The organism is Streptomyces sp. NPDC017529 (assembly GCF_044329785.1).
In the GTDB taxonomy this organism is placed as follows: Bacteria; Actinomycetota; Actinomycetes; order Streptomycetales; family Streptomycetaceae; genus Streptomyces.
Window position 1 is genome coordinate 162748 of the sequence record NZ_JBIRJY010000008.1, and the last position, 113044, is coordinate 275791.

A 113044-nucleotide genomic window follows, 5' to 3' on the forward strand; every position below is an offset into this window, starting at 1 on the left:
GTACGCCAAGCCGGCGCCCGAGGCGTTCTTGGCGGCCTGTGACGCGCTGGGGCTGGCGCCCGGCCGAGTCGTGTACGTGGGCGACAATCCGGCCGTCGACGCGATCGGCGCGCGGGATGCCGGGCTGGGCGCGGTCTGGGTGGACCGGGCCGGTACGGAGGGGGAGGTGCCGGACGGGGTGCGGCGGATCCGGAGCCTCGCCGAGCTGCCCGGGCTGGTGCGCGGCCTTATCGGTTTTGGAGCGTCGTCCACCTTCGGGTAATGTTCTTTCTGCGCCGCCCGGGAGGGCCGAGAGGCCGGGCCGGGAAGCGCAAGCCGAACAAAACCCCTACCGGGGGTTGCGTTTTGGTGGGCTATGGTGTAATTGGCAGCACGACTGATTCTGGTTCAGTTAGTCTAGGTTCGAGTCCTGGTAGCCCAGCAAGAGATCTTCTGAAGGTTTCTTGATCACGCAGTACCAGGCCCCCGTTGTGTAGCGGCCTAGCACGCCGCCCTCTCAAGGCGGTAGCGCCGGTTCGAATCCGGTCGGGGGTACAGATCCTTTCTCTCCGTCATCTTCGGGTCGCTCCCGGATGTGACGACGCAAGGATCGCTAGGGCCCCCGTTGTGTAGCGGCCTAGCACGCCGCCCTCTCAAGGCGGTAGCGCCGGTTCGAATCCGGTCGGGGGTACTGGTCTATACCACCATGGGCTATGGTGTAATTGGCAGCACGAGTGATTCTGGTTCATTTAGTCTAGGTTCGAGTCCTGGTAGCCCAGCGCGAAACCGCAGGTCGACTGCGGTTCTGCAGAGCAAGCCCCCGTTGTGTAGCGGCCTAGCACGCCGCCCTCTCAAGGCGGTAGCGCCGGTTCGAATCCGGTCGGGGGTACGCGACGAAGAGGCCCTTCCCGGTTGGGGAGGGCCTCTTCGCATGACAGGCCCCAGGGGCGGGGCCCCTTGTCATGAGGCGCCGCCGCGGTACCGGCGGTGCGACTCCTCCGCCTCCGCGATCCGCCGCAGGCTCAGCAGTACCGGTTCGAGCAGTACGGTCAGCGCCACCGCGGCCTCCACCTGCTCGGTGGGCGTCTCGAACTGCTCCACCAAATCCAGGTCGGCGACGGCCAGTTCGCCCGCGATCCGGGCGTACGGCAGCACGTTCGCGACGGCGTGCGGATAGCCGAGCCGGGCGAGCGCGGCCAGGGCGTTCACCAGCATTTCGTACGCGGGGGAGGCCGCCCCCGTCTCCAGTCCGTACCGCCAGCCCAGGCGGTGCAGCAGCTCGTCCGCCGTCCGGCGTGCCGCCGCGGTCTCCGGGGTCTCCTCCGCGGGGCCGGGGGCGTGCGGCAGGGCCCATACGGCAGCGCCGAGGCGCATGTGGTGGTCCAGCGTCTCGTCCTCGACCGCGGCCAGCACCTCGCGGGCGGTGGCCACCGGCATCTTGCCGACCTGGACCAGCGCCCTCACCAGGCGTAGCCGGCGCAGGTGGGCGTCGCCGTACTCGGCGGTGGTGGCGGTGACCCGCTCGCCCGGCGGGAGCAGCCGCTCCCGCAGGTAGTACTTGATCGTGGCGGTGGGCACCCCGCTGCGTTCGCTCAGTTCCGCCAGTCGCATCCTCTTGCGCCCTTCTTTGGAGAGTGCCACTATCCAAGCATGGATAGCATCGCTATCCAAAGTCCGGAGAGGCAGGGGGACAATCGTGAGCGACAAGGTCGTGCCGGGGCGCATGGTGGTGGACACCGACGAGGAGGTGGTCGTCTTCCTGATCGGGATGCGCGTCAACAAGTTCCGGGACGTGCGCAGTTGGATGCCCGTGTGGCTCGGTATGCCACGGATGCTCAAGGAGCTGTCGCGCGAGCGGGATGCGGGCTTGCTCGGCTTCCGGGTGCTGAACGGCGGGCCGCGCTCCTTCACCATCGTCCAGTACTGGGAGTCGCGCGAGAAGCTGTACGCGTACGCCTCGGAGCAGAACATGGAGCACCGCCCCGCGTGGGCGGCGTTCAACCGCCGCGCGCGGAGCGGCAAGGGGGGAGTCGGTATCTGGCACGAGACGTACGTCGTGCCGGCGGGGGCGTACAGCACGATCTACAACACGGTGCCGCCGACCGGGCTCGGGGCCGCGTACGGCCTCGCCCCGGCCGGCCGGGGCGCTCACGGGGCGTCCGCACCCGTGAGCGCGCCGCAGTACGGCTGACGCTCACGGGAGGGCGCGCCGCGCCGCTCCGGCCGGTGTTCTCGCTGGTCAGCCGGTGCGGCGCAGCGCCTCGCTGAGCCGGGCCGCCGCGTCGATGACCGCCTGGGCGTGCATCCGGCCCGGGTGGCGGGTCAGCCGCTCGATCGGTCCGGAGACCGAGACGGCGGCGACCACGCGGTTCGAGGGGCCGCGCACGGGCGCCGAGACCGAGGCCACGCCCGGCTCCCGCTCGCCGATCGACTGGGCCCAGCCGCGGCGCCGTACGCCGGACAGGGCGGTGGCCGTGAAGCGCGCGCCCTGGAGGCCGCGGTGCAGGCGCTCCGGCTCCTCCCAGGCCATCAGGATCTGGGCCGCCGAGCCGGCCTTCATGGGGAGCGTGGAGCCGACCGGGACGGTGTCCCGCAGTCCGGACAGCCGTTCCGCCGCCGCCACGCAGATGCGCATGTCGCCCTGGCGCCGGTAGAGCTGGGCGCTCTCGCCCGTCACGTCGCGCAGGTGGGTGAGCACCGGCCCGGCCGTGGCCAGCAGGCGGTCCTCGCCGGCCGCCGCGGCCAGTTCCGACAGCCGCGGGCCGAGGATGAACCGGCCCTGCATGTCCCTCGCCACCATCCGGTGGTGTTCCAGTGCCACGGCCAGCCGGTGGGCCGTGGGTCGTGCGAGCCCGGTCGCCGCGACCAGCCCGGCGAGGGTGGCCGGACCGGACTCCAGAGCGCTCAGTACGAGAGCTGCCTTGTCGAGAACGCCGACGCCGCTAGAGTTGTCCATGCAACGATACTCACGTCTCACAGTGTGAAACGCAAGTTCAATTTTCCCGGGAAGCCGCCAATCTTTAGTCACGGCCCCGACCAGGGCCCGGCACGACGTCCGGTTTCGGGGGCGGACGCTGCGCACACAGTCGAGTTGGGCCGGCAATGCGGCCGGCCGGAGGGAAAGCGATGGGACGGACACTCGCGGAGAAGGTCTGGGACGACCACGTCGTCCGGCGCGCGGAAGGCGAGCCCGACCTCCTCTTCATCGATCTGCACCTGCTGCACGAGGTGACCAGCCCGCAGGCGTTCGACGGCCTCCGCAAGGCCGGCCGCCGGGTGCGGCGCACCGACCTGACCATCGCCACCGAGGACCACAACACCCCGACCCTCGACATCGACAAGCCCATCGCCGACCCCGTCTCCCGCACCCAGCTGGAGACGCTGCGCAAGAACTGCGCGGAGTTCGGCGTACGGCTGCACCCGCTGGGCGACGTCGAGCAGGGGGTCGTCCACGTGGTGGGACCGCAGTTGGGGCTGACCCAGCCCGGCACCACCGTGGTCTGCGGCGACAGCCACACCTCCACCCACGGCGCGTTCGGCGCGCTGGCCTTCGGCATCGGCACCAGTCAGGTCGAGCACGTGCTGGCCACCCAGACGCTGCCGATGGCGCCCTTCAAGACCATGGCAGTCACCGTCGAGGGCGAACTGCCCGACGGCGTCACCGCCAAGGACCTGATCCTCGCGATCATCGCCAGGATCGGCACCGGCGGCGGGCAGGGCTACGTCATCGAGTACCGCGGCCCGGCCGTCGAGAAGCTCTCGATGGAGGCCCGGATGACCATCTGCAACATGTCCATCGAGGCGGGTGCGCGGGCCGGCATGATCGCCCCCGACGAGACCACCTTCGCCTACCTCAAGGGCCGCGACCACGCGCCCGAGGGCGCCGACTGGGACGCCGCGGTGGAGTACTGGAAGACGCTGCGCACCGACGAGGGCGCGGCCTTCGACCACGAGGTCGTCGTCGACGCCTCCGAGCTGGCCCCGTTCGTCACCTGGGGCACCAACCCGGGCCAGGGCGCGCCGCTTTCCGCGGCCGTCCCCGACCCCGCTTCGTACGAAGACGCTTCGGAGCGCTACGCCGCCGAAAGGGCCCTGGAATACATGGGGTTGACGGCGGGTCAGCCGCTGCGTGAGATCGGCGTCGACACCGTCTTCGTAGGTTCGTGCACCAACGGACGCATCGAGGATCTGCGCGCGGCGGCCGAGGTCGTCCGGGGCCGCCGGGTCGCCGACGGTGTACGGATGCTCGTCGTCCCCGGCTCGGTCCGGGTCGCCCTCCAGGCGGTCGAGGAGGGGCTCGACAAGGTCTTCACCCAGGCCGGTGCCGAGTGGCGGCACGCCGGCTGCTCGATGTGCCTGGGCATGAACCCCGACCAGCTGGCACCCGGCGAGCGCTCCGCCTCCACCTCCAACCGCAACTTCGAGGGCCGGCAGGGCAAGGGCGGCCGCACCCACCTGGTCTCGCCTCAGGTCGCCGCCGCAACGGCGGTTCTCGGCCATCTGGCATCGCCGGCCGACCTGGCCGGCGCCGACGCCGACGTACGCACGCCCGCGGGAGTCTGAGAACGATGGAAGCATTCACCACGCACACCGGCCGGGCCGTGCCGCTGCGCCGCAGCAACGTCGACACCGACCAGATCATCCCGGCCCACTGGCTCAAGAAGGTCACCCGGGACGGCTTCGAGGACGGGCTCTTCGAGGCCTGGCGCAAGGATCCGCGGTTCGTGCTGAACCAGGAGGCGTACCGGGGGGCGACCGTTCTGGTGGCCGGGCCCGACTTCGGCACCGGCTCCTCGCGCGAGCACGCGGTGTGGGCCCTGCAGAACTACGGCTTCAAGGCCGTCGTCTCCTCGCGTTTCGCGGACATCTTCCGGGGCAACTCGCTGAAGAACGGACTGCTGACCGTCGTGCTCCCGCAGGAGACCGTCGAGGCGCTACAGGAGCTCGCCGAGACGGACCCCGCCGCGGAGGTCACCGTCGACCTCGTCGGCCGGCAGGTCCGGGCGCCGGGCATCACCGCTGGGTTCGAGCTGGACGAGAACGCGCGTTGGAGGCTGCTGGAGGGCCTGGACGACATCAGCCTCACCCTTCGGGAGGAGGAGGCCATCGCCGCGTACGAGGCGAACAGGCCGTCGTTCAAGCCGCAAACGGTAGTAGTCTGACCTCGGGTTTTTTGGCTCAAAGCCTTATTGCGTACGATGCGCCCCTTGCTAGTTGGCAGGGGGCGCATCGGCGTGTGAAGGCTGCTGTTGAGGCCCCGTGAAGCGACAACTCGCCGCAGATGGCACAATTAGCGCATGGAACGCGACGACCAACTCAAGCTCTACGGTCTCGTCGCCGACCGACTCAAGGACGCACACACACGAGTGCGGACACTGCAAGTCCCGGAGGGCGTACGCATGGCGCTGACCCGGAAGCTGCTCGTCATCACGGCGGCGGCGAAACACGATCTGGCGGACGCGGCAAGGCGTCTGGAGTGGTTCATGAACGACCTCGACGAGGGTCGCTTTCCCGAAGACGTGCACGCCGACGGAACTCCGTGAAGGTCGAGTTCGTTGCGGCACAAGGGTGATTAGCCCGTTTCGTGTTTGATTTGCGGTATATATCTGCCTAACGTGCGAAAAGGCTTGAACACTTTCGTTCCAGCAATGTCTCCGAAGGGGAAGACGTGAACAAGGCGCAGCTCGTAGAAGCCATTGCCGACAAGCTCGGCGGCCGTCAGAACGCCGCGGACGCGGTGGACGCGGTACTGGACGCAATCGTCCGTGCAGTTGTCTCCGGCGACCGCGTATCGGTCACCGGATTCGGCTCGTTCGAGAAGGTGGACCGTCCGGCCCGCTACGCCCGCAACCCGCAGACGGGTGAGCGGGTACGGGTCAAGAAGACCTCGGTGCCCCGTTTCCGCGCGGGCCAGGGCTTCAAGGACCTGGTCAGCGGCTCGAAGAAGCTCCCGAAGAACGACGTGGCCGTGAAGAAGGCCCCCAAGGGCAGCCTCTCGGGCGGTTCTTCCACCCGTACGACGGCCAAGGCCGCCGCCAAGAAGGCCACCGCCAAGAAGTCGGCCGCGAAGAAGACCACGGCCACCGCCAAGAAGGCCACGCCGGCGAAGAAGACCACCGCCACGGCGAAGAAGACGACGGCGACGCCGGCGAAGAAGACCACCGCCACGGCGAAGAAGTCGGCGGCCAAGAAGACCACGGCCGCCGCCAAGAAGGCCACCCCGGCCAAGAAGGCCACCGCCACCACCGCCAAGAAGGCGACGGCCAAGAAGACCGCGCCCGCGAAGAAGGCGACGGCGAAGAAGGCCCCGGCCAAGAAGACCACGGCCCGCAAGACCACCGCCAAGAAGACCACCGCCCGCAAGCGGTAATTCAGCAGCGGCGACGCCACGCGTCGGGCCGGACTCCCCCCGGGGAGCCCGGCCCGCGGTGCGTGGCGATCCTACGGCCTCGGCGTACGGCAGCGGCGTATCCACGCCGTCTAGGCTGTCCGCATGCAGGCCACCGCGTACACCTACGACGACCAGACCCGTTCCGGCAGCGTGCTGCTCGACGACGGGACGCCGCTGCCCTTCGACGCGGCGGCGTTCGACGCGGGCGGCCTGCGGCTGCTGCGGCCCGGCCAGCGGGTACGCATCGACGTCGAGGGCGAGGCGGGCGGCGGGGACAAGGACGGGCGCCGGATCGTGCTCGTCACGCTCCAGACGTTCTGACGCCCTCCGCACGCTCCGCGAAAGCCGGTGTCCGCGGCAGGCAGCGGGCCGTGTGCGGCCCCACGCCCAGCGCCAGCGCGGCCCGCAGATCCTCGCCGGTGTCCACGTCCCGGCGTACGGAACCGGCGCCCGCCGGCGCGATCTCGCGGGCCCCCGAATCCAGGTGACGCGCCCGGGACGGCCCCCCGAAAGCGGGCGCCAATTCCACCCCGGAAGCCGCGGTCAGCAGCGTCGTACCGATTTCCGCCGCATCCGCGAGAAATGCCCGGGGAAATGCGGCGGCGGCCGACAGTACCCGGCGCAGTTCCGCCGGGCGCAACGCCGGGAGATCGGCGTTGAGTGCCGCCACGGGGGCCGCGGCGCGCCGGGCGCGTACCGCGTCGGCGCCGTGAGCCAGCGCCGCGTTCAAGCCCCGGGCCGGAATGTCGGCCACGATGCGCGCCCCGAGGGCCGCCAGGCGTTCCCCGGCCAGCGGATCGTCCGTGACAACCGCCACATCCGCGACGTCTTCGCAGGCCAGCGCGGCGGCCACGGTATCCAGCGCGAACGCCAGTGCCAACCGGGGCCGCAGCTCCTCGCCCACCGCAGGGGACAGCCTGCTCTTCGCCCGTACCAGGGGTTTCAGGGGTACGACCAGGCTCCAGCCCGCGTCCCCTCCGTCACTTCGCATCGCCCTCATTCTCACCCGCCGTCACCGCCATCCGGCAGCGGCGGGGTTACGGTGTTCTCGACATAGCGGGTACCTGGGGCGACACTTGTGCGGCTGCCGGGTCGCAGCAGCTCAGCAGATCCCACAAGGAGGGTGTCCCAGTGTCCCGCCGCAGAATCGGCTTCTGGTACCGCTTGGCCGCGGTCATCTGCAAACCGCCGCTCCTGGTTCTGTTCAAGCGGGACTGGCAGGGAATGGAGCACATTCCCGCCGACGGCGGATTTATCACCGTGGTCAACCACAACTCGTATCTGGATCCGCTCTCGTATGCGCACTACCAGTACAACACCGGCCGGGTCCCGCGATTCCTCGCCAAGTCGGGCCTCTTCAAGGGCGGCTTTGTCGGCCTGATGATGCGCGGCACCGGCCAGATCCCCGTCTACCGGGAATCCACCGACGCCGCCGTGGCCTTCCGCGCCGCGGTGGCCGCCATCGACAAGGGCGAATGTGTCGCCTTCTACCCCGAGGGCACCCTCACCAGGGACCCCGACATGTGGCCCATGCAGGGCAAGACCGGGGCCGCCCGGGTGGCGTTGCTCACCAAGGCGCCGGTGGTCCCGGTGGCACAGTGGGGCGCCAACGAGGTGATGCCGCCCTACGCCAAGGAGAAGAAGCTGCGCCTCTTCCCGCGCAAGACGCTGCGGGTCAAGGCGGGGCCGCCGGTCGACCTGAGCGAGTTCTACGGCAAGGAGCCGACCGCCGAGGTGCTGCGCGCGGTGACCGACAAGGTCATGGCCGCCGTCACCGAGATCCTCTCCGAGGTGCGCGGCGAGCCGGTGCCCGCCGAGCCGTACGACCACAAGAAGGCCGTCGCCGCCCGGCGCGACCGCAGCCGCCGCGACCGGGCAGCGGCCGAACGGGCGTGGGAACTGGACGAGCAGGGCGTGAAACTGGACGACCAGGCACCGAAGACACAGGAGGATGAAGGCAAGTGACGCGCTGCGCCGTCTACGGCACGGGGTCCTGGGGTACCGCATTCGCGATGGTGCTCGGTGACGCGGGCTGCGAGGTGACGATGTGGGGCCGCAGAGCGGGCCTGGTCGACGCCATCAACACCGGCCGCACCAACCCCGACTACCTGCCGGACGCGGAACTGCCCGCCTCCGTACGGGCCACCACGGACCCCGCGGAGGCCGCGCACGGCGCAGATTTCACCGTCCTGGCCATCCCCTCGCAGACGCTGCGCGAGAACCTCGCCGCCTGGGCGCCCCTGCTGCCCGCCGACACCGTCCTGGTCTCCCTGATGAAGGGCGTCGAACTGGGCACCGCCAAGCGGATGAGCGAGGTCGTCGAGGAGGTCGCCAAGGCCCCGGCCGAGCGCGTCGCGGTGCTGACCGGGCCCAACCTGGCCAAGGAGATCGCCGCCCGGCAGCCCGCCGCCGCGGTCGTGGCCTGCGCCGACGAGGCGGTGGCCCGGCGCCTCCAGGCCGCCTGCCACACCCCGTACTTCCGCCCCTACACCAACACCGACGTGGTCGGCGCCGAGCTGGGCGGCGCGGTCAAGAACGTCATCGCGCTGGCGGTCGGCATGGCCGGCGGCATGGGACTGGGCGACAACGCCAAGGCCTCCCTGATCACCCGCGGCCTCGCCGAAACCACCCGCCTGGGCCTGGCGATGGGCGCCGACGCGCACACCTTCGCCGGGCTCGCCGGAATGGGTGACCTGGTCGCCACCTGCTCCTCGCCGCTCTCGCGCAACAACACCTTCGGCGCCAACCTCGGCCGCGGCATGACGCTGGAGGAGACCATCGCGGTCACCAAGCAGACCGCGGAGGGCGTCAAGTCCTGCGAGTCGGTACTGGATCTCGCCCGCCGGCACGGCGTCGACATGCCGATCACCGAGACGGTCGTGGACATCGTCCACGAGGGCAAGCCGCCGCTGGTGGCCCTGAAGGAACTGATGTCACGCAGCGCCAAGCCGGAGCGGCACTGACTCCGCCTGGGGCAGCAGGTACGCTCAACGCGATATGAGCAGCGAGACCACCTCCCACAAGCCCCGCGTCGCCGTCGTGTTCGGCGGACGCAGCTCCGAGCACGCCGTCTCCGTGGTCACCGCGGGCGCCGTGCTGGCCGCCATCGACCGCGAGAAGTACGAAGTGCTGCCCATCGGCGTCACCCCGGAAGGCCGTTGGGTCCTGAGTGCCGACGATCCCGAGCGGATGGTCTTCTCCGACCGGCGGCTGCCGAGCGTGGCGGACCTGGCCGAGTCCGCAGAGGGCGCCGTCCAGCTCCCCACGGACCCGACCAGCCGCGAGGTCGTCTACGGCGAGCCCGGCTCGGTGCCCAAGGCGCTGGGCGAGGTCGACGTCGTCTTCCCCGTCCTGCACGGCCCGTACGGCGAGGACGGCACGATCCAGGGCCTCCTGGAGCTCTCCGGCGTCCCCTACGTCGGTTCGGGCGTGCTCGCCTCGGCCGTCGGCATGGACAAGGAGTACATGAAGCGGGTGTTCGTCTCCTACGGGCTGCCGGTCGGCCCGTACGAGGTCGTCCGCCCGCACGAGTGGGAGCAGGGCCCCGAGGGGCAGAAGGGCGCCGCGGCCCGCAAGAAGATCGTGGACTTCGCCGGGGAACACGGCTGGCCGCTCTTCGTCAAGCCCGCCCGCGCCGGGTCCTCCATGGGCATCACCAAGGTCGACGACCTCTCCGGCCTGGACGCGGCCATCGAGGAAGCGCGCCGCCACGACCCGAAGATCCTGGTGGAGTCGCTGCTGACCGGCCGCGAGATCGAGTGCGGCGTGCTGGAGTTCCCCGACGGGCCGCGCGGCAGCCTGCCGGCCGAGATCCCGCCCGTCTCCGACCACGCCTTCTACGACTTCGAGGCCAAGTACATCGACTCGGCCAGCGGCATCGTGCCCGCCCCGCTGACCGCGGAGCAGACCGCCGGGGTCCGGGAGCTGGCCGTACGCGCCTTCGAGGCGCTGTCCTGCGAGGGCCTGGCGCGCGTCGACTTCTTCCTCCAGGACGACGGCGAGTTCGTGATCAACGAGATCAACACGATGCCCGGCTTCACGCCCATCTCGATGTACCCGCGGATGTGGCAGGAGACCGGCGTGAGCTACCCGGAGCTGATCGACCTGCTGGTCCAGGCGGCGCTGCGGCGCTCCACGGGCCTGCGCTGACGCGGCCGGCCGGACGTCTCAGACCCCGGCCGGCACCGTCTTCTTGACGGCGCCCGCGAGGTCGGTGAGCACATCGACCTCGGGGGCGTACTTCTTCGGCACGCTCACCTCGACGTACGTCTTGCGCAGTACGGTCGTGAAGCGGTATCCGTCGTCCTGCTGCTCGAAGAGCCACTCGACGCCGTTGACTTCCGCCGCGTCCGCACCGGGGTTGTAATGTTCACTTCCAGGCGTCAGCACGGCGGGCTTCGGTACCCCGCAGCGCAGCCGGACGGCCGGATCGCCCCAGACGGCGGTGAAGTCCGACACCGGATCGGCGGTACCCCGCTCCAGCCCGTCCACGGTCCGCGGCAACTCCTTCCGGAGTGCCCGGCACTGCCGTGCGGCCTCGCCCTGTGGCGCGGGGGCCGCGGTGGGGACCGAGGACGAGCAGCTCACCGCGGCGAACGCCACGGTGAGCAGGGCCGGTGCCAGCAGCCGGCGCGACGAGGAGATCACCCGGCCGAGCATACGGGGAGCTAGAGATGGACCACCGGGCAGGTCAGGGTGCGGGTGATGCCGTCCACTTGCTGGACCTTGGCGACCACCATGCGGCCGAGCCCGTCGACCGTGTCGGCCTGGGCCCGCACGATCACGTCGTACGGGCCTGTGACGTCCTCGGCCTGGATCACGCCGGGAATCTTGGCGATCACTTCCGCTACGGCCGATGCCTTTCCCACCTCGGTCTGGATCAGGATGTACGCCTGTACCACGGGACCTCCAGGGCGGGTTCGAGGATCATGTGGGAAGAAGGGACGCCACGGTACCGCGTCGGTGCGCGCGCCGGGGAGACCCGCGCGGGGTACGCGGCGCGCGGCGCAACCGGCGGCGGAACGGGGACCGTCGACACAGGGGGAGCGGGGGCCGTCCCCGCGGCAGTGGAGTACGGATCGGCAGCGCAGTACGGATCGTCCGTACGCATCGGAAGGGCAGCAGCATGAAGGGCACCGTGGGCGAGCTGGGAGAGTTCGGCCTGATCAGGGAGCTCACCTCCCGGCTCACCGCCACGCCGGCCGTACGGATCGGCCCCGGCGACGACGCCGCGGTGGTCACCGCGCCGGACCGCAGGGTCGTGGCCAGCACCGACGTACTTCTCGAAGGGCGGCACTTCCGCCGCGACTGGTCCACCGCCTACGACGTGGGCCGCAAGGCCGCCGCGCAGAACCTGGCCGACATCGCCGCCATGGGCGCGGTGCCCACCGCCATCCTGCTCGGCCTGGTGGTGCCCGCCGAACTACCCGCGACCTGGGCGACCGAGCTGATGGACGGGCTGCGCGACGAGTGCCAGGTGGCGGGGGCCGCCGTGGTGGGCGGCGACGTCGTACGCGGCGACACCATCACCGTCGCGATCACCGCCTTGGGGGACCTGCGCAACCAGGAGCCCGTCACCCGATCCGGTGCCCAGCCGGGCGACGTGGTCGCCGTCACGGGCTGGCTCGGCTGGTCGGCGGCCGGGCACGCGGTCCTCTCCCGCGGCTTCCGCTCCCCGCGCGCCTTCGTGGAGGCACACCGCCGCCCCGAACCGCCGTACCACGCGGGCCCGGCGGCGGCCGGCCTCGGCGCCACCGCCATGACCGACGTCAGCGACGGCCTGGTCGCCGACCTCGGCCACATCGCCGACGCCAGCAAGGTCCGCATCGACCTGCGCTCCGGCCAGATCGACATCCCCACGCAGATGTCCGACATCGGCACCGCGGTCGGCGTGGACCCGATGCAGTGGGTGCTCAACGGGGGCGAGGACCACGCGATCGTGGCGACCTTCCCGCCGGACGTGAAGCTGCCCGCCCGCTGGAAGGTGATCGGCGAGGTGCTGAACCCGTCGGCGCTGCCGCAGGTCACGGTGGACGGCGCGCCGTGGGCCAAGGCGGGGTGGGACCACTTCGGCGACAACGAGGACGCCGAGTAGGCCGGGAACCCGTGCCCGGACCCCGCCGGCCGGCCCGCGCTCCGGCCGCACGCGGGCCGCTTCGCGGGGCCCGGGTAGATTCGCGGGCATGCGCATACCTCCACGCGTCCTGACCGTCGCCGGATCCGACTCCGGCGGCGGCGCGGGCATCCAGGCCGACCTGAAGACGATGCTGGCGCTCGGCACGCACGGCATGAGCGTGCTGACCGCCGTCACCGCGCAGAACTCGCTGGGCGTCCAGGGCGCGTGGGAGCTGCCCGCCGAGGCCGTACGGGCCCAGTTCCGCAGCGTCGTGGACGACATCGGCGTGCAGGCCGTGAAGACCGGCATGCTCTCCTCGCCGGAACTGGTCGAGACCGTCGCCGGCCTGCTCGCCGGGGTGCGGGCGCCGGTCGTCGTCGACCCGGTCGGCGTCTCGAAGCACGGCGACGCGCTGCTGGCGGCCTCCGCCCTGGACGCGGTCCGTACGAAGCTGCTGCCCACGGCCACCCTCGCCACCCCCAACCTCGACGAGGTCGCCCAGCTCACCGGCGTACGGGTCCGGGAGGAGGCCGACATGCCGCGGGCCGCCGCCGCGATCCTCGGGTTCGGGCCGCGGTGGGCGCTGATCAAGGGCGGCCACCTGGCGGGCGACGCCGCCGACCTGCTCACGGACGGCACCGAGGAGCACTGGCTGCGCGCCCCCCGGCACGACAACCGGCACACCCACGGCACCGGCTGCACCCTGGCCAGCGCGGTCGCCGCGCAGCTCGCGAAGGGGGACACCGTCCCGGAGGCCGTCGCGGCGGCCAAGGAGTACGTCACCGGCGCCATCGCGGCCGGCTTCCGCCTGGGCGCGGGGATCGGGCCGGTCGATCACGGGTGGCGGACGCGGGGCTAGGCCGGCGCGGGCGCCCTCCCCGAAGGCGGGCGCCCGGAGACGGCAAAAAGCCGGCCCACCGAGGTGGACCGGCTTTAAGGCAACCGGCTGGGCTGCGCTACGACTATGACGTCAGCGCGAGACCTTGCCGGCCTTGATGCACGAGGTGCAGACGTTGAGCCGCTTCGGCGTGCGCCCGATGACCGCGCGCACCGTCTGGATGTTGGGGTTCCAACGACGGTTGGTACGGCGGTGCGAGTGGGAAACGCTCTTGCCGAAGCCCGGCCCCTTGCCGCAGACGTCGCAGTTGGCAGCCACGGGTCACTCCAAAGACTTCAGATGCACTTACGGTGAATCCCGACGAGCGGAGTGCATTGAACCGACCCGATTCGCCAGGAGAGGAATGGCCCGATTCGCATCGGGCAACCGGAGCAGCATACAACGACCGCTCCCGTAGAACGAAACTACCATGACCGCTCCGGCCCCCGCCCCGGCCGCCGGGCCCGCACGCGGCTACTGTGCGGTGGATCGCATGACCGAGCCGAGCCCGCGACGGGCCACTGGCCGAGGAGGACGACGGTGCCGCACCCGCTCGACGCCGCTGCGGTACGCACCTGGTGCGGCCTGGCGCTGCAGGCCCTGGGGCGCGAGCGCGAGCGGATCGACGCGATCAACGTCTACCCGGTGGCCGACGGGGACACCGGCACCAACCTGTACCTGACCGTGGAGTCCGCGGCCCGCGCGGTCGAGGCCGCCTTCGACGGGCACGGCGCCTCCGGAACCGCGCCGGACCTGTCCGACGCCGTCGGCGCCATGGCACACGGAGCCCTGATCGGCGCGCGCGGCAACTCCGGGACGATCCTCGCGCAGCTGCTGCGCGGCATGGCCGAGGTCCTCGGGGACGGCGCGGCGGGCCGGGCGGACGGCGGCGATGGCGCCGCGGCGGCGCTGAAGCGGGCGCTGCGGCGGGCGGCCGAGTCGACGTACGAAGCGGTGGCACACCCCGTGGAGGGCACGGTGCTCACGGTCGCCACGGTGGCCGCGCAGGCCGCGGAGCGGGCCGACGGGAGCCCGGCGGCGGTGGCGCGGGCCGCGTACGAAGGGGCGCGCACCGCCCTGGAGGCGACGCCGGGGCAGCTGGCGGTGCTGGGCCGGGCGGGCGTCGTGGACGCGGGAGGCTGCGGCCTGGTCGCGCTGCTGGGCGCGCTGGCCGGGGCGCTGTCGGGGCAGAACCCGACGGCGGCGATCGCGGTACGGCCCGGCGCCCCCGTCCCGGCGGCCGAAGGCTGCCCGGCGGCGGACGGGGACGGGCACGACCCCGAGGAGCGGCACGGGAACGACGCGGCCCCGGACGGGCCGGCCTTCGAAGTGATCTACCTCCTGGAGGCCGACGACGCCGCCGTGGCCCGGCTGCGCGCCCGGCTGGACGGGCTCGGCGACTCCCTCGTGGTGGTCGGCGGGGACGGGCTGTGGAACGTGCACGTCCACGTGGACGACGCGGGCGCCGCCGTCGAGGCGGGCATCGAGGCGGGCCGCCCGTACCGCATCCGCATCACCCACTTCGGGGCGTCCGGAGGAGCCGGGTCCCCCCGCCGCCGCGAGCCGGAGCCCGTGGCGCGTGCGGTGGTGACCGTGGTGCCGGGGGACGGGCTCGCCGGGCTGTGTGCCGAGGCCGGCGCGACCACGGTGACCGTGCGCCCCGGGGAGCCGCCCGCCAGCGGCGAGCTGGTCCAGGCGATCCGGCAGGCGCACGCGCGCGAGGTCGTGCTGCTGCCCAACGACCCCGAACTGCGGCACACCGCGGCAGCGGCGGCCGAACAGGCCCGTACCGAGGGCGTACGGGTCGCCCTGATCCCGACCCGCTCCGCCGTCCAGGGCATCGCCGCCCTCGCCGTGCACGAGCCGGCCCGCAGCTTCGACGAGGACGTCGTGGCGATGACCTCGGCCGCCGGTGCCACCCGCTACGCGGAGCTGGCCGTCGCCGAACGGCAGTCCTGGACGATGGCCGGCGTCTGCCAGGCGGGGGACGTCCTCGGGCTGATCGACGGGGACGTGGTGGTGATCGGCACCGACCTGGCCGTGACCGCGACGGCCGTCTTGGACCGGATGCTCTCCGCGGGCGGGGAAATGGTCACGTTCGTCCTGGGCGCGGACCTCCCCGATTCCCTCGCGGCCCGCCTGGAAAGGCACGTACGGGAACGCCACCTGGCCGTGGACACCGTCGTCTACGAGGGCGGGCAGCGCGGCGCCCCCCTCATCATCGGCGTCGAATAGCGCCCGGAAAGGCCGTACGGAAAGCCGTGCAGGACCCGGCGGAATCCCGGCGGAATCCCGGGGCCTGCCGCCGGTTGTCAGTGGCGTGGTGTGCAATGGTCTGCGTGTCCGCGCTCGACGAACCCCTGAAGAAGATTCTCGGTGGCACCACCGCGAAGGTGATGGCCGAGCATCTCGGTCTGCACACGGTCGGCGACCTGCTGCACCACTATCCCCGCAAATACGCGGAGCGTGGCGAGCTGACCCGGCTTTCCGACCTGCCGCTGGACGAACACGTCACCGTCGTCGCGCGGGTCGCGGACGCCCGGGTGCTGAAATTCAACAACGGCCGCGGGCAGCGCCTGGAGGTGACCCTCACCGACGGCAGCGGCCGGCTCCAGCTCGTCTTCTTCGGCAAGGGCATCCACAAACCGCACAAGGACCTGCTGCCCGGCCGCCGCGCGATGTTCGCGGGCAAGGTCTCGGTCTTCAACCGCAAGCTGCAACTGGCCCACCCCGAGTACGCCCTGCTGGACGGCGAGGGCGGGGAGGGCGGCGAGGAGGCCGTGGACGCCTTCGCCGGCCGCCTCATGCCGATCTACCCGGCCTGCCAGCAGATGGCCTCCTGGAAGATCGGCAAGGCCGTCGACGCGGTGCTGCCCAGCGCGGGGGAGGCGCTGGACCCGCTGCCGGCGGCGCTGCGCGAGGGACGGGCGCTGCTGCCGCTCCCGGAGGCGCTGGAGAAGATCCACCGGCCGCGCACGAAGGCCGACATCGAGGACGCGCGCTCCCGGCTGAAGTGGGACGAGGCGTTCGTCCTCCAGGTGGCACTGGCCAGACGTCGCCTGGCGGAGACCCAACTCCCCGCCACCCCGCGCCCGTTGACCCCCGGCGGCCTGCTCGACGCCTTCGACGCGAAGCTCCCCTTCACCCTCACCGACGGCCAGCAGAAGGTCAGCCGCGAGATCTTCGACGACCTGGCGACCGACCACCCGATGCACCGGCTCTTGCAGGGGGAAGTGGGTTCCGGGAAAACCATGGTCGCCCTGCGCGCCATGCTCGCCGTCGTGGACACCGGCGGGCAGGCGGCCATGCTCGCGCCCACCGAGGTGCTGGCCCAGCAGCACCACCGTTCCATCACGGAAATGATGGGGGAGTTGGCCGAGGGAGGAATGCTCGGCGGTGCCGAGCACGGCACGAAGGTGGTGCTGCTGACGGGGTCGATGGGCGCCGCGGCCCGCCGCCAGGCCCTGCTGGACCTCGTCACGGGCGAGGCCGGCATCGTGATCGGCACCCATGCGCTGATCGAGGACAAGGTGCAGTTCCACGACCTGGGCCTGGTCGTGGTCGACGAGCAGCACCGCTTCGGCGTGGAGCAGCGCGACGCGCTGCGCGGCAAGGGCAAGCAGCCGCCGCACCTGCTCGTCATGACCGCGACCCCCATTCCCCGTACGGTCGCGATGACCGTCTTCGGCGACCTGGAGACCTCCGTACTGGACCAACTCCCCGCCGGGCGCTCCCCGATCACCAGCCATGTCGTGCCCGCCAAGGAGAAGCCGCACTTCCTCGCGCGGGCCTGGGAGCGGGTGCGCGAGGAGGTCGAGTCCGGCCACCAGGCGTACGTGGTCTGCCCCCGCATCGGCGACGAGGAGGACGCGCCGAAGGCCAAGGGCGCCAAGAAGAAGGACGCCGAGGAGGCCGCGGCGGGCGAGGACAAGCGGCCGCCGCTGGCCGTCCTGGACGTCGCGGGTCAGCTCGTGAAGGGCCCGCTCGCCGGGCTGCGCGTCGAGGCGCTGCACGGCCGGATGCACCCGGACGACAAGGACGCGGTGATGCGCCGGTTCGCGGCCGGCGAGGTGGACGCGCTGGTGGCGACCACCGTCATCGAGGTCGGCGTGAACGTGCCCAACGCCACCGCCATGGTGATCATGGACGCGGACCGCTTCGGCGTCTCGCAGCTGCACCAGCTGCGCGGCCGGGTGGGCCGCGGCTCGGCGCCCGGCCTGTGCCTGCTGGTCAGCGAGATGCCGGAGGCGAGCCCCGCGCGCGCCCGGCTCGCCGCGGTCGCCGGCACCCTGGACGGCTTCGAGCTGTCCCGCATCGACCTGGAGCAGCGCCGCGAGGGCGACGTCCTCGGCCAGGCCCAGTCCGGCGCCCGTACGTCCCTGCGGATGCTCGCCGTCATCGAGGACGAACAGGTCATCGAGGCCGCCCGCGAGGAGGCCACCGCGGTGGTCGCGGCCGACCCCGAGCTGGCCGGCCACCCGGAGCTGCGCATCGCCCTCCAGGCGCTGCTGGACGCCGAGCGCGAGCAGTACCTCGACAAGGGCTGAGCTGCGCCCCGGCCCGGGTGCCACGGCTCCGCGCCACCCGACGCCATAGGGTGGGGGACGGCCCGCGCAGGCGGGCCGCTCCCCTCCGCAGCGTGAAGGACCGAGGACCCATGACCCGCGTGATCGCCGGCGCGGCCGGCGGCCGGCGCCTGGCCGTGCCCCCCGGCAACGGCACCCGCCCGACCTCCGACCGGGCGCGCGAGGGCCTGTTCTCCACCTGGGAGTCGCTGGACGGCCCGCTGTCCGGCGCCCGGGTGCTGGACCTGTACGGCGGCTCCGGCGCCGTGGGCCTGGAGGCGCTGTCGCGCGGCGCCGCGCACGTCCTGCTGGTCGAGGCCGACGCCCGCGCCGTGCGCACCATCCGTGACAACGTCCGCGCCGTCGGCCTGCCGGGCGCCGAGGTGCGCGTCGGCAAGGCCGAGCAGGTGGTCGCGGGGCCGGCCCCGGACGAGCCGTACGACGTGCTCTTCCTCGACCCCCCGTACGCCGTCACCGACGGCGATCTTGGGGAGATCCTGCTCACACTCCGCCGACGGGGCTGGTGCGCCGAGGAGGCACTCGTCACCGTGGAGCGGAGCACCAGAGGCGGTCCGTTCCCCTGGCCGGACGGGTTCGAGCCCATCCGGTCCCGGCGCTACGGCGAGGGGACGCTTTGGTACGGTCGCGCCGCTTCGACGTGCGAAAACGCGTCATGACCGGACCGGAGAGCGAGGAATCTCAGTTGCGCCGCGCAGTCTGTCCGGGGTCGTTCGACCCCATCACCAACGGGCATCTGGACATCATTGCCCGTGCCTCCAGGCTCTACGACGTCGTGCACGTCACCGTGATGATCAACCAGGCCAAGAAGGGCCTGTTCTCGGTCGACGAGCGGATCGAGCTGATCCGCCAGGCCACCGCCGAGTACGGCAACGTCGAGGTCGAGTCCTTCCACGGCCTGCTCGTCGACTTCTGCAAGCAGCGCGACATCCCCGCCATCGTCAAGGGGCTGCGGGCGGTCAGCGACTTCGACTACGAGCTGCAGATGGCGCAGATGAACAACGGGCTCTCCGGCGTCGAGACCCTCTTCATCCCCACCAGCCCCACCTACAGCTTCCTCTCCTCCAGCCTGGTCAAGGAGGTGGCGGCCTGGGGCGGCGACGTGTCCCACCTCGTGCCGCCCTTCGTCCTGGAAGAGCTGACCAAACGGCTCGGCGCCAAGTGACCCGCTGACCGCCCGTCAGCAGGTGTCGGTACGCGGGGCTGTGGACGTACAGTCGTCCTCGTTCCGTCGTACCGACCCCAGAGAGTGGCGAGTCCAAGGTGGACGTGCAGAAGAAGCTCGACGAGATCGTCCAGACCGTCGGCAGCGCCCGGTCCATGCCCATGTCGGCCTCGTGCGTGATCAACCGCGCCGAGCTGCTCGCCATGCTGGAGGAGGTGCGCGCCGCGCTGCCCGGGTCGCTCGCGCAGGCGCAGGAGCTGCTCGGCGGCCGGGAGCAGCTGGTCGAGGAGGCCCGCGCCGAGGCGGAGCGGATCATCGAGTCCGCCAACGCCCACCGCGGCTCGCTGATCTCCGACACCGAGGTCGCCCGGCAGTCCCAGGCCGAGGCCGACCGGATCCTGGCCGAGGCCCGCAGGGAGGCCGAGGAGATCCGTGCCGAGGCCGACGACTACGTCGACAGCAAGCTGGCCAACTTCGAGGTCGTCCTCACCAAGACCATCGGCTCGGTCGACCGCGGCCGCGAGAAGCTGCTCGGCCGGGCGCCGGGCGAGGAGGGCTACGCGGACGAGGACGGCGTCCAGGCCCCCGAGCGCAGCGCCGACCCGCAGACGCTCAAGGAACGCGCCGACCGCTACGTGGACGCCAAGTTCGGCGCCTTCGAGGCGGTGCTGAGCAAGACCCTGGAAGCGGTCGGCCGCGGCCGGCAGAAGCTCCAGGGCGCCCGGCCGGCGGACGAGCTGGGCGGCCTCGCCGCGCAGCCCGACGGCCGTCACCCGGGCCACACCGGCGACGCCGAGTACCTCGCCGGCCTCGCCGAGCTGGCCGACCCCGTGCCGCCGCAGCCGCAGATCCCGCCGCAGCCCTCCGTACCGCCCCAGGCGCAGCCCGAGCTCCAGCAGGGCTACTACACCGACCCGGGCTACCAGCAGCAGGACGTCTACGGCTACCAGCAGGCCTCGTACGCGCAGCAGGACCCGTACGGCTACGGCTGGCAGGACCCGCAGGCGCAGCAGCTCCAGCCCCAGGCCCAGCAGCAGCCCTACGATCCGGACGCGGCCTACCACCAGCACCACGGGCAGGCCCCGGCGGGCCGGGCGGCGCAGCCCGCCGCGCTCGACGAGACCAGCCTCTTCGACACGAGCATGATCGACTTGGACCGGCTGCGGCAGTACGAGGAGGGGCGCCAGTAGCGGATTGGGCCTATCGGGACCGTTCCAGTATCCTGGCTCTTCGGTCGCGTGTACGTCCGCGATCTGCGCTGCCCGGTTGCCCATTCGGCGACGGGGCGGCTCGTACGTCAGCGTAGAAAGCAGGAAGCCATCAACGCCCGCCTCGACCACCGTTCCCCGCTCGTGTTCGACACGCGCGATCTGGGACGTCGTCCCGGCGCGCTGCAGCGGCTCTCCCGTACCGTCGAGGCCCCCCGGGACCTCGGCAACGAGGTCATCGGAGTGCCCGAGGGCGCGCCGGTGGAACTCGACTTCCGCCTGGAGTCCGTCATGGACGGGGTGCTTGTCACAGGTACCGGCCGTGCATCGGTCCAGGGGGAGTGCGTAAGGTGTCTGGAGCCGCTGGAGCGTGAGCTCACGGCGGACTTCCAGGAGATGTTCTCCTACCCCGACGCCGACGCCAGGACCCGCACAGCGGAGCCCGGCGACGACGCCGAGGAAGAGGAGGACACTCTCTTCCTCGAGGACGACCTGTTCGACCTCGAACCTGTGCTGCGTGATGCGGTGGTGCTCGCACTGCCGATGCAGCCGGTGTGCCAGGACGACTGCCCGGGCCTGTGCTCCCAGTGCGGAGAGCGGCTCGCGGACGACCCGGACCACCACCACGACGCCGTCGACATCCGTTGGGCGGCACTGCAGGGACTCGCCACCGACCAGGACGGCGAGAAGGACAACATGGGCGGCGCCGAAGCGGGCGTCGACGAGAAGCAGGAGAAGTAGCCGTGGCTGTTCCGAAGCGGAAGATGTCGCGCAGCAACACGCGCCACCGCCGGTCGCAGTGGAAGGCTGCGGTCCCCACCCTGGTGGCGTGCGAGCGCTGCCACGAGCCGAAGCAGCAGCACATCGCGTGCCCGAGCTGCGGCACCTACAACAAGCGACAGGTCCTCGAGGTCTGATCGGCTGGTGACAGGCTCTATGTCAGACGCCCCTACGTCTCCCCGCAAGCGCGCGGCTGAAACGGCACCGGCGGACACGGCCTCGTCCCACACGCTTCTGGAAGGGCGGCTCGGGTATCACCTTGAGTCCGCCCTTCTGGTGCGTGCGCTGACGCACCGCTCGTACGCGTACGAGAACGGCGGCCTGCCCACCAACGAGCGGCTGGAGTTCCTCGGGGACTCGGTGCTCGGCCTGGTGGTCACGGACACGCTGTACCGCACCCACCCCGACCTGCCCGAAGGCCAGCTGGCCAAGCTGCGGGCCGCGGTGGTCAACTCGCGTGCGCTCGCCGAGGTGGGCCGCGGCCTCGACCTCGGCGCCTTCATCCGCCTCGGCAGGGGCGAAGAGGGCACCGGCGGCCGGAACAAGGCATCCATCCTCGCCGACACCCTCGAAGCGGTGATCGGCGCGGTCTACCTCGACCAGGGCCTCGAAGCGGCCGGCGAGCTGGTACACCGGCTCTTCGACCCGCTCATCGAGAAGTCCGCCGGTCTCGGCGCCGGCCTGGACTGGAAGACCAGCCTCCAGGAACTGACCGCGACCGAAGGTCTCGGCGTCCCGGAGTACCTGGTCAGCGAGACCGGCCCGGACCACGAGAAGACCTTCACTGCTGCTGCCCGCGTCGGTGGTGTCTCGTACGGCACCGGCACCGGCCGCAGCAAGAAGGAAGCCGAACAGCAGGCGGCGGAGTCCGCCTGGCGGGCGATCCGCGCGGCGGCGGACGAGGCGGCGAAGCAGGCCGCGGCGGCGCCGCCCGTGGTACCCGAGGCCGCTCCGGCGGCCGAGGAGCCGCCGGCGCCCGCCGCCGGCTGAGCGGCCGCAGCACACCGGCGTTCCCGGCCGTCCGCCCCCGCACGGGGGCGGGGCGGCCGGGAACTGCTGTAAGGGGCCGCGCCGCCGGTCCGCACATCCGTACACGCGCATCGAGACCGCCGCCTGACCGCGGCGGCCCGTTCCGAGGACGAGGAGAGCCGTGCCCGAGCTGCCCGAGGTCGAGGTCGTACGCCGCGGACTGGAGCGCTGGGTACGCGGCCGGACCGTCGACGCCGTCGAGGTCCTGCACCCGCGGGCCGTCCGCCGGCACACCGCGGGCGCCGTCGACTTCGCCACGCGCCTGAAGGGGCAGCGGATCGGCGAGGCCCGGCGCCGCGGCAAGTACCTGTGGCTGCCGGTCACCGACGGCCTCTCCGTCCTCGCCCACCTCGGCATGAGCGGGCAGCTCCTGGTCCAGCCGCAGGACGCTCCCGACGAGAAGCACCTGCGCGTCCGCTTCACCTTCGACGACGACGCCGGCACCGAACTGCGCTTCGTCGACCAGCGCACCTTCGGCGGCCTGTCGCTGCACGACGCCGTGCCGGGCGACCCCGACGGGCTCCCCGACGTCATCGCGCACATCGCCCGCGACCCGCTCGACCCGGCCTTCGACGACGCCGCCTTCCACGAGGCGCTGCGCCGCCGCCGGACCACCGTCAAGCGCGCGCTGCTGGACCAGTCGCTGATCAGCGGGGTCGGCAACATCTACGCCGACGAGGCGCTGTGGCGCTCCCGGCTGCACTACGAGCGCCCCACCGCGACCTTCACCCGCCCCCGTACCGCCGAGCTTCTCGGCCACATCCGGGACGTGATGACCGCGGCCCTCGCCGTCGGCGGCACCAGCTTCGACAGCCTCTACGTCAACGTCAACGGCGAGTCGGGTTACTTCGAACGGTCGCTGGACGCGTACGGGCGCGAGGACGAGCCGTGCCGCCGCTGCGGTACGGCCGTGCGCCGCCGTCCCTGGATGAACCGTTCCAGCTACTTCTGCCCGCGCTGCCAGCGCCCGCCGCGCCCGTAGGCGGAAAGCTGTACACGCCGACCCACCCGCATACGCGTGCTTTCGTACGGATGGAGATGCGACCCTGTAGCCAGGGGGCCATACCTTCGGAGGTTGGGATCCGATGGCGACGAGCATGCATCTGGTCTGGAGCTCGGCGGCGCCCGGCAGCGTCGTGTACGAGACACACGCGATCGAGGTGGTCGAAGAGGGCGGCGTACACGGAGAGGTCGTCAGCGAACGGCACGAGGTGACGGTGCGCAGCCGTGCCCACGCCGAGGAGATCGCCGCCGAGCACGACTACGAGCTCTATCGCGACAGCGCGGAGTGGGAGAGCCTGCCCGAGGAGGGCTGAACCCGCCCGTCCGGTTCAGAAGCCGAAGTCCTGCGTCCACCACGGGCCGCCCGCGCCGAGGTGGGCGCCGACTCCCAAGGTCTTGTACTCGCAGTTGAGGATGTTGGCACGGTGGCCGGGGCTGTGCATCCACGTGTCCATCACGGCGCGGGCGTCGGCCTGGCCGCGGGCTATGTTCTCGCCGCCCAGGCCCTCTATGCCCGCCGTCTTGGCGCGGTCCCAGGGGCTGCGGCCGTCCGGGTCGGTGTGGTCGAAGAAGCCGCGGCGGGCCATGTCGTCGCTGAAGTCCCTGGCCAGCCGGCCCAGTTGGCGGTCGGCGGCCACCGGCGCACAGCCGGCCTTCGCGCGTTCGGCGTTGACCAGGTCCAGCACCTGCGACTCGGCGGCCGAGGGCGAGGTGACCGGCGCGGCGGAGGCGGTCGGCGTGCTGCTCTTCGAGGGCGTGGGGGAGGGGGCCCGGTCCGTGTCCGTACGTCCCGGGCGGTCCGGCCGGCCGCCGCCGGAGCCGGTGTCCGCGGGAGTGGTCGGCTGCCGGGGAGACGGGGTGGCCGAGGGGGTGACGGCCGGCGTGGCACGTTCCGCCCGGTCCGGAATACCGGGGCGCGGCTCGCCGCGGCTGGCCTGGCCGGTGCCGCGGTCCGCCGGTGTCACGGGCGCCGCGGGGCGTGCTGCCGTGCCCGGCAGGGCGTCGGCGCGCGCTCGCGCCCCCGTACCGCCGCCACCGTCCCAGTCGTACTGGCTGCCGCCGGGCAGCAGCCCCGAGGCGACCGCCACGGCGCCCATCGCCACGGCGGCCGAGGCGCCGAGCAGCCCGGTGCGCACCGGAGCGGTCCGGCGGTCGCGCGCGGGGCGGCGGCCACGGTGGCGGCCGCCGTGCGCGGCGGTCCCGGCGGCCGGCTCGCCGGCCGGGCCGGTGGCACCGGCGGCGTCGGACGAGGCGGGAACGGAGCGTCGATGGCGGCCCATCCACGGCCCCCCTTCTGTCACACGAGCGTCAACTTGCCTCACTCGTAAGGGTGAGTCTCGTTGCCGGGCGACTGTACGCCATGACGTATGGGGCCGAAGTGCTCGCCGAGCAATTGGCCGGTTAACGTGCAGACATGAACGAAGATGTCCGTCTGACCGCCTGGGTGCGCGGCCGGGTCCAGGGTGTCGGCTTCCGGTGGTTCACCCGGGCCAACGCCCTGCGCATCGGCGGCCTCGCCGGTTTCGCCCTCAATCTCGGCGACGGCCGGGTCCAGGTCGTCGCCGAAGGCACCCGTGACCGCTGCGAGGAACTCCTGGAATGGCTGCGCACCGGCGACACGCCCGGGCGCGTCGAAGGGGTGACTGAGATCTGGGACACTCCGCGCGGCGGTTACGACGGATTCGCCATCCGCTGACCCCGTGCGGCGCGCCGGACACGGGCGCCGACCCGCGGGCCGGTTTCCCGTGTCCCCGTCACATGCACAGTGCAGTCATGACCTGGTGGTTGCCAACCGGGCCGACCCGTGGAAGGCTGCCGCTGTAAGGATGATCTCCACGCCCCCGGGGCGCTTTTCTGGGGAGCCGGTGCGGCGTTGCCGCGACCGTTCGCTTCCGGGCGCCCAAGGATACGGGGCGTGATCGTGTTGACCCTCAAACCTTTTGGTGAGACTCTGGAAGCCCCGCGCACCTTAGCTGTTTGGCATTGAGCTCGCAGCGAAATGACAAGCACCGCGGGTGCGAATCCCTCACGACCCACACCGCTTCGGTCGGTCACTCAGTGTGGAGGACCATCCATCATGGCAAAGGCGCTTCTCGGTTACGTCGGCGGCTCCGACCCCCGAGTCCTCTCCGAGATGCGACGGCTTCAGCAGCGCGTCCAGGACCTGGAATCCGAACTCATCCGGATGCAGGCCGAAAACGACATGCTGTCCGCTGCCGCACGTCACGACGACTCGATGCTCGACGGCATCGACGTACCCCAGGCGGAGCCCGCGCTCACCTGACCTCATCCCCCGAGGACAGCGGGCGCTCCGCCAGCTGCTTGAGGCACCGCTAGCAAGATCTCAAGGGACGCTTCGGCGTCCCTTCGTCGTTTCCCGTAGTTTCCGCTTCTGTCCCCCGGACCTCTCAACGTCTGATGTGCCCTGCGCCTACAGCGGTGAAACCGAAATCGAATAGGTGTGAGGCGAGCGGGTGTCCCGGGCGCCGCCCGGACGGGACCGTTACCGCCCCGGTCACGGGAAGAGGCGCGCGGCCCCGCCGGGGCGGCCGCCGGTGGCGGCCGGGCGGTAGAGTCCAACGGCGTGCATCTCAAGAGCCTGACACTGCGGGGATTCAAATCCTTCGCCTCCGCCACGACACTGCGTTTCGAACCCGGCATCACCTGTGTCGTGGGCCCCAACGGCTCGGGCAAGTCCAACGTCGTCGACGCCCTCTCCTGGGTCATGGGCGAGCAGGGCGCCAAATCGCTGCGCGGCGGCAAGATGGAAGACGTCATCTTCGCCGGCACCACGGGACGGCCGCCGCTGGGCCGCGCCGAGGTCTCGCTGACCATCGACAACTCCGACGGCGCGCTGCCCATCGACTACGCCGAGGTCACCATCACGCGGACGATGTTCCGCAACGGCGGCAGCGAGTACCAGCTCAACGGCGACACCTGCCGCCTCCTGGACATCCAGGAACTGCTCTCGGACTCCGGCATCGGCCGGGAGATGCACGTCATCGTCGGGCAGGGACAGCTCGACTCCGTCCTGCACGCCGACCCGATGGGGCGCCGCGCCTTCATCGAGGAGGCGGCCGGCGTCCTCAAGCACCGCAAGCGCAAGGAGAAGGCGCTGCGCAAGCTGGAGGCGATGAAGGCGAACCTCGCGCGGGTGCAGGACCTCGCCGACGAGCTGCGGCGCCAGCTCAAGCCGCTGGGCCGGCAGGCCGCCGTGGCCCGCCGCGCCGCCGTCATCCAGGCCGACCTGCGCGACGCCCGGCTGCGGCTGCTCGCCGACGACCTCGTGGCGCTGCGCGAGGCGCTACGCGCGGAGATCGCCGACGAGGCGGCGCTCAAACAGCGCAGGGAGGCCGCGGAGGAGCGGCTCAAGGAGGCGACGCGCCGCGAGGCCGCCCTGGAGGAAGAGGTGCGGACACTGACGCCGCGGCTCCAGCGGGCCCAGCAGACGTACTACGAGCTGTCGCAACTCGCCGAGCGGGTCCGCGGCACGGTCTCGCTGGCGGACGCGCGGGTCAAGAGCGCGACGGCCGCCCCGCCCGAGGAGCGGCGCGGCCGGGACCCGGAGGACCTGGAACGGGAGGCGGCCCGGGTCCGCGAGCAGGAAGCCGAGCTGGAAGCCGCGCTGGAGGCGGCGAGCCGGGCGCTGGAGGACACCGCCGAACACCGCGCCGGGCTGGAGCGGCAGCTCCAGGACGAGGAGCGGCGGCTGCGGGACGCGGCGCGCGCACTGGCGGACCGGCGGGAGGGGCTGGCGCGGCTGCACGGCCAGGTCACCGCCGCGCACGGCCGGGCGGCGTCGGCACGGGCCGAGATCGGGCGGCTGGCCGCGGCCAGGGACGAGGCGCGGCAGCGCGCGGCCGACGCCCAGGAGCAGTACGAGACCCTCAAGGCCGAGGTGGACGGGCTGGACGCGGACGACGCCGGCCTGGCACGGCAGCACGAGGACGCGAAGCAGGACCTGGCCGAAGCGGAGGCCGCGCTGAGTGCCGCGCGCGACGCGCTGACGGCCGCCGAGCGGCAGCGCGCGGCGGTCTCCGCCCGGCACGAGGCGCTCGCCCTCGGCCTGCGCCGCAAGGACGGTACGGGTGCGCTGCTCGGCGCGGCCGACCGCCTGTCCGGCCTCCTCGGACCGGCCGCCGAGCTGCTGACCGTCTCTTCCGGCTACGAGGTCGCGGTGGCGGCGGCCCTCGGAGCGGCGGCGGACGCCGTGGCGGTGACCGGTACCGCCACGGCTGCCGAAGCGATTCGCCTCCTGCGCAAGGAGGACGCGGGGCGGGCCGCGATGGTGCTGGGAGCGGGGCCGGCCGCCGAGCCGGCCGGGGTGGACTCCGGCGGCTTGCCACTCGCGGCCGAACTCGTCGGCGGCCCCGAAGAGTTGCTGCGCTCCGTACGGTGGCTGCTGCGCGGCGTCGTGGTCGCCGGGTCGCTGGAGGACGCCGAGGAACTGGTGGCGGCGCGGCCGGAACTGACGGCGGTGACGGCCGAAGGCGACGTCCTCGGGGCGCACTTCGCGCAGGGCGGGTCGGCCGGGGCGCCGAGCCTTCTGGAGGTGCAGGCGTCCGTCGACGAGGCGGCGGCCGAGGCCGCGGAACTGGGCGCCCGGTGCGCGGAGTTGACCGCGGCTCAGGAGGCCGCGCGGCAGCGGCGGGACGCGTGCGCCGCGCTGGCGGAGGAACTGGGGCGGCGGCGGCAGGCCGCCGACCGGGAGAAGTCCCGGGTCGCGGGAGACCTGGGCCGTCTCGGCGGCCGGGCACGCGGCGCCGCCGACGAGGCCGAGCGCTCGGCCGCCGCCGCCGCGAAGGCCGAGGAAGCACTCGAACGGGCGACCGAGGAGGCCGAGGAACTGGCCGAGCGGCTGGCGGTCGCCGAGGAGGAGCCGGGCGACGAGGAGCCGGACACCTCCGTACGGGACCGGCTGGCCGCGGACGGTGCCAACGCGCGGCAGACCGAGATGGAGGCCCGCCTCCAGGTCCGTACGCACGAGGAGCGCGTGAAGGCCCTGGCCGGCCGGGCCGACGGGCTGGACCGCGCGGCGCGGGCGGAGCGCGAGGCGCGGGCGCGGGCCGAACAGCGCCGCGCGCGGGCCCGCCACGAGGCCGCCGTGGCGTCCGCGGTCGCCTCCGGGGCGCGGCAGTTGCTGGCGCACATCGAGGTTTCGGTCGTACGGGCCGAGCAGGAGCGGCTCGCCGCCGAGCTGGCCAAGCAGGAGCGGGAGCAGGCGCTGGTGGCCGAGCGCAACCAGGGCCGGGAGCTGAAGTCCGAGCTGGACAAGCTGACGGACTCGGTGCACCGCGGCGAGGTGCTGGGCGCGGAGAAGCGCCTGCGCATCGAGCAGCTGGAGGCCAAGGCGCTGGAAGAGCTGGGCGTCGAGCCCGCGGCGCTGGTGGCCGAGTACGGCCCCGGCCAGCCCGTACCGCCGTCCCCCGCCGCGCAGGGCGAGGAACTGCCGGAGGACCCGGAGCACCCGCGCAACAGCCCCGCGCCTTACGTACGGGCCGAGCAGGAGAAGCGGCTCAAGGCCGCCGAGCGGGCGTATCAGCAGCTCGGGAAGGTGAACCCGCTGGCGCTCGAAGAGTTCGCGGCCCTGGAGGAGCGGCACAAGTTCCTCAGCGAACAGCTTGAAGACTTGAAGAAGACCCGCTCCGACCTGCTCCAGGTGGTCAAGGAGGTCGACGAGCGGGTGGAGCAGGTCTTCACGGAGGCGTTCCGGGACACCGCGCGGGAGTTCGAGGGCGTCTTCGCGCGGCTCTTCCCCGGCGGCGAGGGGCGGCTCGTGCTGACCGACCCGGACAACATGCTCACCACCGGACTGGACGTGGAAGCCCGCCCGCCGGGCAAGAAGGTCAAGCGGCTGTCGCTGCTGTCGGGCGGCGAGCGGTCGCTGACCGCGGTGGCGCTGCTGGTCTCGATCTTCAAGGCGCGCCCCAGCCCGTTCTACGTGATGGACGAGGTCGAGGCGGCGCTCGACGACACCAACCTGCAGCGGCTGATCGGGATCATGGAGGAGCTCCAGGAGAGCTCCCAGCTCATCGTGATCACGCACCAGAAGCGGACGATGGAGGTCGCCGACGCGCTGTACGGGGTGTCGATGCAGGGCGACGGGGTCTCGAAGGTCATCAGCCAGCGGTTGCGCTGAACGCGGGCGGGTACCGGTGCGGTGTTCACGGTTCGCACCCACCCGAGCACAGTTCATAACTTGAACGCATTGTTCCTGACGTCCGCCCGAAACAAATTCATCACGACCTATTGACTTCGAAACTTGAAGGCATAGGGTCTGCAACGTTGCTTTTACCTTCAAGTGGTGGGTACCCCGAACCTATGCGCCACTGGAAGGGCCAGCCCCCTACGCCCGGCAGCGCAGCCGGGCACTGGAGTACACGTTGACCAGCACCGCGCAGCCGACGACTTCGGAAGGCCGCAAGGCCCAGCCGGATCACCTCGGCCACGTCATCTTCATCACCGCGGCTGCCGCGATGGGCGGCTTCCTCTTCGGTTACGACAGTTCCGTGATCAACGGCGCCGTCGAGGCCATCCGCGGCCGCTACGAGGTGGGCTCGGCGGGCCTCGCCCAGGTGATCGCCATCGCGCTGATCGGCTGCGCCATCGGAGCCGCCACGGCCGGCCGGATCGCCGACCGCATCGGCCGCATCCGCGTCATGCAGATCGCCGCGGCCCTCTTCACGGTCAGCGCGGTCGGCTCGGCGCTGCCGTTCGCCCTGTGGGACCTGGCCATGTGGCGGGTCCTGGGCGGCATCGCGATCGGTATGGCCTCGGTCATCGGCCCGGCCTACATCGCCGAGGTCGCGCCGCCCGCGTACCGAGGGCGCCTGGGCTCCTTCCAGCAGGCCGCCATCGTCATCGGCATCGCGATCTCGCAGCTGGTGAACTGGGGCATCCTCAACCTCGCCGGCGGCGACCAGCGCGGCAAGCTGGCGGGCCTGGAGGCCTGGCAGTGGATGCTCGGCGTGATGGTCGTACCGGCCGTGCTCTACGGCCTGCTCTCCTTCGCGATCCCCGAGTCGCCCCGCTTCCTGATCTCCGTCGGCAAGACGGAGAAGGCCAAGGAGGTGCTGGCCGAGGTCGAGGGCCGGGGCGTCGACCTGGACACGCGCGTCTCGGAGATCAAGGAGGCGATGCGCCGGGAGCACAAGTCCAGCTTCAAGGACCTGCTGGGCGGCAGGTTCGGCTTCCTGCCGATCGTGTGGGTCGGCATCGGCCTGTCGGTCTTCCAGCAGCTCGTCGGCATCAACGTGGCGTTCTACTACTCCTCGACGCTGTGGCAGTCCGTCGGCATCAACCCGAGCAGCTCGTTCTTCTACAGCTTCACCACGTCGATCATCAACATCATCGGCACCGTGATCGCGATGGTCTTCGTGGACCGGATCGGTCGCCGGCCGCTGGCGCTGATCGGCTCCGCCGGTATGGCCGTCGCCCTCGCGCTGGAGGCCTGGGCCTTCGCCTCGAAGACCGCGGACGGCACGCTGCCGACCGCCCAGGGCACGGTCGCCCTGGTCGCCGCCCACGCCTTCGTGCTCTTCTTCGCCCTGTCCTGGGGCGTCGTGGTCTGGGTCTTCCTCGGCGAGATGTTCCCGAACAAGATCCGTGCCGCCGCGCTCGGTGTCGCGGCCTGTGCGCAGTGGGTCGCCAACTGGGCCATCACTGCCAGCTTCCCGAGCCTTTCGGACTGGAACCTTTCCGGTACGTACGTGATCTACATGATCTTCGCCCTGCTCTCGATCCCCTTCGTGCTGAAATTCGTGAAGGAGACCAAGGGCAAGGCGTTGGAGGAGATGGGCTAACAACCCCCCGCCAGCCCTTCTCCTCAGTTGTGGGCAGCTGCCCCGGTCCGCGAGACGGACCGGGGCAGCTCCTTTTCGCTCGGGCGATTTCAGGGAGTGCGTTCTTTTTTCCGCGAATGGTTTTTCGTTGAAGTAGCGATGGAGGTGCGCCTCACCCGTTCTTGAGCCGCGGAACGACCCGCTCGGCGAACAGGTGTACGGAACGCCAGCCTTCGTCCACCGGCATACCGCCGCACAGCGGATGCAGGATCAGCGATCCCGAAGGTCCCGCCTCCTCGCCGAGCCGGACGCACTCCTCGGGCGTCACGATCCGGTAGATCCCCTCGCGGCGCAGCGCCTGCACGTCCTCGGCGGCCGACCCCACGGCCGACCGGGCGCCGGCGGACTGCCAGGAGGCGTACGTCCGCGCCTCGTGGAGCAGATGCCCGCCGTACTCGGCCCAGGCCCGGTCCGGGTCCTCCGACACATGGAGCAGACGGGTACGGGCGTCGGGCTGCAGCACCCAGCCCTCGGTCCCGTAATCGGCGCGCCGCGCGTGGTAGTACGCCTCCAGCTCGGGCAGGTGCGCGCTGGGGAACAGGGGCAGACCGAGCCGCGCCGCCCGGCGGGCGGCGGCCTTGGAACTGCCGCCGACCAGGAGGAGCGGATGGGGCTGCGTATACGGGCGCGGCGTGACGCGCACCGTACGGCCCCGGTAGCGGAACGGCTCGCCCGTCCAGGCGGAGAGCAGCGTCTCCAGCACCTCGTCCTGGAGCTTGCCGCGCCAGTGCCAGTCCCGGCCGTGCGCCGCGTATTCCTCGGGCCGGTAGCCGATCCCCGCGACGGTGACCAGCCGGCCGCCGCTCAGCAGGTCCAGTACGGCGATCTCCTCGGCCAGCCGCAGCGGATCGTGTAACGGCGTGACCAGCGCGGAGACGGTGACGGTGAGCCGGCGGGTGGCGCCGAGCACGGCGCCGGCGAGGACCAGCGGCGCGGGCATCCAGCCGTTGCCGGTGGCGTGGTGTTCCTCGGTCTGGACGGTGGCCAGGCCGCGGTCGTCGGCGAAGACGGCCATCTCGACGGCGGCCCGGTAGCGCGCGGTGAGCGACGCGGGGGTGGGGCAGGGATCGGCGAGGTTGAGGCGCAGGACCGTTACGGGCATGGCGAACGTCCCCTTCACCGAGGCGGTGGGCCCGGTTGGCGAAGGGGACGTTAGCTGAGGTCACATCGGGTGAACAGGGTGCGGGACCCGAATCAGCCGACCGGCGCCGGCTCCTCGGCGGGGGCGGCGGCGCCCGCGGGCACCGTCTCCTTCGGCCGCGGCAGCACCGCGAAGACGAGCGCGGCGATCACAATGGTGGCCGCCCAGCCCAGGCCGTGCCGGCCCGGCCAGGTCTCCGCCAGCGGACCGGTGAACCAGGTGACCTTGGTCAGGCACAGGCCCACCACCAGCGCCGCGGCCCAGGCCGTCAGCGCCTGCCAGCAGAAGCCGCCCGCGTACCAGTAGCGGCTGGTGCGGCTGACGTTCATCAGGCTGTCGCCGTCGTAGCGCACGGCCATCTTCCGGCGGCGCGCCATGTCCACGGCGTACACGCCGATCCAGGCGGAGAAGGAGACCGCGAGCAGGGTCAGGAAGGTGATGAACTGGCCGATGAAGTCCTTGGCCACCAGCATCATGAACGCGCCGCCGACCAGGCTGATGACCGCGTTGATGCTCACGGCCATGGCGCGCGGCAGCTTGACGCCCATGGTCTGCGCGGTGAAACCGGCCGAGTACATCGACAGGCTGTTGATCAGCAGCATCCCGACCAGCGCGGTGATCAGGTACGGCACCGCCAGCCAGTCCGGCAGCACCTCGCCGAGGAACGACATCGGGTCGGTGTTCTGGTTGGCCAGCTCGGGCTTGGAGACGGCCATGATGCCGCCCATCAGCACCATCGGCACCAGCACCAGGGCCGCGCCGGAGATGGTCGTGCCGACGATCTTCTTGCCGGAGGCGGAGTGCGGCAGGTAGCGCGCGAAGTCCGGCCCGGTGGGCACCCAGCTGATGCCGCCCGCGGCGATGGTGCCGATACCGGCGATCATCAGGGCGGTGCTGCCCGCCGACTGGGAGAAGATCTTGGACCAGGGCATCTTGGCGACCAGGTACACCAGCACCATGATGCTGAAGATGCTGAAGAGGTACGTCGAGTACTTGTTGCAGACGTTGAGCGCCTTGCGGCCCATGCCGCTGACCAGGAACGTCGTGGCGACGAAGAGCAGCAGCGTGATGACGGTGAGGACGTTGTTGGCCTCGATGCCGAACAGCAGCTTCAGGACGGTCAGCACGGCGTACGCGCCGCTGACCGCGTTGATCGTCTCCCAGCCGAACCGGGCCACCCACAGGATCGCGCCGGGGAAGTAGTTGCCCCGCACGCCGAAGGCCGCGCGGGAGAGCATCGCGCCGGGCGCGCCGCCCCACTTGCCGGAGACCGACAGCACGCCGACCATGCCGAAGGAGACGACGGAGGCGATGGCGGCCACGACCAGGACCTGCCAGAAGTTCAGTCCGTTGGTGATCACCAGGGAGGCACCCATGGTGAGCAGCAACACGCTGATGTTGGCGGCGACCCAGGTCGGGAAGAGTTCGCGGACGCGGCCGTGGCGTTCGTGGTCGGGGACGGGCTCGATGCCTCGTTGCTCGACGGCGCCTTCGGTTTCAGGAGCGGACGTGGTGTCCGTGGACGTGGTGCCCATGGTGCAGGTGTCTCCGTGCGGGTTCAGGCAGCGGCTGTGATGCCTGGCGAAGGGGAGGGGGTTGCCAGGACTCTACGCGCGTTGCGCAGCCGAGAGCTATCGTACTTTGATCCAACTTCGGCTAGTGCGTCTTGTTGTGTCCACTGACGACCACCGTACGGCCCCGAACTCGTCCGAGAAACCGGGGTCGTGGGTTCTGGGCAGGTCAGGCGGGGTGCGCAGCGGCCGGTCCGGGCGCTGTGGCGATGCCGGGAACCGCCCGGCGGACGAGCCGGCTGCCGCCGGCCGGCACCGGCCGCCCGTACGCGACCTCCGTATTGCCGCCACCCGCGGCGGGACCTGGATGGCAAACATCCAGATTCGGCGTGTGCGGGCCCGTACGGCGAGGCGTGACCGATACTGGATGGGTTATGGAATTCGTCATCCTTGCTGTAGTCATCGCTGTGGTCGCGCTCGGCGCGATCAGCGGGCTCGTCGTCAGCAGCCGCAGGAAGAAGCAGCAGCTGCCGCCGGCCCCGCCGACCACCCCGTCCGTCACCGCGCCCCCTGCGGAACCGCAGGTCGGTGAGGACGCCGAGACCCCCCGCGACGAAACCCGTCGCACCATAGAAGAAGTAGACCTGCCGCCCGCCGGGGCCCCGCCGGCCGAGGCGTCCGCGGAGGAACCGGCGGCCGAGGCGCCGCCCGCTCCCGCCGCCCCCGAGATCGAGGTCCCGGAACCGACCGCCGGCCGGCTCGTACGGCTGCGCGCCCGCCTCTCCCGCTCCCAGAACTCGCTGGGCAAGGGCCTGCTCACGCTGCTCTCCCGCGAGCACCTCGACGAGGACACCTGGGAGGAGATCGAGGACACGCTGCTGACCGCCGACGTCGGCGTCGCGCCCACGCAGGAGCTGGTCGAGCGGCTGCGCGAGCGTGTGAAGGTGCTCGGCACCCGTACCCCCGAGGAACTGCGCGGCCTGCTCCGCGAGGAACTCCTCACGCTCATCGGCACGGAAGCGGACCGCGCGGTCGCCACTGGCAGCGCCGTCGGCAAGGACGGCCAGGAGATCCCGGGCGTCGTGATGGTCGTCGGCGTCAACGGCACCGGCAAGACCACCACCACCGGCAAGCTGGCCCGCGTCCTGGTCGCCGACGGCAAGTCCGTCGTCCTGGGCGCGGCCGACACCTTCCGCGCCGCCGCCGCCGACCAGCTCCAGACCTGGGGCGAGCGGGTCGGTGCCCGCACGGTCCGCGGCCCGGAGGGCGGCGACCCGGCGTCGATCGCCTTCGACGCGGTGAAGGAAGGTATCTCCGAGGGTGCCGACGTGGTCCTCGTCGACACCGCGGGCCGGCTGCACACCAAGACCGGCCTGATGGACGAGCTGGGCAAGGTCAAGCGGGTCGTCGAGAAGCACGGCCCGGTCGGCGAGGTGCTGCTCGTCCTGGACGCCACCACAGGCCAGAACGGCCTGGTGCAGGCCCGCGTGTTCGCGGAGGTCGTGGACATCACCGGCGTCGTGCTGACCAAGCTGGACGGCACGGCCAAGGGCGGCATCATCGTCGCGGTCCAGCGCGAGCTGGGCGTGCCGGTGAAGCTGGTCGGCCTCGGCGAGGGTGCGGACGACCTGGCGCCGTTCGAGCCCGAAGCGTTCGTGGACGCCCTGATCGGCGACTAAGGCGCGACCATGGCCTTATGTACGTGGTCCGCTGACCACGAGCCCCGCACGAAAGCCCCGCAGCGCGCAGACGGCGTTGCGGGGCTTTCGTGCTGAGCGGGGCTTCGTGCTGAGCGGGGTTCCGCGCCGACTGGCCGGCTGGCTGGCGGGGGCGCGGCGCTTCGGCTGCGCGGTCCGACCCGGTGCGGTGCGGGCCCGGTGCGGTGCGGGCCCGGTCCGGTTAAGCGGCCGACCGGTGGCACACGTACGCGAGCGTGCCCAGCAGCAGCCGCGCCTGCGGCGGCCGCCCGGCCGTGTCCAGGGTCGGCGGCCGCAGCCACCGCACCGGGCCGAGCCCGCCGAGGTCGGAAGGCGGCGCCGTGACATGGTCGCCGGGGCCCAGCGGGCACAGGTCGAGGGTGGCGTCGTCCCAGCCCATCCGGTAGAGCAGGCCCGGCAGGCCGGCCGCGGCGCCGGGCGCCACGAAGAACAGGGCGCGGCCGGCCGGCGTGACGGCCACCGGCCCGAGCGGCAGGCCCATCCGCTCCAGCCGCACGAGCGCGCTGCGCCCCGCCGCCTCCGGCACTTCGAGGACGTCGAAGGAGCGGCCCACGGGGAGCAGGATGGCGGCACCGGGCGTCCTGGCCCACGCGTCGGCGGCTTCTTCGAGCGTCGCGCCGGCCGCCAGCCCGCGCGCGAAGGCCAGCGGGTGGGCGCCGGGGGAGGCGCAGTCGTCCGCGCCGCACGAGCAGACCGTACGCCCGTTCCCGCCGCGGGCCGCGCGGGCGCCGGGCACCACGTCCCAGCCCCACAGCCCCGTGTACTCCGCCACCGCCGTGCTCTCGGTCGAGCGGGCGCGACGCCGTGAACCGGACCGAATGTCGCGGATGCCGCCGATCGTGAAGCCCATGCCTCCTCCAACGGGTGGTGTGTGCCAGTGGTTACGTGCCGGAGCGCATTCGTGACGCTCCGTCAGGAGAGGGTGGTGTCGGTGGTGCGGTGGGGTGCGGTGGGTGGTGCGGCGCGTCCCGCGCGCCTTCGCGCGCTCCTTTCCGTCCACCTCCTTCCGACCTGTGTCAAGTCAATCGCGAGGACCGGCCGGGGAGTTCATTCGAAGGGGTGGCGAATGGTGGCGTTTAGCGGATCGCCCTCGCCGGGGGCGTGATCGTAGGATTACTTTCAGTGCGCGACCTGGGGTGACGCCCCGTAGGCGCGGGTATGCCGGAGGCAACGCACCGGCGGGTGAACCCTCCCGAATCGGGTTGGCCGGAATCCGCGCTCGGGTAGGTGCACCCCGTACCGGTCGCCGCAACAGGCGGCATCCTGTGGGAGGTTCACGGGCACGGCCGCGACGTACGGCGGCGAGGCGTGGACGGCAAGAGCAGCGACGGAGAACGGCGCGAGAATCGGCGCGGAGAGCGGCGAGCGAAGCAGCGGCAGAAGGCAGATGAGGCGGCGGCCGGGGAGCGGCCGCGGGGCAGGCGGCCCGGGAGACGGCAGCGAAGCCCGGGCGACGACGGCACAGGAGGCCGGAGCGGCCACGGCGAGACCGGACGCCACCGGCGCGGCACGCCCGTACCGCACCGGTACGAACGGCGGCCGCGGCAGCGACACCGTCCCGGCGCAGTGCGGCACCGGAACGGCGGCAGGACCGTCTGCCGGCACACCACCCGGCAGCACACCACCCGTCAGAAGCAACCAGGCAAGCGACGAAGAGCGGCGATGCGAAGCGATGGCGCGGCGCAGTGAAGCAAGGCAGCAATCGGAATGGGGGCGTTCCAGTGGGCGGCAGTGGCGGCACCGGCGCTGACAAGCGCCCCAACGAACCGTTGGGCTCATGGTTCGTGCGCAGCGGTTGGTCGAAAGGCGAACTGGCACGACAGGTCAACCGGCGCGCACGCCAGATGGGCGCGCACCACATCAGTACCGACACCTCGCGCGTACGGCGCTGGCTGGACGGCGAGCAGCCGCGCGAGCCCATCCCGCGCATCCTCTCCGAGCTGTTCTCGGAACGGTTCGGCTGCGTGGTCGGCATCGAGGACCTGGGGCTGCGCTCCGCGCACCAGTCCCCGTCCGTCTCCGGCGTGGACCTGCCCTGGGCCGGCCCCCAGACGGTCTCCCTGATCAGTGAGTTCTCGCGCAGCGACCTGATGCTGGCGCGTCGCGGCTTCCTGGGCACCTCGCTGGCGCTGGCCGCCGGGCCCGCCCTCATCGAGCCGATGCAGCGCTGGCTGGTGCCGGTCTCCCCGGGCCAGGCGTCCGCGGCCCAACAGGCCGCGCAGGAGCGGTCCCGGCGCTCCAACCGGCTGTCCAAGCCGGAGCTGGACCTGCTGGAGTCGACCACCGTCATGTTCCGGCAGTGGGACGCCCAGTGCGGTGGCGGGCTGCGCCGCAAGGCGGTGGTCGGCCAGCTTCACGAGGTCACCGACCTCCTGCAGGAACCGCAGAGCGAAGAGGCTTCCAAGCGGCTGTTCAAGGTCGCCGCCGAACTGGCCGAGCTGGCCGGGTGGATGAGCTACGACATCGGCCTGCAACCGACCGCCCAGAAGTACTTCGTGCTCGCGCTGCACGCCTCCAAGGAGGCCGGCGACCGCCCGCTGGGCTCGTACATCCTCTCCAGCATGAGCCGCCAGATGATCCACCTGAACCGCCCGGACGACGCGCTGGAGCTCATCCACCTCGCGCAGTACGGCAGCCGCGAGTCGGCGACGCCCCGTACGCAGGCGATGTTGTATGCGATGGAGGCGCGGGCGTACGCGAGCATGGGCCAGCCGAGCAAGGTCAAGCGGGCCGTGCGGATGGCCGAGGACACCTACTCCGACGTGGCGCCCGGCGAGCCCGAGCCGGACTGGATCCGCTTCTTCTCGGAGGCCGAGCTGAACGCGGAGAACGCCCACTCCTACCGTGACCTCGCCTACGTCGCAGGACGCAGCCCGACGTACGCCTCGCTCGCCAACCCCGTGATGGAACGGGCGGTACGGCTCTTCGCGCAGGACGAGGAGCACCAGCGCTCGTACGCGCTCAACCTGATCGGGATGGCGACCGTGCACCTGCTCCAGAAGGAGCCGGAGCAGTGCGCCCTCCTGGCCCAGCAGGCCATACCGCTGGCGAAGAAGGTCCGCTCGGAGCGGGTCAACACCCGGCTGCGCAAGACCGTGGACACGGCGGCGCGGGACTTCGAAGGCGTGGCCGAGGTGATCCAGCTCAGCGACGAGCTGGCCAGGCAACTGCCGGAAACCGGCGCGGAGGCCGTCTGACCGCACTCCCACCCCAGACCCCGGCCGCGGCCCGTCACCCCGTACAGCTCGACTCGGCTCCCCCATGCCAGGTCATACGGGTGACAGCCGCGGTCGGCCGGGTTCCGGGGAGAGGGCGGGGGCGTGGTCGTTTCGGTTGGTTGCGGGGGCGTGACGGGCGTGGCGGGCCGATCCCGCAGTTCATCGAGGCGTAACACTGGCGAAGGCTTCGTCACCGGGGGGAAACACCGACGGGGCATGGCCGAAACGGTGCTGCGACAGCCTCGTGGCGAAAGACGGCCCACCCTGAATCACGCCCGCACGGGCCGCATCGACGACAGGAGACGCCGATGCCCCCAGGCATCATGACGCTCGCGGCAGACCAGGCCACCCTGAGCCCGGCCAACACCGGCTTCATGCTGATCTGCACCGCTCTGGTGATGCTCATGACCCCCGGACTCGCCTTCTTCTACGGCGGCATGGTCCGGGTCAAGAGCGTGCTCAACATGCTGATGATGAGCTTCGTCAGCCTGGGCATCGTCACCGTCCTGTGGGTCCTGTACGGCTTCGGGCTCGCCTTCGGAGAGGACAGCGGCGGCTTCCTCGGCCGGCCCGGCGACTTCGCCGGGCTCAGCGGTATCGGCCTGACCGAACTGTGGGGCACCACCTCCATCCCGGTCTACGTCTTCGCGGTCTTCCAGCTGATGTTCGCGGTGATCACACCCGCTCTGATCAGCGGCGCCCTCGCGGACCGGGTGAAGTTCACCGCCTGGGCGCTGTTCGTCGCCCTGTGGGCCACCGTCGTCTACTTCCCCGTCGCGCACTGGGTGTGGGCGGAGGGCGGCTGGCTGTTCGACCTGGGGGTCATCGACTTCGCCGGCGGCACGGCCGTGCACATCAACGCGGGCGCCGCGGCCCTCGGCGTAATCTTCGTCGTCGGCAAGCGCATCGGCTTCAAGAAGGACCCGATGCGGCCGCACAGCCTGCCGCTGGTGATGCTCGGCGCCGGCCTCCTGTGGTTCGGCTGGTTCGGCTTCAACGCGGGCTCCTGGCTGAACAACGACGACGGCGTGGGCGCCGTCGCCTTCGTCAACACCCAGGTCGCCACGGCCGCCGCGATGCTCGGCTGGCTCGCGTACGAGAAGATCCGGCACGGCTCCTTCACCACCCTGGGCGCGGCGTCCGGCGCGGTGGCCGGACTCGTCGCGATCACCCCGGCGTGCGGCGCGGTCAGCCCGCTGGGAGCGATCGCGGTGGGCGTCATCGCCGGTGTGCTGTGCGCGATGGCGGTCGGCCTCAAATACCGCTTCGGATACGACGACTCACTCGACGTGGTCGGCGTCCACCTCGTCGGCGGCATCGCCGGATCCCTGCTCGTCGGCCTGTTCGCGACCGGCGGCGTGCAGAGCGACGCCAAGGGCCTGTTCTACGGCGGCGGCCTGGAGCAGTTGGGCAAGCAGGCGGTGGGCGTCGTCTGCGTCCTGTTGTACTCCCTGGTCGTCTCCTTCGTTCTTGCCAAGGTCATCGACCTGCTGATGGGTTTCCGGGTCTCCGAGGACGAGGAGGTCGCGGGCATCGACCAGGCGGCGCACGCGGAGACGGCATACGACTTCGGGGGCGCGGGCGGCGGTGTGGTGGCGCGTACGGGTACGGGGGCGGGCTCCGCCGCCGCGCCGGCCCGCGGCGACGGGCCGGCACAGGGGAAGGGCCAGGGCGCGGCCCCGGCTTCCGGCAAGGAAAAGAAGGTGGACGCGTGAAGCTCATCACGGCAGTGATCAAGCCGTACCGGCTCGACGAGGTGAAGGAGGCCCTGCAGTCGTTCGGCGTGCACGGCCTGACCGTCACCGAGGCCAGCGGATACGGCAGGCAACGCGGGCACACGGAGGTGTACCGGGGCGCGGAGTACACCGTCGACCTGGTGCCGAAGGTCCGTATCGAGGTTTTGGTGGACGACGCGGACGCCGCGGAACTGATCGACATCGTGGTGAAGGCCGCCCGCACCGGCAAGATCGGCGACGGCAAGGTCTGGAGCATCCCGGTCGAGGAGGCGGTCCGCGTACGCACGGGCGAACGAGGGCCGGACGCGTTGTAGGGGCGGATGACGGTGGCGGTTGCGGTTGCGCCGGAGGCCGGGGCGCTCGCGGGCTGGGGCCCGCGGGCCGGTGGTCCGGTGACCGGGGTGGGGTGCCGGTGGCTTGGCGCGGGGCTTGGGGCGGGTGTGCGGCTCCGTACGCAGGGGGCCTGACGGGGCCGGGATCTGGGGGCCGACGTGACCAAGGAGCGCCTGAGGTGACCGAGAGCGTGAAAAAGCCGGAAGAGGACGACGCCTCGGCGGCGGCCGGGGCAGGCGCGGCCGCGATCCGGGCGGCGGCGGACGCGGCCGGTACCCGTACGGGAACGCCGGACGCCCCGGAGGAACCGCCCCACCCTTCCGCCGCCGAACGCGACTACGCCGCCGACCGGCTGCGCCTCCTGCAATCCGCCGGTCAGGACGGGTCCACCCGCCGGGCCGCCCTCGCCGGGCTCACCGACGACTGGCTGGCCGGCCTCTTCGGACGCGCGACCGGCGGCACCGGCTCCGGCACCGCGCTCGTCGCCGTCGGCGGCTACGGCCGCGGCGAACTCTCCCCCCGCAGCGACCTGGACCTGTTCCTGCTCCACGACGGCAAGGCCGGCGCCCGCACGGTGGCCACGCTCGCCGACCAGCTCTGGTACCCGGTCTGGGACCTCGGCCTCGCCCTGGACCACTCGGTGCGTACGCCCGCCGAGGCCCGCAAGGCATCCCGGGAGGACCTCAAGGTCCAACTGGGGTTGCTGGACGCCCGCCACCTGGCCGGTGACCCGGAACTCACGGCCGCCCTGCGCGGCACCGCCCTCGCCGACTGGCGCGAACAGGCGCCGAAGCGCCTGCCCGAGCTGCGCGAGATCGGTCGCGAACGGGCAACGCGCCAGGGGGAGTTGCAGTACCTGCTGGAGCCCGACCTGAAGGAGGCGAGGGGCGGGCTGCGGGACGCCACCGCGCTGCGGGCCGTGGCCGCGTCCTGGCTGGCCGACGCGCCACGCGAGGGCCTGGAGGCGGCCCGCACCCGCCTGCTGGACGTACGGGACGCCCTGCACCTGGCCACCGGCCGCGCCACCGACCGGCTCGCCCTCCAGGAACAGGACCAGGTGGCCGAAGCGCTCGGCGTACTGGACGCGGACGTCTTGCTGCGCCAGGTCTACGAATCCGCGCGCACCATCTCGTACGCGAGCGACGTCACCTGGCGCGAGGTGGGGCGGGTGCTGCGCTCCCGTTCCGTACGGCCGGTGCTGCGGGGGATGTGGAGAGGGCGCTCGGCCGGCGGCGGCCCCGGCCGGGGAGAACGGTCGCCGCTCGCCGAAGGCGTGGTCGAACTGGACGGCGAAGTCGTACTGGCCAGGACGGCACGCCCGGAACACGACCCGGTGCTCCCGCTGCGCGCCGCTGCCGCCGCCGCACAGGCCGGGCTGCCGCTGTCCCTGCACGCCGTGCGCCGGCTGCGGGCGGCCGCCACCGCCCGGCCGCTGCCCGTCCCGTGGCCGGCCGAGGCGCGCGAACAACTGGTCACGCTGCTCGGCGCGGGCGCGCAGACCGTACCGGTGTGGGAGGCGTTGGAGGCGGAGGGGATCGTCACCTGGCTGCTGCCCGACTGGGAGCGGGTGCGCTGCCGTCCGCAGCGCAACGCCGTGCACCGCTGGACCGTGGACCGGCACCTGGTCGAGACGGCCGTCCGCGCCTCGGCGCTCACCCGCCGGGTACACCGCCCCGACCTGCTGCTGGTCGCGGCCCTGCTGCACGACATCGGCAAGGGCTGGCCCGGCGACCACTCGGTCTCCGGGGAGACCATCGCCCGGGACATGGCGTCGCGGATCGGCTTCGACGCCCGGGACGTGGCGGTGGTCGCCACGCTCGTACGGCACCATCTGCTGCTCATCGAGACGGCCACCCGCCGGGACCTCGGCGACCCGGCGACGGTCGACGCGGTCGCGGACGTCGTGGGAGGCACCGGCACTCTGGAACTGCTGCACGCCCTCACCGAGGCCGACGCGCTGGCGACCGGGCCCGCCGCGTGGAGCGCATGGCGTGGTTCGCTCGTCGCCGACCTGGTGAAACGCGTCACCGCACGGTTGGCGGGCGAGGCCGTACCCGAGGGGCGCCCGGCAAACGAGCCGACCGCCGAGCAAGAACGCCTGGCCGTCGAGGCGAGCCGCACCGGTGGCCCGGTGCTGGCCCTGCACGCGCGGACGGAGGGCCACGGCGAAGCGGAGCCTGCCGCCGGGACAGCCGGTACGGGGACGGGTGCCCGGACCGGAGCGGGGGCGGCGGCCCCGGAGGGCGGGCCGGAGCAGGAACCGGTGGGCGTCGAACTGCTGATGGCCGTACCGGAGCAGCCCGGTGTGCTGCCCGCCGCGGCGGGCGTCCTCGCCATGCACCGCCTCACCGTCCGCGCCGCCGACCTGCGCAGCGTGGACCCCATCGGCGAGGGCCCCGTGCTGCTGCTGAGCTGGCGGGTGGCCGCCGAGTACGGCTCGCTCCCGCAGGCCGTACGGCTCCGGGCCGATCTCGTACGGGCGCTGGACGGCTCGCTGGACGTGCCGGCACGGCTGGCGGAGCGCGAGCAGGCGTACGCACGCCGCTCGCGCGGGGTGCAGGCACCGCCGCCCCGGGTGACTGTCGCTCCCGGAAGTTCGCAGGTGGCGACCGTGATCGAGGTGCGCGCGCAGGACGCGCAAGGGCTGCTGCACCGGATCGGCCGCGCTCTGGAGGCGGCCCGGGTCACCGTCCGCAGCGCGCACGTGAGCACGCTGGGAGCGAACGCGGTGGATGCGTTCTACGTCACGGACGAGAAGGGGGAGCCGCTGCCGGAGGCGGTGGCCGTGGACGTGGCGCGCGTGGTGGAAAGCGCATTGAAGTAGCCGCGGCCATCCGGTCCGCGACGGCGGTTTGCTTCGCGATGGCGGCCCCGCCCGCGGTGGCAGCGGTGGCAGCGGTGGCGCGGGGAGCGGTGGTGGTCCGTGTCGCGGTGGTGGTACGGGGCGCCTGGCCGCCCCCTCGCCGTGAGACGGTGGGGGAGACGTACGGAGAGGGCATCCGAGCTGGTCCCACAGTGCGCCCGCAGTCGCGCGGAGCCCCGTCCTGGAGCCCTTCCCCGGCAGGCAGGGGCGCGTTGCTTGCACGGGCGGATACCCTAGAAGCCGACGTAAGCCTGCCCCCGACCCCGAGGATCGACGACCGCCGTGTTCGATACGCTTTCCGACCGCTTGGCGAGTACTTTCAAAAACCTCCGGGGCAAAGGCCGCTTGAGCGAGGCGGACATCGACGCCACGGCGCGCGAGATCCGGATCGCCCTGCTGGAGGCCGACGTCGCGCTGCCCGTCGTCCGGGCCTTCATCAAGCAGGTCAAGGAGCGGGCGACCGGTGCCGAGGTCTCCCAGGCGCTCAACCCCGCCCAGCAGGTCATCAAGATCGTCAACGAGGAGCTCGTCGGCATCCTCGGTGGCGAGACCCGCCGCCTGCGCTTCGCCAAGAACCCGCCGACCGTCATCATGCTGGCCGGTCTGCAGGGTGCCGGTAAGACGACCCTCGCGGGAAAGCTCGGCAACTGGCTCAAGCAGCAGGGCCACGCGCCGCTGCTGGTCGCCTGTGACCTCCAGCGCCCCAACGCCGTCAATCAGCTCTCGGTCGTCGCCGAGCGCGCCGACGTCGCCATCTTCGCGCCGGAGCCGGGCAACGGTGTCGGTGACCCGGTCAAGGTCGCTCAGGACTCGATCGAGTTCGCCCGCGCGAAGCAGCACGACGTGGTCATCGTCGACACCGCGGGCCGCCTCGGCATCGACCAGGAACTGATGCAGCAGGCCGCGGACATCCGCGACGCGGTCAGGCCGGACGAGGTCCTCTTCGTCGTCGACGCGATGATCGGCCAGGACGCGGTCAACACCGCCGAGGCGTTCCGCGACGGCGTCGGCTTCGACGGCGTGGTGCTCTCCAAGCTGGACGGCGACGCCCGCGGTGGCGCCGCGCTCTCCATCGCGCACGTCACCGGCAAGCAGATCATGTTCGCCTCCAACGGCGAGAAGCTGGACGACTTCGATGCGTTCCACCCGGACCGCATGGCGTCCCGCATCCTGGGCATGGGCGACATGCTCACGCTGATCGAGAAGGCCGAGCAGACCTTCAGCCAGCAAGAGGCCGAGAAGATGGCCTCCAAGCTGGCGAGCAGCAAGGGCAAGGACTTCACGCTCGACGACTTCCTGGCCCAGATGGAGCAGGTCCGCAAGATGGGCTCCATCTCCAAGCTGCTCGGCATGCTGCCCGGCATGGGGCAGATGAAGGAGCAGATCAACAACCTGGACGAGCGCGAGGTCGACCGCACGGCCGCGATCATCAAGTCGATGACGCCGGCCGAGCGCCAGGAGCCGACGATCATCAACGGCTCGCGCCGTGCCCGTATCGCCAAGGGCTCCGGCGTCGACGTCAGCGCGGTCAAGAACCTGGTCGAGCGCTTCTTCGACGCACGCAAGATGATGTCGAAGATGGCCCAGGGCGGCGGCATGCCGGGGATGCCCGGCATGCCTGGAATGCCGGGCATGGGTGGTGCCGGCGCCAAGAAGAAGAAGCAGCAGAAGCAGGCCAAGGGCAAGCGCAAGAGCGGCAACCCCATGAAGCGGAAGGCCGAGGAAGAGGCCGCAGCCGCCCGCCGCGAGGCCGCACAGTCCGGCAACCCGCTGGGCCTGCCGCAGGGCGACGACGCGAAGAATTTTGAACTCCCCGACGAGTTCAAGAAGTTCATGGGCTAGCCCCATCCCGGGCTTCCGGTCGGCCCGCGCCGCACCGGAAGCCGCCCCCGGTGCCCAAACGCACCGTCGAGCCCCTGGCCGGAGCCCCGGTCGGGGGCTCCTCCATGTGGTCGTCCCGCATGTGGTCATCGCGCCACCTCCGTTGATCGGGCCACCGGCCGCAACAGCGGGGTCCCGTTCGCGAGCGCGGCGGCGCGCAGCCCGAGCGCGACCGCCGCCGTGGCTCCGACGTCCGCCAGGGTCCGGGCCGGCGGCAGGTGGGCAAGACCGGTGGCCTCCGCCCGGTGAATCAGTACGGGTACGTACTCGCGCGTGTGCCGGGCGTGGCCGACGGCCGGATCGTTGCCGTGGTCGCCGGTGACGATCAGGCGGTCGCCGGGGGAGGAGAGATACGGCAGCAGCGCGTCCAGCCCCGAGTCGGTCTCCCGGAGGACCGCGGCGTACCGCACGGAGTCCTGTTGGTGCCCCGCAAGGTCGGTCTCCTGGACGTTGCTGACGATCAGCGCGGTCTCCGGGGCCCGCCGGACGGCTTCGCGGGTGAGCGCGAGGACCTCGGCGGTGTCGACGGCGGGACGACTGAGCGCCGCGCCGCAGGACAGCACGTCGGCGGCCTTGCCCACGAGGGTGACGGGAACGCCCGCGCCGGCCGCCAGCTCCGGCAGCCGGCGGGCCCGGTCCAGCGGCGCGCCGAGGTGCTGCACCTCCAGGCCGCCGTTCCGGTAGAAGCCGCTCGCGGGGGTGTCCAGGCCGACCGTCCCGAGGTCGCCGTCCCTGACGAAGGCGCCCAGCGGAGCGTCGGCGTGACCCCCGACGGCGATCACCCGGGCGACCGGGGCGACCGACCGCACCGCGCGGGCGACGGCAAGGATTTCCGCGAACGGGACGTCCTCCAAGCGGCCGGAGACGTTCCAGTTGACCCCCGGGTCCGCTTCCAGGTTGTCGTGGACGAGGACCCGCCCGTCCACCACCAGCACAGGCCGCCCGTCGAGGAGGGCGGTACGGTGCCCGTCTGCCCGGAGGGCCGCGGCGACCTCGTCGAGATGCCCGGCGATCCTGGCCACGGTCACCTGGCTGCAGTCGGCGCCCATCATGGTCTGATGCCCGGCGTACGTATCGGCGCCCGGATAGCCGGGAGCGGCGCGGCCGACGGCCGCAGGGAGGGCCGCGGCCCGTGCGAGGTCCCCGTGCGGGTGGACGAGTCCCAGGCCGAGGGCCTCCAGGGTGGGCAACGGGAGGCGGTGGCCGGTGCTCGCGCGGTGCGCGTCGAGGAGATGGCCGAGGGTGTCGGCGGTGGCGTCCGCGGAGCGCGGCGCACCCGCGTCGGGCATCGCACCGACGCCGAAGCCGTCGATGACGAGGATGACGACCCGGCTCATGGCGCACCTGCGCTTTCCCTGCCCGGGGCCTTGGGAAGCGGGCGGCCGAGCGCGTCGTACCGGCCGGTCAGCCGCGGGGATCCGGAGGAGAGGCCGGAGACGACGGCGACCTGGCTGCGGGTGACGAAGATCTGCGTACGGAACGCGAGGAGGGCGGTGTCGCCGGGCCTGGCGTCGCCAGGGGCCAGCAGACGGTAGTAGTCGATGTACTCGGCCGGCGCCTCCAGGACGGGGAGCCGTGCGCCGGTACGGGGAATCAGCGCCGACGCGGCCCGGGCCCGGGGGTAGAAGCCGCCGCCGTGAAGAGCGGGACGGCCGTCGGCGAGGGTGTGCGCGACCTCGGTGACGTAGACGTAAGCGGGCCACTCCGGCTGCTCCGGACCGGCCGCGTGCAGGGGCGTGGTGCCGGTGAGGGCGTGGCCGGGCTCGCCGTGCGTGGCGCCCAGCTCGGCGAGCATCGGAAGGGTGGCCGCGCACGTGACCCCCGGGGCGCTCAGCTTCAGATCCCGGTGCCCGCGGGAGGCCAGCAACGCGCGGGCCTCACGGACGAGTTCGAAAGTCGCCGTGGGGTACGGCCGCCCGGACCCGGGGTCGCACCGGACACAAGGGAACGCGGTGACCCCGGCGATACGGATGCCGGGCAGATGCTCCGCCTCCCTCACGAACCCCGCCAGGCCGTCGAGCGGCACGCCACCCTCTTGCCCTGGATGGACCGCGCCGGGCGCGCCCTCGATCCGTACCAACACGTCCTGTGCGCGTCCCAGCCGGCGTGCGGCGTCCGAGACGGCGCGGGCGTTGGCCAGGTCGAAGACCGTGACCGCCTCGGGACCCCAGGTGAGAACCTCGGGCAGGGCGCGATGCGGAACCTGTACCAGGTGGCCCACATTGCCGACCTGCGCACCGGCCTCGTGCAGGGTGCGGGCCTCGGACGCGTCTATGGCGGCGAACCGGGGAAGATGCCGCGCGACGGCCCGGACCAGCTCGGGATTACGGCCGACCTGCTTGACCACGCACCAGAGCCCGAGGCCCGACCGGTCCGCCTCTCTTGCCAGCAACGCGGCATTGGCCTCGACGGCATCGAGGTCCAGCACATACGTGTCCGGCGGCACGGCACCGGTACGGTGCAGCTCGGCGGCACAGTCGGCCAGCCGCGGGTTACGGGCGAGCACGGTGTCGAGGAACATGACGCTCAGCCCCCTGCCGCGTGGTCGTACAGGCCGGGTGACGGGTGCGGGGCGCGCGCGGGGCCCGCGCCGGAGGGGGCCCGAAACCCGGAGCCGCCGGTGGCGGGCACATCGCGCAGGTCACGCAGCGCACGGCCGAGGATGCCGATCACCAGGTCCGCACCCGCCCGCATCGGATTGACCCGCACGGTCCAGTCGGCCAGCTCCGGCGCGTCCTCCAGGACGGAGCCCGACATCCGGTAGACGAGTGGGGTGATCTCGTAGCGGGAGTTGGAGCCGACGGGGTACGGGGCGGCGCCGTACCTGGCCGCGGCGGCCGGCAGCGCGCGGGCCACGGGCCGGTCCAGCCGTAGCAGCAAGCACCGGTCCTGGGCGTTGGCGACGCGTACTTCGGCGATCCCGGGCACTTCTCCCGCCGCCAGCCGCTCGGCGGCCTCGGTAGTGACCCGGGACTGCACCGCCCACATCACCGGTACGTGACTGAGCGCCCGCAGCGCGTCCAGTGCCTGGTGTCCCTGCACTTGGCCACCACCGGAGTAGTTGTCCTCGTGTACGCGATCCACCAGGTCCCGCGCACCGACGACAGCGCCCACGCCCTCCGGCCCGTGCAGTTTGAACAGGGAGAAGCAGGAGGCGTCGGCACCCAGTTCCACTCCGCACGCCGGGACGCGCAGCACCGCGTAGTTGTCGTCCACGACGGTGCGCACGCGCGCGGCCCGGCAGGCGGCGAGCACGTCGCCCGGGTCGTAGGAGTCCGCGGCCCGCTGCCTGGTGTGCTGGACATACGCCCACCGGAACCGGCCGGAGGACAGCGCGCGGTCCAGCGCGGCGCGGTCGTTGAAGTCCGCCTCGACGATCTCGACGCCCAGCCCGCGCAAGGTGACACCGGTGGTGCGGTAGACCGGCGCGCGGTGGACGAGGAGCGGGGCACCCGCCGCGAGTACGGCACCGAGCGCGGCCCGGATGGCGCCGGTGCCGGCGCCCTGCACGAGCGCCGCGGCCTGGGCCCCGAAGAAGTCCGCCAGGACGGCCTCGACCCGCGCGGTGGTACGAGGGCGGCCCGAGCCCGGCAGCACCCCGGCATCGGTCCCGAAGAGCTGTTGCCCCTCGAAATGCCGGGCAGCGCACTCCATCAGCCGGAACTGGTTCGCCACCGCGTCCTCCAGCGCGACGGTCGGCAACGGGTACGTCTTGGGCAACCGTGTGCTCATGCCGGCACCCGCCGCCCCGTGCGGTCACCCGATGCGAGCCGGGCCGTCTCGTCCCTGCCGGTGAGGAACCGCAGCGGGTTGCGGCGGGTCAGCAGATCGATCAGGTCCTCGTCGGCTCCGGCGGCCCGCAGCTTCGGCAGAAACGCCCGGAACAGGTGTCCGTACCCGTGACCGCCCTCGTCGGTCAGGTAGCCGTGCCGCGAGATGTCGCAGCTGAGCAGCACGCGGTCGGCATGCCCGGCGTCCAGCAGCGCGAGCAGCAACCGAAGCCGGGCCGCGTCACTCTGGTAGCTCTCCTTGCCGACGGTGTCGAAGGCGACATACGCACCTGCCGCCGCCAGCTTCCGGTGCACCGCGGGATCGTCGAGCAGATCCTGGTGCCCGATGCTGATCCGGTGCGGCGGCGCACCCGCCGCCGTGAGCAGATCCAGTTGGGCGAGACCGCCGCGCCCCAGTTGCGCGTGGGTGGCCAACGACAGCCCGGTCGCGACGGCGGCATGCGCGGCCGCCGTGAGTGTGCGGGCCTCCGCCTCACTCGGCGCGTTCCCGTGGCTGCCGACTTCTCCGATGACGCCGGGGCGGACGCGGTCGGCACCCAGCCCGTTCTCGATCTCTTCGACGAGGGCGCCCGCCAGGTCACCGACGCAGGCGCCGGCCACCTCCGGCGGATGGAACACTTCGTGGTACCAGCCGGTGCCCGCGACGACCGCGACGCCCGACTCCCGGGAGACGCGTGCCAGAGCGGCCGGGTCCCGGCCCATGCCCCGGCAGGTCAGCTCGACGACCAGCGACAGCCCGAACCGCTGCCGGAGAAGCGCCAACTCCCTGGTCACCGACGGGGCGTGCCGGGCCTCCAGCGAGGCACCGCGGTCGGTGGGGCGAGTGAGGTCGAGGGCAAGGTGCTCATGGGCGAGCACGGGTCCCCGGACGGAGGACACGGGCAGCGGCCCGGTGACGGTCTGCAGCGGACGATGCATGACGTGCTGCCTTCCCGGCGTACCGACACGCCTGGTCAGGAGGGGATCGGGGTGAAGAGGCCCAGCCAGTACAAGAGGTTCAGGACGATGCCGCAGACGACGACCGCGGCCGGAGCGGCGGCCATCCGGACGACCACCCGCCCTGTTGCCTCGTTGAGCAGGTAGAGGCCGCCGGCTATGAGGATCCCGAGCCCGCCGCCCATGGCGTCGGCAGCCATCAACGAGCCGAAGACGATGGCCAGTTGCAGCGTGTCGCCGATGGCGCCGCGCACATACTCCGATGAGTCGCGCACCGAAGGCAGCCTCCCCAGCACCCTCCCGATCCAGCTCAGCGCCAGCACCTCCGCGGCGAAGACCAGCGCGCCGCAGACCACCGCCAGCCAGGGGCTCGGCAGCAGATAGCCGACGGGGTAGACGAGCGTGAAGCCGACGATGCCGTACGCACCGGAAGCCAGCGCGGTGGTGGCGATCAGCGGAATGAACCCGAAGGCTCGGTAGAAGTCGACCTGCGCCGCTTCCGTGTACTGCCCCTTGGCGATCAGAAAGCTGGTCGCCTCACCGCCGCCGAACACATGCAGCTGGGACAAGAGGCAGACACCCGCGCCCAGCACCATGAACAGAGGCAGATGCCGGCGCAGCCGGGCCGCGCTGGCGCCGAACAGCGACGCCATCGGATCTTCCTCCCCCGGACCACCGGGGATGTCCGCGGCCCCGCCCTTCGTCTCCGCAGCGGCCCGCTCCGCTCTGCGTCGCCGTACGTCCTTGGCCACCGCGAAGCCGATGAGCAGCAACACGCCGACCGCCATGGCCGGTGCCCCCGCGAACACACCGGGCCACAGCTCCATCGTCAGCACGACGAGCACCAGCTCCACCACGCCCGCCAGAGCACCGAGCAGCTTCCCGAACTGCTTGGTGATCGCCAGCACCGGGAACAGCGTGAAGAGGAAGAGAATCGGCGTCGCCATCTGCTGCATGGCCGTCAGGAAGTCGACCGGAAGGTCGTGCGCGAGGTCGTTGGCGCCGTTCAGACCGAACACGATCACCGCGCCCCACGCGCCGCCGAGCAGCGGCGCGAGCCATTTCCTCGGCGCGAGCAGGCCCAGGACGTCGGTGGGCAGGAACACCAGCCACGGGTTGAGCACTCCGGAGGAAAGCGCCATCGGCGCGCCCAGCCCGAAGACGAACCCGGCGGAGAGCCCGAAGGACACCGCCGTGGTGGCGCTCCGCGTCGTACGCCCCTGGATGAAGTCGAGCATGAAGGGCCGCACGCCGTCGTTGAAGACGGCCAGCGCCAGGTGCGAGAGGAAGGCGGTCAGCGCGCACAGGGCCACGACGGTCAGTTTCTGCGCGAGCGGGAAGTCGAGACCGGTGCTCGCGGAGAGGACGGTGCTGCTCACGGGTTCACTCCTTTGTGCCCTGGCACGTCATCTGGGCGTACGGCCCGCCGGGGCCGAGGCTGTCCCGGCCCGGGGAAGGCTCTGGACTGTTCAGGCGCGGGCGGCGATGGCTTCCGCGAGCGCGGGCGTTATCGCCTCGATCTGGTCGACGGCGAAACCGAACACCTTCTTGCCCTGGTCCAGCAGGGCGTCGATCTCACCCTCCGACGGGACCGAGCGGCCGAAGGTGTGGCAGGCGGTGGTACCCATGAGCCCCACCAGGACGCCCAGCGACGCCCCGGCCCCGGTCTGGCAGGTGCCCAGGAAGTAGTCGGCCCGGCCGGCCCGCAACTGCGTCGCCGCGTCCATGTCGTTGGTGACCACGACCTCGACACCGTCCAGCGCCAGTCGCTCCACGATGTTCGCGACCTCCGCCTTGCCGAGACCGCCGGTGAGGATCCTCGTCATGGTGTGTCCCTTCGCAGTACGGCGAAATGCATCGCCAGGAAGCCGATCTCGGATTCGGGGAGCGGGGAGCCGAGGGCACGCTCGGCCCGCAGGGAGACGGTGCGGGCCCGCCGGACGGCCTCCGGATGGTCCGCCAGCTCCGCGGCCACCTCGGCGTCGGTGCGGAACTGCTCCACCGGTTCACCGTCCTGCAACCGGGTCAGCGCCATCAGCAGGTGGCTGGTGAGCATGCCCGCCGAGTCCTCGGTGACGGCACACCCCTCGGCGGCCAGTGCGTCCAGCTCGGCCCGGACGAAAGCGGCGGTCTCGGGCCGCACGCGACCGCTCTCGACGAAGAGCCGGATGCGCTGTGCCAGCAGGGCTTCCATAGGCCTTCCTCCCCTAAGGCAATAAGCAGGATTTTGGTTTTGGGTGTGCGGGACCAACCCCCACGGCGGTTGGCGTGAACCGGACGGTGCTGCCGGCGGAGATGCTCGCGCCCCCGGGGGGCCACGCTCGTCCTCCTCAGTACGAAGGCGTGCGCTCCCCTCGCAGCACCTCGTCCTGCAGGCTGGTGACGGCCTTCAGATCGAGCGCCCCGCTCACCGCCGCCAGCGCCTCGCTGCCCTCGCTGCGCGCTATCAGCGCCGCGCTGGAATTGCGCAACGAAAGATCGCGGGTGATCTCGTCGCCGAGCGGCAGGACGTCCACCTCTCCACCGAGCTGCCCCTGCACCTCGTCGAGGTTCCAGACGGTCGCGTCGGCGCGGTCGTGCGTGAACAGGTCGTAGAGCTGCATGTACGAGCTCTCCAGCCAGGTCACGTCCCGGCGGTCGCCGAAAGCCCTCTCGGCGAGGGCGCGTTGGTCTTCCGAGGCGTGGTCCACGGCGACCCGCAAGCCCTCCGTGTCGAGCTTCACGCCATGCCGTAGCAGCAGCCCGTGGGCCCCCACATAGGTGGCCGGTCCCAGATCCGCGATCAGATCGACCGGGTGCTGCTCCATCAACTGGTCCGCGGCGAAGCGGGACAGCACCGCAAGATCGACCTTCCCGTCCAGTAGCGCGGAGACGCGGGCGGCCGCGCCGCGCATGAAAGTGATCGCGAAAGGCGCGCCGGCTTCCTCGAAAGCGGCCCGCAGGCCGGTGGCCAGGCCCTCGTACCTGCGCGAGTAGGGCAGTGGCATCGCGGCGAGGACGGTGCCCAGGCCGGCCAGGCGCCACAGCACGGCGCGGTCGGCGCGTACGAGGAAGGTGCCGAGGTGGCCGCGGGCCACGGTCTCTATCGCGCCCGATTCCTCCAAGAGCTGGAGCGCCGCCTGCACTGTCCCGTTGCCGACCCCCAGCTCGGCGGCGAGGTCGCGCACCCGGGGGAGCCGTGCGGCCTCGCCTTCGGTGGGCCGGTTGATCAACAGGGCCGAGAGTCGTCGGGCGGCGTGCCCGTTGCGGGTCAGGAACCGTTCGTCGATGCCGTTCATGGAATTGACAGTAAACAGAATTCTGGATATTGGCTATACCGCGTGCGGGTGAACGGACGGGATGCGGGCGGTGACGCTTCCGGACCCCGGCAAAGGGGCGCGGAAGACCGGCACTGGCGCCCGGGCAACCACGGTGCCTCCCGCGCCGCGCCCCGTCTAACGGCGTAAGAATGGATGCGGAGCGCGGCGCGGGCAGTGTTCGGCAGGCGGGCGGGCAACGACGGGTTCGCTGAGGTCAGAACATCGAGGACTGCGCAAAAATCACGTACGGGCGATCAGATAACGGAACACGTTCGCCATCCACACCGTGCCGTCCGGGAGCTGGTGCGGATGGAGCGCCTCGCCCAGTTCCTTTTCCACCTGCGCCTGGTCGGTGACTTCCAACGCCGCGTCGAACAGGCCCGTGGACAGCAGCCCCCGCACCGCGCTCGGCAAATCCCCGTAGCCGAACGGGCACGCCACCCGCCCCGACCCGTCGGGCCGCAGGCCCGCACGGTCGGCCAGGTCCTCAAGGTCGTCACGGCCGCTGGGCCGCCAGCCGCCCGCCGTGCGCAGCGGGTCCGCCAGCCGCTGGGCCACCCGCAGGACACCGGCCGTGGCGCACCGCTCCACCGGGCCCCAGCCGCCCAGCACGACAGGGCTGCCGCGCTCCGCGAGCCCGGCGGCCGTCACCAGCGAAGCCGTCAGCCCCTCGATGCTGCTGACGCAGCCCACCGGGTGAAAGGCCGTCACCAGGTTGAACGCGGAGCCGCCGGGGTCGGCCGCCCGCTCGGGGCCGCCGCACGCCAGCAAGGTGGCACGGTCCGCGCCACCCCGGCCCTCCCGCGCCGCGTCGGGCGTCAGCCGCTCACGCGCCAGATTCAGCCGTTTCTCGTCCGCGTCCACACCGCAGACCTGCGCACCGCGGGCAGCGGCGATCAGCAGCGCGAGCCCGGAACCGCAGCCCAGCCCCAGCAGCCTGGTGTGCGGGCCGACAGTCAGGCGGTCGTAGACGGCCTCGTACAGCGGCACCAGCATCCGCTCCTGGATCTCGGCCCAGTCACGGGCGCGCTCGCAGAAGTCGGCCGGTGCGGACGAGCCGTACGATCCGGGTGAGCCGGACTGCCGGAGGTGATGCCGTACGAGCGTGGGTGTCATCGAAAGCGCCCCAATCCGCCGAGAACCCGAAGCTGTTCCGTGTCGATCGCCCCCGTGTCCCGCCCCTGTGTTCGCGTCGTGCGCCCCCGCATTCCAGACAACTCCCCATCCGGGTCGGAGTCCAGGGGTGCGCCGGGGTTGTCTCCCGCGCGCCCCTCAGTGCGCCGGGGTGCAATTCCGTTTGCCGACGCCGGGGGCCGCGCCCGTACCATGCGCGCCATGGCGATGCCCCCCGTTCTCACACCCCAGGCGGACGACTTTCCCCGCTGGTACCAGGACCTGGTCGGCAAGGCAGAGCTGGCCGACAACGGGCCGGTGCGCGGCACCATGGTCATCCGACCGTACGGGTACGGGCTCTGGGAGCGGATGCAGCAGGAGCTGGACGCGCGCATCAAGGAAGCCGGTGCCCAGAACGCGTATTTCCCGCTCCTGATCCCGCAGTCGTACCTGACCAGGGAGGCCGAGCACGTCGAGGGCTTCGCGCCCGAACTGGCTGTGGTCACCCATGGCGGCGGCAAGGAGCTGGAGGAGCCGGCCGTCATCAGGCCCACCTCCGAGACCATCGTCAACGAGTACTTCTCCAAGTGGGTGCAGAGCTACCGCGACCTCCCCCTGCTCATCAACCAGTGGGCGAACGCCGTCCGTTGGGAGATGCGGCCGCGGGCCTTCCTCCGTACGACGGAGTTCCTCTGGCAGGAAGGCCACACCGCGCACGCCACCTATGAGGAGGCGCGCGACTACGCCGTCCGCATCCACCGCGACGTCTACGCCGACTTCATGGTCAACGTCCTCGCCATCGACGTCGTGGCCGGCCGCAAGACCCCGGTGGAACGGTTCGCCGGTGCGGTCAACACCCTCACCCTCGAAGCGATGACGGGTGACGGCAAGGCTCTCCAGATGGGCACCAGCCACGAACTCGGCCAGAACTTCGCGCGCGCCTTCGACACGCGGTACCTCTCCAAGGAAGGCAAGCAGAAACTGGTCTGGCAGACCTCCTGGGGCAGCTCCACCCGCATGATCGGCGCGCTGGCCATGTCGCACGGCGACGACCACGGCCTGCGCGTCCCGCCGCGGCTGGCCCCGGTCCAGGCCGTGGTCGTGGCGGTCAAGGGGGACGACGCCGTATCGGCCGAAGCCCGGCGGATCGGCGACACACTGAAGGCGGCGGGCGTACGGGTCCAGGTCGACGACCGTACGGACACCCCGTTCGGGCGCCGTGCGGTGGACTGGGAACTGAAGGGCGTGCCGCTCCGCGTCGAGGTCGGCCCGCGCGACCTGGAGAACGGCACCGCGATGCTGGTCCGCCGCATCCCCGGAGGCAAGGAGCCGGTCCGGCTCGACGCGCTCGCCGCCCTTCTCCCCGCGGTCCTGGACCAGGCGCTGCTTCTGCGGCAGTCCCGCGAACGCCGGCAGTCGTGCACCACCGACGTGACGACCGCAGAGGAGGCCGTCGAGGCGGCGGCCGCGGGCGGTTGGGCCCGTATCCCGTGGGCGGTGCTCGGCGCGGAGGGAGAGGCCCGGCTTGCCGAGCAGGCCGTGACCGTACGGTGTCTGGTGGGCGAGGACGGGTCGGTGCCCGACGCCGACGACGCCCCCGGTAGCATCGCCGTCGTCGCGCGCGCCTACTGAGTCCCACCGGGCTCCCCAGGCGTCACGCCGCGGCCCACGGGCATCGGATGCCCCGGCGCGTACACAACTCTTACGCGCCGGGGCGTACGCGCGGGTACGCCCCGGCTTGCCACCTGTCGCGCGCCTTCTCCGCAGTTCTGCGCACACGCCGTCCTCGGAACCGATGACCAGAAACTGACCGGTACGTGCAAATTATTTGAGATGCCCCGTAATCGGAACACTGGACGGGCCCGGCTCGTTGTCACGACGTGAGCACGACACCGCCTGTTCTCGCCGCCGAACTGGCGCTCGCGTGGGCCGACATTCAACGGCACCACCCCGAGCTGCCGGACCTGGCCGCGCCCGAGTCCCTGATCGGAGAATCCTCGTCCGCCTGTGGCGCCGAGCTCTCCTTCGAACGGCTGCTGCACGAGGCAGTCCACGGCATCGCCGCCGCCCGCGGCGTCCGCGACACCTCACGCGCCGGCCGCTACCACAACCGTCGATTCCTCGCGATCGCCGAGGAGTTGGGCCTCGACCACGTCGACGAGCCGCACCCGAGCAGCGGCTTCTCGCTGGTGACGCTCAACCCCGAGGCCCGGAGGCGATACCGCCCCACCATCGAGCGGCTCGCCAGAGCCCTGAAGGCGCACTCCGCCGCGACCACGGCCGACAGCGCCCGCAGCTTCCGCGGCCCGGCCGCGCGGCACGGCTCGTCCGGTGGCGGCGTGCGTGTCAAGGCTGTATGTGATTGCGGAAGAAATGTCCGGGTTGTTCCGTCCGTGCTGGCTCAGGCGCCCATCGTCTGCGGCGGCTGCGGCAAACCGTTCCGTATTCCCGAGGTGGCCGCGGTCGGCTGACCTGGAGGGGTGTGGCACAATGGCTAGCTGTACTCGACAGCCGCACAGGACCCCTCTCTCCTCCGGCTGACGCGTCCATCGGGCACCCGAGTACCGCAACCCCACGTGGCATCCCGTTGTGCCCAACCACGTCAAGACCAGGAGACACCACTCCCGTGGCAGTCAAGATCAAGCTGAAGCGTCTGGGTAAGATCCGCGCGCCTCACTACCGCATCATCGTCGCCGACTCCCGTACCCGCCGTGACGGCCGGGCCATCGAGGAGATCGGTCTGTACCACCCGGTGCAGAACCCCTCGCGCATCGAGGTCGACTCCGAGCGTGTCCAGTACTGGCTGGGTGTCGGCGCGCAGCCGACCGAGCCCGTCATGGCCATCCTCAAGGTCACCGGCGACTGGCAGAAGTTCAAGGGCCTGCCCGCCCCGGCGCCGATGAAGGTCGCCGAGCCGAAGGCCGACAAGCGCGCCCTGTTCGAGGCCCTGGCCAAGGACGCCGGCGACGAGCCGAAGGGTGAGGCGATCACCCCGAAGGCGAAGAAGGCTGACAAGAAGGCGGACGAGGCCGAGGCCGAGTCCACCTCCGAGTCGACCGAGTCCTGATCATGCTCGAGGAGGCCCTCGAGCACCTCGTAAAGGGCATCGTCGACAACCCCGACGACGTGCAGGTCGCCTCGCGCACCCTGCGCCGCGGGCGCGTTCTGGAGGTCCGGGTCCACCCCGACGACCTCGGAAAGGTGATCGGCCGCAACGGCCGCACCGCGCGTGCCCTGCGGACGGTCGTAGGCGCCATCGGCGGCCGTGGCATCCGGGTCGACCTCGTCGACGTGGACCAGGTCCGCTGAGCAGAAACGGGGCACCGGGGTACTCCCGGACCAGGTAGTACCGGCACGGGCCGGGGAGGGCTACGGCTCACCCCGGCCCGTTGTCGTAGGCATCTGCGACGATGCAGGCATGACCGTAATCACCGATTGACGAATCACGAGGCGAGGACCGCCACCGCGCGAGCGGCGGGCGGCCGGCCGCGAAGAGGGGCCACTGTGCAGCTGGTAGTCGCGCGGATCGGCCGCGCCCACGGCATCAAGGGCGAGGTCACCGTCGAGGTGCGTACCGACGAGCCGGAGCTGCGGCTCGCGCCCGGCGCCGTACTCGCCACGGACCCGCCCGCCACCGGCCCGCTGACCATCGAGACCGGCCGGGTGCACAGCGGGCGCCTGCTGCTGCGCTTCGAGGGCGTGCGGGACCGTACGGGCGCCGAGGCCCTGCGCAACACGCTGCTGATCGCGGAGGTGGACCCCGAAGAGGTCCCCGAGGACCCCGAGGAGTTCTACGACCACCAGCTCGTCGACCTCGACGTGGTGACCACCGACGGCACGGAGGTCGGGCGCATCGCCGAGATCTCCCACCTGCCCTACCAGGACCTGCTGATCGTCCGGCGCCCGGACGGTGGCGAAATCATGATCCCCTTCGTCTCCGAGATCGTGCCGGAGATCGACCTGGCGGAGCAGAAGGCGGTCATCGACCCCCCGCCGGGCCTGCTCGACGACAGCCAGGCCGAGGTGGCCTCGGCCCGCGACGCCGGCGAGGACGCGTAATGCGTCTCGACGTCGTCACGATCTTCCCCGAGTACCTGGAACCGCTGAACGTCTCCCTGGTGGGCAAGGCGCGCGCCCGCGGCCAGCTGGACGTCCGCATCCACGACCTGCGGGAATGGACCCACGACAAGCACAACACCGTCGACGACACCCCGTACGGCGGCGGCCCCGGCATGGTCATGAAGCCCGAGCCGTGGGGCGAGGCGCTGGACTCGGTCATCGACTCCCAGGAGGGCGACCCGGTCATCGTCGTCCCCACACCGAGCGGCAAACCCTTCACGCAGCAGCTCGCCGTCGAGCTCTCGGAGAAGCCCTGGCTGGTCTTCACCCCCGCCCGCTACGAGGGCATCGACCGCCGCGTCATCGAGGAGTACGGCGACCGCGTGGACGTACGCGAGGTCTCCATCGGCGACTACGTCCTGGCCGGCGGCGAGGCCCCCGTCCTGGTCATGGTCGAGGCCATCGCCCGGCTGCTGCCCGGCGTCCTGGGCAACTCCGCCTCCCACCAGGACGACTCCTTCGCGCCCGGCGCGATGGCGGACCTCCTGGAAGGGCCCGTCTACACCAAGCCTCCGGAGTGGCGCGGCCGCGGCATCCCCGAGGTGCTGCTCAGCGGACACCACGGAAAGATCGCCCGCTGGCGCCGCGACGAGGCGTTCCGCCGTACGGACCGCAACCGCCCCGACCTCATCGAGCGCGCCGACCCGGCCGCCTTCGACAAGAAGGACCGCGAGACCCTCTCGATCCTCGGCTGGGCGCCGGGAACGCACGGCCGATTTGGGCGTACGCGTCACGACGTGGAAGAATAGGCCGCTGCTGTGTGCGTCCGGCGCGCGCCCCTGCCACAGGGGGAACGACGCCCGCCCGACGGAACGGCAACCTCATCGATATTTCCAGTTCCGTTGATGACCTGTGGCATCAACGAAGAAAGCAGTAGGTCATGAACCTTCTCGACTCCGTCGACTCCGCGTCGCTGCGCAGCGACATCCCGGCCTTCCGCCCGGGTGACACCGTCAACGTCCACGTGCGCGTCATCGAGGGCAACCGCTCCCGTGTGCAGCAGTTCAAGGGCGTCGTCATCCGCCGCCAGGGCGCCGGCGTGCGCGAGACCTTCACGGTCCGCAAGGTCAGCTTCTCCGTCGGCGTCGAGCGCACCTTCCCCGTGCACACCCCGATCGTCGAGAAGATCGAGCTGGTGACCCGCGGTGACGTGCGTCGCGCCAAGCTGTACTACCTCCGTGAGCTCCGCGGCAAGGCCGCGAAGATCAAGGAGAAGCGCGACAACTGAACAGACGTCCGGCGTCCTGGACCGGCCGGATAGGCTCAGGGTCCGATGGACACCGACGCACAGCTTTCGGAGCGCGACCGCTCTCCCGCCCCCGACCAGGGGCCGGAGCAGGGGTCGCGCTCCGCGCGTTTTTCCGCGCACGCTTCCCGGGCACGGCAGCGCCGGCAGAAGGACCGGCCGGAGGACGAGCGGGTGGAGCCCCGGGAACAGGCCGAGGAGCCCTCGAAGCAGGCGCGGCGGCAACGAGCCCCTCTCCGGTGGCTCGCGTCCCGGCTGGGATCGGGCCTGGCCGCCCTGTGGCGCCGCCCGGTACTGCTGCTCGCCCTGTGTGTGACCTTCGTCCTGCTGCTCAGCGCCTTCGTCGTGCAGCCCTTCCTGATCCCCAGCTCCTCCATGGAGAACACGCTGCGGATCGGCGACCGGGTGCTGGTCAACAAGCTGGCGTACCGCTTCGGCGGTGAGCCGCGCAGAGGCGATGTGATCGTCTTCGACGGCACCGGTTCGTTCCTGCAGAGCGAACCGGAGGAGAACCCGGTGACGGGTCTGGTACGGGGTGCGGGCGCGGCGCTGGGCCTGGCGCAGCCCGCCGACACGGACTACATCAAGCGCGTGATCGGCGTCGGCGGGGACCGGGTGACCTGCTGCGACAAACGGGGGCGGATCAAGGTGAACGGCGAACCGGTGGACGAGGGATACCTGTATCCGGGGGACGCGCCGTCCTCCGACCCGTTCGACATCGTGGTGCCCGAGGGAAAGCTGTGGGTCATGGGAGACCACCGCGACAGATCACGGGACTCACGGGACCACCTCGGCGAACCGGGCGGCGGCACCGTCCCGGTCGGCAAGGTGATCGGCCGCGCCGACTGGATCGCCTGGCCGGTGGGCCACTGGACGGCCGTGGACCGCCCACGCTCCTTCGACGCCATACCGGGCCCGGCCGGCAGCCATGGGTAACCGGGGGCGGCCCAGGCACGGGCACCAGGAGGCCGCGCACGCGGGCGAGACGGACGCGGAGGCCTCGTACGGGGAGTACGGGGGCGGTTCCCACGGCAACGGAGGGTTCGGGGGCGGCCCGTACGGCGCCGGGACCGGCGGGGAAGCGGGCGTCGTCACTCGTACGACCAGGCCGGGACGGGCCACCGGGGGCCGGGCCGAGCGGCGGCGTCAGGCACGCCGCATCAAGCGCCGCAGGCGCCGCTCCTACCTCAAGGAAATACCGATCCTCATCGGTGTGGCCCTGGCCATCGCGCTGGTGCTCAAGACCTTCCTCGTGCAGGCGTTCGTGATCCCCTCCGGCTCCATGGAGCAGACGATCCAAATCGGCGACCGCGTACTGGTCGACAAGCTCACCCCCTGGTTCGGCTCGGAACCCGAGCGCGGCGACGTGGTCGTCTTCAAGGACCCCGGGGGCTGGCTCAAGGGCGAGCAGGTCAAGGCCGCCGACGACCCGGTAGGGGTCAAGCAGGCCAAGGAATTCATGACGTTCATCGGGCTGCTTCCTTCGGCCGACGAGCAGGACCTGATCAAGCGCGTCGTGGGCGTCGGCGGCGACACCGTCAAGTGCTGCGACAAGCAGGGCCGCGTCACGGTCAACGGCACAGCCCTGGACGAGCCGTACATACATCCGGGCAATCCGCCCTCACAGTTCGCGTTCGAGGTCAAGGTTCCCGTCGGGCGGATCTTCGTGATGGGCGACCACCGCTCCAATTCGGCGGACTCGCGGTATCACCTGGACGAGCCGTACCGTGGGACGATCTCGGTGGACAGCGTCGTCGGCCGGGCCGTGGTCATCGGGTGGCCGGTGGGGCACTGGCGCCGTCTGGCGGAGCCCGACACCTACGCGAGCGTGCGCGACGCGCCGGGTGCGAGGGCGACGGCGGGGCAGGCGCCGCATAGTGTGTCCTCCGACGGTTTGTCCGTACTCCCGACCCCTGCGGAACTCCCGCTCGTTATGGGAGTGGTGGGCCTGCCCCGACTGTCGGGTGGGCGGTGGCGAGGAGCAAGGAGTGGATGTGGGGGACTTGGCGGTCGGCGCGCGGTCCGGTACCGAAGAGCCCGAAGAGCCTGCGGGAAACGGTGAGTCCTCACAGCCCGCGGCGTCCGGAGGACCGGCACGGCCGGCGGACGCGGGACAGCCGGCGGGCTCCGGGCAGCCGGCGGGCCCCGGAGTGCCGATGGACAAGGAACAGCCGGCGGACGAGGAGGAGAGCGGCAGCGTGAAGAAGGGCAAGAAGCCGCGTGCCTTCTGGAAAGAGCTGCCGATCCTCATCGGGATCGCGCTGGTCCTGGCGCTGATCATCAAGACCTTCCTGGTCCAGGCGTTCTCCATCCCGTCCGACTCGATGCAGGACACCCTGCAGCGCGGGGACCGGGTGCTGGTGGACAAGCTGACCCCGTGGTTCGGCTCCGAGCCGGAGCGCGGCGAGGTCGTCGTCTTCCACGACCCGGGCGGCTGGCTGAACGAGGTGCCGACCCCCGAGCCCAACGCGATCCAGCAGGTCCTCAGCTTCATCGGCCTGATGCCGTCGTCCGAGGAGAAGGACCTGATCAAGCGGGTCATCGCGGTCGGTGGCGACACCGTGGAGTGCCACGGCAACGGGCCGGTCATGGTCAACGGCACGGCGCTGAAGGAGGACTCGTACCTCTTCCCCGGCAACACGCCCTGCGGTGACAAGGAGATCGACAAGCTCACGGTGCCCAAGGGCAGCATCTGGGTCATGGGCGACCACCGCCAGGACTCCCTGGACTCGCGCTATCACACCAACCTCAAGGGCAACGGCACGGTCGAGGTGAAGCAGGTCGTGGGCCGCGCGTTCACCATCGCCTGGCCGATCAACCGCTGGTCGTGGCTCTCGGTGCCGGACACGTTCGACCAGCCCGCGCTGAACACGGCGGCGGCTGCGGCGCCGGCGGCGATGGGCCTCGCGGGCGCGGTGCCGATCGTGCTCTGGCGCCGCCGGAAGCGGGCCGCACAAGCGGCGCGTCCGGTGGGACAGGCCTCGGACTGAGCGCTATCCCGGCCGCATACGAGGAACGCGGCCAGGTGAAGGCCGGCAGGACCGGAACACCCGTTGTGCACATGCTGCATGCCGGGTGTTCCGTCGTTCCGGCTCACGGTGCTGACTGGGGAACGTACCCCCGGGTAGGGTGCCGTCCCAACTCTTCGACGCGGGCCGTGCTCGCGGGGCGGGAGCGCGGGATGAGCAGCAGCAAGGAACGTACGAGCGGCGGCCGCGGCCGGACGACGGGCAGTGTGCTGTCCGGTCTGGTCGTGGCCGTCGGCTGCGTGCTGTTCCTGGGCGGCTTCGTATGGGGAGCGCTGCTCTACCGCCCCTATACGGTGCCGACCGACTCGATGGCCCCGACGATCGGAGTGGGCGACCGGGTGCTGGCCGAGCAGGTGGACGGCGCGGAGATCCGGCGCGGTGACGTCGTGGTGTTCCGCGACTCGGTGTGGGGCAACGTGCCGATGGTCAAGCGGGTCGTCGGGGTGGGCGGCGACACGGTCGCCTGCTGTAGCAAGGACGGCCGGCTGACGCTCAACGGAAAGCCCGTTGAAGAACCGTATCTTCAGGCCGCGGGCCCGGCCTCGCCGACCGGCTTCAGCTCGAAGGTCCCGGCGGGCCGGCTCTTCCTGCTCGGCGACCACCGCAACGACTCCCTGGACTCGCGCACCCACCTCAAGGACGGCGACCACGGTGCCGTGCCACGGAGCGCGGTGGACGCGCGGGTGGACGCCAGGGCGTGGCCGCTCGGCAGCATGGGGATGGTGGAACGGCCGGCGGGCTTCGCGGCGATGCCCGGCGGCACCTCGCAGCCGGGCCCGGTGCGGACCATCGTCATCGCGGTCGTCGTCGGCGCGGTGATGATCCTTGGCGGCGCGGCGTACGGGCCTTTGGCGCGACGTATGGGACGCAAGGGGCGCGAGAGTGGCTGAGAAAAATGAAGTGAACGAAGCGCCGTACGAGGCGGATGGTGGCGTGCCGGGTGGGGAGCCGGGCGATGGGCGCACGGGAACGACCGACGATCTGCCGGTAGAGGTGCGGCAGGTGGCACGAGTGGTGCTGCTCGACCCGGACGACCGAGTCCTGCTGCTGCACGGCTACGAACCGGCCGACCCCTCCAACACGTGGTGGTTCACGCCGGGCGGCGGCCTGGAGGGCGCGGAGACCCGCGAGGAAGCCGCGGTCAGAGAGCTGGCCGAGGAAACCGGCATCACAGACGTACGGCTCGGCCCGCTGCTGTGGAAGCGCCACTGCTCCTTCCCCTTCGACGGGCGGCGCTGGGACCAGGACGAGTGGTACTTCCTGGCTCGCACGGACCGGACTGCAACGGAGATGTCGGGGCAGACGGACCTGGAACGACGCAGCGTGTCCGGACTGAGGTGGTGGACTTCGGAAGAACTTTCCAGATCGCATGAGACGGTGTATCCGACCACGTTCGCCGAGCTGCTGCGCACACTGCTCGACGAAGGGCCCCCTGGCGCGCCAGTGCTGCTGGCTAGCGAGAGCGTCTGACGCACAATAGGGGGACGCACGGCTGAAGGGGATCTGCCATGAGCGCCGAGGACCTCGAAAAGTACGAGACCGAGATGGAGCTGAAGCTCTACCGGGAGTACCGCGACGTCGTCGGGCTGTTCAAATACGTGATCGAGACTGAACGCCGCTTCTACCTCACGAACGACTACGAGATGCAGGTGCACTCCGTTCAGGGAGAGGTCTTTTTCGAGGTCTCGATGGCGGATGCCTGGGTCTGGGACATGTACCGACCGGCTCGCTTCGTGAAACAGGTGCGTGTGTTGACGTTCAAGGACGTGAACATCGAGGAGCTGAACAAGAGCGATCTGGATCTGCCGGGGAGCTGAGGTGTCGGGGTGGGGCGGGGGGACGACGCTGCCTCCTGACATCTGATGCCTGACGCCTGGTACGTGACGCCTGGCGCCTGGCGTGGAGCTGGCCATCGGTTTGCAGCCGGCCCGCCATCGGCGTGGATTCGCTCGGACGGGTGACCGAGTTATCCACATCAGCCTGGTTATCCACCAAGATCCAATAGATCTGGGCTGGAGCGTCACAGTCGGTGCCGGAGGTGGTGCCGAGTGAACGCCACACAGAACGCTACGCACAGCGTCAGTCCTGAGGGAAAGCCCCGGACAGCCGCGGACGGGCATGAGGGAAAGCCCCGGACAGCCGCCGCGAACGGAAGCGGCAGAGGAACCTCCCAGCACACATCGCCCGTCCATGACGCCCGGACGATCACACCCGCCCAGAGCCGTCGGCCGAACTCCCGGGGACGCCCCCGCCGGGTCCGTGCCCGTGACTCCGCCGCCCGGCTCACCGCGAGCACCCCGCATGTCACAGGCGCGCGACGCGCGATCGGACAGTACGGAGAAGACCTCGCGGCCCGACACCTGATCTCAGTCGGCATGCGCATCCTGCACCGCAACTGGCGGTGCCAGGAAGGCGAGGTCGACATCGTGGCCGCCGACGGTGACGCGCTGGTGCTCTGCGAGGTCAAGGCCCGGCGTGCGGGTGCGTACGAACACCCGATGGCGGCCGTACGGCCCGAAAAGGCCGCGCGCCTTCGCCGCCTGGCGGAACGCTGGCTGGAGCAGCACGGCGGGCCACCGCCCGGCGGGGTGCGCATCGATGTGATCGGCGTGCTGCTGCCGGCCCGGGGCGCGCCTCTCCTGGAGCATGTCCGGGGGGTGTCCTGATGGGATTCGCCCGTACGTGCTCGGTCGCGCTGGTCGGCGTCGAGGGTGTGGTCGTCGAGGTCCAGGCGGACCTGGAGCCGGGCGTGGCAGCCTTCACCCTGGTCGGGTTGCCCGACAAGAGCCTGGTCGAATCACGGGACAGAGTGCGCGCCGCCATCGTGAATTCCGGAGGCGAATGGCCGCAGAAGAAGCTGACTGTAGGACTCAGCCCGGCTTCCGTACCCAAGGGAGGCAGCGGCTTCGACCTCGCCGTGGCCTGCGCGGTGCTCGGAGCGGCGGAACGGATCGACCCGCGTGAGCTGACCGACCTCGTCATGATCGGCGAACTGGGGCTGGACGGCCGCGTCCGGCCGGTGCGCGGGGTGCTGCCCGCCGTCCTGGCCGCAGCCGACGCCGGGTACCGCCAGGTCGTCGTGCCGGACAGGGCCGTGGCCGAGGCATCGCTCGTCCCAGGAGTCTCCGTCCTCGGCGTACGGAGCCTCCGGCAACTGATCGCAGTGCTCACGGACGAGCCGGTACCGGAAGAGGAAGACGACGGGTCGACGGTGGAAGGCCGCCCGGACCCGCTGCTGGCCGGGCTGGCCGTCCCTGGCAACGCGGTCGGTGCGGGGCGCGCGCCGGGAGAGCGCCTGCCCGATCTGTCGGACGTCGTGGGACAACACGGTGCCCGCAAGGCCCTGGAAGTAGCGGCAGCCGGACGCCATCACATCTTCCTGAAGGGCCCACCAGGAGCCGGCAAAACTCTGCTCGCCGAACGCCTTCCAGGGCTGCTGCCGTCTCTGTCACCGAAGGAATCACTGGAGGTCACGGCGGTACATTCGGTAGCCGGCACGTTGCCACCCGGACAGCCGCTGGTGGAGCGCCCGCCGTACTGCGCGCCTCACCACAGCGCGACGATGGCGTCACTCGTGGGCGGCGGCAGCGGCCTGCCCCGGCCGGGAGCCGTGTCGCTGGCTCACCACGGTGTCCTGTTCGTCGACGAGGCGGCGGAGTGCAGCGCCCGCGTCCTCGACGCGCTGAGGCAGCCGCTTGAGTCCGGGCAGGTCGTGGTCGCGCGAGCCGCCGGGATGATGCGCATGCCCGCGAGATTCCTGCTGGCCCTGGCCGCGAACCCCTGCCCTTGTGGGCGCCACGGCACGCTCGGGGGCGGCTGCGAATGCCGCCCTTCCACCATCCGGAGCTATCGGGCCCGCCTGTCGGGACCGCTGATGGACCGCATCGACCTGAGGGTGACAGTGGAGCCGGTCGCGCGCTCCGAGCTGCTCTCTTTCACCCGGGGAGCCGAATCCACGGCCGAAGTGGCCGAGCGGGTACGAACCGCCCGCGATCGGGCTGCCACCCGCTTCGCCGGTACGCCCTGGAGTACCAACAGCGAGGTGCCAGGCCACGAACTACGGACGCGTTGGCAAGTGGCCCCAGGAGCAATGGCACAAGCCGAACACGACCTGGAGAACGGCCTGCTCACCGCCCGCGGCATGGACCGCGTACTCCGAGTCGCCTGGACATCCGCCGACCTCGCCGGCCACGACCGCCCTACCGCGGAGGACGTCAACTGGGCCTTGGAATTGCGCACGGGCATCAGGCGGGGGGTGGCGCTGGCGACGGGGCCGGAGTGACCGACGGGCTGGGAGACGCCGGCTGGAGAGGCGGGGCGTCGCCGGTGAGCTGCCGGGGCGGCGAGGCGCCGGGGCGGGAGGCTGGGCTGATCTGTTTGGGGTCATGCCCTGGCCCTCCTTCGGGACGCCGTGCGCGGAGGAGGAGGGGGTGGCGGGTGGGGGGGAGGGCCCCAGAGGAGGGGCGAGGCGCACGTGAGGGCGTAGGACCCGCCGCTGTGCGCCATGGTCCGGGCTGTGTCTCATGCGGGTTCGGGCTGGGGCGGAACTCGGATTGTGACGGCATTTCGCGCATACGACCGAACAGGTGGGGCGCGAACCGAACTCGTGTCGGGCCCGGCCGAGTGGGGCGGTCGTAATGACGGCCCATGTACCGCTTTCGGTTACACGGCGCTGCCAGAGCACCGGAGCACCGGACTACCGGAATGCCGGATTGACGGACTGACGGGGTGCCGAGATGTCGGGGGAGTACGTAGAGAAGGGGAGAGGGCAGGAGATGCGGGGGATCGAGGAGAGAGCAGTGTGCCGGATGGCTGGCGGTAAGGGGGCCGCACATGCGTGACGTGGGGGAAGAGGAGAGGGAAGCGCGCGCGGCGTTGACGCGCATCGTTGAGCCGGGTGACGAGACGGTCGGACGTTGGTTGCGGCAGACGACGCCGGTCCACCTCGTACAGTCCCTGGCCGGTGAGAGGGAAATGCCGGCGGGAGTGTCGAAGAAGAAGTTCGCGGGGCTGCGCCTGCGAGCGGCTCGGGTGGACATGTCTGCCGGGCCGGCCGCTGACCTGGCTGCCGTCGCTGCACTGGGAGGCCGGTTCGTCTGTCCCGGCGATGAGGAGTGGCCGCGGCAGCTGGACGATTTGGAGGACGGGCGGCCGATCGGTTTGTGGGTACGGGGGAGCGCGAATCTGCGGTTGTGGGCGCTGCGATCCGTTGCCGTCGTCGGAGCCAGAGCCTGTACGGAGTACGGCGCGCACATGGCGGCCACCCTCGGCTCGGGCCTTGCCGATCGTGGTTGGACGGTGGTGTCCGGGGCTGCCTATGGGGTGGACGGTGCCGCTCATAGAGGCGCGCTTGCCGCGCAGGGGGCCACGATCGCGGTACTGGCCTGTGGAGTCGATTATGCCTACCCGCGAGGTCACGCGGAGTTGATCGGGAGGCTGGCGGAACAGGGCCTGGTGGTGGCCGAGTTGCCGCCGGGCGACCATCCGACCCGCAGTCGCTTCGTCCTGCGGAACCGGGTCATCGCTGCTCTCACCAGAGGCACTGTGGTCGTGGAGGCTGAACTCCGCAGCGGGTCGCTGGTCACTGCGCGACGGGCGACAGAGCTGGGCCGGTACATGATGGGCATGCCGGGGCCGGTCACCAGTGGATTGTCCGCCGGCGTACATCAACTCCTCCGTGGCGAAGCCGTTGTGGTCACCGACGCCGCGGAGGTCGTCGAACTGGTCGGCAGCATCGGCGATCTCGCACCCGCCCGGCGCGGGCCGATTGTCGCGCGCGACCTCCTCGATCCGGTGGCGAGCCGAGTGCTCGAAGCGGTCCCCGCGCGGGGCGGGGCGGACGCGCGGCGGCTGGCGTACGACTCGGGTACGGCAGAGGAAGTGGCGCAGGGCAAGCTCTTCGAGCTGCAGTCACTCGGGTTCGTTCAAAGGTGTGGTGCTGTCTGGGAGTTGGCGCGTGCTTCCAAGGGTGCGGCAGGTTCGCGGCGAGGCGGTCCTTGACCTGGGACGAACGGGTGAAAAAGTGAGGGGAATGATCGCAGAATCCAGGTTTGCCGCGCTTCGGCTCGTGTGCCTCATCCGTCACCGGACGGCGATGAGGGGCCTCGGCCGTTCCCGTACCGGTCGGTGGCGACGTCGCGTGAGACGGAGCGCGCGCCGGGCACTCACGGCGACGGTTCTGCCCCCTGGGGGTGGAACCGTCGCCTTCTGTAACCCGGGGGTGCGGGCAGCGGAACGTATCTGCGCACTCCCGAACGACCCTTCATCGCGCATCGCGACACTGTAGTCACGCTACGCTCACGAGTAATTCGACCTCACGCACGTGTTCCCCAGTGTCTCGGCAGAACGGCTCAAGGCGACGAATGCCCCAGCACACCTCCGGGTCTGACCGCGCGGCCGCACCCCCCGCCGCGCGCGGCAGCGTGCGCCCCGCCGCGCCCACCTCTCTGGAGGAGCTGTGGCGCGCGTACAAGACCTCGGGCGACGGGCGGCTGCGCGAGCAGCTGATCCTGCACTACTCCCCTCTGGTGAAGTACGTGGCCGGCCGGGTCAGCGTCGGCCTGCCGCCCAACGTCGAGCAGGCCGACTTCGTCTCTTCCGGGGTCTTCGGGCTCATCGATGCCATCGAGAAGTTCGAACCCGAGCGGTCGATCAAGTTCGAGACGTATGCCATCACCCGTATCCGGGGCGCGATGATCGACGAACTGCGGGCACTGGACTGGATCCCGCGGTCGGTACGGCAGAAGGCCCGGGCGGTCGAGCGGGCGTACGCCACGCTGGAGGCCCAGCTGCGGCGCACACCGACCGAAGCGGAGGTGGCCTCGGAAATGGGTATCGCGCTGGAAGAACTCCACGGGGTGTTCAGCCAATTGTCGCTGGCCAACGTGGTGGCCCTGGAGGAACTGCTGCACGTTGGCGGCGAGGGGGGCGACCGGCTGAGCCTGATGGACACCCTGGAGGACACGGCTGCCGACAACCCGGTCGAGGTTGCCGAGGACCGTGAGCTGCGGCGGCTGCTTGCCCGGGCCATCAACACGCTCCCCGAACGCGAGAAAACCGTCGTCACCCTCTACTACTACGAAGGCCTCACACTCGCCGAGATCGGCAATGTTCTCGGCGTCACGGAGAGCCGGGTCAGCCAGATCCATACCAAGTCCGTACTGCAGCTCCGCGCCAAGCTGGCGGACATGGGGCGCTGACCTGGGGGTCGGTGAGGGAGTGGCGGCGACGCTTGCCGGGAGCGTGTGCTTGGGCTCCTCGGTGCAGGTGTCGTTCCGGGGCTGATGGGGCCAGCAGCCGCGACCGTGCCGGGGATAGCGGGGCCGGCCGTCCGACTCTTCCGTGGGTCTGCTTTCATTGCGGGCTTTCTTGCCCTTCGGTCGGCCTCTGCTGGGCGTCTCCTGCTGCCCCCCGCCCCCCGCCCCCGTTATGTTTTCGGTGGTCCTGCAATGGGGCCGCTGGCCTCCGGGCCCGGCATGACTGTTGCCCCCTGTCGAAGGCAGGACCTGGGGGGTGGTGTCACCGGGTCCGGGAGGTGCCGTCGGAGACGCTGATAAGAGGTCCGACCACTGCCTGACCTGGCGCCATGCCCGGTCGTTCGCGGGCGGCAGGTCTGCATAACGTGGATGCGCGCGTACGACACCGAAGCCGAGGCCGGCACCGACAACGTTCCTGGAAGGGTGCGATGTTCGCCACCGAAGACGTGGGCGTGTTCCTGGGCCTGGACGTCGGCAAGACCACCCATCACGGGCACGGGCTCACCCCGGCCGGCAAGAAGGTCTTCGACAAGCAGCTGCCCAACAGCGAGCCGAAGCTGCGGGCCGTCTTCGACAAGCTGGCCCCGAAGTTCGGCACCGTCCTGGTGATCGTGGACCAGCCCGCCTCGATCGGCGCCCTGCCCCTGGCCGTGGCCCGGGACGCGGGCTGCCAGGTCGCCTACCTGCCCGGCCTGGCGATGCGCCGGATCGCCGACCTCTACCCGGGCGAGGCGAAGACTGACGCGAAGGACGCCGCCGTGATCGCGGACGCGGCCCGCACCATGCCGCACACCCTGCGCTCGCTGGAACTCACCGACGAGATCACCGCCGCACTCACCGTCCTCGTCGCTTCGATGAGGACCTCGCCGCCGAGGCCACCCGCACCAGCAACCGCATCCGCGGCCTGCTCACCCAGTTCCATCCCAGCCTGGAGCGCGTCCTGGGCCCCCGCCTGGACCACGGCGCCGTCACCTGGCTCCTGGAGCGCCACGGCTCCCCGGCCGCGCTGCGCAAAGCCGGCCGCCGCAGACTCGTGGAGCTGATCCGGCCGAAAGCCCCCCGCATGGCAGCCCGGCTGATCGACGACGTCTTCGACGCCCTCGACGAACAGACCGTGGTTGTCCCCGGCACCGGCACCCTCGACGTGGTCATCCCCACTCTGGCCGCGTCCCTGGCCGCCGTCCACACCCAGCGCCGGGCGATGCAAGCCCAGATCAGCACCCTGCTGGAGGCCCACCCTCTTTCCCCGGTCCTGACGTCGATGCCCGGCATCGGCGTCAGGACCGCCGCCGTCCTGCTGGTCACCGTCGGCGACGGCACCGGCTTCCCCACCGCCGCCCACCTCGCCTCCTACGCCGGCCTCGCCCCCACCACCAGGCAGTCCGGCACCTCCATCCACGGCGAACACGCCCCACGAGGCGGAAACCGCCAGCTCAAACGCGCCATGTTCCTCTCCGCCTTCGCCTGCATGAACGCCGACCACGCATCCCGCACCTACTACGACCGCCAGCGAGCCCGCGGCAAAACCCACACCCAGGCCCTCCTCCGCCTCGCCCGCCAACGCATCAGCGTCCTGTTCGCCATGCTCCGCGACGGCACCTTCTACGAACCCCGGACCCCCAGAAACATCGAACTCGCCGCATAACCCCAACAGCCCCGAACCACCCCGAACCCGACAGGGACGCCTTGACGAAAGACATAGAGGCACCCCCCCGCCTCCGCCCTGCTTGCTTTTGTATGGCCGTATGGCTCTTGCAAGGCCGTACGTCCGCGCGGCCGTGCCTGCGGGCGGCCGCGCCTGGTCCCGCGTGTCGGCATCAGGGGGCGACTCGTCCCCCTGGCTCCCGGGCGTGTCCGAGCCTGGGAGCATGCTGGCCACCGCGCCTGGCCTGCCCGCACATCGCAGCCAACGCCGCCTTGGGCACTGCCCCTGCCTTTGGCACCGTGCCCGCCTCGGATGTCATGCCTGGCTTGGACGCCGCGCTCGGCATAGGGAGCACGCTCGGCTCGGACACCGCGCCTGCCTCGGACAGCGCATGTCGCTTGGCATGCACCTGGCTCGGGGGCGCCTGGATGGGTGCGTGCCCCGCAGCTGAGGGCGCGCCTAGGCCCGTGTCCAGCGCGCCCGGTTCTGCTTCGGCGGCAGTCGTGTCCTTTGCTGGGCGGGTGTTCGGTGTGCGCTTCCGTTCGCGTGGTCGGCTTGCTTTGGTCGAGTCTCACCACCTCTCTGACCTGCGGGTTTACTGATGTTTTGTGGTGCTCGGCCTGTCGCCGTTCCGTTCCATCGCGCTTGGTTTCCAGTGTTTGGCTGTCGGCCGTCGGCGTGGACACATCGTGATGCGGAGTGCCGTGCCGGGCGGGCCATCCGTAGAGTGGTGACGTGCCCAGGATTCGAGCGGCCTCTGTGGCCGAGCACCGGACGATGCAGCGTGGCGCCCTTTTGGACGCCGCTCGCACCCTGTTGTCCGAAGGCGGGACCGAGGCGTTGACCTTCCCCGCCCTCGCCGAGCGCACGGGTCTCGCGCGCTCCTCCGTCTACGAATACTTCCGCTCCCGCGCGGCTGTCGTCGAAGAGCTGTGCGCTGTCGACTTCCCCGTTTGGGCGGCTGAGGTCGAAGCCGCGATGGAGCGGGTCGGGACGCCCGAGGCCAAGATCGAGGCGTACGTGCGCCAGCAGCTTGCGCTGGTCGGTGACCGTCGGCACCGGGCCGTTGTCGCGATCTCGGCAGGCGAGCTGGACGCGGGCGCACGGGAGAAGATCCGGGCTGCGCACGGTGGGCTGATCGCGATGATCGTGGAGGCTCTGGCCGACCTCGGTCACGAGCAGCCGCGACTCGCCGCCATGCTGCTTCAAGGCATCGTCGACGCCGCGGTTCGCCGTATCGAACTCGGGGCCGCGGAGGACCCGACGCAGATCACGGAGGCTGCGGTCGCCATGGTTCTCGGTGGCGTAAGGGGCTGACCGGCCGGGCCTGCTCGGGTCGGCAGTCCTCCTTCCGTGAGGTGGGCGGCGGAGGGTGGGCGGTGCTCGGCCTCGTATTCGGTGTGCCTGCGCCCGTGCCCGCGTCAGCGCCTGCGCCCGCGCTCTCTCCCGCGCCTGCGCCCGCGTCTGTGCTCTCGCCCGCAGGGTTGTTGCCGGCCGCGGGCGGTGCTGCCGTGATGTCTCGCGGAGGCCTGATGGTGGCTGCTCCGACTCCGGGATTCCGAGGACCGGTAGGAGCCGCGCGGGAACAGGGCGCAGCATCGACGCCGGGAGCAGAGAGAGCGGATCCAGGTAGGTCTTGTCGCGGAGTAGGCCCCAGTGCAGACACGGGGCGGAGCAGTGGAACGGGCCTTCGGCGAGGGTGGCCACCGGTTGGCCCGCGGTGACGTGGGCGCCCTTTCGGACGGTGGGACGGACCGGTTCGTAGGTCGTGCGGAGCGGTGGGCGGCCGGATGCCGCGACCTCGATGGACAGGACGCCGCGCCCCGCCACCTTGCCGGCGAAGAGAACCCGGCCCGGGGCGGCGGCTCGCACGGTCGCCCCCCTGGCCGCGGAGAGATCCACTCCACGGTGGCCGGCTGCCCAGGGGGCGGGCGGAGGCTCCCAGCCGCGCGCGATGGCGGGGCGCACGCCGGTCGGCCCGGTGACCGGCCAGGCCCGTTTGCCGGTAGCCCCTGGTAAGGGGCGGTCTGGGTCGGGACTGTGCGAGGGGGCGGGTGTTGGCTGTTGTTCCGGAGGCTGCGTGGGGCCGGTGGGGCTGGGCGGGTCTGTGCCGGTGAAGGCCATACCGGCTGCGGCGGCTCCGGCGGAAAATACGGCTAATGCGATGCTCATGGCGCAGAGGGCAAGGAATCGGACACCGACGCCCGGGGGTGAGGCTCGTCCGGAGCATGGGGCGGGTGGTGTGCGTGTCGTGCGGCTGGTGACGGCGGTGCGGGTGATCTTGAGGGCGGTTTGTCGGCGCATGTCTCGACGATGACGTGGTCGGCTTCCGCTTGGGGATCTTGAGCCGGATCGGTGGATTACTGGTGGGTTGTGCATAACGGCGTCACCCTTGCGGGGCGCCGCGCACCGAGCGCCGCGCACCGAGCGCCGCGCACCGAGCACCGCGCACCGAGCACCGCGCACCGAGCACCGAGCGCCGGGCACGGGATGCGGGACACGGAAGCGCGGTGCTGTGATACCGCCGCCGGCGCCAAGGAGAAGCCGTACGAGCCGCCCCCGGCCCGGGCTCCTCTCGCCCCGCCCACCCCCGCCCCACCCCCCGATTTCCTGGCCGAAAGGTGTGTGTCGCCCGTCCCTTCGGCGGTCCCGTACACTTCTTGTGGCGATCCGGGTCACCGGGTCGACTTCGCACGCCCCGCCACCAGCGCAACAGTTCCCATTCGGGCAGCACGGTGGACGCGCCCCTCGGTCCTCGGAAGGCCCCGCAAGGTCCCTTCTCCGGCAGAGCGCGCCGGGGCGTCAGGCACCGCGGCCGCCCGGCCGCAGTGGAACCGAGTAACACGAGGAGTACGGCCATGGCCGTCGTCACGATGCGGGAGCTGCTGGAGAGCGGCGTCCACTTCGGGCACCAGACCCGCCGTTGGAACCCGAAGATGAAGCGCTTCATCTTCACGGAGCGCAACGGCATCTACATCATCGACCTGCTCCAGTCGCTGTCGTACATCGACCGCGCCTACGAGTTCGTCAAGGAGACCGTCGCCCACGGCGGCTCGGTCATGTTCGTCGGCACGAAGAAGCAGGCCCAGGAGGCCATTGCCGAGCAGGCGACCCGCGTGGGCATGCCCTACGTGAACCAGCGCTGGCTCGGCGGCATGCTGACCAACTTCTCGACCGTCTACAAGCGCCTGCAGCGCCTGAAGGAGCTCGAGCAGATCGACTTCGAGGATGTGGCCGCCTCCGGCCTCACCAAGAAGGAGCTCCTGGTCCTCTCCCGCGAGAAGGCCAAGCTGGAGAAGACCCTCGGCGGTATCCGCGAGATGCAGAAGGTGCCCAGCGCCGTCTGGATCGTGGACACCAAGAAGGAGCACATCGCCGTCGGCGAGGCGCGCAAGCTCAACATCCCGGTCGTGGCGATCCTCGACACGAACTGCGACCCGGACGAGGTCGACTACAAGATCCCGGGCAACGACGACGCGATCCGCTCCGTCACCCTGCTCACCCGCGTGATCGCCGACGCCGTCGCCGAGGGCCTCATCGCCCGCTCCGGCGCCGCCACCGGCGACCAGAAGCCGGGCGAGAAGGCCGGCGAGCCCCTCGCCGAGTGGGAGCGCGACCTGCTGGAGGGCGAGAAGAAGGCCGACGACGCCAAGGCTGACGAGGCCAAGGCCGAGGACAAGCCCGCCGAGGCCCCCGCCGCTGCCGAGGCCCCCGCCGCCGAGGCCGAGACGCCGGCCGCGGACGCCGAGCAGGCCTGACGCCGCACCACCGGTTGACGACGGCGGGGGAGGGCGCCACGAGCGCCGCCCCCGCCGTCCACCCGTAGATCTTTCGACTGTCGAGATTTCGAGAAGAGATTCACAGACCATGGCGAACTACACCGCCGCGGACGTCAAGAAGCTCCGTGAGCTCACCGGCGCCGGCATGATGGACTGCAAGAAGGCCCTGGACGAGGCCGAGGGCAGCGTCGACAAGGCCGTGGAGATCCTCCGCGTCAAGGGCCAGAAGGGCGTCGCCAAGCGCGAGAGCCGTTCGGCCGAGAACGGCGCCGTCGTCTCCCTCATCTCCGAGGACAAGACCTCCGGCGTTCTGCTTGAGCTGAAGTGCGAGACGGACTTCGTCGCCAAGGGCGAGAAGTTCCTGGCCGTCGCCAACGCGCTGGCCGCGCACGTCGCCGCCACCTCCCCGGCCGACCTGGAGGCGCTGCTCGCCTCCGAGATCGAGGCCGGCAAGACCGTCCAGGCGTACGTCGACGAGGCCAACGCCACGCTGGGCGAGAAGATCGTTCTGGACCGCTTCGCGCAGTTCTCCGGTGGCTACGTGGCCGCCTACATGCACCGCACCATGCCCGACCTCCCGCCGCAGGTCGGCGTCCTGGTCGAGCTGGACAAGGAGAACGCCGAGACCGCCAAGGACGTCGCGCAGCACATCGCCGCGTTCGCGCCGAAGTACCTCACCCGTGAGGACGTCCCGGCCGACGTCGTGGAGAACGAGCGCCGCGTCGCCGAGGCCACCTCGCGCGAGGAGGGCAAGCCCGAGGCCGCCCTCCCGAAGATCGTCGAGGGTCGCGTCAACGGCTTCTTCAAGGAGAACACGCTGCTGGCGCAGCCCTTCGCGAAGGACAACAAGAAGTCCGTCGAGAAGGTCCTGAACGAGGCCGGTGTCTCGCTGAAGCGCTTCTCGCGCATCCGCGTCGGCGCCTGAGCCAAGCCGTGGGCCTTGTCGCCAAGGCCAGCGAATGACCTACGGCCCCGCTAGGGTCGTACGCAGTCGGCCGCGTACCGGCCGGCCGCAGATGTGACGAGGAGGCCATTGCCGTACAGGGATCTGAACCAGACCCCCGGCAATGGCCTTCTTCGTATGTGCACGAGGAGAGCGTGATGAATCAGGGTGCCGACGGCGCGGACACAGCCCACAAGGCCGACAGCGGCGGGAAGGGACGCTTCCTGCTGAAGCTGTCGGGCGAAGCGTTCGCCGGCGGCGGCGGACTGGGTGTCGACCCCGATGTCGTGCACGCCATCGCCCGCGAGATCGCAGCCGTGGTCCGTGACGGCTACGAGATCGCCATCGTGATCGGCGGCGGCAACTTCTTCCGCGGCGCCGAGCTGCAGCAGCGCGGCATGGACCGCGCCCGCTCCGACTACATGGGCATGCTCGGCACGGTCATGAACTGCCTGGCCCTCCAGGACTTCCTGGAGAAGGAGGGCATCGACTGCCGCGTCCAGACCGCCATCACCATGGGACAGGTCGCGGAGCCGTACATTCCGCTGCGCGCCGTGCGTCACATGGAAAAGGGCCGCGTGGTCATCTTCGGAGCCGGTATGGGCATGCCGTACTTCTCCACCGACACCACCGCGGCCCAGCGTGCCCTGGAGGTCGGTGCCGAGGCCATGCTGATGGGCAAGAACGGCGTGGACGGGGTCTACGACGCCGACCCGAAGAAGTTCCCGGACGCGGTGAAGTTCGACGCTCTCGAATACGGCGAGGTCATCACCCGCGACCTCAAGGTCGCCGACGCCACCGCCATCACGCTCTGCCGCGACAACAAGCTCCCGATCCTCGTCTTCGAACTGCTCGCCGAGGGCAACATCGCGCGCGCGGTGAAGGGTGAGAAGATCGGCACGCTCGTCAGCGATCAGGGCACCCGGGCCTGACGGCCCCAACTGCCGTATTGCCGTACGGGCAGGGCACCGTACGGGCGGCAACCCCGGGTCGTGGGAAGACCCCGGCACGGGGATGGACAACGGCCTGCCGGTCGGACACCGTGCAGGAGAAGACGCGCGGCAGGGGCGAGGCTCTGCTTCTTACCGAAAAGACCAGGAGCAAGTGGTGATCGAAGAGATCCTCCTCGAGGCCGAGGAGAAGATGGAGAAGGCCGTCGTGGTCGCCAAGGAGGACTTCGCCGCGATTCGCACCGGGCGTGCGCACCCGGCGATGTTCAACAAGATCGTGGCGGACTACTACGGCGCCATGACGCCGATCAACCAGCTGGCGTCGTTCTCGGTGCCCGAACCGCGGATGGCCGTGGTGACCCCGTTCGACAAGAGCGCACTGCGCAACATCGAGCAGGCGATCCGGGACTCCGACCTGGGCGTCAACCCGAGCAATGACGGCCACATCATTCGCGTGAACTTCCCGGAGCTCACCGAGGAGCGCCGCCGGGAGTTCATCAAGGTCGCGAAGAACAAGGCCGAGGACTCGAAGATCTCGATCCGCAGCGTCCGGCGCAAGGCCAAGGAAACCCTCGACAAGCTCGTCAAGGACAAGGAGTCCGGCGAGGACGAGGTGCGCAGGGCGGAGAAGGAGCTCGACGACACCACCGCGAAGTACGTCGCGCAGGTGGACGAGCTGCTCAAGCACAAGGAATCCGAGCTCCTAGAGGTCTGATGAACGAGTCATCCTGGGGGGCCCCGCCTGGCGTCGGCCGAGCCGGTCAATGGGGACCACCCGACCAGGGGCCCGCCGGTTCGGCGGGTCCCGCGCACGAGTGGGGCGGCGCGGCGCAGACTCGGCCCATGCCCATCGTGCCCGACGCAGGCGGACACCAGGACGACGACCGGAACTCTCTGGACGACGACCGGGACCACCGGGACGACAGGGGGGCCGCTCGGCAGAGCGGCCCCTCGTTCCGCGACGAACAGCCGCAGGAGCCCATGCCGACCTCTTTGCCGGGGCCTGACGGCTCACAGCAACCCGACAAGCCGCAGAAGAAGAGCGCGGGGCGCAACCTCCGGGCCGCCATAGGAGTCGGTGTCGGCCTCGGTGCCGTCATCCTGCTCTCGCTCTTCGTCTACAAGCCGCTTTTCGTAGGCGTCATAGTGATCGCGGTCGTCGTGGGCCTGTGGGAGCTGACGTCCCGGCTCTCCGAACGCAAGGACATCCGGGTACCGCTGGTCCCGCTCGCCCTCGGTGGCGCGGCGATGGTGGTCGCCGGCTACGTACGGGGCGCGGAGGGCGCGTGGGTGGCGATGGCGCTCACCGCGCTCGCCGCCCTGGTGTGGCGCATGACGGAGGCCCCGGAGAACTATCTGCGGGACGTCACGGCGGGCGTCTTCGCCGCGTTCTACGTGCCGTTCCTGGCGACGTTCGTGGCGATGATGCTCGCCGCCGACGACGGGCCGCAGCGCGTGCTGACGTTCCTGCTGCTGACGGTCGTCAGCGACACGGGTGCGTACGCGGTGGGCTGGCGCTTCGGCAAGAACAAGCTCGCGCCCCGCATCAGCCCCGGCAAGACCCGCGAGGGGCTGTTCGGCGCGGTGCTGTTCGCCATGGTCGCGGGCGCGCTCTGCATGCAGCTGATCATTACGGACGGCGCCTGGTGGCAGGGCCTGCTGCTCGGCATGGCGGTCGCGGCCAGCGCGACGCTCGGCGACCTCGGCGAGTCCATGATCAAGCGCGATCTCGGCATCAAGGACATGGGCACGCTGCTGCCCGGCCACGGCGGCATCATGGACCGCCTGGACTCGCTCCTGCCGACCGCCCCGGTCGTGTGGCTGCTGTACGTCATCTTCGTCGGCTCCGGCTGACAGAGGTCCACCGTACGTGTGAGGGGCTCGCCGCGCTGCGTGGCGGGCCCCTCACGCATATGGAAAACCGCAGGTCAGGCCGGGTTGCCGAGGCGGCGATCGGCACCTCTTACGTCTGCGACACTGGAAGAACCATGCCTAAGCCCGGAGAACTCACTTTCGTCGCGCCGCGCGGAGCCAAGAAGCCGCCGCGGCACCTTGCCGATCTCACCCCCGCCGAGCGGCGCGAAGCCGTGGCCGCGGCCGGTGAGAAGCCGTTCCGCGCCAAGCAGCTGTCGCAGCACTACTTCGCCCGGTACGCGCACGACCCGGCGGAGTGGACGGACATCCCGGCCGCGGCGCGGGAGAAGCTGGCGTCGGCGTTGCTGCCCGAGCTGATGAGTGTGGTGCGGCACATCTCCTGTGACGACGACACCACGCGCAAGACGCTGTGGAAGCTGCACGACGGCACCCTCGTGGAGTCGGTGCTGATGCGCTACCCGGACCGGGTCACGATGTGCATCTCGTCACAGGCCGGATGCGGCATGAACTGCCCGTTCTGCGCGACGGGGCAGGCGGGGCTGGACCGGAACCTCTCGACCGCCGAGATCGTTCACCAGATCGTCGACGGCATGCGGGCGCTGCGCGACGGCGAGGTTCCGGGCGGGCCGGCCCGGCTGTCCAACGTCGTCTTCATGGGCATGGGCGAGCCGCTGGCGAACTACAACCGGGTCGTGGGCGCGATCCGGCGGCTGACCGACCCGGAGCCCGACGGGGTGGGGCTTTCCCAGCGCGGCATCACCGTGTCCACGGTGGGTCTCGTCCCGGCGATGCTGCGGTTCGCGGACGAGGGCCTGAAGTGCCGGCTCGCGGTGTCGCTGCACGCGCCCGACGACGAGCTGCGCGACACGCTCGTACCGGTCAACACGCGCTGGAAGGTGCGTGAGGTGCTGGACGCGGCCTGGGAGTACGCGGAGAAGTCCGGGCGGCGGATCTCGATCGAGTACGCGCTGATCCGGGACATCAACGACCAGGCGTGGCGCGGTGACCTGCTGGGCCGCCTGCTCAAGGGCAAGCGGGTGCACGTCAACCTGATCCCTCTCAACCCGACGCCCGGTTCGAAGTGGACCGCCTCGCGCCCCGAGGACGAGAAGGCGTTCGTCGAGGCCATCGCCGCGCACGGGGTGCCGGTGACCGTCCGCGACACGCGCGGGCAGGAGATCGACGGCGCCTGCGGGCAGCTCGCGGCCTCGGAGCGCTGACCGTCCGCTGGTACGGTGTGATCGAACAAATGCACATTCCGACAGGGGAGCGCCACAGCGCTGAGAGTGCGGCAGTGTCACGGACCGAGCGTCACGGACACGAGGTGCCGCAGACCCTTGAACCTCGCCCGGGTCATTCCGGGTAGGAAGTTCGGTCGTCACTCATGCTGTTGCGCCCCGCCCGGCCTTCCTCGCGAAGTGCCGGGCGGGGCCGCGTCTCTTCCTGGCCAGCCAGGAGGAATCCAGTGAGCACCACCAGAAGGATCACCGTCACCGCGCTGGCGGTCGCGGCCGGCATGACGGCGCTCGCCGCGTGCGGCTCGGGCGGCAGCGGCGGCAGTACGGACCCGAAGACCGTCACGCTCGTCAGCCACGACTCCTTCAACGCCTCCAAGTCCGTCCTGGAGGAGTTCACCAAGCAGACCGGCTACAAGGTGAACGTGCTCAAGGGCGGCGACGCGGGCAAGGCCGTCAACCAGGCGATCCTGTCGAAGAACAACCCGCAGGGCGATGTCTTCTTCGGCATCGACAACACGCTGCTGTCGCGCGGCCTGAAGGAAGGCATCTTCAGCCCGTACGAGGCCAAGGGGCTGGCGAGCGTCCCCGGCGAACTCCAGCTTGACAAGGCCGGGCACCGGGTGACGCCGGTGGACTACGGCGACACCTGCGTCAACTACGACCGCGCCTACTTCGCCGAGCACCGGATCGCGCCGCCCGAGACGTTCGACGACCTGCTCAAGCCCGAGTACAAGGGCCTGCTGGTCACCGAGAACTCCGCCACGTCGTCGCCGGGGCTCGCCTTCCAGCTCGGCACCATCGCCAAGTACGGCGAGTCCGGCTGGCAGGACTACTGGAAGAAGCTCAAGGACAACGGCGTCGAGGTCGTGGACGGCTGGGAGCAGGCGTACAACGAACGGTTCTCGGGTTCGGCGGCGGGCCGGGGCAAGGGGGACAAGCCCCTGGTGGTCTCGTACGCGTCGAGCCCGCCGGTGGAGGTGCTCGGCAAGAAGCCGCAGCCGAAGGAGGCGCCCACCGGCGTCGCGGCCGGCACCTGCTTCCGGCAGGTCGAGTTCGCGGGGCTGCTCAAGGGCGCCAAGAACGAGAAGGGCGGCAAGGCCCTGCTGGACTTCCTGCTGAGCAAGCAGTTCCAGGAGGACGTGCCGCTCCAGATGTTCGTCAACCCGGCGCGTACGGACGCGCAGGTTCCGGAGCTGTTCACCAAGTACGGCCGGAAGATCGACAAGCCGGAGACGGTGGCCCCGGAGAAGATCGCCGCGAACCGCGAACAGTGGATCAAGCAGTGGTCCTCGCTCGTTCTGAAGTAACCGGCCCCGCGAAGCGGGCGCGGCACTCACGGGGGACGGCGGCGCGGCTGGCCCTGATGGCCCTGCCGCTGGCCTTCTTCGCGCTCTTCTTCGCCTATCCGGTCGCCGCGATCGTCGGGCGGGGGCTCAAGGACGGCGGGCAGTGGCAGCTGGGCCGGGTCGGCGAGGTGCTGTCCGACCCGGACGTCCTGCACGTCCTGTGGTTCACGGTCTGGCAGGCGGCGGCCTCGACCGCGCTCACGCTGCTGATCGCGCTCCCCGGCGCGTATGTCTTCGCGCGCTTCGATTTCCCCGGGAAGCAGTTGCTGCGGTCCGTGGTCGCGGTGCCGTTCGTGCTGCCGACGGTGGTGGTGGGTTCGGCGTTCCTGGCGCTGGTCGGGCGCGGCGGCGTGCTGGACGACCTGTGGGGCGTACGGCTGGACACCTCGGTGTGGGCGATCCTGCTGGCGCACGTGTTCTTCAACTACGCGGTGGTCGTACGGACCGTCGCGGGCCTCTGGGGGCAACTCGACCCCCGGCAGGAGGAAGCGGCCCGGGTGCTGGGCGCGTCGCGCTGGAACGCGTGGCGGCGGGTGACGCTGCCCGCGCTGGGACCGGCCGTCGCGGCCGCCGCCCTGATGGTCTTCCTGTTCACCTTCACCTCCTTCGGGGCGGTGCAGATCCTGGGCGGGCCGAGGTTCTCCACCCTGGAGGTGGAGATCTACCGGCAGACCGCCGACTTCCTGGACCTGCCGACCGCCGCCGTCCTGACGTTGCTCCAGTTCGCCGCCGTGCTGGCACTCCTGGCGCTGCACGCCTGGACCGTACGGCGGCGGGAGACCGCCCTCACGCTCGTCGACCCGGCGCAGACGGTGCGGCGGCCCCGGGGCGCCGGCCAGTGGGCGCTGCTGTGGGGGACGCTCGCCGTGATCGCGGTGCTGCTGGTGGCGCCCCTGGCGGTGCTGGTCGAGCGGTCCTTCGCCGGGCCGGACGGCTACGGGTTCACGTTCTACCGGGCGTTGCAATCCGCTGCCTCCATGGACAGCACCTTCGCCGTCGCCCCGCTGGACGCCCTGTGGAACTCGCTCGCCTACGGGGCCGCCGCCACGCTGATCGCCCTGGTGGTGGGCGGGCTGGCGGCGGCAGCGCTGACCAGGCGGGGCGGCAGGCTGGTGCGTGGCTTCGACGCGTTGCTGATGCTGCCCCTCGGAGTGTCGGCCGTGACCGTCGGCTTCGGTTTTCTGATCACTCTCGACAAGCCGCCGCTGGATCTGCGCTCCTCGTGGTGGCTCGTACCACTGGCGCAGGCGCTGGTCGGAGTGCCGTTCGTCGTACGGACCATGCTGCCCGTGCTGCGCGCGGTGGACGGGCGGCTGCGGGAGGCGGCGGCGGTGCTGGGGGCCTCGCCGTGGCGCGTGTGGCGGGAGGTCGACCTGCCGCTGGTACGGCGCGCGCTGCTGATCGCCGCCGGTTTCGCCTTCGCCGTGTCGCTCGGCGAGTTCGGCGCGACGGTCTTCATCGCCCGGCCGGACGCACCGACCCTGCCGGTGGCCGTGGCGAGGCTGCTGGGACGTGCGGGAGAACTGAACTACGGACAGGCGATGGCCCTGTCGACGATCTTGATGGTGGTGTGCGCGGGCGCGCTGCTGGCGCTGGAGCGCATCCGTACCGATCAGGCCGGAGAGTTTTAGATGGCGGAACACACTGGCACCGCGGACGAGGCGCTGCTGCGGCTGGACGACGTCACCGTCCGCTTCCGCGCCGGGCAGCCGCCGGCGCTGGACGCGGTCGGCCTGAGCGTCGCCGCGCAGGAGATCGTGTGTGTGCTGGGGCCCAGCGGCAGCGGCAAGTCCACTCTTCTGAGGGTCGTGGCGGGACTGCAAGCCGCCGACGCGGGGCGCGTCTTCCTGGAAGGACGGGACCAGTCGGGCGTGCCCACGCACCGCCGTGGCGTCGGGCTGATGTTCCAGGACCACCAGCTCTTCCCGCAGCGCGACGTCGGCGGCAACGTGGCCTTCGGCCTGCGCATGCGCGGCGCGTCACGTGCCGAACAGGAGCGTACGGTTGCCGGACTCCTGGACCTGGTCGGCCTGCCGGGCGCCCAGCGGCGCGCCGTGGCGGCGCTGTCCGGCGGCGAACAGCAGCGGGTCGCGCTGGCCCGCGCACTCGCACCGCGGCCGCGGCTGCTGATGCTGGACGAGCCGCTCGGCCAGCTCGACCGCGGCCTGCGTGAGCGCCTGGTCGTCGAACTGCGGAGGGTCTTCGGCGAGCTGGGTACGACCGTGCTGGCCGTGACGCACGACCAGGGTGAAGCCTTCGCGCTGGCCGACCGGGTGGTGGTCATGAGGGAGGGGCGGATCGCGCAGAGCGGCACTCCGCTGGAGGTCTGGCAGCGCCCCGCCACCGAGTTCGTCGCCCGCTTCCTGGGCTTCGACAACGTGGTGGAGGCGACCGTGCGGGGCGGGGCCGCCGACACCCCGTGGGGCAAGGTCCCGGTACCGGAAGACGCGCCGGACGGCCCGTGCCGCCTCCTGGTGCGCCCGGCCGGGGTGGGGATCACGGCTGCCGCGGACGGGCTGCCGTGCACGGTGGCGGCGCGCACGTTCCGCGGCACCCACGTCGCCCTGCTCCTCCAGCCGGACTCCGGACCGCGGTTGGAGGCGGCCTGCGCGCTGCGGGACGCCCCGGAAGACGGAGAGCGGGTGGGCGTCACCTTCACGGCCGAGGACGTCGTGGTCCTGAACCGCTGAGGGACGCCCACCCGTGGGGTCGGCGGGCGCGCTACGAGGAGCTGGTGCGGCTGCCCGCCGCGGTCCGGGCGTCGCTTCCGGCCGACGGCCCGTCCAGCGTCTTCGCTTCCTCCGCGGGAGCCGGTACGGCCGCGGCCGCGCCGCCGTCCTCCGGCTCGCCGAACCAGGCGACGGCGACGGCGCCGGCCACCGCCACGACGAAGCCGAGCACCGCCATCCAGGCGAAGCCCGGCCGGGAGGAGTCGCCCAGCCACAGCACCCCGAGGATGCCCGGTACCACCGTTTCGCCCACCACCAGCGCCGCCGTGGCGCCGTTGACCGAACCGATCTGGAGGGCGACCGTGTGCAGGTACATGCCGCCGATGCCGGCGACGAGAATGGCGTAAAGGGCCGGGTCGGCCAGGAGCGTGGGCAGGTTGAACGGGTCGACGCCGTTCAGGACGCGTACGCCGACGCCGAGGGCGCCGAAGCCCAGGCCGGACAGCAGGCCGGCGAGGATCGCGGCGCGGCTGCCGAGCAGGCGGACGACCAGCGTGCCACCGCCGATGAGCAGGACCGAGGCGGCCAGCAGCCACCAGTGCGTGGTCGTCGAGGCGTCACCGCCGCCCTCCGGGCCGGCCGCCGTGGCCAGCAGCACCAGCGCCGAGCAGACCACGGCGATGGAAGCCCACTCGGGCCGGTTCAGCCGGATGCCGAGGAGCTTGATGCTCAGTACGGCGGTGATCACCAGATTGGCGCTGATGACGGTCTGGGAGAGGAAGAGCGGCAGCAGCCGCGCGGCCAGCGCGCCGAGGCCGAAGCCCACGAAGTCCAGCACCGTGCCGACCATGAATTCCCAGGTCACCGCGGCCTTGGCGGTGGAAGAGAGACTGGGGCCGCCGTGCGCGGTGACGCCGGTGGTGGACGCGGCGGCCGCCTCCCGGCGCGCGGACTTGCGCGATCCGACCGCTTGCAGGACCGACCCCGTGCCGTAGCAGGCCGAGGCCGCCACTGCCGTCAGAAGACCGATGAGCACCAAGAACTCCGTTTCGCGCACTGCCTGGTTTTACCTGTGCATTACCTGACTAGCGAGACGTGGTTTCGGGGGCGTGAGTTGCCTCGGACGGTCAAGCAGATGCCGCGGGATCGGTACCGGGGGCCTCGCCGAGGCGGGCCAGGGCTTCCGGGGCCTCTTCCACCGAGTCGACCAGGGCGATCCTCGCGGCCATCGGCCGTTCCGCGGCGAGCGCCCGCAGGAGCGGCCAGGCGGGCAGCTTCCCGGTCCAGTGCGCCCGGTCGACGAGCACCATCGGGGTCGGTTCGCCCCGGGAGCCGTAGTAGTTCGGGGTCGCGTTGTCGAAGATCTCCTGTACGGTCCCCGCCGCGCCGGGCAGGAAGACGACTCCGGCGTTGGAGCGCGCCAGGAGGCCGTCCTCACGGACCGCGTTGACGAAGTACTTGGCGATGTGGGTGGCGAAGGCGTTCGGCGGCTCGTGGCCGTAGAACCATGTGGGGATGCCGACCGAGCCGCCGCCGTCCGGCCACCGGTCGCGTACCTCGAAGGCGGCCCGTGCCCAGTCGGTCACCGAAGGGGCGAAGTGCGGGGCCTTGGCGAGCAGCGCGAGGCTCTCGTCGAGCATCGCGTCGCCGAAGGGGGCGGCGTAGGCGCCGAGGTTCGCGGCCTCCATCGCGCCCGGACCGCCTCCCGTGGCGACCGTCAGGCCGGTCCTGGCGAGCTGCCGCCCGAGCCGGGCCGCGCCCTCGTACGCGGAGGATCCGCGCTCCAGCGCGTGCCCGCCCATGACGCCCACGACGCGGGCACCGGCGAGGTGCTCGTCCAGCGCGTCGGAGACGGCGTCGTCGTGGATGCTGCGCAGCATCGAGGCGAAGACGTCGCCGTCCGACATGGTGCGCTGGTACCAGGCGTAGGCCCGGGCGTCGGCGGTGGCCGCGTAGCCGGCGTCCGTGGCGAGGCCCGCGAAGAGCTCGCCGGGGGCGTAGAGGCTGCCGCGGTACGGGTCGAACGGCAGGCCCGGTATCGGCGGGAAGACCAGGGCGCCGTTCGCCCGGACGCTCGCGGCGGCCTCCGGTGCCATCCGGCAGCCGAGGAAGACGGCGTCGGCGGCCGGCGTCCCGAGGAGCGCGGACGTGCGGCCGGTCAGGTCGACGGACTGGACGCGGTACCCGGAGAGGCTGCCCGAGGCCAGCACCCGGTCGAATTCCGCGAGCGACTCGATCTCGCGGTCGTCGCCGCGGTGTCGCGGCCGTTCGACGGGGCGGTGGGGCGCGGGGGACTCGGGATTCGGCTGCACGCCCGTCATGGTAGGCGGGTGGCCGTACGGCCTGGGGGCGAGGGCGGTCAGCGGAGCAGGGGCAGGGCGGCGAGTTCGGCGATCACCCAGGTGAGGGGGGCCAGGACGACGAGGAGGGCCAGGACGCGCAGGGCGGTGGCGCGGTGGAGGAGCGAGCGGGGGGCGCCGAGGCGGCGGAGGGCGGCGGTGGTGTGGGTGCGGGCCCAGCGGGCCTCCAGGGCCGCGGTGAGGGCGCTGGCCGTGACACAGGCCAGGACGAGGGCCGCGCCGAGTCCGGTGAGCGGGCCGAACGGGCGGGTGGGAGCCGCCTCGTACACCTTCGCCGCCGCGTACGTGCCGGAGGCGACCGCGCAGAGCACGCCGAGGGGGCGGCCGATGCGCCGGGACTCGTCCTGGAGGACGCGGCCCGCCAGCAGGCGGACGGCGCCGGGGCGGCCGGCGGCGAGCAGGCGGCCGGAGAGCTGCGCCAGGCCGGGACCGGCCAGTACGAGGCCGATGGCGGCCAGCGTCCAGCCCGCCAGGACGCCCGGCGGGCTGCCGATGAGGCGTCCGGGGAGGGGGAGCAGCGTGTCGGGGTCGGCGGGGCCGCGGCTGACGTAGGTCTCCAGGGCGAGGCCGGCCGCTGTCAGGGCCATGCCCCACGGCAGCGCGGTGGTCATGGCGGAGGAGTCGCCGTCGGCGGCGGCGAGGGGAACGCCGGAGCCGGTCCGGGACACCGGCCCGGTGGCGTCGCCGTGCTTGTCCTTGTGGGGGCGCAGGGTGACCGCGGTCGCGCCGGCCGCCGTCAGCGGGACGACGGCAAGGAGCATCAGCGCGCCCGCGAGGGGGAACGGGTGGCCCGCGCCGAGGAGCCGGGTGGCGGAGCCGGCGGCCGCGGCGCCGCCCAGGTCGCCGCGGACGGCGAGGAAGGCGAGCAGGGCGAGGAGGCTGCCCAGTACGCAGGACACGGCGGTGGATGCGGCGGCGATCACCGTCAGGCGGGCGGGCCCCAGCCCGGCGGCGGACATGCCCCGCCGGGGGCGGGAGGCGGGGTCCGTACGGGCCGCGGAGACGGCGAGCTGGGTGGTGGCCGCGGCCGGGATGGCGCACCACAGGAGGCGTACGAACGAGTCGGTGGCCGTCGCCGGGTGGGCGGCGGCGTGGCCGAGCGCGGCCAGGAGGAGGAAACCGGTGCCCGCGGCGGCTGCGGCGACGAGCAGGCGGCGGAACAGGACGAGGGGGTGGGCCCCGCGGGCTAGACGGAGAGCGAGCACTCTGCCCTGCTTTCCTCGTCGGGGGCGGGTGCCTTGGCGCCGGTGCGGCGGCCGTCGAGGAGCGCCATGGTGCGGTCCGCGAGGGTGGCGGCCTCGGGCTCGTGGGTGGCGAGGACGACCGTGATGTCGTGCGAGCGGGCGGCCGTGGTGATGGTGCGCAGCACCTGGGCGGCGTCGGCGCGGTGCAGCGGCGCGGTGGGCTCGTCGGCGAACAGGACCTGCGGCGCCGAGGCCAGGGCGCGGGCGATGGCGATGCGCTGGCGCTGGGACTGGTCGAGGCGGCCGGGGCGTTGGCGGGCGCACATGCCCACGTCCAGCCGCTCCAGCCATTCGCAGGCGGTCTGCTTGGCGGCGCGGTGGCCGTTCCCGCGCAGGAGGAGGGGGAGGGCGGCGTTCTCCCAGGCGGTCAGCTCGGGGACGAGGTGCGGTTCGGTGTCGACCCAGCCGAACCGGTCCAGGCGCAGCCGTTCGCGGCCGAGCGGCGACAGGGTGTGCACCGGTGAACTGTTGAACCAGATCTCGCCGCTGTCGGGCGCAAGTTGGCCGGAAAGGCACCGCAGGAGGGTGGTCTTGCCGCAGCCGCGGGGACCGGTGACGGCGAGGATCTCGCCGTCGCGTACACCGACGGAGACACCTGCGAGCGCGGGGGAGCCGGCGTATGTGTGGTGCAGGCCGCGCGCCCAGAGAACGTCGTTGTCAGGTGGGGCCACCATCTGCGCACCTCATGCTCGTCGCGTCCGATCGTTCCCCCAACCGGGTGAACGACCATGGAGGGTATCGGTCACTGGCACGGTAAGGAGTGGCGACCCTCGGTATTCGGCGCTCGGCGCGTACCACGGCCAGGTTCACTCAAATGGCCGCTTATATGAAGAACTGGGGCGGAGGGGGCGGCGCGCCATCCCCCTCCGCGGCCTGCTCAGAGCTTCGACCAGGCCTCCGTGAGCGTGGCGCGCAGTATCTGCTCGATCTCGTCGAAGACCGGCTGGTCGGCGACGAGCGGCGGGGCGAGCTGGACGACCGGGTCGCCGCGGTCGTCGGCGCGGCAGTACAGGCCGTTGTCGTACAGGGCCTTGGAGAGGAAGCCGTACAGGACGCGTTCAGTCTCCTCGTCGTTGAAGGATTCCTTGGTGGCCTTGTCCTTGACGAGTTCGATGCCGTAGAAGAAGCCGTTGCCGCGGACGTCGCCGACGATCGGCAGGTCGTGGAGCTTCTTCAGGGTGGAGAAGAAGGCTTCTTCCTTGTCCAGCACGTGCTGGTTGAGGTTCTCGCGCTCGAAGATGTCGAGGTTGGTGCAGGCGACGGCGGCGGAGACCGGGTGGCCGCCGAAGGTGTAGCCGTGCAGGAAGGTGTTGTCGCCCTTGTAGAACGGCTCGGCCAGCCGGTCGGAGATGATGCAGGCGCCGATGGGGGAGTAGCCCGAGGTCATGCCCTTGGCGCAGGTGATCATGTCGGGCACGTAGTCGAACTTGTCGCAGGCGAACATCGTGCCGAGGCGGCCGAAGGCGCAGATGACCTCGTCGGAGACGAGCAGCACGTCGTGGCGGTCGCAGATCTCGCGGACGCGCTGAAAGTAGCCGGGCGGCGGCGGGAAGCAGCCGCCGGCGTTCTGCACCGGCTCCAGGAAGACGGCGGCGACGGTCTCCGGGCCCTCGAAGAGGATCTGCTGCTCGATCTGGTCGGCGGCCCAGCGGCCGAACGCCTCGGGGTCGTCGCCGAAGAGCGGCGCCCGGTAGATGTTGGTGTTCGGCACCTTGTGGGCGCCGGGGACCAGCGGCTCGAACGGGGCCTTGAGGCCCGGCAGGCCGGTGATGGACAGGGCGCCCTGCGGCGTGCCGTGGTACGCCACGGCGCGCGATATCACCTTGTGCTTGGCGGGCTTGCCGGTGAGCTTGAAGTACTGCTTGGCCAGCTTCCACGCGGTCTCGACGGCCTCGCCGCCGCCGGTGGTGAAGAAGACCTTGTTCAGGTCGCCGGGCGCGTAGTGGGCCAGCCGCTCGGCCAGTTCGACGGCCTTGGGGTGCGCGTACGACCAGATGGGGAAGAAGGCCAGCTCCTGCGCCTGCTTGAGCGCGGTCTCGGCGAGTTCGGCGCGGCCGTGCCCGGCCTGGACGACGAAGAGGCCGGCCAGCCCGTCGATGTAGCGCTTGCCCTTGTCGTCGTAGATGTTCGTGCCCTCGCCGCGCACGATCGTCGGCACGGGGGCGTTCTCGTACGACGACATGCGGGTGAAGTGCATCCACAGGTGGTCGTAGGCCGTCTTCGAGAGGTCAGCAGTCATGGCTATCTGGTTCCCCAGGTGTAGGTCTGCTTACGGAGCTTGAGGTAGACGAAGCTCTCGGTGGTCCGGACGCCGGGCAGCGTGCGGATCCGCTTGTTGATCATTTCCAGCAGGTGGTCGTCGTCCTCGCAGACGATCTCGACGAGGAGATCGAAGGAGCCCGCGGTCATGACGACGTACTCGACCTCTTCCATGGCCGTCAGGGCGTCGGCCACCGGGTCGAGGTCGCCCTCGACGTTGATGCCGACCATCGCCTGCCGCCGGAAGCCGACCGTGAGGGGGTCGGTGACCGCGACGATCTGCATCACGCCTTGGTCGAGCAGTTTCTGTACGCGTTGCCGCACCGCCGCCTCGGACAGGCCGACGGCCTTGCCGATCGCGGCGTACGGACGGCGGCCGTCCTCCTGGAGCTGCTCGATGATCGCCAGGGAGACGGAGTCGATCGACTGGGTGCCGTTTCTGTCACGAGTGGCCACGAGCCTCACTGTGCACGAGCCTCGTCCGTCCCGCAACCCCGATTCGATGAAATCAGTTGTCCGAAGATTGCGGCACCACTGATTTCGTTGTTCACCCCTTGCGGGTATGTCGAAAACGTTGCCTTCATGGCTAGGGTGGGCATCTCAACCATCGGACACCTGAGTAGGAGGGGTCGCTCGTGACCACCGAACTGCGTCGTCTGCGCAACTACATCGACGGGGAGTTCCGGGACGCCGCCGACGGGCGGACCACGGAGGTGGTCAACCCGGCCACGGGTCGGGCGTACGCCACCGCCCCGCTGTCCGCCGCCGCGGACGTCGACGCCGCGATGGCCGCCGCCGAGGCGGCCTTCCCCGCCTGGCGCGACCTGGTGCCGGCCGAGCGCCAGAAGGTGCTGCTCAAGATCGCCGACCGCTTCGAGGAGCGGGCCGAGGAGCTGATCGCCGCCGAGTCCGAGAACTGCGGCAAGCCGCTCGCGCTCGTACGCTCCGAGGAAATCCCGCCGATGGTGGACCAGATCCGCTTCTTCGCGGGGGCCGCCCGGATGCTGGAGGGTCGCGCGGCGGGCGAGTACATGGACGGCTTCACGTCCATCGTCCGCCGGGAGCCGGTCGGTGTCTGCGCGCAGGTCGCGCCGTGGAACTACCCGATGATGATGGCGGTGTGGAAGTTCGCGCCGGCGCTGGCGGCGGGCAACACCGTCGTCCTCAAGCCCTCCGACACCACGCCCGCCTCGACGGTGCTGATCGCCGAGATCATCGGCAGCGTGCTGGACGAACTGGGCCACTCCCGCGGCGTGTTCAACGTCATCTGCGGCGACCGGGACACCGGCCGCCTGATGGTCGAGCACAAGACCCCGGCGATGGCCTCGATCACCGGCTCCGTACGGGCCGGCATGCAGGTCGCCGAGTCCGCCTCGAAGGACCTCAAGCGGGTCCACCTGGAGCTGGGCGGCAAGGCGCCGGTCGTGGTCTTCGAGGACACCGACATCGCCAAGGCCGTCGAGGACATCTCGGTGGCGGGCTACTTCAACGCGGGCCAGGACTGTACGGCCGCGACCCGCGTGCTCGTCCAGGAGTCCGTTCACGACGAGTTCGTGACCGCGCTCGCCAAGGCCGCCGCCGACACCAAGACCGGCGCGGTGGACGACGAGGACGTGCTCTACGGGCCGCTGAACAACGCCAACCAGCTGGCGCAGGTCAAGCGCTTCATCGACGGCCTGCCTGCGCACGCCAAGATCGAGGCGGGCGGCCACCAGGTCGGCGAGGAGGGCTATTTCTACGCGCCGACCGTCGTCTCCGGCCTCAAGCAGGACGACGAGATCGTCCAGCAGGAGGTCTTCGGCCCGGTCATCACCGTCCAGTCCTTCCGCGACGAGGACCAGGCCGTCGAGTGGTCGAACGGCGTGGAGTACGCGCTGGCGTCCTCGGTGTGGACCAAGGACCACGCGCGGGCCATGCGGATGTCGAAGAAGCTGGACTTCGGCTGCGTGTGGATCAACACCCACATTCCGCTGGTCGCCGAGATGCCGCACGGCGGATTCAAGAAGTCCGGTTACGGCAAGGACCTCTCGGGCTACGGCTTCGAGGACTACACGCGGATCAAGCACGTGATGACCTCGCTCGACGGCTGAGCACGTCCCGCCCTCGGCACACCGTCGTGGGCGGCGGCCCGGCAGTCGACGTTCTGTCGCTTGCCGCCGCCGCCCACGGCACGTGAGAGTGCACGCCATGCCTGAACTTTCGCGGCGTTCGCTGCTACGGAGCACGGTCGGTACGGGTGCGGCCGGGGCGCTGGCCCTGCTGGCGGCCGGGTGCGGGGTGCCCGCCGCTTACGTCGCGCCGGCCGACCGCGCCGCCCCGGACCGCTCGGCCCGGGACAAGCGCCTGACCTTCGCCAACTGGCCGCTCTACATCGACGTCGACGAGCGGGACCAGCAGCGGCGGCCGACGCTGGCGGCGTTCGAGAAGCGCACCGGCATCTCGGTGACGTACACCGAGGAGATCAACGACAACGACGAGTTCTTCGGCAAGATCGGCCCCGCGCTGATGAACCACCAGCCGACCGGCCGCGACCTCATCGTCATCAGCGACTGGATGTGCGCCCGGTACGTACGGCTCGGCTGGGTCCAGGAGATGGACCGGGCGCGGCAGCCGAACGTCGCCCGGCACCTCGACCCGCTGCTGCGCACCCCGCACTTCGACCCGGGGCGCAAGCACAGCGTGCCCTGGCAGTCGGGCATCACCGGCATCGCCTACAACCGCAGGAAGCTCGGCCGGGAGATCCGGCACACCGCGGACCTGTGGCAGGACGACCTGCGCGGGCGGGTCACGCTGCTGTCCGGGCTCGACGAGTCCTTCGCGATGCTCATGCAGGGCGACGGCGTGGACATCACGCGCTGGACGGAGGACGACTTCTACCGGATGACGGGCCGGATCCGCCGCCTCGTGGCGCGCAAGCACATCCGGCGCTTCACCGGCAACGACTACATCAAGGACCTGGCCTCGGGGGACGTGCTCGCGGCGCAGGCGTATTCGGGCGACGTCATCCAGCTCAAGGAGGACAACCCCGACATCGAGTTCGTGGTGCCGCAAGAGGGCGCCGAACTGTGGGCGGAGAGCCTGATGATCCCCGGCCGCGCGGAGCACAAGCGCAACGCCGAACGGCTGATCGACTACTACTACGAGCCGGAGACGGCCGCCGAACTGGCGGTGTGGGTCAACTACGTCTGCCCGGTGCCGGCCGCGCGGGACGTCCTCGCCTCCTCCAAGGACGAGGAACGCACCGCGCTGGCCGAGGACCCGCTCGTCTTCCCGGACGACGCCCTGCGCAAGCGGCTGGCCATCGCCCGCGACATCACCGCCAAGGAACGGCCGGCGTTCGCCAAGGAGTGGAACGGCATCGTGGGACTGTGAGACGGCAAGCCGCCGCGCCGTTCAGCGGGGAGCGTCCTGCACGAGGGCTTCCTCCAGGGCGGTGCGCAGCCGCTCGTACGTAGGGGCGAGCCGCCGCAGTCCCGCTTCCAGCGCTTGGTCGTCCCCGGAGACGACGGGGTGTTGCAGGCTGCCGACCATGCGGGACTGTTCGGCCAGGAGGGCTGCCGGGGCGGTCAGGCCCAGCGGGGCCAGGCACGCCGCCGCGTCGTTGAGGCGGCGGGCGCCGACCCGGATGGCGAAGGAACCGAGCAGGCCGCGGGTCTCCGACGGCAGGTCCCCCTTCGCGACCTGGTCCGCCAGCGCCTCGGCCGCGGCGGCCCCGCCCAGCGAGCCGGGCGGCACGGGCAGGTCGTCGCGGCCGGCCAGCCACCGTACGGCGCCGGGCAGCGACTGCCGCAGGGCGTCCGCCGGATCGACGGCCCGCTCCTGTACGAAGGCGGAGCGCATCACGTACGGGGCGTCGGCGTACGTCACCGACTCCGCGCGCCAGGCAGCGGCGAACTCCGCGGCGGGCAGCGTCGCGTACGGGTGGCCGTGCGGGTCGTGGAGGAGGACGGTGCCGTTCTCGACCGCGAGGACCACCACGTAGTGGTCGGCGCCGATCGCGGTGCCCGAGCCGCTCTGGTACAGCAGCAGGCCCATCTCCAGCGGGCCGGCCAGGACGGGCCCTTCGGCGCAGACGGCGCCCAGCCGGGCCAGCGCCTCGTCCTGGGTGCCGCCGGCGTCGCGTACACAGCGCAGACCGAGTGCCGGCACGGCGGCGTCCAGGCCGATTTCCGGGTTCCATCCGTACGGGTCGAACAGCGGCAGCGTGCCGCCGATGAACTGGAAGCCGAACGGCGAGCCGGTGAGGGTCTCGATGACGGCGGTCGACGGGGCGGTGGCCGGGCCGAGCACCGTCGCGAGGGCGTTGCTGTAGCAGTACGGGCCGGAGCCGGTGTAGGTGAGCATGGGTGTCCTTGGTGGGAGAGGGACGGCGTTTGCCGAGGTGACTCCCAGTGGACGGGTTGACACGGGGGCAAGGTCAAGTGCGTTCGTAGGTGGCCGGATGGGTGCGGGAAACGGCCGCGTGCCAGACTCGGCGCTCATGTCGAAGAAGACCACGCAGGACCTGAGCCCCGCCGTCACGTTCGGACTGCTCGCCGCCTGGGCGTTGCACGACGCGGAGGAGGTGGCCTTCGGGCCGCGTTGGATCCGTAAGAGCCTGCCGGAGTTGCGGGAACGTTTCCCCGGGGCGCCGGAACGGCTCTGGAAGGCGCTGGAGGGCGTCGATCAGCGGGAGTTCACGGTCGCGGTGGGCGCCATGGCGGTGATCGTGGCCGCCGCCTCGGCGCAGGGCCACCGCACCGGCGGCCGCTCGGCGTTCTTCCAGGGCGCGGTGGACGGGTTCGGGCTGCACGGCCTGGTGCACCTCGCGCAGGCCGCCGCCGTACGCGGCTACACCCCCGGCTCGGTCACCTCACCGCTGATCGTCGTCCCGTACGCCGTGTGGGCGCGCGGCCGGCTGCGGCGCGCGGGGCGCCTGCGGCCCACGGACCTGCGCGGCACGGTGAGCGGACTGGCCGCGGCCGGAGCGGCCACGGCCCTGACCCACTTCGTGGCGCGGCGGCTGGTGAAACGCTGAGCCGGACGGAGCCGGTACGCCTCAGAGCGCCGCGCGTACGGCGGTGACCCGGTTGGTCGTGACGGCGTCGACGCCCGCGCGCCCGAGGCGGCGCGCGGCGCGCGGCGTGTCGGTGGTCCAGGCGGCGCACAAGTAACCCTCGCCGTGGGCCCGTTCGACCAGGTCACGGGTGACCAGGCCGAAGTGGTAGTTGAGCCAGCGAGGACGTACGCGGGCCAGCAGCTCCGGGCGCGGCGGGGCCGTCCGGCACCAGGAGAGAGCGAGTTCGGCGGCCGGGTCGGCGGCGCGCACGGCGAGCATGGAGCGGCCGCCGCCGCAGTAGTAGGCGCGGTCGGCGGCGCCCGACGCGTGGACCTCGGTGACGGCGGCGCGCGCGGCGCCGGGGTCGGGAAGGTCGATCAGGGCGCGCGCGTGCGGGTACTCGGCCGTAAGGGCGAGGGCGTCGCGCAAGGTCGGCACCCCGCCCTCGGACACCTCCTCCACCTGGGCGTACGTCAGCGAGGCGAGCCGGCGGTCGTGGCCCCACAGCCGTTCCAGCGTCGGGTCGTGCAGCAGGACCGGAACGCGGTCGGCGGTCAGCCGGACATCGATCTCCACCGCGTCGGCACCCGCTTCGAGGGCGGCGCCGACCGAGGCGAGGGTGTTCTCACGGCACTCGTACGGGGCGCCGCGGTGGCCGATGACGGCGACCCGGCGGGCGGCCGCGACCCGGTCGGCCCGCGCGGCCCTCACCGGGGCCACGTGGCGGTGTAGTCGTCGATCTCGGTGGTCAGCGCCGCCTTGGCGGACGCGTCCATGAAGGATGCCGCGACGGCGTTCTTGGCCAGGTCGGCGACCCCGGCGGCGTCGAGGCCGAGCAGGCGCGCGGCGACGCCGTACTCCGAGCACAGGTCGGTGCCGAACATCGGCGGGTCGTCGCTGTTGATCGTGACCAGCACGCCCGCGTCCACCATCTCCTTGAGCGGGTGCTCGTCGAGGGTGCGCACCGCGCGGGTGGCGATGTTCGAGGTCGGGCAGACCTCCAGCGGGATGCGGTGCTCGGCGAGGTGGGCCAGCAGCTTCGGATCCTGCACGGCGCTGGTGCCGTGGCCGATGCGCTCGGCGCGCAGGTCGGTGAGCGCGTCCCAGACGGTCTGCGGGCCCGTGGTCTCGCCGGCGTGCGGAACGGAGTGCAGGCCGGCCGCGACGGCACGGTCGAAGTACGGCTTGAACTGCGGGCGCGGCACGCCGATCTCCGGGCCGCCGAGGCCGAACGAGACCAGGCCCTCGGGGCGCAGGTCGCAGGCGATGCGCGTGGTTTCCTCGGCCGCCTCCAGCCCGGCCTCGCCGGGGATGTCGAAGCACCAGCGCAGCACCACGCCCAACTCCGACTCCGCCGCCCGGCGCGCGTCCTCGATGGCCTCGACGAAGGCGGCGTCCGGGATGCCGCGGCGGGTGGAGCTGTACGGGGTGACGGTCAGCTCGGCGTAGCGGATGTTCTGCCGCGCCATGTCGCGGGCGACCTCGTACGTCAGCAGCCGGACGTCCTCGGAGTCACGGATCAGGTCCACGACGGAGAGGTAGACCTGGATGAAGTGGGCGAAGTCGCGGAAGGTGAAGTAGTCGGCGAGCGCTTCGGGGTCGGTGGGGACCGGGGAGTCGCTGTGCCGGGCGGCCAGCTTGGAGACGATGCGCGGGGAAGCCGATCCGACGTGGTGGACGTGCAGCTCGGCCTTGGGCAGCCCGGCGATGAAGGCGTCGAGATCGGACAACGGGTCCTCCTGGTCGAAGGTCGGGCCGGCGGGCCGCGGACGGTGTTCATGGTATGCGGGGCCCGGCGCCGCGAAAGGCGCAGGTCTTAGCATTGCCGTACAGCCAAGGCGGGGGAGTGTGGGGGTGTCATGTCCGACAGTCAGGGGCCGGAGCCGCGCGACCCGTGGGCGCCGCCGGAGGACCGGGAGGCGCCGGGCGCGCCGGGCGGCCGGTACGACGTACCGCTGCCGCCGCCCGCGCCCGGCACGGCAGGGGTGTACGCGCCGTCCGCTTCCGGTGTCCCGCCGATACCCGGCTCCGGTGCGCAGCCGTACGGCACGGCCGGGTACGGCACCGGCGGGTACGGCTGGGGCGGCGCCCCGTACGCGGGCGGCCACCCCGGGCAGCTCCCGCCGCCCGGCTACCAGCCGTACTGGCTGCCCACCGGCCTGAGCAACGGCTTCGGCACCGCCGCTCTCGTCCTCGGCATCCTGGGCACGGTCCTCGGTGTCACCGTGTTCTTCGGCTTCCTCCTCGGTGTGCTCGCGATCGTCTTCGGCGGTGTCGGGCGGGCCAAGGTGACCAAGGGTGAGGCAAGCAACGGCGGGACCGCGCTGGCCGGGATCATCCTGGGCGCCGTGGCGGTGCTGCTGAGCGTGGTCATGCTCGGCTTCATCGTGGCGTCGGCCGCGGACGACGCGGGCTACGACGACGGCCCCTGGCACCCCGGCCACTCCGACGGCTCGGGCTCCGGCGGCTCCGGTTCCGACGACGACGGCCCGGACACGTTCGAGGCCGCGCCCGCGCCCGGTCCGCGTCCCGCCGTCTTCTAGAGCCCTACGCGGTCCCCTCCGCCAGCCTCTGGCGCGCCTCCATCAGCGCGAAGCCCAGCAGGTTCAGCCCGCGCCAGCGCGCCGGATCCTGCGCGCGCTCGTCGTCGGCGGCCAGCCCGATGCCCCATATGCGGTCCAGCGGGCTGGCCTCGACCAGCACGCGGGAGCCCGTCCCCAGCAGGTAGGCGCGCAGGGCGTCGTCCTGCCCGAACTTGTGCACGCTGCCCTCTGCCACGTACGCGAAGCGGTGCCGCTCCCACAGCTCGCTGTCGAAGCCGCGCACCGAGCGGCCGGCGTCCTTGGCCTGCTTCGGGTGCTCGGCGGCTATCGCCCGCCGCTCCGCCTCCGCGTCGCCGAACAGGCGGGCCTTGCAGGCCATCATCCAGTGCTCTGCGGTGGCGTACCGCACGCCGTCGACCGTGAACGGCGCGGGCCACCACTGGCTGAGGCAGCTCGCCCCGAGCGTCCCGTCGCGGCGCGGCGTGTGGCCCCAGAAGCAGAGGTACTTGAACCGCTTCCCGGCTGCCGTCCGCGCGGTCAGCTCCGCGACCGACCGCGGCCCGTCGGCCTCCGCCGCCGCACCTCGTGGCTCGTTCATCCCCGTTCCCCCCGTGCTGTCGTGCACCATGCCGGGATTCTGCCAGCGGGCACTGACAACGTGTCGGGGTGCCCCACGACGGAAATCGCAGAATCCGTCGCGTAATCAAAAGGCAACAACGGAATCCCTTGTTGGGGCCTTCCTCCTCTGTCAAGATCAGCCATCGATTCCGGAAAGAGCTACGCCTGGGTGTGCCGCCGCGCGGTCCCGGCGCCCGGCGGAAGAGAGCACCATGGTTCAGCGATTCGACGTGAACGAACGATTCGCCGATGGCGTGCAGTACATCGCGGGCGAGCTTCGGGACGGCAGTTCCGGCCAAACCCAGCAGGTGGTCGACCCGGCCACCGGAAACCAGGTGTACCGCTACCGGCCGGCCTCGGCGGCGGACGTGGACGCGGCCGTCGCGGCCGCCGAACGGGCCTTCCCCGCATGGGCGGGCGCGACCCCCGGCGAGCGCTCGGACGCCCTGCACCGCTTCGCCGCCGTCCTCGGCGAGCGCGCCGGCGAGCTGGCCTACGCCGAGTCCCTCCAGTGCGGCAAGCCCGCCAAGCTCAGCGAGGAGTTCGACGTACCGGGTTCGGTGGACAACGCCGCCTTCTTCGCGGGCGCCGCGCGGCACCTGGAGGGCAGGTCGGCGGGGGAGTACAGCGCCGGCCACACCTCCGTGATCCGCCGCGAGCCGATCGGCGTCGTCGGCTCGATCGCGCCGTGGAACTACCCGTTGCAGATGGCGGCCTGGAAGGTGCTGCCGGCCATCGCCGCGGGCAACACGATCGTCCTGAAGCCCGCCGAGATCACCCCGCTGACCTCGGTGATGTTCGCCCAGGCGGCCACCGAGGCGGGCATCCCCGACGGGGTGCTCAACATCGTCTCCGGCGCGGGCCGCGAGGCGGGCGAGCACCTGGTCGCACACCCCGGCGTCGCCATGACCTCGTTCACCGGCTCGACGGCGGTCGGCAAGCGGGTCGCCGAGATCGCCACGAGCACCGTCAAGCGGCTGCACCTCGAACTCGGCGGCAAGGCCCCCTTCGTGGTCTTCGACGACGCCGACCTGGAGGCGGCGGTGCACGGCGCGGTGGCCGGCGCCCTGATCAACACCGGCCAGGACTGCACCGCCGCCACCCGCGCCTATGTGCAGCGCCCGCTGTACGACGCGTTCGTCGGCGGCGTCGCCGACCTGATGGCGACCGTACGGCTCGGCGATCCCTTCGACCCGGCCACCGACCTCGGCCCGCTGATCTCGCACACCCAGCGCGACCGGGTCGCGGGCTTCGTGGAGCGCGCCCGGTCGTACGCCACCGTCGTCACCGGCGGCGAGGCTCCCCAGGGCGACCTGGCCAAGGGCGCGTACTACCGTCCCACGCTCATCACGGGCGCCGCGCAGGACAGCGAGGTCGTGCAGCGCGAGATCTTCGGCCCGGTGCTGGCCGTGCTGCCCTTCGACAGCGACGACGAGGGGATCGCGCTGGCCAACGACACCCCGTACGGCCTGGCGGCCTCCGCCTGGAGCCGGGACGTCTACCGCACCGGACGCGCCACCCGCGAGATCAAGGCGGGCTGCGTCTGGGTCAACGACCACATCCCGATCCTCAGCGAGATGCCGCACGGCGGCTACCGGGCATCGGGCTTCGGCAAGGACATGTCCGCGTACTCCTTCGAGGAATACACGCAGGTCAAGCACGTAATGTACGACAACACCGGGACGGTCGCGAAGGACTGGCACCGGACTGTTTTCGGGGACCGCGCCTGACGCGGAACGGCCGTCGTCACCGGCTGACCACCGGGCTCGCTCACCCTGGAAGGGCACCGCGCATGGAAGAACCCCAGCAGCCCGAGAGCCTGTCCCCGCCCGAACTCGCGGCGGTGCGGCGCAGCCTCACCGACGGCCGGCTGGCCATGACCCGGCGGTCGCTGCTCCGCGCGGGCGCGGCGGGGGCGCTCGCGTCCGGCGGCGCCGGCGCGCTCGCGGCCTGCGGCATCCCGCCCGCCGGCCGTATGGACGCCGGTCGCGGCGAGGACCACTCCGGGCAGGAGAAACGTGTCGTCTTCTCCAACTGGGCGCAGTACCTGGACGCCGGCGAGGACGGGAGGCGCCGGCCGGCCCTGGACGCGTTCACCGGGCGCACCGGGCTCGCGGTGAAGTACACCGAGGACATCAACGACAACGACGAGTTCTTCGGCAAGGTCCAGGCGCAGCTCGCCGCAGGGCAGGACACCGGCCGGGACCTGATCGTGCTGACCGACTGGATGTGCGCGCGGATGATTTCGCTCGGCTGGATCCAGCGGCTGGACACGTCCGGTATGCCGCACGCGCACGCCAATCTCTCGCAGCAGTTCCGCGATCCGGACTGGGACCCGGGGCGTGCCCATTCCTATCCGTGGACGGGCACTCCGGCGGTCATCGCGTACAACACGAAGGCCACCGAAGGGCGTACGGTCGATTCCGTCAGCCAATTGCTGGACGACCCGAGGCTCAAGGGCCGGGTCGGCTTCCTCTCGGAAATGCGCGACACCGTCGGACTGACGCTCCTGGACATGGGGAAGCGCCCCGAGAGCTGCACGGCCGACGATTTCGACGCCGCCGTCGCCCGGCTCCAGAAGGGCGTGGACACCAAGCAGATCCGCCGCTTCACCGGCAACGACTACATCAACGACCTCGGCAAGGGCGACCTCGCCGCGTGCGTGGCCTGGGCCGGGGACGTCGTCCAGCTGCAGCAGGACAACCCGGACATCGCCTACGCCGTTCCGAAGGCCGGTTACATGACGTCCACGGACAACCTGATGGTGCCGAACCAGGCGCGCCACAAAAAGAACGCCGAACGCCTCATCGACTACTGCTACGAGCCGAAGGTGGCGGCGCGGATCGCGGCGTACATCAATTACGTGTGCCCGGTCGACGGCGTACGCGAGGAACTGGCGAAGATCGACCGGGACCTGGCGGACAACCCGCTGATTCTCCCGGACCGGGAGATGACCGCCAGGTCGCATGCCTTCCGTGCCCTCGACGGCAGGGAGAGCAAGGAATTCGCCCAGAAATTCGCCGACCTGACGGGCGCCTGAGAAGGCCCCCGGCCCGGCACGCGCGGCACGTGCCCGCCCCGCCCTCCGACCCACGGGACCACCCATGACACAGACCTCCGGTGGCGACGTCCGCCTCTCCGGGATCAGCAAGACCTACGGCTCCTTCACCGCCGTCCACCCGCTCGACCTGACGGTCCCAGCGGGCTCCTTCTTCGCGCTGCTGGGCGCGTCCGGCTGCGGCAAGACCACCACGCTGCGCATGATCGCGGGCCTGGAGGAGCCGTCCGCCGGCACCGTCGAGCTGGCCGGCAGGGACGTGACCGCGCTGCCCCCGTACAAGCGGCCGGTCAACACCGTCTTCCAGAACTACGCGCTCTTCCCGCACCTGGACATCTATGAGAACGTCGCGTTCGGCCTGCGCCGCCGCGGCATCAAGTCCGTGAGGAAACAGGTCGAGGAGATGCTCGACCTGGTCGAGCTCGGTCCGATGGCGCGCCGCAAGCCGCAGCAGCTCTCCGGCGGCCAGCAGCAGCGCGTCGCGGTGGCGCGCGCCCTGATCAACCATCCGCAGGTGCTCCTCCTGGACGAGCCGCTGGGCGCCCTCGACCTCAAGCTGCGCCGTCAGATGCAGCTCGAACTCAAGCGCATCCAGACCGAGGTCGGCATCACCTTCGTCCACGTCACCCACGACCAGGAGGAGGCCATGACGATGGCCGACACGGTCGCGGTGATGAACGGCGGCCGCGTCGAGCAGCTCGGCGCGCCCGCCGACCTGTACGAGAACCCGGGCACCACCTTCGTCGCCAACTTCCTGGGCACCTCCAACCTCATCGCGGCCGAAGTGGTGGCGGCCGACGGCGGCGAGCTGCTGCTCAAGGCCGGTGACGCCAAGCTGCGGATGCCCGCCGGGCGATGTCGCACCACGGCGTGTACAGGAGAGAAGGTGCTGGCGGGCGTACGTCCGGAGAAGATAGCCCTCGCGCACGCCGACGACGCGGGAGCGATCGCCGAAGGCCGCAACCGGCTGCCCGGACGCATCCGGGACGCGAGCTTCATCGGCGTCAGCACGCAGTACCTCGTCGAGGCCCCGGGCGCCGGCCGGCTCGCCGTCTACGAGCAGAACGTCGAGCGTGACGCCCGGCTGGCCCCCGGCGCCGAGGTGGTCCTGCACTGGAACCCCGCGCACACCTTCGGCCTGGACGCCTCCCAGGACATCGAGGCAGGCGCGGACACCGACGAGGAGGCCGCGTGACGACCACCGAGGCGCCGCCGCCCACCTCGGAGGACGCGCCGCGGCTCCGCAGGCCCCGCACCCGCAAGCGCCTCGTCCCGTACTGGCTGCTGCTCCCCGGCATCCTGTGGCTGGTCGTCTTCTTCGCGGCGCCGCTGGTCTACCAGGCGTCCACCTCCGTGCAGACCGGCTCCCTCGAAGAGGGCTTCAAGGTCACCTGGCACTTCGCCACCTACTGGGACGCGCTCGGCGAGTACTGGCCGCAGTTCCTGCGGTCCGTCGGCTACGCGGCCACCGCTACCGTGCTCTGCCTGGTCCTGGGCTATCCGCTCGCGTACCTCATCGCCTTCAAGGCGGGCCGCTGGCGCAACGTCGTGATGGTGCTGGTCATCGCCCCTTTCTTCACCAGCTTCCTGATCCGCACGCTGGCCTGGAAGACGATCCTGGCGGACGGCGGACCGGTGGTCGGCGTGCTGAACTCGCTGCACGTCCTGGACGTGACGAGCTGGCTGGGGCTCACCGAGGGACAGCGGGTGCTGGCCACGCCGCTGGCGGTGGTCTGCGGACTGACGTACAACTTCCTGCCGTTCATGGTGCTGCCGCTGTACACCTCGCTGGAGCGCATCGACCCGCGGCTGCACGAGGCCGCCGGCGACCTGTACGCCCGCCCGGTCACCACCTTCCGCCGGGTGACGTTCCCGCTGTCCATGCCGGGCGTGGTGGCCGGCACGCTGCTGAGCTTCATTCCCGCCGCGGGCGACTACATCAACGCCGAGCTGCTCGGCTCCACGGACCAGAAGATGATCGGCAACGTCATCCAGTCGCAGTTCCTGCGGGTTCTGGACTACCCGACCGCCGCCGCGCTCTCCTTCATCCTCATGGCGGCCATCCTCGCCATGGTCACGCTCTACATCCGCAAGTCCGGGACGGAGGACCTGGTCTGATGGCCGTGCTCCGGTGGCTGCGCCGCCACCTCGTCGTGCTGGCGGGACTCGCCACGCTGGCGTACCTGATCCTGCCCAACCTCGTCGTGCTGGTCTTCTCCTTCAACAAGCCCAACGGCCGCTTCAACTACGAGTGGCAGCGCTTCTCGGCGGACGCCTGGGCCGACCCGTGCGGCGTCGCGGACCTGTGCGGATCGCTGGGCCTGAGCCTGCGGATCGCCGTCTGGGCGACGGTCGGCGCGACCGTACTGGGCACCATGATCGCTTTCGCGCTGGCCCGCTACCGCTTCCGGGCCCGGTCGTCGGTCAACACGCTGATCTTCCTGCCGATGGCGATGCCCGAGGTGGTGATGGCCGCCTCGCTCGCGACTCTCTTCCTCAACATGGGCATCCGGTTCGGCTTCTGGACGATCCTGATCGCGCACGTCATGTTCTGCCTGAGTTTTGTTGTCACGGCGGTCAAGGCCCGCGTGATGAGCATGGACCCGCGCCTGGAACAGGCGGCCCAGGACCTCTACGCGTCCCCCGCGCAGACGTTCCTGCGCGTGACGCTGCCGATCGCGGCGCCCGGCATCGCGGCGGGCGCGCTGCTCTCCTTCGCGCTCTCCTTCGACGACTTCATCATCACGAACTTCAACGCCGGCTCCACTGTGACGTTCCCCATGTTCGTCTGGGGATCCGCACAACGGGGCACACCCGTCCAAATCAATGTCATCGGAACGGCGATGTTCCTCATCGCCGTGCTCTGCGTCCTGGGAGGGCAACTGCTCTCCGGACGCCGGAAGAGGAGCTGAGAACCATGGCACGAGCTGCCATGAGCACCCCCGCCCACGCCCTCGCGGACGCCGCCCCGGTCTCCTTCTGGCTGGACGACGCGGACCGCCCCGCCGCCCTCCCCGCCCTCGTCGGCGACGAACGCACCGACCTGCTCGTCGTCGGCGGCGGCTACTGCGGCCTGTGGACCGCGCTGATCGCCAAGGAACGCGACCCCGCACGCGACGTCGTCCTCGTCGAGGGCCAGGAAGTCGGCTGGGCCGCCTCCGGCCGCAACGGCGGCTTCTGCGCCGCCTCCCTGACCCACGGCTTCGGCAACGGCCTGGACCGCTGGCCGGACGAACTGGCGAAGCTCGAAGAACTCGGCGCCCGCAACCTCGCCGCCATCGAGGACGCCGTCGCCCGCTACGGCATCGACTGCGCCTTCGAACGCACCGGCGAGATCAGCGTCGCCACCGAACCCCACCAGGTCGCGGAACTCGAGGAAGGCGCCGAACAGGCCGCGCGGCTGGGCCTGGCCGGCATCGAGTTCCTCGACCGCGAGGCGCTGCGCGAGCACGTCGTCTCCCCGACCTTCCTGGCCGGCCTCTGGGACCGTACGGGCGTCGCGATGCTCAACCCGGCCCGGCTGGCCTGGGGCCTGAAGAAGGCGTGCCTGGACCTCGGCGTACGGATCTACGAGCACACGCCCGCCACCGCGCTGGCCGCCGACGGCGTGGGGATGGCGGCGCGCACCCCGTACGGCCGGGTCTTCGCGCGCCGCATAGCCCTCGGCACCAACGTCTTCCCGTCCCTGGTCCGCCGCGTGCGCCCGTACGTCGTCCCGGTCTACGACCACGCGCTGATGACCGAGCCGCTGTCGGAGGCGCAGCTCGCCGCCGTCGGCTGGCGGGGCCGCCAGGGCCTGTCCGACAGCAACCACCACTTCCACTACTTCCGCCTCACCGCCGACCAGCGCATCCTGTGGGGCGGCTACGACGCCGTCTACCGCTTCAACGGCGGGGTACGGGCCGAGTACGACCACCGGCCCGCCACGTACGAGAAGCTGGCCCGGCACTTCTTCCAGTGCTTCCCGCAGCTGGAGGGCCTGCGCTTCACGCACACCTGGGGCGGCGCCATCGACACCTGCTCGCGCTTCTCCGCCTTCTTCGGCACCGCGTACGCGGGACGGGTCGCCTACGCCGCCGGCTTCACGGGCCTGGGCGTGGGCGCCACCCGCTTCGGCGCGGAGGTCATGCTCGACTTCCTGGCGGGCGAGCGCACCGAGCGCACCGAGCTGGAGATGGTCCGTACGAAGCCGCTGCCGTTCCCGCCGGAGCCGCTGCGCTGGGCCGGGATCGGCCTCACGCAGTGGGCGATGACGCGGGCCGACACCCACGGCGGCCGCCGCAACCTGTGGCTGCGGGCGATGGACCGGGCCGGTCTCGGCTTCGACAGCTGACGGCCCGGGAGAAAACCCTCCCAACCCGCGTAAGAATGCCCCCACCGCCGTCTCTCACCAGGACAGGGAGCGGTCCGGGCGGGCCGCGGAAGCGAGGGGACATGGACGCGGCGGGGGTCAAGGACGCAGTGCAATGGCTGGCGACGGCGGCGGCGGACCCCGAGACCTGCCGGTGGGAATGGGAGCGCAACCCCCTCGGGGTCGCGCTCCTTCCGGCCGGCCGGCTCTGGGACGTGCTGATCGTGCCGGGCGCGCTCGGACGCCCGACCCTGAACGTGCTGGCCCGCGTGCTGGCCGCGCCGGGGCCGGTGCTGGGCGACTTCGGGGACGCCCGTACGGGCTTCTTCGTGCCGCCCGGCACGGCCGCGCGCTGGCTGGGCACGGGAGTGCGCGGGGCGGGCGCCGGCAGCTGGATCGTGGTGCCCTACCCAGGGCGCGCGACGGGCGGCGTACGCTGGCTCGTCCTCCCGGACGGCACGGGCCGGCTCACCGAACCCGCGGTGCTCGAACTCGCGATGCACGAGGCCGCCGCGACGCTCGCGGGGGAAGCCTGACAGGCCGTACCGCGGCGCCGTGAGCCGTGCCACAGTCGCTCCTTTCCCCGTGCCGCGTTGAGTCGTCCCCGGTGCCGGATCCGTGCTCCGGGGTGGGACGCCCGCCGGGGCTCCCCGACCGGGCCGGGCGCGACCACGCCCGCCGCCCGCACCATGTGCCGTATTTCAGGGGGGAAATCATGCGCACGTCTGAGCACATTCTCGGACGGCTGGGAGTCGACCCGAGGGCGGAACGGGTCTACCGTGCCCTGCTGGCCCAGCCGCACGCCGAACCGGCCGAATTGGCGTGCCGGACGGGAATCTCCGAGGAGGAGGTGGACCGGTCCTTGAACCGGCTGGCCGGCCTCGCGCTGGTGCGCCCTTCGGCGGAACATCCCCGCCGGCTCTACGCGGTGAGCCCGCGCCTGGGCATGGACATCCTGCTCGCCCGGCAGCAGGCCGAACTCGCCGCGCAGCAGCAGCGCGTGGAGGAGAGCCGGGCCGCGGCCGCCCGCCTCGTCTCCGAATGCGCCACGCATCAGCATTCCGCCGCAGATCACGGAGTGTTCCGGATGACGGGCGCCGACCAAATCGGCGACCACCTGAGGGAACTGGGCGCCCTCGCCGAGGAGGAATTGCAGGTGTTCGCCGCCGGGCCGCCCGGTGCCTTTCCCGGACTCCCCGCCTTCCGTCCGCTGTACGAGCAACCGCTCGCGCGAGGCGTACGGGTACGCACCGTCTGCCTCGACAGCGCCCGGCACGACCCGGCGGCCGTGGCCCACGCCGAGTGGCTGGCGTCGGCCGGCGCGGACGTCCGTACCGCCGCCGTACTGCCCACCCGAATGGCCGTCGCCGACCGGCACGCCGCGCTCGTCTTCACCGGCGGGGAAGGCGCGGCGGAGGCCGCCGTCGCCGTACGGGTGCCCGGCGTCGTGACCGCGCTGAGCACGCTGTTCGACGCCGTGTGGGCAGCGGCCGAACGGCTCGGCCCACCGCCGTCCCGGCGCGCGGCGGACGGCTTCACCCGGCAGCACCTGGCCGCGCTGCAACTGCTCGCCGAGGGGCACACGGACGCCACCGTCGCCCGGCGGCTGGGCGTCTCGGCCCGGACGGCGCGCCGCATCGCCACCGACGCGATGACGGGGATGAAGGCACGCAGCCGTTTCCAGGCGGGGGTGCTCGCCGCCCAGCTGGGTTATCTGCCGGCGTCGTCCGCCTGACGGGCAGTTCACCGCGGGCCGGATCGTGGACCGAAAGGGACACGGCCGGTTCGGTCCACCGGCCGCGTCTTCTCTCCCGCCGCGGCCGGTCCGAGACTCCTTTCCATGAAGGCTCTGGTGCTGTCCGGCGGGACGGGAAGCCGTCTTCGCCCGATCACTTACTCGATGCCCAAGCAATTGATTCCGATTGCGGGCAAGCCGGTACTGCGGCACGTCCTGGAAAACATCCGGGAACTGGGTGTCATGGATATCGGCATCGTCACCGGCGCCCGGGACCGGCACATCACGGCGGCTCTCGGCGACGGTTCGGACCTCGGCGTACGGCTCACCTATCTGCCCCAGGAACAGCCGTTGGGGCTGGCGCACTGCGTGGCGCTGGGCCGGGAATTCCTCGGCGCGGAGGATTTCGTGCTGTACCTCGGTGACAATGTGCTCCCCGAGGGCGTCGGCGCGCTCGCGGCGGAATTCGCCGCCCGCCGCCCGGCCGCCCAGCTCGTGGTGCAGAAGGTGGCGGACCCGCGCCGCTTCGGCGTCGCCGAACTGGACGCGGGCGGCGCGGTGGTGCGGGTGACGGAGAAGCCGGACCGGCCGCGCAGCGACCTCGCGCTGGTCGGCGTCTACTTCTTCACCGCCGCCGTCCACCGGGCGGTGGCCGCGATCGCGCCGGGACCGCGCGGCGAACTGGAGATCACCGACGCGGTGCAGTGGCTGATCACCGCGGGCGCCGAGGTCAGGGCGGGGGAGTACGGCGGCTTCTGGCGCGACACCGGCCGCGTCGAGGACGTCCTCGCGTGCAACCGCAGGCTGCTGGAGGGGATACGGCCCGCGGTCGCCGGCACGGTCGACGCCGCGAGCCGGCTGACCGGCCCCGTGGTCGTCGAGGCCGGCGCCAGGGTGACCGGCTCGCGGATCGAGGGCCCGGCGCTGATCGGCGCGGGCACCGTGGTGGAGGACAGCCGCATCGGCCCGTACACCTCCCTCGGCCGCGACTGCGTGCTGCGCCGGGCCGGCTTGGAGGACTCCGTCACGCTCGACGGCGTCACCATCGACCGGGTCGGCGGCCTGTACGGCTCGCTGATCGGCCGGGCCGCCCGCATCGGCCCCGGTGACGGCCGGCGCCGGCTGGTGGTGGGCGACGACTGCCGGGTCGAGGTGGCCGCATGAGGCTCCTGGTCACCGGCGGCGCCGGATTCATCGGCTCGCACTACGTCCGTACGCTCCTCGGCGGCGGCTTCGGGGAGGAGCGCGACCCGCACACCCGCGTCACCGTCCTCGACCTGCTCACCTACGCGGGGAACCGCGCCGGCCTGCCCGCCCGCCACCCCCGCATGGACTTCGTGCGCGGCGACGTCTGCGACCTGCCGCTGCTGCTCGCTCTGCTGCCCGGTCACGACGCCGTACTGCACTTCGCGGCCGAGTCGCACGTCGACCGCTCGATCGCACCGGACACCGCGCCCGAGTTCGTCCGGACGAACGTCCTCGGCACGCAGACGCTCCTCGACGCCTGCCTGCGCACCGGCGTCGCCCGGGTGGTGCACGTCTCCACCGACGAGGTGTACGGCTCCATCGGGCGCGGCGCGTGGACCGAGGACCAGCCGGTGGCGCCGAGGTCCCCGTACGCGGCGTCCAAGGCGGCCGCCGACCTGTTCGCGCTGGCCTGCCACCACACCCACGGCCTGGACGTGACGGTGACCCGCGGCTGCAACACCTACGGGCCCTACCAGCACCCCGAGAAACTCGTCCCGTGCTTCGTGACCCGCCTCCTCCAGGGCCGCGAGCTGCCGCTGTACGGGGACGGCGGCAACGTCCGCGAATGGCTGCACGTCGACGACCACTGCCGGGCCGTGCACCGGGTCCTCCACCACGGCAGGGCCGGCGAGATCTACCACGTCGGCGGCGGCACGCCCCGCACCAACCGCGCGCTGACCGGCGAACTGCTCCGGCTGTGCGGCGCCGACTGGTCCAGCGTCCGCCGGGTGCCCGACCGCAAGGGGCACGACCGGCGCTACGCGCTCGACGCGACCAAGATCCGTACCGAGCTGGGCCACGCCCCGCACACCGCGTTCGACCGCGGCCTGGCGGACACCGTGGCCTGGTACCGCGACCACACCGACTGGTGGAAAGAGGCGGCATACCGATGACCACACACGTGTGGGACTACCTGGCCGAGTACGAGGAGGAACGGGCGGACGTGCTCGACGCCGTCGACACAGTCTTCCGCTCCGGGCAGCTGGTGCTCGGCGCGAGCGTGCGCGGCTTCGAGGCCGAGTACGCCGCCTGGCACGGCACCGGGCACTGCGTGGGCGTCGGCAACGGCACCAACGCCGTCACCCTCGCCCTCCAGGCCCTCGGCGTCCGGCCGGGCGACGAGGTGGTGACCGTCTCCAACACCGCGGCGCCCACCGTGCTGGCCATCGACGCGGCCGGCGCCGTGCCGGTCTTCGTCGACGTGCGCCCCGGCACGTACCTGATGGACACCGGGCAACTCGCGGCGGCCGTGACCGGCCGCACCCGCGCGCTGCTGCCCGTGCACCTCTACGGGCAGTGCGTGGACATGGCGCCCCTCCGGGCCGTCGCCGAGGCCAACGGCCTGGCCGTACTGGAAGACTGCGCGCAGGCACACGGCGCACGGCACCACGGCCGTCTCGCGGGAACCCTGGGCGACGCGGCGGCTTTCTCCTTCTACCCGACCAAGGTCCTCGGCGCGTACGGCGACGGCGGCGCGGTCCTCACCCCCTTCGCCGAAGTCGACGCCGCCCTGCGCCGGTTGCGCTATTACGGCATGGAGGAGCGCTACTACGTCACCCGCACCCCCGGGCACAACAGCAGGCTCGACGAGGTGCACGCCGAGATACTGCGCCGCAAGCTGCGCCGCCTGGACCGGTACGTCACCGGGCGGCGCGCGGTGGCCCGGCGCTACGAGGAAGCGCTGTCCGGCAGCGGTCTGGTGCTCCCCGCCACGGCACCCGGCAACGAGCACGTGTACTACGTCTACGTCGTCCGCCATCCCGAACGGGACCGCATCCTGCGCGTCCTCAGGGAGCGTCACGACATCGCGCTCAACGTCAGCTACCCGTGGCCCGTGCACACCATGTCCGGGTTCGCGCACCTGGGCTACGCCAAGGGGGCGCTGCCCGTCACCGAGGCGCTGGCCGGCGAGATCTTCTCGCTGCCCATGTACCCGTCGCTGCCGTGTGCCGTGCAGGACAAGGTGATCGACGCGCTGCTCGACGTGCTGCGGGGGCTGTGATGCCCGCGCCCGCCCTGCCCCGCCCGGCAGACCACACGGCTTCCGCCCTGCCCGGCGACCTCGGCCGCTGGTTCGCCGAGGCCGGCGAGCGTACGTACACCCGTACCCGGCGCATCCCGCTGGACGCCCTGGAAGGCTGGCACACCGACGCCCGCACGGGCGATCTCGTCCACGACCGGGGCGCGTTCTTCTCCGTCGAGGGCCTGGCCGTCACGGCGCCCGGCGGCCCGGTCCCGCACTGGACACAGCCCATCCTGAACCAGCCGGAGACCGGCGTCCTGGGCCTGCTGGTCAAGGACTTCGGCGGCCGGCCGCACGCCCTCATGCAGGCCAAGCCGGAGCCGGGCAACGCGGGCGGCCTCCAGCTGGCGCCGACCGTACAGGCCACCCGCTCCAACTTCACCCGGGCGCACGGCGGCCGGACGGTGCCCTACCTGCGTCACTTCCGCAGCCCGCCGTCCCGCCGGGTGGTCGCGGACGTACGCCAGTCGGAACAGGGCGCCTGGTTCCACCGCAAGAGCAACCGCAACATGATCGTGCGCACCACGGAGGACGTCGAGGTGCTGCCGGGGCACCGGTGGATGCCGCTGCGCCGGGTCCACGGCCTGCTCGCGGCCGGTGACGTGGTGAACATGGACGCCAGGAGCGTGCTCGCCTGCCTGCCACCGCCACCGGGTCCCGCCGGCCGCGCGCTGCACTCGGGGCGGGAGATCCTGGGCTGGCTCACCGACGTCCGCAGCCGCACCGGACTGCGCACCCGGCCCGTACCGCTGCGCGGACTGCCGGGCTGGCACCGCACCGAGTACGCCGTCAGCCACGACGGCGGCCGCTTCTTCGACATCGTCGCGGTCGAGGTGCGGGCCGGCGGCCGGGAGGTACGGCGCTGGACCCAGCCCATGCTGCGCCCGCGCGGGACCGGTGTCGTCGCCTTCCTCCTCACCCGCGTCGACGGCGTGCCGCACGTCCTGGTGCACGCCGCCGCCGAGCCGGGCAGCGTGGACGTGGCCGAGCTGACCGCGACGGTGTGCTGCACGCCGGAGAACTACGAGGGGCTGCCGCCGGCGGCCCGGCCGCGCTTCCTCGGCGAGGTCCTGGACGCGCCGCCGGAACGGGTGCTCTTCGACGCGCTCCTGTCGGAGGAGGGCGGCCGCTTCCACCACGCTCTCAACCGCTACCTGATCGTGGAGGTCGACGGGCCCGGTGCGTACGAATCCGCCGGGGACCACCGTTGGGTGACGCCCCGTCAGCTCGGCGCCCTGCTGCGGCACAGCCACTACGTGACCGTCCAGGCCCGCACCCTGCTCGCCTGCCTGCGCAGCCCGACCGGACCGGACGGGAGCCCGGAATGACCGTACCGACGTGCCGGATCTGCGGAACACCGCTGCACATCTTCCTCGACCTCGGGCACCACCCGCCGTCCTCGGCCTTCCCGACACCTGCCGAAGCCCTGGCCGGGGCGGACGACACGTTCCGCTACCGCCTCGCCGCCGGGACGTGCGGGCGCTGCGCCCTCGTCCAGCTCACCGACGACGTCCCGCACGAGCGCCGCCCGTACGCGGGCTACCCGTACCACTCGTCGGGCTCGTCGGTGATGCGCGAGCACTTCCGCGCCGCCGGGCGGCGCCTGCTCCGTACCGAGCTGCACGCGAAGGGCGACGCGTTCGCCGTCGAGATCGGATGCACGGACGGCGTCTTCCTGCGGACCGTGGCGGAGGCGGGCGTGCGCCACCTCGCCTTCGAGCCGACCGGGTTCTCCGGATACCGCGGGGCACGGGTGCACCGCGCCTTCCTGACCGCCGCCTCCGCCCGCGAGGTCGCCGCCGCCGAGGGCCGCGCCCGGGTCGTGTACGCCGCCAACACCGTCTGCGACATCGCCGACCTGCCGGGGCTCTTCGCGGGCCTGGACGAACTCCTGGCGGCAGACGGCGTGTTCGTCTTCGAGGACCCGTACTTCGGCGAGATCGTCGGACGCACCGCCTTCGA

The 113044-nt window shown here is 71.5% G+C and carries 105 protein-coding genes, 5 tRNA genes, 2 pseudogenes and 1 riboswitch (2 of these 113 running past the window's edge); of the genes and pseudogenes, 82 read left to right on the forward strand and 30 right to left on the reverse strand.

Features of this window, described 5'->3' with window-relative positions:
• The 6 genes from ACH4K4_RS22060 to ACH4K4_RS22085 all read left to right on the forward strand — a co-directional run.
• Positions 1 to 262: the end of an HAD family hydrolase gene (locus ACH4K4_RS22060; RefSeq protein ID WP_398169390.1), read on the forward strand. 464 nt of this gene lie to the left of the window's left edge; only the last 262 of its 726 coding nucleotides appear in the window; its start codon lies off the left edge, out of view; it ends in the stop codon at positions 260 to 262.
• An 87-nt stretch (positions 263 to 349) separates the two neighbouring features.
• Positions 350 to 421, forward strand: a tRNA-Gln gene (locus ACH4K4_RS22065).
• Positions 422 to 461: 40 nt separating this feature from the next.
• Positions 462 to 534, forward strand: a tRNA-Glu gene (locus ACH4K4_RS22070).
• Positions 535 to 597: 63 nt separating this feature from the next.
• Positions 598 to 670: transfer RNA gene (locus ACH4K4_RS22075), tRNA-Glu, on the forward strand.
• A 16-nt stretch (positions 671 to 686) separates the two neighbouring features.
• Positions 687 to 758 (forward strand) — tRNA-Gln (locus ACH4K4_RS22080).
• A gap of 37 nt (positions 759 to 795) precedes the next feature.
• Positions 796 to 868, forward strand: a tRNA-Glu gene (locus tag ACH4K4_RS22085).
• 71 nt (positions 869 to 939) lie between these two features.
• Here the strand turns inward: ACH4K4_RS22085 and ACH4K4_RS22090 are convergent.
• A complete protein-coding gene (locus ACH4K4_RS22090) occupies positions 940 to 1590 on the reverse strand; it encodes a MerR family transcriptional regulator (protein WP_398169391.1) in 651 nt (216 codons plus the stop codon).
• Between the two features lie 85 nt (positions 1591 to 1675).
• On the opposite strand from ACH4K4_RS22090, the gene ACH4K4_RS22095 reads away from it, so the two are divergent.
• Positions 1676 to 2170, forward strand: a complete 495-nt coding sequence (locus ACH4K4_RS22095) for a DUF4188 domain-containing protein (protein ID WP_398169392.1) — start codon at positions 1676 to 1678, stop codon at positions 2168 to 2170.
• Between the two features lie 48 nt (positions 2171 to 2218).
• Here ACH4K4_RS22095 and ndgR read toward each other — a convergent pair whose 3' ends face one another.
• Positions 2219 to 2935 carry an IclR family transcriptional regulator NdgR gene (ndgR, locus tag ACH4K4_RS22100; RefSeq protein WP_360131283.1) on the reverse strand — a complete coding sequence of 239 codons (717 nt, stop codon included), beginning with the start codon at positions 2933 to 2935 and terminating at the stop codon, positions 2219 to 2221.
• Positions 2936 to 3105: 170 nt separating this feature from the next.
• Between ndgR and leuC the strand changes: the two genes are divergently transcribed.
• The 5 genes from leuC (at position 3106) to ACH4K4_RS22125 (ending at position 6691) form a co-directional block, all read left to right on the forward strand.
• Positions 3106 to 4542 (forward strand): 3-isopropylmalate dehydratase large subunit, encoded by a 1437-nt coding sequence (gene leuC, locus ACH4K4_RS22105; protein ID WP_398169394.1) that lies wholly within the window; start codon positions 3106 to 3108, stop codon positions 4540 to 4542.
• A 5-nt stretch (positions 4543 to 4547) separates the two neighbouring features.
• Positions 4548 to 5141 carry a 3-isopropylmalate dehydratase small subunit gene (gene leuD / locus ACH4K4_RS22110; protein WP_398169396.1) on the forward strand — a complete coding sequence of 198 codons (594 nt, stop codon included), beginning with the start codon at positions 4548 to 4550 and terminating at the stop codon, positions 5139 to 5141.
• A 135-nt stretch (positions 5142 to 5276) separates the two neighbouring features.
• Positions 5277 to 5522, forward strand: a complete 246-nt coding sequence (locus ACH4K4_RS22115; RefSeq protein WP_360131275.1) for a hypothetical protein — start codon at positions 5277 to 5279, stop codon at positions 5520 to 5522.
• 125 nt (positions 5523 to 5647) lie between these two features.
• A complete protein-coding gene (locus ACH4K4_RS22120; RefSeq protein ID WP_398169397.1) occupies positions 5648 to 6349 on the forward strand; it encodes an HU family DNA-binding protein in 702 nt (233 codons plus the stop codon).
• A 123-nt stretch (positions 6350 to 6472) separates the two neighbouring features.
• Positions 6473 to 6691, forward strand: a complete 219-nt coding sequence (locus ACH4K4_RS22125) for a hypothetical protein (protein ID WP_360131269.1) — start codon at positions 6473 to 6475, stop codon at positions 6689 to 6691.
• Here the strand turns inward: ACH4K4_RS22125 and cofC are convergent.
• The gene (gene cofC, locus ACH4K4_RS22130) at positions 6672 to 7361 is read right to left on the reverse strand and encodes a 2-phospho-L-lactate guanylyltransferase (RefSeq protein WP_398169399.1); all 690 of its coding nucleotides are present in this window, start codon (positions 7359 to 7361) and stop codon (positions 6672 to 6674) included. The genes ACH4K4_RS22125 and cofC overlap by 20 nt on opposite strands.
• 140 nt (positions 7362 to 7501) lie before the next feature.
• Between cofC and ACH4K4_RS22135 the strand changes: the two genes are divergently transcribed.
• Genes ACH4K4_RS22135 through ACH4K4_RS22145 form a run of 3 tightly spaced genes read left to right on the forward strand, consistent with a single transcriptional unit; the run spans position 7502 to position 10519 of the window.
• Positions 7502 to 8335 carry a lysophospholipid acyltransferase family protein gene (locus ACH4K4_RS22135; RefSeq protein WP_398169401.1) on the forward strand — a complete coding sequence of 278 codons (834 nt, stop codon included), beginning with the start codon at positions 7502 to 7504 and terminating at the stop codon, positions 8333 to 8335.
• Positions 8332 to 9333 carry an NAD(P)H-dependent glycerol-3-phosphate dehydrogenase gene (locus ACH4K4_RS22140; protein WP_398030487.1) on the forward strand — a complete coding sequence of 334 codons (1002 nt, stop codon included), beginning with the start codon at positions 8332 to 8334 and terminating at the stop codon, positions 9331 to 9333. Before ACH4K4_RS22135 ends, ACH4K4_RS22140 begins: the two co-directional genes overlap by 4 nt.
• A gap of 34 nt (positions 9334 to 9367) precedes the next feature.
• Positions 9368 to 10519 (forward strand): D-alanine--D-alanine ligase family protein, encoded by a 1152-nt coding sequence (locus tag ACH4K4_RS22145; RefSeq protein WP_398169403.1) that lies wholly within the window; start codon positions 9368 to 9370, stop codon positions 10517 to 10519.
• 18 nt (positions 10520 to 10537) lie between these two features.
• Here the strand turns inward: ACH4K4_RS22145 and ACH4K4_RS22150 are convergent, their stop codons facing one another.
• Together ACH4K4_RS22150 and ACH4K4_RS22155 are read right to left on the reverse strand one after the other, a co-directional pair.
• Positions 10538 to 11029 (reverse strand): DUF3515 domain-containing protein, encoded by a 492-nt coding sequence (locus tag ACH4K4_RS22150; RefSeq protein ID WP_398169405.1) that lies wholly within the window; start codon positions 11027 to 11029, stop codon positions 10538 to 10540.
• 8 nt (positions 11030 to 11037) lie between these two features.
• Positions 11038 to 11271: an Lrp/AsnC family transcriptional regulator gene (locus tag ACH4K4_RS22155; RefSeq protein WP_398169406.1), complete on the reverse strand. Its 234-nt coding sequence runs from the start codon at positions 11269 to 11271 to the stop codon at positions 11038 to 11040.
• A gap of 224 nt (positions 11272 to 11495) precedes the next feature.
• Here ACH4K4_RS22155 and ACH4K4_RS22160 point away from each other — a divergent pair, with 224 nt between their 5' ends.
• Both ACH4K4_RS22160 and thiD read left to right on the forward strand, forming a co-directional pair.
• Positions 11496 to 12464 (forward strand): thiamine-phosphate kinase, encoded by a 969-nt coding sequence (locus ACH4K4_RS22160; protein WP_360131250.1) that lies wholly within the window; start codon positions 11496 to 11498, stop codon positions 12462 to 12464.
• 88 nt (positions 12465 to 12552) lie between these two features.
• On the forward strand, positions 12553 to 13344 hold the full coding sequence (gene thiD / locus ACH4K4_RS22165) for a bifunctional hydroxymethylpyrimidine kinase/phosphomethylpyrimidine kinase (protein WP_398169408.1): 792 nt from the start codon (positions 12553 to 12555) through the stop codon (positions 13342 to 13344).
• Between the two features lie 111 nt (positions 13345 to 13455).
• On the opposite strand, the gene rpmB is transcribed toward thiD, so the two are convergent.
• Entirely contained in the window at positions 13456 to 13641 is a 186-nt protein-coding gene (gene rpmB, locus ACH4K4_RS22170; protein WP_003984695.1) for a 50S ribosomal protein L28, read from the reverse strand.
• Positions 13642 to 13902: 261 nt separating this feature from the next.
• Here rpmB and ACH4K4_RS22175 point away from each other — a divergent pair, with 261 nt between their 5' ends.
• From ACH4K4_RS22175 to ACH4K4_RS22220, 10 genes are all read left to right on the forward strand, one after another.
• Positions 13903 to 15597, forward strand: coding sequence for a DAK2 domain-containing protein (locus tag ACH4K4_RS22175; protein WP_398169410.1), 1695 nt, complete (start codon positions 13903 to 13905; stop codon positions 15595 to 15597).
• 95 nt (positions 15598 to 15692) lie between these two features.
• The gene (recG, locus tag ACH4K4_RS22180; protein ID WP_398169412.1) at positions 15693 to 17909 is read left to right on the forward strand and encodes an ATP-dependent DNA helicase RecG; all 2217 of its coding nucleotides are present in this window, start codon (positions 15693 to 15695) and stop codon (positions 17907 to 17909) included.
• Between the two features lie 110 nt (positions 17910 to 18019).
• Entirely contained in the window at positions 18020 to 18604 is a 585-nt protein-coding gene (rsmD, locus tag ACH4K4_RS22185; RefSeq protein ID WP_398169414.1) for a 16S rRNA (guanine(966)-N(2))-methyltransferase RsmD, read from the forward strand.
• Positions 18605 to 18630: 26 nt separating this feature from the next.
• Positions 18631 to 19110: a pantetheine-phosphate adenylyltransferase gene (coaD, locus tag ACH4K4_RS22190; RefSeq protein WP_398169416.1), complete on the forward strand. Its 480-nt coding sequence runs from the start codon at positions 18631 to 18633 to the stop codon at positions 19108 to 19110.
• A gap of 98 nt (positions 19111 to 19208) precedes the next feature.
• Complete coding sequence (locus ACH4K4_RS22195) at positions 19209 to 20300, forward strand: ATP synthase F0 subunit B (protein WP_398169417.1); 1092 nt, start codon at positions 19209 to 19211, stop codon at positions 20298 to 20300.
• Between the two features lie 129 nt (positions 20301 to 20429).
• Complete coding sequence (locus ACH4K4_RS22200; protein WP_360131369.1) at positions 20430 to 21059, forward strand: YceD family protein; 630 nt, start codon at positions 20430 to 20432, stop codon at positions 21057 to 21059.
• Positions 21060 to 21061: 2 nt separating this feature from the next.
• The gene (gene rpmF / locus ACH4K4_RS22205) at positions 21062 to 21235 is read left to right on the forward strand and encodes a 50S ribosomal protein L32 (protein ID WP_003951102.1); all 174 of its coding nucleotides are present in this window, start codon (positions 21062 to 21064) and stop codon (positions 21233 to 21235) included.
• Between the two features lie 19 nt (positions 21236 to 21254).
• Complete coding sequence (rnc, locus tag ACH4K4_RS22210) at positions 21255 to 22088, forward strand: ribonuclease III (protein WP_398169418.1); 834 nt, start codon at positions 21255 to 21257, stop codon at positions 22086 to 22088.
• A gap of 160 nt (positions 22089 to 22248) precedes the next feature.
• Complete coding sequence (gene mutM, locus ACH4K4_RS22215) at positions 22249 to 23109, forward strand: bifunctional DNA-formamidopyrimidine glycosylase/DNA-(apurinic or apyrimidinic site) lyase (protein WP_360131227.1); 861 nt, start codon at positions 22249 to 22251, stop codon at positions 23107 to 23109.
• 103 nt (positions 23110 to 23212) lie between these two features.
• Positions 23213 to 23443: a hypothetical protein gene (locus ACH4K4_RS22220; RefSeq protein ID WP_360131224.1), complete on the forward strand. Its 231-nt coding sequence runs from the start codon at positions 23213 to 23215 to the stop codon at positions 23441 to 23443.
• A 15-nt stretch (positions 23444 to 23458) separates the two neighbouring features.
• Here ACH4K4_RS22220 and ACH4K4_RS22225 read toward each other — a convergent pair whose 3' ends face one another.
• Positions 23459 to 24409, reverse strand: coding sequence for a CAP domain-containing protein (locus tag ACH4K4_RS22225; protein WP_398169420.1), 951 nt, complete (start codon positions 24407 to 24409; stop codon positions 23459 to 23461).
• A 134-nt stretch (positions 24410 to 24543) separates the two neighbouring features.
• Between ACH4K4_RS22225 and ACH4K4_RS22230 the strand changes: the two genes are divergently transcribed.
• The 4 genes from ACH4K4_RS22230 (at position 24544) to ACH4K4_RS22245 (ending at position 30931) form a co-directional block, all read left to right on the forward strand.
• Complete coding sequence (locus tag ACH4K4_RS22230; protein WP_398169421.1) at positions 24544 to 24825, forward strand: acylphosphatase; 282 nt, start codon at positions 24544 to 24546, stop codon at positions 24823 to 24825.
• 381 nt (positions 24826 to 25206) lie between these two features.
• Positions 25207 to 25413: a hypothetical protein gene (locus tag ACH4K4_RS22235; protein ID WP_030018387.1), complete on the forward strand. Its 207-nt coding sequence runs from the start codon at positions 25207 to 25209 to the stop codon at positions 25411 to 25413.
• 300 nt (positions 25414 to 25713) lie between these two features.
• Positions 25714 to 29268 (forward strand): chromosome segregation protein SMC, encoded by a 3555-nt coding sequence (gene smc, locus ACH4K4_RS22240; protein ID WP_398169422.1) that lies wholly within the window; start codon positions 25714 to 25716, stop codon positions 29266 to 29268.
• A gap of 244 nt (positions 29269 to 29512) precedes the next feature.
• On the forward strand, positions 29513 to 30931 hold the full coding sequence (locus tag ACH4K4_RS22245; RefSeq protein ID WP_398169424.1) for a sugar porter family MFS transporter: 1419 nt from the start codon (positions 29513 to 29515) through the stop codon (positions 30929 to 30931).
• A gap of 151 nt (positions 30932 to 31082) precedes the next feature.
• Here ACH4K4_RS22245 and ACH4K4_RS22250 read toward each other — a convergent pair whose 3' ends face one another.
• On the reverse strand, positions 31083 to 32072 hold the full coding sequence (locus ACH4K4_RS22250; RefSeq protein ID WP_398169426.1) for an LLM class flavin-dependent oxidoreductase: 990 nt from the start codon (positions 32070 to 32072) through the stop codon (positions 31083 to 31085).
• Positions 32073 to 32164: 92 nt separating this feature from the next.
• Positions 32165 to 33646, reverse strand: coding sequence for a purine-cytosine permease family protein (locus ACH4K4_RS22255; RefSeq protein ID WP_398169427.1), 1482 nt, complete (start codon positions 33644 to 33646; stop codon positions 32165 to 32167).
• A gap of 410 nt (positions 33647 to 34056) precedes the next feature.
• On the opposite strand from ACH4K4_RS22255, the gene ftsY reads away from it, so the two are divergent.
• Complete coding sequence (gene ftsY, locus ACH4K4_RS22260; protein ID WP_398169428.1) at positions 34057 to 35301, forward strand: signal recognition particle-docking protein FtsY; 1245 nt, start codon at positions 34057 to 34059, stop codon at positions 35299 to 35301.
• A gap of 220 nt (positions 35302 to 35521) precedes the next feature.
• Here ftsY and ACH4K4_RS22265 read toward each other — a convergent pair whose 3' ends face one another.
• Positions 35522 to 36190, reverse strand: a complete 669-nt coding sequence (locus ACH4K4_RS22265; protein ID WP_398169430.1) for a bifunctional DNA primase/polymerase — start codon at positions 36188 to 36190, stop codon at positions 35522 to 35524.
• 871 nt (positions 36191 to 37061) lie between these two features.
• Here ACH4K4_RS22265 and ACH4K4_RS22270 point away from each other — a divergent pair.
• The 5 genes from ACH4K4_RS22270 to ffh all read left to right on the forward strand — a co-directional run bounded on the left by ACH4K4_RS22270 (position 37062) and on the right by ffh (position 45332).
• Positions 37062 to 38537: a hypothetical protein gene (locus ACH4K4_RS22270; RefSeq protein WP_398169432.1), complete on the forward strand. Its 1476-nt coding sequence runs from the start codon at positions 37062 to 37064 to the stop codon at positions 38535 to 38537.
• Positions 38538 to 38866: 329 nt separating this feature from the next.
• On the forward strand, positions 38867 to 40273 hold the full coding sequence (locus ACH4K4_RS22275; RefSeq protein ID WP_398169433.1) for an ammonium transporter: 1407 nt from the start codon (positions 38867 to 38869) through the stop codon (positions 40271 to 40273).
• Positions 40270 to 40608: a P-II family nitrogen regulator gene (locus tag ACH4K4_RS22280; RefSeq protein WP_398169435.1), complete on the forward strand. Its 339-nt coding sequence runs from the start codon at positions 40270 to 40272 to the stop codon at positions 40606 to 40608. The genes ACH4K4_RS22275 and ACH4K4_RS22280 overlap by 4 nt, the downstream gene beginning before the upstream one ends.
• Positions 40609 to 40979: 371 nt before the next feature.
• Positions 40980 to 43451 (forward strand): [protein-PII] uridylyltransferase, encoded by a 2472-nt coding sequence (locus ACH4K4_RS22285; protein ID WP_398169616.1) that lies wholly within the window; start codon positions 40980 to 40982, stop codon positions 43449 to 43451.
• A 321-nt stretch (positions 43452 to 43772) separates the two neighbouring features.
• Complete coding sequence (gene ffh / locus ACH4K4_RS22290; protein WP_398169437.1) at positions 43773 to 45332, forward strand: signal recognition particle protein; 1560 nt, start codon at positions 43773 to 43775, stop codon at positions 45330 to 45332.
• A gap of 125 nt (positions 45333 to 45457) precedes the next feature.
• On the opposite strand, the gene ACH4K4_RS22295 is transcribed toward ffh, so the two are convergent.
• The 9 genes from ACH4K4_RS22295 to ACH4K4_RS22335 form a co-directional block, all read right to left on the reverse strand.
• Positions 45458 to 46708, reverse strand: a complete 1251-nt coding sequence (locus tag ACH4K4_RS22295; RefSeq protein WP_398169438.1) for a phosphopentomutase — start codon at positions 46706 to 46708, stop codon at positions 45458 to 45460.
• Complete coding sequence (locus ACH4K4_RS22300; protein ID WP_398169440.1) at positions 46705 to 47892, reverse strand: alanine racemase; 1188 nt, start codon at positions 47890 to 47892, stop codon at positions 46705 to 46707. Before ACH4K4_RS22300 ends, ACH4K4_RS22295 begins: the two co-directional genes overlap by 4 nt.
• A gap of 5 nt (positions 47893 to 47897) precedes the next feature.
• Positions 47898 to 49103: an aminotransferase class V-fold PLP-dependent enzyme gene (locus ACH4K4_RS22305; protein ID WP_398169442.1), complete on the reverse strand. Its 1206-nt coding sequence runs from the start codon at positions 49101 to 49103 to the stop codon at positions 47898 to 47900.
• Entirely contained in the window at positions 49100 to 50080 is a 981-nt protein-coding gene (locus ACH4K4_RS22310) for a phosphotriesterase (RefSeq protein ID WP_398169444.1), read from the reverse strand. Before ACH4K4_RS22310 ends, ACH4K4_RS22305 begins: the two co-directional genes overlap by 4 nt.
• 35 nt (positions 50081 to 50115) lie before the next feature.
• Entirely contained in the window at positions 50116 to 51477 is a 1362-nt protein-coding gene (locus ACH4K4_RS22315) for a YhfT family protein (protein ID WP_398169446.1), read from the reverse strand.
• A gap of 90 nt (positions 51478 to 51567) precedes the next feature.
• Positions 51568 to 51924, reverse strand: a complete 357-nt coding sequence (locus ACH4K4_RS22320) for a DUF2620 domain-containing protein (RefSeq protein ID WP_398169447.1) — start codon at positions 51922 to 51924, stop codon at positions 51568 to 51570.
• Entirely contained in the window at positions 51921 to 52292 is a 372-nt protein-coding gene (locus ACH4K4_RS22325; protein WP_398030468.1) for a PRD domain-containing protein, read from the reverse strand. The genes ACH4K4_RS22320 and ACH4K4_RS22325 overlap by 4 nt, the downstream gene beginning before the upstream one ends.
• 136 nt (positions 52293 to 52428) lie before the next feature.
• Positions 52429 to 53376 (reverse strand): GntR family transcriptional regulator YhfZ, encoded by a 948-nt coding sequence (yhfZ, locus tag ACH4K4_RS22330; protein ID WP_398169449.1) that lies wholly within the window; start codon positions 53374 to 53376, stop codon positions 52429 to 52431.
• A 261-nt stretch (positions 53377 to 53637) separates the two neighbouring features.
• Positions 53638 to 54513: a methyltransferase domain-containing protein gene (locus ACH4K4_RS22335; RefSeq protein ID WP_398169451.1), complete on the reverse strand. Its 876-nt coding sequence runs from the start codon at positions 54511 to 54513 to the stop codon at positions 53638 to 53640.
• A 219-nt stretch (positions 54514 to 54732) separates the two neighbouring features.
• On the opposite strand from ACH4K4_RS22335, the gene proS reads away from it, so the two are divergent.
• The 19 genes and pseudogenes from proS (at position 54733) to ACH4K4_RS22430 (ending at position 73122) form a co-directional block, all read left to right on the forward strand.
• Positions 54733 to 56142, forward strand: coding sequence for a proline--tRNA ligase (gene proS, locus ACH4K4_RS22340; protein ID WP_398169452.1), 1410 nt, complete (start codon positions 54733 to 54735; stop codon positions 56140 to 56142).
• A 248-nt stretch (positions 56143 to 56390) separates the two neighbouring features.
• Entirely contained in the window at positions 56391 to 56981 is a 591-nt protein-coding gene (locus tag ACH4K4_RS22345; protein ID WP_003980231.1) for a hypothetical protein, read from the forward strand.
• Positions 56982 to 57136: 155 nt separating this feature from the next.
• On the forward strand, positions 57137 to 57577 hold the full coding sequence (gene rpsP, locus ACH4K4_RS22350) for a 30S ribosomal protein S16 (RefSeq protein WP_360131156.1): 441 nt from the start codon (positions 57137 to 57139) through the stop codon (positions 57575 to 57577).
• A 2-nt stretch (positions 57578 to 57579) separates the two neighbouring features.
• The gene (locus ACH4K4_RS22355) at positions 57580 to 57819 is read left to right on the forward strand and encodes an RNA-binding protein (RefSeq protein WP_003980229.1); all 240 of its coding nucleotides are present in this window, start codon (positions 57580 to 57582) and stop codon (positions 57817 to 57819) included.
• A gap of 195 nt (positions 57820 to 58014) precedes the next feature.
• Entirely contained in the window at positions 58015 to 58569 is a 555-nt protein-coding gene (gene rimM / locus ACH4K4_RS22360; RefSeq protein WP_360131152.1) for a ribosome maturation factor RimM, read from the forward strand.
• A complete protein-coding gene (gene trmD, locus ACH4K4_RS22365; protein WP_398169453.1) occupies positions 58569 to 59378 on the forward strand; it encodes a tRNA (guanosine(37)-N1)-methyltransferase TrmD in 810 nt (269 codons plus the stop codon). Before rimM ends, trmD begins: the two co-directional genes overlap by 1 nt.
• 131 nt (positions 59379 to 59509) lie before the next feature.
• Positions 59510 to 59857: a 50S ribosomal protein L19 gene (gene rplS, locus ACH4K4_RS22370; RefSeq protein ID WP_031007308.1), complete on the forward strand. Its 348-nt coding sequence runs from the start codon at positions 59510 to 59512 to the stop codon at positions 59855 to 59857.
• A 45-nt stretch (positions 59858 to 59902) separates the two neighbouring features.
• Complete coding sequence (gene lepB / locus ACH4K4_RS22375) at positions 59903 to 60811, forward strand: signal peptidase I (protein WP_398169454.1); 909 nt, start codon at positions 59903 to 59905, stop codon at positions 60809 to 60811.
• Positions 60804 to 61937 (forward strand): signal peptidase I, encoded by a 1134-nt coding sequence (gene lepB, locus ACH4K4_RS22380; protein WP_398169456.1) that lies wholly within the window; start codon positions 60804 to 60806, stop codon positions 61935 to 61937. The genes lepB (ACH4K4_RS22375) and lepB (ACH4K4_RS22380) overlap by 8 nt, the downstream gene beginning before the upstream one ends.
• On the forward strand, positions 61879 to 62865 hold the full coding sequence (gene lepB / locus ACH4K4_RS22385) for a signal peptidase I (protein ID WP_398169618.1): 987 nt from the start codon (positions 61879 to 61881) through the stop codon (positions 62863 to 62865). Before lepB (ACH4K4_RS22380) ends, lepB (ACH4K4_RS22385) begins: the two co-directional genes overlap by 59 nt.
• A 191-nt stretch (positions 62866 to 63056) precedes the next feature.
• Positions 63057 to 63794, forward strand: a complete 738-nt coding sequence (lepB, locus tag ACH4K4_RS22390; RefSeq protein ID WP_398169458.1) for a signal peptidase I — start codon at positions 63057 to 63059, stop codon at positions 63792 to 63794.
• A 91-nt stretch (positions 63795 to 63885) separates the two neighbouring features.
• Positions 63886 to 64374: an NUDIX hydrolase gene (locus tag ACH4K4_RS22395; RefSeq protein WP_398169620.1), complete on the forward strand. Its 489-nt coding sequence runs from the start codon at positions 63886 to 63888 to the stop codon at positions 64372 to 64374.
• A 38-nt stretch (positions 64375 to 64412) separates the two neighbouring features.
• Entirely contained in the window at positions 64413 to 64721 is a 309-nt protein-coding gene (locus ACH4K4_RS22400) for a DUF2469 domain-containing protein (protein ID WP_003980220.1), read from the forward strand.
• A 507-nt stretch (positions 64722 to 65228) separates the two neighbouring features.
• Positions 65229 to 65570 carry a YraN family protein gene (locus ACH4K4_RS22405; protein ID WP_398169621.1) on the forward strand — a complete coding sequence of 114 codons (342 nt, stop codon included), beginning with the start codon at positions 65229 to 65231 and terminating at the stop codon, positions 65568 to 65570.
• A complete protein-coding gene (locus ACH4K4_RS22410; RefSeq protein WP_398169460.1) occupies positions 65570 to 67186 on the forward strand; it encodes a YifB family Mg chelatase-like AAA ATPase in 1617 nt (538 codons plus the stop codon). Before ACH4K4_RS22405 ends, ACH4K4_RS22410 begins: the two co-directional genes overlap by 1 nt.
• A 551-nt stretch (positions 67187 to 67737) precedes the next feature.
• Positions 67738 to 68904 (forward strand): DNA-processing protein DprA, encoded by a 1167-nt coding sequence (gene dprA / locus ACH4K4_RS22415; protein ID WP_398169462.1) that lies wholly within the window; start codon positions 67738 to 67740, stop codon positions 68902 to 68904.
• A gap of 362 nt (positions 68905 to 69266) precedes the next feature.
• Complete coding sequence (gene whiG / locus ACH4K4_RS22420) at positions 69267 to 70103, forward strand: RNA polymerase sigma factor WhiG (protein WP_398169464.1); 837 nt, start codon at positions 69267 to 69269, stop codon at positions 70101 to 70103.
• Between the two features lie 485 nt (positions 70104 to 70588).
• A pseudogene (locus ACH4K4_RS22425) lies at positions 70589 to 71805 on the forward strand (IS110 family transposase).
• 777 nt (positions 71806 to 72582) lie between these two features.
• Positions 72583 to 73122, forward strand: a complete 540-nt coding sequence (locus ACH4K4_RS22430; RefSeq protein ID WP_398169622.1) for a TetR/AcrR family transcriptional regulator — start codon at positions 72583 to 72585, stop codon at positions 73120 to 73122.
• Between the two features lie 363 nt (positions 73123 to 73485).
• Here ACH4K4_RS22430 and ACH4K4_RS22435 read toward each other — a convergent pair.
• Positions 73486 to 74184, reverse strand: a pseudogene (locus ACH4K4_RS22435) (peptidoglycan DD-metalloendopeptidase family protein); the annotation flags it as partial.
• Positions 74185 to 74663: 479 nt separating this feature from the next.
• Between ACH4K4_RS22435 and rpsB the strand changes: the two are divergent.
• The 9 genes from rpsB to ACH4K4_RS22480 all read left to right on the forward strand — a co-directional run bounded on the left by rpsB (position 74664) and on the right by ACH4K4_RS22480 (position 84626).
• Complete coding sequence (gene rpsB / locus ACH4K4_RS22440; protein ID WP_398169465.1) at positions 74664 to 75563, forward strand: 30S ribosomal protein S2; 900 nt, start codon at positions 74664 to 74666, stop codon at positions 75561 to 75563.
• A 109-nt stretch (positions 75564 to 75672) separates the two neighbouring features.
• Positions 75673 to 76509 carry a translation elongation factor Ts gene (tsf, locus tag ACH4K4_RS22445; protein WP_398169467.1) on the forward strand — a complete coding sequence of 279 codons (837 nt, stop codon included), beginning with the start codon at positions 75673 to 75675 and terminating at the stop codon, positions 76507 to 76509.
• A 176-nt stretch (positions 76510 to 76685) separates the two neighbouring features.
• Complete coding sequence (gene pyrH / locus ACH4K4_RS22450; RefSeq protein ID WP_360131121.1) at positions 76686 to 77459, forward strand: UMP kinase; 774 nt, start codon at positions 76686 to 76688, stop codon at positions 77457 to 77459.
• A gap of 175 nt (positions 77460 to 77634) precedes the next feature.
• Entirely contained in the window at positions 77635 to 78192 is a 558-nt protein-coding gene (gene frr, locus ACH4K4_RS22455; RefSeq protein WP_398169469.1) for a ribosome recycling factor, read from the forward strand.
• Positions 78192 to 79331: a phosphatidate cytidylyltransferase gene (locus ACH4K4_RS22460; RefSeq protein WP_398169470.1), complete on the forward strand. Its 1140-nt coding sequence runs from the start codon at positions 78192 to 78194 to the stop codon at positions 79329 to 79331. Before frr ends, ACH4K4_RS22460 begins: the two co-directional genes overlap by 1 nt.
• 134 nt (positions 79332 to 79465) lie before the next feature.
• Positions 79466 to 80572, forward strand: a complete 1107-nt coding sequence (rlmN, locus tag ACH4K4_RS22465; protein WP_398169471.1) for a 23S rRNA (adenine(2503)-C(2))-methyltransferase RlmN — start codon at positions 79466 to 79468, stop codon at positions 80570 to 80572.
• Between the two features lie 33 nt (positions 80573 to 80605).
• Positions 80606 to 80739: riboswitch (TPP riboswitch) on the forward strand.
• Between the two features lie 78 nt (positions 80740 to 80817).
• Positions 80818 to 81897, forward strand: a complete 1080-nt coding sequence (locus ACH4K4_RS22470) for a thiamine ABC transporter substrate binding subunit (protein ID WP_398169472.1) — start codon at positions 80818 to 80820, stop codon at positions 81895 to 81897.
• Positions 81898 to 81953: 56 nt separating this feature from the next.
• Positions 81954 to 83567: an ABC transporter permease gene (locus ACH4K4_RS22475; RefSeq protein ID WP_398169474.1), complete on the forward strand. Its 1614-nt coding sequence runs from the start codon at positions 81954 to 81956 to the stop codon at positions 83565 to 83567.
• On the forward strand, positions 83568 to 84626 hold the full coding sequence (locus tag ACH4K4_RS22480; protein WP_398169476.1) for an ABC transporter ATP-binding protein: 1059 nt from the start codon (positions 83568 to 83570) through the stop codon (positions 84624 to 84626).
• A gap of 31 nt (positions 84627 to 84657) precedes the next feature.
• Here the strand turns inward: ACH4K4_RS22480 and ACH4K4_RS22485 are convergent, their stop codons facing one another.
• The 6 genes from ACH4K4_RS22485 to ACH4K4_RS22510 all read right to left on the reverse strand — a co-directional run bounded on the left by ACH4K4_RS22485 (position 84658) and on the right by ACH4K4_RS22510 (position 90924).
• The gene (locus tag ACH4K4_RS22485) at positions 84658 to 85641 is read right to left on the reverse strand and encodes a hypothetical protein (protein WP_398169478.1); all 984 of its coding nucleotides are present in this window, start codon (positions 85639 to 85641) and stop codon (positions 84658 to 84660) included.
• Positions 85642 to 85732: 91 nt separating this feature from the next.
• Entirely contained in the window at positions 85733 to 86926 is a 1194-nt protein-coding gene (locus tag ACH4K4_RS22490) for an LOG family protein (RefSeq protein ID WP_398169480.1), read from the reverse strand.
• Positions 86927 to 86964: 38 nt separating this feature from the next.
• On the reverse strand, positions 86965 to 88170 hold the full coding sequence (locus ACH4K4_RS22495; RefSeq protein WP_398169481.1) for a hypothetical protein: 1206 nt from the start codon (positions 88168 to 88170) through the stop codon (positions 86965 to 86967).
• Positions 88152 to 88883 carry an ABC transporter ATP-binding protein gene (locus tag ACH4K4_RS22500; RefSeq protein WP_398169482.1) on the reverse strand — a complete coding sequence of 244 codons (732 nt, stop codon included), beginning with the start codon at positions 88881 to 88883 and terminating at the stop codon, positions 88152 to 88154. The genes ACH4K4_RS22495 and ACH4K4_RS22500 overlap by 19 nt, the downstream gene beginning before the upstream one ends.
• Positions 88884 to 89086: 203 nt before the next feature.
• On the reverse strand, positions 89087 to 90448 hold the full coding sequence (locus ACH4K4_RS22505; protein WP_398169484.1) for an aspartate aminotransferase family protein: 1362 nt from the start codon (positions 90446 to 90448) through the stop codon (positions 89087 to 89089).
• 2 nt (positions 90449 to 90450) lie between these two features.
• Positions 90451 to 90924, reverse strand: coding sequence for an Lrp/AsnC family transcriptional regulator (locus tag ACH4K4_RS22510; RefSeq protein WP_398169486.1), 474 nt, complete (start codon positions 90922 to 90924; stop codon positions 90451 to 90453).
• A gap of 179 nt (positions 90925 to 91103) precedes the next feature.
• Here ACH4K4_RS22510 and ACH4K4_RS22515 point away from each other — a divergent pair, with 179 nt between their 5' ends.
• Positions 91104 to 92558, forward strand: coding sequence for a gamma-aminobutyraldehyde dehydrogenase (locus ACH4K4_RS22515; protein ID WP_398169488.1), 1455 nt, complete (start codon positions 91104 to 91106; stop codon positions 92556 to 92558).
• A gap of 97 nt (positions 92559 to 92655) precedes the next feature.
• Positions 92656 to 93840, forward strand: a complete 1185-nt coding sequence (locus tag ACH4K4_RS22520) for a spermidine/putrescine ABC transporter substrate-binding protein (protein WP_398169489.1) — start codon at positions 92656 to 92658, stop codon at positions 93838 to 93840.
• 21 nt (positions 93841 to 93861) lie between these two features.
• Here ACH4K4_RS22520 and ACH4K4_RS22525 read toward each other — a convergent pair whose 3' ends face one another.
• Positions 93862 to 94812: a hypothetical protein gene (locus ACH4K4_RS22525; protein WP_398169491.1), complete on the reverse strand. Its 951-nt coding sequence runs from the start codon at positions 94810 to 94812 to the stop codon at positions 93862 to 93864.
• 136 nt (positions 94813 to 94948) lie between these two features.
• On the opposite strand from ACH4K4_RS22525, the gene ACH4K4_RS22530 reads away from it, so the two are divergent.
• Positions 94949 to 95485 (forward strand): HXXEE domain-containing protein, encoded by a 537-nt coding sequence (locus tag ACH4K4_RS22530; protein WP_398169492.1) that lies wholly within the window; start codon positions 94949 to 94951, stop codon positions 95483 to 95485.
• A gap of 21 nt (positions 95486 to 95506) precedes the next feature.
• Here ACH4K4_RS22530 and ACH4K4_RS22535 read toward each other — a convergent pair whose 3' ends face one another.
• Positions 95507 to 96226 (reverse strand): glycerophosphodiester phosphodiesterase, encoded by a 720-nt coding sequence (locus ACH4K4_RS22535; RefSeq protein ID WP_398169494.1) that lies wholly within the window; start codon positions 96224 to 96226, stop codon positions 95507 to 95509.
• Complete coding sequence (locus ACH4K4_RS22540; RefSeq protein ID WP_398169495.1) at positions 96214 to 97329, reverse strand: adenosine deaminase; 1116 nt, start codon at positions 97327 to 97329, stop codon at positions 96214 to 96216. Before ACH4K4_RS22540 ends, ACH4K4_RS22535 begins: the two co-directional genes overlap by 13 nt.
• A gap of 36 nt (positions 97330 to 97365) precedes the next feature.
• Between ACH4K4_RS22540 and ACH4K4_RS22545 the strand changes: the two genes are divergently transcribed.
• Complete coding sequence (locus tag ACH4K4_RS22545; protein ID WP_398169497.1) at positions 97366 to 98049, forward strand: DUF4190 domain-containing protein; 684 nt, start codon at positions 97366 to 97368, stop codon at positions 98047 to 98049.
• A 4-nt stretch (positions 98050 to 98053) separates the two neighbouring features.
• On the opposite strand, the gene ACH4K4_RS22550 is transcribed toward ACH4K4_RS22545, so the two are convergent.
• Positions 98054 to 98647: an NADAR family protein gene (locus ACH4K4_RS22550; protein ID WP_398169498.1), complete on the reverse strand. Its 594-nt coding sequence runs from the start codon at positions 98645 to 98647 to the stop codon at positions 98054 to 98056.
• Between the two features lie 232 nt (positions 98648 to 98879).
• On the opposite strand from ACH4K4_RS22550, the gene ACH4K4_RS22555 reads away from it, so the two are divergent.
• The 13 genes from ACH4K4_RS22555 to ACH4K4_RS22615 all read left to right on the forward strand — a co-directional run.
• Complete coding sequence (locus ACH4K4_RS22555; protein WP_398169499.1) at positions 98880 to 100397, forward strand: gamma-aminobutyraldehyde dehydrogenase; 1518 nt, start codon at positions 98880 to 98882, stop codon at positions 100395 to 100397.
• Between the two features lie 62 nt (positions 100398 to 100459).
• A complete protein-coding gene (locus ACH4K4_RS22560; protein WP_398169501.1) occupies positions 100460 to 101707 on the forward strand; it encodes a spermidine/putrescine ABC transporter substrate-binding protein in 1248 nt (415 codons plus the stop codon).
• Between the two features lie 64 nt (positions 101708 to 101771).
• Positions 101772 to 102920: an ABC transporter ATP-binding protein gene (locus ACH4K4_RS22565; RefSeq protein WP_398169502.1), complete on the forward strand. Its 1149-nt coding sequence runs from the start codon at positions 101772 to 101774 to the stop codon at positions 102918 to 102920.
• The gene (locus tag ACH4K4_RS22570) at positions 102917 to 103843 is read left to right on the forward strand and encodes an ABC transporter permease (RefSeq protein ID WP_398169503.1); all 927 of its coding nucleotides are present in this window, start codon (positions 102917 to 102919) and stop codon (positions 103841 to 103843) included. Before ACH4K4_RS22565 ends, ACH4K4_RS22570 begins: the two co-directional genes overlap by 4 nt.
• Positions 103843 to 104637: an ABC transporter permease gene (locus tag ACH4K4_RS22575; RefSeq protein ID WP_398169504.1), complete on the forward strand. Its 795-nt coding sequence runs from the start codon at positions 103843 to 103845 to the stop codon at positions 104635 to 104637. Before ACH4K4_RS22570 ends, ACH4K4_RS22575 begins: the two co-directional genes overlap by 1 nt.
• A gap of 5 nt (positions 104638 to 104642) precedes the next feature.
• Positions 104643 to 106058 carry an NAD(P)/FAD-dependent oxidoreductase gene (locus tag ACH4K4_RS22580; protein ID WP_398169505.1) on the forward strand — a complete coding sequence of 472 codons (1416 nt, stop codon included), beginning with the start codon at positions 104643 to 104645 and terminating at the stop codon, positions 106056 to 106058.
• Positions 106059 to 106159: 101 nt separating this feature from the next.
• On the forward strand, positions 106160 to 106612 hold the full coding sequence (locus ACH4K4_RS22585) for a hypothetical protein (protein WP_398169506.1): 453 nt from the start codon (positions 106160 to 106162) through the stop codon (positions 106610 to 106612).
• A 179-nt stretch (positions 106613 to 106791) separates the two neighbouring features.
• Positions 106792 to 107811 carry a helix-turn-helix domain-containing protein gene (locus tag ACH4K4_RS22590; RefSeq protein ID WP_398169507.1) on the forward strand — a complete coding sequence of 340 codons (1020 nt, stop codon included), beginning with the start codon at positions 106792 to 106794 and terminating at the stop codon, positions 107809 to 107811.
• A gap of 105 nt (positions 107812 to 107916) precedes the next feature.
• Positions 107917 to 108975 carry a glucose-1-phosphate thymidylyltransferase gene (locus tag ACH4K4_RS22595; RefSeq protein ID WP_398169508.1) on the forward strand — a complete coding sequence of 353 codons (1059 nt, stop codon included), beginning with the start codon at positions 107917 to 107919 and terminating at the stop codon, positions 108973 to 108975.
• A complete protein-coding gene (gene rfbB / locus ACH4K4_RS22600; RefSeq protein ID WP_398169510.1) occupies positions 108972 to 109952 on the forward strand; it encodes a dTDP-glucose 4,6-dehydratase in 981 nt (326 codons plus the stop codon). Before ACH4K4_RS22595 ends, rfbB begins: the two co-directional genes overlap by 4 nt.
• Positions 109949 to 111061 carry a DegT/DnrJ/EryC1/StrS family aminotransferase gene (locus tag ACH4K4_RS22605; protein WP_398169511.1) on the forward strand — a complete coding sequence of 371 codons (1113 nt, stop codon included), beginning with the start codon at positions 109949 to 109951 and terminating at the stop codon, positions 111059 to 111061. The genes rfbB and ACH4K4_RS22605 overlap by 4 nt, the downstream gene beginning before the upstream one ends.
• A complete protein-coding gene (locus ACH4K4_RS22610) occupies positions 111061 to 112410 on the forward strand; it encodes an NDP-hexose 2,3-dehydratase family protein (RefSeq protein ID WP_398169512.1) in 1350 nt (449 codons plus the stop codon). The genes ACH4K4_RS22605 and ACH4K4_RS22610 overlap by 1 nt, the downstream gene beginning before the upstream one ends.
• On the forward strand, positions 112407 to 113044 hold the 5' portion of the coding sequence (locus ACH4K4_RS22615) for a class I SAM-dependent methyltransferase (protein WP_398169514.1). 589 nt of this gene lie beyond the right edge of the window; only the first 638 of its 1227 coding nucleotides appear in the window; the start codon lies at positions 112407 to 112409; the stop codon falls past the right edge of the window. Before ACH4K4_RS22610 ends, ACH4K4_RS22615 begins: the two co-directional genes overlap by 4 nt.

What these genes read in the sequence shown, in the direction of transcription:
- rnc (WP_398169418.1), top strand. Translation starts at nt 21,255, where the DNA reads ATGTCAGACGCCCCTACGTCTCCCCGCAAGCGCGCGGCTGAAACGGCA.
- ACH4K4_RS22525 (WP_398169491.1), bottom strand. Translation starts at nt 94,812, where the DNA reads ATGCTCACCTACACCGGCTCCGGCCCGTACTGCTACAGCAACGCCCTC.
- ACH4K4_RS22355 (WP_003980229.1), top strand. Translation starts at nt 57,580, where the DNA reads ATGCTCGAGGAGGCCCTCGAGCACCTCGTAAAGGGCATCGTCGACAAC.
- proS (WP_398169452.1), top strand. Translation starts at nt 54,733, where the DNA reads ATGGCGATGCCCCCCGTTCTCACACCCCAGGCGGACGACTTTCCCCGC.
- trmD (WP_398169453.1), top strand. Translation starts at nt 58,569, where the DNA reads ATGCGTCTCGACGTCGTCACGATCTTCCCCGAGTACCTGGAACCGCTG.
- ACH4K4_RS22325 (WP_398030468.1), bottom strand. Translation starts at nt 52,292, where the DNA reads ATGGAAGCCCTGCTGGCACAGCGCATCCGGCTCTTCGTCGAGAGCGGT.
- ACH4K4_RS22320 (WP_398169447.1), bottom strand. Translation starts at nt 51,924, where the DNA reads ATGACGAGGATCCTCACCGGCGGTCTCGGCAAGGCGGAGGTCGCGAAC.
- cofC (WP_398169399.1), bottom strand. Translation starts at nt 7,361, where the DNA reads ATGCGAAGTGACGGAGGGGACGCGGGCTGGAGCCTGGTCGTACCCCTG.
- ACH4K4_RS22305 (WP_398169442.1), bottom strand. Translation starts at nt 49,103, where the DNA reads ATGAGCACACGGTTGCCCAAGACGTACCCGTTGCCGACCGTCGCGCTG.
- pyrH (WP_360131121.1), top strand. Translation starts at nt 76,686, where the DNA reads ATGAATCAGGGTGCCGACGGCGCGGACACAGCCCACAAGGCCGACAGC.
- ACH4K4_RS22590 (WP_398169507.1), top strand. Translation starts at nt 106,792, where the DNA reads ATGCGCACGTCTGAGCACATTCTCGGACGGCTGGGAGTCGACCCGAGG.
- ACH4K4_RS22575 (WP_398169504.1), top strand. Translation starts at nt 103,843, where the DNA reads ATGGCCGTGCTCCGGTGGCTGCGCCGCCACCTCGTCGTGCTGGCGGGA.
- ACH4K4_RS22490 (WP_398169480.1), bottom strand. Translation starts at nt 86,926, where the DNA reads ATGACGGGCGTGCAGCCGAATCCCGAGTCCCCCGCGCCCCACCGCCCC.
- ACH4K4_RS22310 (WP_398169444.1), bottom strand. Translation starts at nt 50,080, where the DNA reads ATGCATCGTCCGCTGCAGACCGTCACCGGGCCGCTGCCCGTGTCCTCC.
- ACH4K4_RS22555 (WP_398169499.1), top strand. Translation starts at nt 98,880, where the DNA reads ATGGTTCAGCGATTCGACGTGAACGAACGATTCGCCGATGGCGTGCAG.
- ACH4K4_RS22225 (WP_398169420.1), bottom strand. Translation starts at nt 24,409, where the DNA reads ATGGGCCGCCATCGACGCTCCGTTCCCGCCTCGTCCGACGCCGCCGGT.
- ACH4K4_RS22595 (WP_398169508.1), top strand. Translation starts at nt 107,917, where the DNA reads ATGAAGGCTCTGGTGCTGTCCGGCGGGACGGGAAGCCGTCTTCGCCCG.
- ACH4K4_RS22505 (WP_398169484.1), bottom strand. Translation starts at nt 90,448, where the DNA reads ATGACTGCTGACCTCTCGAAGACGGCCTACGACCACCTGTGGATGCAC.
- rlmN (WP_398169471.1), top strand. Translation starts at nt 79,466, where the DNA reads ATGCCTAAGCCCGGAGAACTCACTTTCGTCGCGCCGCGCGGAGCCAAG.
- ACH4K4_RS22480 (WP_398169476.1), top strand. Translation starts at nt 83,568, where the DNA reads ATGGCGGAACACACTGGCACCGCGGACGAGGCGCTGCTGCGGCTGGAC.
- ACH4K4_RS22250 (WP_398169426.1), bottom strand. Translation starts at nt 32,072, where the DNA reads ATGCCCGTAACGGTCCTGCGCCTCAACCTCGCCGATCCCTGCCCCACC.
- ACH4K4_RS22235 (WP_030018387.1), top strand. Translation starts at nt 25,207, where the DNA reads ATGGCAAAGGCGCTTCTCGGTTACGTCGGCGGCTCCGACCCCCGAGTC.
- ACH4K4_RS22500 (WP_398169482.1), bottom strand. Translation starts at nt 88,883, where the DNA reads ATGGTGGCCCCACCTGACAACGACGTTCTCTGGGCGCGCGGCCTGCAC.
- leuD (WP_398169396.1), top strand. Translation starts at nt 4,548, where the DNA reads ATGGAAGCATTCACCACGCACACCGGCCGGGCCGTGCCGCTGCGCCGC.
- ACH4K4_RS22265 (WP_398169430.1), bottom strand. Translation starts at nt 36,190, where the DNA reads ATGGGCTTCACGATCGGCGGCATCCGCGACATTCGGTCCGGTTCACGG.
- lepB (WP_398169458.1), top strand. Translation starts at nt 63,057, where the DNA reads ATGAGCAGCAGCAAGGAACGTACGAGCGGCGGCCGCGGCCGGACGACG.
- ACH4K4_RS22430 (WP_398169622.1), top strand. Translation starts at nt 72,583, where the DNA reads ATGCAGCGTGGCGCCCTTTTGGACGCCGCTCGCACCCTGTTGTCCGAA.
- thiD (WP_398169408.1), top strand. Translation starts at nt 12,553, where the DNA reads ATGCGCATACCTCCACGCGTCCTGACCGTCGCCGGATCCGACTCCGGC.
- ACH4K4_RS22230 (WP_398169421.1), top strand. Translation starts at nt 24,544, where the DNA reads ATGAACGAAGATGTCCGTCTGACCGCCTGGGTGCGCGGCCGGGTCCAG.
- rfbB (WP_398169510.1), top strand. Translation starts at nt 108,972, where the DNA reads ATGAGGCTCCTGGTCACCGGCGGCGCCGGATTCATCGGCTCGCACTAC.
- ACH4K4_RS22610 (WP_398169512.1), top strand. Translation starts at nt 111,061, where the DNA reads ATGCCCGCGCCCGCCCTGCCCCGCCCGGCAGACCACACGGCTTCCGCC.
- ACH4K4_RS22300 (WP_398169440.1), bottom strand. Translation starts at nt 47,892, where the DNA reads ATGTTCCTCGACACCGTGCTCGCCCGTAACCCGCGGCTGGCCGACTGT.
- lepB (WP_398169454.1), top strand. Translation starts at nt 59,903, where the DNA reads ATGGACACCGACGCACAGCTTTCGGAGCGCGACCGCTCTCCCGCCCCC.
- ACH4K4_RS22585 (WP_398169506.1), top strand. Translation starts at nt 106,160, where the DNA reads ATGGACGCGGCGGGGGTCAAGGACGCAGTGCAATGGCTGGCGACGGCG.
- ACH4K4_RS22545 (WP_398169497.1), top strand. Translation starts at nt 97,366, where the DNA reads ATGTCCGACAGTCAGGGGCCGGAGCCGCGCGACCCGTGGGCGCCGCCG.
- ACH4K4_RS22115 (WP_360131275.1), top strand. Translation starts at nt 5,277, where the DNA reads ATGGAACGCGACGACCAACTCAAGCTCTACGGTCTCGTCGCCGACCGA.
- dprA (WP_398169462.1), top strand. Translation starts at nt 67,738, where the DNA reads ATGCGTGACGTGGGGGAAGAGGAGAGGGAAGCGCGCGCGGCGTTGACG.
- ACH4K4_RS22540 (WP_398169495.1), bottom strand. Translation starts at nt 97,329, where the DNA reads ATGCTAAGACCTGCGCCTTTCGCGGCGCCGGGCCCCGCATACCATGAA.
- ftsY (WP_398169428.1), top strand. Translation starts at nt 34,057, where the DNA reads ATGGAATTCGTCATCCTTGCTGTAGTCATCGCTGTGGTCGCGCTCGGC.
- rpsB (WP_398169465.1), top strand. Translation starts at nt 74,664, where the DNA reads ATGGCCGTCGTCACGATGCGGGAGCTGCTGGAGAGCGGCGTCCACTTC.
- ACH4K4_RS22220 (WP_360131224.1), top strand. Translation starts at nt 23,213, where the DNA reads ATGGCGACGAGCATGCATCTGGTCTGGAGCTCGGCGGCGCCCGGCAGC.
- ACH4K4_RS22605 (WP_398169511.1), top strand. Translation starts at nt 109,949, where the DNA reads ATGACCACACACGTGTGGGACTACCTGGCCGAGTACGAGGAGGAACGG.
- ACH4K4_RS22530 (WP_398169492.1), top strand. Translation starts at nt 94,949, where the DNA reads ATGTCGAAGAAGACCACGCAGGACCTGAGCCCCGCCGTCACGTTCGGA.
- ACH4K4_RS22090 (WP_398169391.1), bottom strand. Translation starts at nt 1,590, where the DNA reads ATGCGACTGGCGGAACTGAGCGAACGCAGCGGGGTGCCCACCGCCACG.
- ACH4K4_RS22550 (WP_398169498.1), bottom strand. Translation starts at nt 98,647, where the DNA reads ATGAACGAGCCACGAGGTGCGGCGGCGGAGGCCGACGGGCCGCGGTCG.
- lepB (WP_398169456.1), top strand. Translation starts at nt 60,804, where the DNA reads ATGGGTAACCGGGGGCGGCCCAGGCACGGGCACCAGGAGGCCGCGCAC.
- ACH4K4_RS22145 (WP_398169403.1), top strand. Translation starts at nt 9,368, where the DNA reads ATGAGCAGCGAGACCACCTCCCACAAGCCCCGCGTCGCCGTCGTGTTC.
- ACH4K4_RS22255 (WP_398169427.1), bottom strand. Translation starts at nt 33,646, where the DNA reads ATGGGCACCACGTCCACGGACACCACGTCCGCTCCTGAAACCGAAGGC.
- ndgR (WP_360131283.1), bottom strand. Translation starts at nt 2,935, where the DNA reads ATGGACAACTCTAGCGGCGTCGGCGTTCTCGACAAGGCAGCTCTCGTA.
- ACH4K4_RS22275 (WP_398169433.1), top strand. Translation starts at nt 38,867, where the DNA reads ATGCCCCCAGGCATCATGACGCTCGCGGCAGACCAGGCCACCCTGAGC.
- ACH4K4_RS22160 (WP_360131250.1), top strand. Translation starts at nt 11,496, where the DNA reads ATGAAGGGCACCGTGGGCGAGCTGGGAGAGTTCGGCCTGATCAGGGAG.
- ACH4K4_RS22460 (WP_398169470.1), top strand. Translation starts at nt 78,192, where the DNA reads ATGAACGAGTCATCCTGGGGGGCCCCGCCTGGCGTCGGCCGAGCCGGT.
- ACH4K4_RS22335 (WP_398169451.1), bottom strand. Translation starts at nt 54,513, where the DNA reads ATGACACCCACGCTCGTACGGCATCACCTCCGGCAGTCCGGCTCACCC.
- ACH4K4_RS22400 (WP_003980220.1), top strand. Translation starts at nt 64,413, where the DNA reads ATGAGCGCCGAGGACCTCGAAAAGTACGAGACCGAGATGGAGCTGAAG.
- ACH4K4_RS22295 (WP_398169438.1), bottom strand. Translation starts at nt 46,708, where the DNA reads ATGAGCCGGGTCGTCATCCTCGTCATCGACGGCTTCGGCGTCGGTGCG.
- rplS (WP_031007308.1), top strand. Translation starts at nt 59,510, where the DNA reads ATGAACCTTCTCGACTCCGTCGACTCCGCGTCGCTGCGCAGCGACATC.
- ACH4K4_RS22580 (WP_398169505.1), top strand. Translation starts at nt 104,643, where the DNA reads ATGGCACGAGCTGCCATGAGCACCCCCGCCCACGCCCTCGCGGACGCC.
- ACH4K4_RS22520 (WP_398169489.1), top strand. Translation starts at nt 92,656, where the DNA reads ATGCCTGAACTTTCGCGGCGTTCGCTGCTACGGAGCACGGTCGGTACG.
- rsmD (WP_398169414.1), top strand. Translation starts at nt 18,020, where the DNA reads ATGACCCGCGTGATCGCCGGCGCGGCCGGCGGCCGGCGCCTGGCCGTG.
- yhfZ (WP_398169449.1), bottom strand. Translation starts at nt 53,376, where the DNA reads ATGAACGGCATCGACGAACGGTTCCTGACCCGCAACGGGCACGCCGCC.
- tsf (WP_398169467.1), top strand. Translation starts at nt 75,673, where the DNA reads ATGGCGAACTACACCGCCGCGGACGTCAAGAAGCTCCGTGAGCTCACC.
- recG (WP_398169412.1), top strand. Translation starts at nt 15,693, where the DNA reads ATGGTCTGCGTGTCCGCGCTCGACGAACCCCTGAAGAAGATTCTCGGT.
- ACH4K4_RS22475 (WP_398169474.1), top strand. Translation starts at nt 81,954, where the DNA reads ATGGCCCTGCCGCTGGCCTTCTTCGCGCTCTTCTTCGCCTATCCGGTC.
- leuC (WP_398169394.1), top strand. Translation starts at nt 3,106, where the DNA reads ATGGGACGGACACTCGCGGAGAAGGTCTGGGACGACCACGTCGTCCGG.
- ACH4K4_RS22125 (WP_360131269.1), top strand. Translation starts at nt 6,473, where the DNA reads ATGCAGGCCACCGCGTACACCTACGACGACCAGACCCGTTCCGGCAGC.
- whiG (WP_398169464.1), top strand. Translation starts at nt 69,267, where the DNA reads ATGCCCCAGCACACCTCCGGGTCTGACCGCGCGGCCGCACCCCCCGCC.
- ACH4K4_RS22150 (WP_398169405.1), bottom strand. Translation starts at nt 11,029, where the DNA reads ATGCTCGGCCGGGTGATCTCCTCGTCGCGCCGGCTGCTGGCACCGGCC.
- ACH4K4_RS22560 (WP_398169501.1), top strand. Translation starts at nt 100,460, where the DNA reads ATGGAAGAACCCCAGCAGCCCGAGAGCCTGTCCCCGCCCGAACTCGCG.
- ACH4K4_RS22565 (WP_398169502.1), top strand. Translation starts at nt 101,772, where the DNA reads ATGACACAGACCTCCGGTGGCGACGTCCGCCTCTCCGGGATCAGCAAG.
- ACH4K4_RS22410 (WP_398169460.1), top strand. Translation starts at nt 65,570, where the DNA reads ATGGGATTCGCCCGTACGTGCTCGGTCGCGCTGGTCGGCGTCGAGGGT.